At 70.6% G+C, this 113,559-nt stretch carries 102 protein-coding genes and 1 pseudogene (2 of these 103 cut by a window edge); 61 read left to right on the top strand and 42 right to left on the bottom strand.

Going from position 1 to position 113,559, the window contains the following annotated elements; all coding sequences use genetic code 11:
- The 7 genes from ACGFWE_RS06700 to fusA form a co-directional block, all read left to right on the top strand.
- Window positions 1-934, top strand: partial view of a cytochrome P450 gene (locus tag ACGFWE_RS06700; RefSeq protein WP_352381151.1) — the 3' portion only. 305 nt of this gene lie to the left of the window's left edge; 934 of the gene's 1,239 nt are visible here — the last part of the coding sequence; its start codon lies off the left edge, out of view; its stop codon occupies window positions 932-934.
- 223 nt (window positions 935-1,157) lie between these two features.
- Window positions 1,158-2,423 carry an MFS transporter gene (locus ACGFWE_RS06695; RefSeq protein WP_352381149.1) on the top strand — a complete coding sequence of 422 codons (1,266 nt, stop codon included), beginning with the start codon at window positions 1,158-1,160 and terminating at the stop codon, window positions 2,421-2,423.
- A gap of 34 nt (window positions 2,424-2,457) precedes the next feature.
- Window positions 2,458-4,374 (top strand): RiPP maturation radical SAM C-methyltransferase, encoded by a 1,917-nt coding sequence (locus ACGFWE_RS06690; protein WP_393598954.1) that lies wholly within the window; start codon window positions 2,458-2,460, stop codon window positions 4,372-4,374.
- On the top strand, window positions 4,371-4,943 hold the full coding sequence (locus tag ACGFWE_RS06685; RefSeq protein WP_352381147.1) for a DUF5825 family protein: 573 nt from the start codon (window positions 4,371-4,373) through the stop codon (window positions 4,941-4,943). The genes ACGFWE_RS06690 and ACGFWE_RS06685 overlap by 4 nt, the downstream gene beginning before the upstream one ends.
- A complete protein-coding gene (locus ACGFWE_RS06680; protein ID WP_393598366.1) occupies window positions 4,936-6,102 on the top strand; it encodes a cytochrome P450 in 1,167 nt (388 codons plus the stop codon). Before ACGFWE_RS06685 ends, ACGFWE_RS06680 begins: the two co-directional genes overlap by 8 nt.
- An 81-nt stretch (window positions 6,103-6,183) precedes the next feature.
- Window positions 6,184-7,296, top strand: a complete 1,113-nt coding sequence (locus ACGFWE_RS06675; protein ID WP_393598364.1) for a serine hydrolase domain-containing protein — start codon at window positions 6,184-6,186, stop codon at window positions 7,294-7,296.
- Window positions 7,297-7,603: 307 nt separating this feature from the next.
- The gene (fusA, locus tag ACGFWE_RS06670) at window positions 7,604-9,643 is read left to right on the top strand and encodes an elongation factor G (RefSeq protein WP_393598362.1); all 2,040 of its coding nucleotides are present in this window, start codon (window positions 7,604-7,606) and stop codon (window positions 9,641-9,643) included.
- Window positions 9,644-9,697: 54 nt separating this feature from the next.
- Here the strand turns inward: fusA and ACGFWE_RS06665 are convergent, their stop codons facing one another.
- Together ACGFWE_RS06665 and ACGFWE_RS06660 are read right to left on the bottom strand one after the other, a co-directional pair.
- Window positions 9,698-10,090 carry an SCO5389 family protein gene (locus ACGFWE_RS06665; RefSeq protein ID WP_352381139.1) on the bottom strand — a complete coding sequence of 131 codons (393 nt, stop codon included), beginning with the start codon at window positions 10,088-10,090 and terminating at the stop codon, window positions 9,698-9,700.
- A gap of 75 nt (window positions 10,091-10,165) precedes the next feature.
- Window positions 10,166-11,122, bottom strand: a complete 957-nt coding sequence (locus ACGFWE_RS06660) for an ATP-binding protein (RefSeq protein WP_393598359.1) — start codon at window positions 11,120-11,122, stop codon at window positions 10,166-10,168.
- A 150-nt stretch (window positions 11,123-11,272) separates the two neighbouring features.
- Here ACGFWE_RS06660 and ACGFWE_RS06655 point away from each other — a divergent pair, with 150 nt between their 5' ends.
- The 5 genes from ACGFWE_RS06655 (at window position 11,273) to ACGFWE_RS06635 (ending at window position 17,537) form a co-directional block, all read left to right on the top strand.
- Complete coding sequence (locus ACGFWE_RS06655; RefSeq protein WP_352381135.1) at window positions 11,273-11,809, top strand: GNAT family N-acetyltransferase; 537 nt, start codon at window positions 11,273-11,275, stop codon at window positions 11,807-11,809.
- A 7-nt stretch (window positions 11,810-11,816) separates the two neighbouring features.
- The gene (locus ACGFWE_RS06650; protein WP_393598357.1) at window positions 11,817-13,307 is read left to right on the top strand and encodes an ABC transporter substrate-binding protein; all 1,491 of its coding nucleotides are present in this window, start codon (window positions 11,817-11,819) and stop codon (window positions 13,305-13,307) included.
- A gap of 3 nt (window positions 13,308-13,310) precedes the next feature.
- Window positions 13,311-15,104: an ABC transporter permease subunit gene (locus tag ACGFWE_RS06645; protein ID WP_393598355.1), complete on the top strand. Its 1,794-nt coding sequence runs from the start codon at window positions 13,311-13,313 to the stop codon at window positions 15,102-15,104.
- The gene (locus ACGFWE_RS06640) at window positions 15,101-16,318 is read left to right on the top strand and encodes an MDR family MFS transporter (RefSeq protein ID WP_393598353.1); all 1,218 of its coding nucleotides are present in this window, start codon (window positions 15,101-15,103) and stop codon (window positions 16,316-16,318) included. The genes ACGFWE_RS06645 and ACGFWE_RS06640 overlap by 4 nt, the downstream gene beginning before the upstream one ends.
- Before the next feature lie 769 nt (window positions 16,319-17,087).
- Window positions 17,088-17,537, top strand: a complete 450-nt coding sequence (locus tag ACGFWE_RS06635; RefSeq protein ID WP_393598351.1) for a GNAT family N-acetyltransferase — start codon at window positions 17,088-17,090, stop codon at window positions 17,535-17,537.
- Window positions 17,538-17,556: 19 nt separating this feature from the next.
- On the opposite strand, the gene ACGFWE_RS06630 is transcribed toward ACGFWE_RS06635, so the two are convergent.
- On the bottom strand, window positions 17,557-18,354 hold the full coding sequence (locus ACGFWE_RS06630; RefSeq protein WP_352381127.1) for a CDP-alcohol phosphatidyltransferase family protein: 798 nt from the start codon (window positions 18,352-18,354) through the stop codon (window positions 17,557-17,559).
- Window positions 18,355-18,475: 121 nt separating this feature from the next.
- Between ACGFWE_RS06630 and ACGFWE_RS06625 the strand changes: the two genes are divergently transcribed.
- The 5 genes and pseudogenes from ACGFWE_RS06625 to ACGFWE_RS06605 form a co-directional block, all read left to right on the top strand.
- A complete protein-coding gene (locus ACGFWE_RS06625) occupies window positions 18,476-19,456 on the top strand; it encodes a zinc-binding alcohol dehydrogenase (protein ID WP_393598349.1) in 981 nt (326 codons plus the stop codon).
- Between the two features lie 116 nt (window positions 19,457-19,572).
- On the top strand, window positions 19,573-19,971 hold the full coding sequence (locus ACGFWE_RS06620) for a 6-carboxytetrahydropterin synthase (protein ID WP_352381124.1): 399 nt from the start codon (window positions 19,573-19,575) through the stop codon (window positions 19,969-19,971).
- Window positions 19,972-19,976: 5 nt separating this feature from the next.
- Window positions 19,977-21,152, top strand: coding sequence for a glycosyltransferase family 4 protein (locus ACGFWE_RS06615; RefSeq protein ID WP_393598952.1), 1,176 nt, complete (start codon window positions 19,977-19,979; stop codon window positions 21,150-21,152).
- Complete coding sequence (locus tag ACGFWE_RS06610; RefSeq protein WP_393598348.1) at window positions 21,149-22,156, top strand: class I SAM-dependent methyltransferase; 1,008 nt, start codon at window positions 21,149-21,151, stop codon at window positions 22,154-22,156. The genes ACGFWE_RS06615 and ACGFWE_RS06610 overlap by 4 nt, the downstream gene beginning before the upstream one ends.
- A pseudogene (locus tag ACGFWE_RS06605) lies at window positions 22,153-23,277 on the top strand (YbhN family protein); the annotation flags it as partial. The gene ACGFWE_RS06610 and the pseudogene ACGFWE_RS06605, both read left to right, overlap by 4 nt.
- A 113-nt stretch (window positions 23,278-23,390) precedes the next feature.
- Here the strand turns inward: ACGFWE_RS06605 and ACGFWE_RS06600 are convergent.
- A complete protein-coding gene (locus ACGFWE_RS06600; RefSeq protein WP_352381119.1) occupies window positions 23,391-24,152 on the bottom strand; it encodes a creatininase family protein in 762 nt (253 codons plus the stop codon).
- A gap of 38 nt (window positions 24,153-24,190) precedes the next feature.
- On the opposite strand from ACGFWE_RS06600, the gene ribA reads away from it, so the two are divergent.
- From ribA to ACGFWE_RS06580, 4 genes are all read left to right on the top strand, one after another.
- Window positions 24,191-24,850, top strand: coding sequence for a GTP cyclohydrolase II (gene ribA / locus ACGFWE_RS06595; protein WP_352381117.1), 660 nt, complete (start codon window positions 24,191-24,193; stop codon window positions 24,848-24,850).
- A gap of 88 nt (window positions 24,851-24,938) precedes the next feature.
- Window positions 24,939-26,087, top strand: a complete 1,149-nt coding sequence (locus ACGFWE_RS06590; RefSeq protein ID WP_393598950.1) for an NAD(P)/FAD-dependent oxidoreductase — start codon at window positions 24,939-24,941, stop codon at window positions 26,085-26,087.
- The gene (locus tag ACGFWE_RS06585) at window positions 26,084-27,148 is read left to right on the top strand and encodes a saccharopine dehydrogenase (protein WP_393598347.1); all 1,065 of its coding nucleotides are present in this window, start codon (window positions 26,084-26,086) and stop codon (window positions 27,146-27,148) included. Before ACGFWE_RS06590 ends, ACGFWE_RS06585 begins: the two co-directional genes overlap by 4 nt.
- The gene (locus ACGFWE_RS06580; protein ID WP_393598346.1) at window positions 27,141-28,295 is read left to right on the top strand and encodes a saccharopine dehydrogenase family protein; all 1,155 of its coding nucleotides are present in this window, start codon (window positions 27,141-27,143) and stop codon (window positions 28,293-28,295) included. The genes ACGFWE_RS06585 and ACGFWE_RS06580 overlap by 8 nt, the downstream gene beginning before the upstream one ends.
- A gap of 4 nt (window positions 28,296-28,299) precedes the next feature.
- On the opposite strand, the gene ACGFWE_RS06575 is transcribed toward ACGFWE_RS06580, so the two are convergent.
- Entirely contained in the window at window positions 28,300-29,526 is a 1,227-nt protein-coding gene (locus ACGFWE_RS06575) for a serine hydrolase domain-containing protein (protein ID WP_393598344.1), read from the bottom strand.
- Between the two features lie 158 nt (window positions 29,527-29,684).
- Between ACGFWE_RS06575 and ACGFWE_RS06570 the strand changes: the two genes are divergently transcribed.
- Together ACGFWE_RS06570 and ACGFWE_RS06565 are read left to right on the top strand one after the other, a co-directional pair.
- Window positions 29,685-30,134 carry a PPOX class F420-dependent oxidoreductase gene (locus ACGFWE_RS06570; protein ID WP_352381109.1) on the top strand — a complete coding sequence of 150 codons (450 nt, stop codon included), beginning with the start codon at window positions 29,685-29,687 and terminating at the stop codon, window positions 30,132-30,134.
- A 174-nt stretch (window positions 30,135-30,308) separates the two neighbouring features.
- On the top strand, window positions 30,309-30,719 hold the full coding sequence (locus ACGFWE_RS06565; protein WP_352381108.1) for a VOC family protein: 411 nt from the start codon (window positions 30,309-30,311) through the stop codon (window positions 30,717-30,719).
- 6 nt (window positions 30,720-30,725) lie between these two features.
- Here the strand turns inward: ACGFWE_RS06565 and ACGFWE_RS06560 are convergent, their stop codons facing one another.
- Both ACGFWE_RS06560 and ACGFWE_RS06555 read right to left on the bottom strand, forming a co-directional pair.
- Window positions 30,726-32,066 (bottom strand): MFS transporter, encoded by a 1,341-nt coding sequence (locus ACGFWE_RS06560; RefSeq protein WP_393598341.1) that lies wholly within the window; start codon window positions 32,064-32,066, stop codon window positions 30,726-30,728.
- A gap of 127 nt (window positions 32,067-32,193) precedes the next feature.
- Entirely contained in the window at window positions 32,194-32,859 is a 666-nt protein-coding gene (locus tag ACGFWE_RS06555; protein WP_352381104.1) for a TetR/AcrR family transcriptional regulator, read from the bottom strand.
- Between the two features lie 130 nt (window positions 32,860-32,989).
- Here ACGFWE_RS06555 and ACGFWE_RS06550 point away from each other — a divergent pair, with 130 nt between their 5' ends.
- Window positions 32,990-33,865 (top strand): shikimate dehydrogenase, encoded by an 876-nt coding sequence (locus ACGFWE_RS06550; protein ID WP_393598339.1) that lies wholly within the window; start codon window positions 32,990-32,992, stop codon window positions 33,863-33,865.
- Between the two features lie 7 nt (window positions 33,866-33,872).
- On the opposite strand, the gene ACGFWE_RS06545 is transcribed toward ACGFWE_RS06550, so the two are convergent.
- From ACGFWE_RS06545 to tkt, 8 genes are all read right to left on the bottom strand, one after another.
- A complete protein-coding gene (locus ACGFWE_RS06545) occupies window positions 33,873-35,336 on the bottom strand; it encodes a membrane-associated oxidoreductase (RefSeq protein WP_393598337.1) in 1,464 nt (487 codons plus the stop codon).
- 99 nt (window positions 35,337-35,435) lie between these two features.
- Complete coding sequence (locus ACGFWE_RS06540; protein WP_393598335.1) at window positions 35,436-36,023, bottom strand: histidine phosphatase family protein; 588 nt, start codon at window positions 36,021-36,023, stop codon at window positions 35,436-35,438.
- 7 nt (window positions 36,024-36,030) lie between these two features.
- Entirely contained in the window at window positions 36,031-36,909 is an 879-nt protein-coding gene (gene gnd, locus ACGFWE_RS06535) for a phosphogluconate dehydrogenase (NAD(+)-dependent, decarboxylating) (protein WP_352382503.1), read from the bottom strand.
- A gap of 10 nt (window positions 36,910-36,919) precedes the next feature.
- A complete protein-coding gene (gene pgi / locus ACGFWE_RS06530; RefSeq protein WP_393598333.1) occupies window positions 36,920-38,572 on the bottom strand; it encodes a glucose-6-phosphate isomerase in 1,653 nt (550 codons plus the stop codon).
- Window positions 38,565-39,500, bottom strand: coding sequence for a glucose-6-phosphate dehydrogenase assembly protein OpcA (gene opcA, locus ACGFWE_RS06525; RefSeq protein ID WP_352381094.1), 936 nt, complete (start codon window positions 39,498-39,500; stop codon window positions 38,565-38,567). Before opcA ends, pgi begins: the two co-directional genes overlap by 8 nt.
- Window positions 39,497-41,032 carry a glucose-6-phosphate dehydrogenase gene (gene zwf, locus ACGFWE_RS06520; protein ID WP_352381092.1) on the bottom strand — a complete coding sequence of 512 codons (1,536 nt, stop codon included), beginning with the start codon at window positions 41,030-41,032 and terminating at the stop codon, window positions 39,497-39,499. Before zwf ends, opcA begins: the two co-directional genes overlap by 4 nt.
- On the bottom strand, window positions 41,029-42,174 hold the full coding sequence (gene tal / locus ACGFWE_RS06515) for a transaldolase (protein ID WP_352381090.1): 1,146 nt from the start codon (window positions 42,172-42,174) through the stop codon (window positions 41,029-41,031). The genes zwf and tal overlap by 4 nt, the downstream gene beginning before the upstream one ends.
- Window positions 42,175-42,193: 19 nt before the next feature.
- The gene (gene tkt / locus ACGFWE_RS06510) at window positions 42,194-44,269 is read right to left on the bottom strand and encodes a transketolase (protein ID WP_393598330.1); all 2,076 of its coding nucleotides are present in this window, start codon (window positions 44,267-44,269) and stop codon (window positions 42,194-42,196) included.
- Window positions 44,270-44,415: 146 nt separating this feature from the next.
- Here tkt and ACGFWE_RS06505 point away from each other — a divergent pair, with 146 nt between their 5' ends.
- Complete coding sequence (locus ACGFWE_RS06505) at window positions 44,416-45,330, top strand: AraC family transcriptional regulator (RefSeq protein ID WP_393598328.1); 915 nt, start codon at window positions 44,416-44,418, stop codon at window positions 45,328-45,330.
- 10 nt (window positions 45,331-45,340) lie between these two features.
- Window positions 45,341-45,727: a VOC family protein gene (locus tag ACGFWE_RS06500; protein ID WP_393598326.1), complete on the top strand. Its 387-nt coding sequence runs from the start codon at window positions 45,341-45,343 to the stop codon at window positions 45,725-45,727.
- 48 nt (window positions 45,728-45,775) lie between these two features.
- Here ACGFWE_RS06500 and ACGFWE_RS06495 read toward each other — a convergent pair whose 3' ends face one another.
- Window positions 45,776-47,164 (bottom strand): glycoside hydrolase family 16 protein, encoded by a 1,389-nt coding sequence (locus ACGFWE_RS06495; RefSeq protein ID WP_393598324.1) that lies wholly within the window; start codon window positions 47,162-47,164, stop codon window positions 45,776-45,778.
- 226 nt (window positions 47,165-47,390) lie between these two features.
- Entirely contained in the window at window positions 47,391-48,200 is an 810-nt protein-coding gene (locus ACGFWE_RS06490; protein WP_352381082.1) for an SDR family oxidoreductase, read from the bottom strand.
- A 64-nt stretch (window positions 48,201-48,264) separates the two neighbouring features.
- Here ACGFWE_RS06490 and ACGFWE_RS06485 point away from each other — a divergent pair, with 64 nt between their 5' ends.
- Window positions 48,265-49,050 (top strand): helix-turn-helix domain-containing protein, encoded by a 786-nt coding sequence (locus ACGFWE_RS06485; protein WP_393598322.1) that lies wholly within the window; start codon window positions 48,265-48,267, stop codon window positions 49,048-49,050.
- Window positions 49,051-49,053: 3 nt separating this feature from the next.
- On the opposite strand, the gene ACGFWE_RS06480 is transcribed toward ACGFWE_RS06485, so the two are convergent.
- Window positions 49,054-50,292, bottom strand: a complete 1,239-nt coding sequence (locus ACGFWE_RS06480) for an Ig-like domain-containing protein (protein WP_393598320.1) — start codon at window positions 50,290-50,292, stop codon at window positions 49,054-49,056.
- 126 nt (window positions 50,293-50,418) lie between these two features.
- Entirely contained in the window at window positions 50,419-52,521 is a 2,103-nt protein-coding gene (locus ACGFWE_RS06475; RefSeq protein WP_393598318.1) for an MMPL family transporter, read from the bottom strand.
- A 195-nt stretch (window positions 52,522-52,716) separates the two neighbouring features.
- Between ACGFWE_RS06475 and ACGFWE_RS06470 the strand changes: the two genes are divergently transcribed.
- A complete protein-coding gene (locus tag ACGFWE_RS06470) occupies window positions 52,717-53,124 on the top strand; it encodes a VOC family protein (protein ID WP_352381075.1) in 408 nt (135 codons plus the stop codon).
- 7 nt (window positions 53,125-53,131) lie between these two features.
- Here ACGFWE_RS06470 and ACGFWE_RS06465 read toward each other — a convergent pair whose 3' ends face one another.
- From ACGFWE_RS06465 to ACGFWE_RS06450, 4 genes are read right to left on the bottom strand one after another with little or no spacing between them, the layout of a single operon-like run.
- Window positions 53,132-53,800, bottom strand: a complete 669-nt coding sequence (locus ACGFWE_RS06465; protein WP_352381073.1) for a response regulator transcription factor — start codon at window positions 53,798-53,800, stop codon at window positions 53,132-53,134.
- Window positions 53,797-54,996 carry a sensor histidine kinase gene (locus tag ACGFWE_RS06460; RefSeq protein WP_393598316.1) on the bottom strand — a complete coding sequence of 400 codons (1,200 nt, stop codon included), beginning with the start codon at window positions 54,994-54,996 and terminating at the stop codon, window positions 53,797-53,799. The genes ACGFWE_RS06465 and ACGFWE_RS06460 overlap by 4 nt, the downstream gene beginning before the upstream one ends.
- Before the next feature lie 58 nt (window positions 54,997-55,054).
- Window positions 55,055-55,876, bottom strand: coding sequence for an IclR family transcriptional regulator (locus ACGFWE_RS06455; RefSeq protein ID WP_393598314.1), 822 nt, complete (start codon window positions 55,874-55,876; stop codon window positions 55,055-55,057).
- A complete protein-coding gene (locus ACGFWE_RS06450) occupies window positions 55,873-56,370 on the bottom strand; it encodes a MarR family winged helix-turn-helix transcriptional regulator (RefSeq protein ID WP_393598312.1) in 498 nt (165 codons plus the stop codon). Before ACGFWE_RS06450 ends, ACGFWE_RS06455 begins: the two co-directional genes overlap by 4 nt.
- Before the next feature lie 119 nt (window positions 56,371-56,489).
- Here ACGFWE_RS06450 and ACGFWE_RS06445 point away from each other — a divergent pair, with 119 nt between their 5' ends.
- The 4 genes from ACGFWE_RS06445 to ACGFWE_RS06430 are packed head-to-tail and all read left to right on the top strand — an operon-like array spanning window position 56,490 to window position 60,280.
- The gene (locus ACGFWE_RS06445; RefSeq protein ID WP_393598310.1) at window positions 56,490-57,407 is read left to right on the top strand and encodes an SDR family NAD(P)-dependent oxidoreductase; all 918 of its coding nucleotides are present in this window, start codon (window positions 56,490-56,492) and stop codon (window positions 57,405-57,407) included.
- An 11-nt stretch (window positions 57,408-57,418) separates the two neighbouring features.
- On the top strand, window positions 57,419-58,294 hold the full coding sequence (locus ACGFWE_RS06440) for an amidohydrolase family protein (protein ID WP_352382501.1): 876 nt from the start codon (window positions 57,419-57,421) through the stop codon (window positions 58,292-58,294).
- A gap of 10 nt (window positions 58,295-58,304) precedes the next feature.
- Window positions 58,305-59,810, top strand: a complete 1,506-nt coding sequence (gene menE, locus ACGFWE_RS06435) for an o-succinylbenzoate--CoA ligase (protein WP_393598307.1) — start codon at window positions 58,305-58,307, stop codon at window positions 59,808-59,810.
- Window positions 59,811-59,824: 14 nt separating this feature from the next.
- A complete protein-coding gene (locus ACGFWE_RS06430; protein WP_352381062.1) occupies window positions 59,825-60,280 on the top strand; it encodes a MaoC family dehydratase in 456 nt (151 codons plus the stop codon).
- A gap of 37 nt (window positions 60,281-60,317) precedes the next feature.
- Here ACGFWE_RS06430 and ACGFWE_RS06425 read toward each other — a convergent pair whose 3' ends face one another.
- From ACGFWE_RS06425 to ACGFWE_RS06395, 7 genes are all read right to left on the bottom strand, one after another.
- Window positions 60,318-61,991, bottom strand: coding sequence for a PHP domain-containing protein (locus tag ACGFWE_RS06425; RefSeq protein ID WP_393598305.1), 1,674 nt, complete (start codon window positions 61,989-61,991; stop codon window positions 60,318-60,320).
- Between the two features lie 20 nt (window positions 61,992-62,011).
- Window positions 62,012-63,835, bottom strand: a complete 1,824-nt coding sequence (locus ACGFWE_RS06420; protein WP_352381059.1) for a LamG-like jellyroll fold domain-containing protein — start codon at window positions 63,833-63,835, stop codon at window positions 62,012-62,014.
- A gap of 39 nt (window positions 63,836-63,874) precedes the next feature.
- Window positions 63,875-66,799: a glycoside hydrolase family 2 TIM barrel-domain containing protein gene (locus tag ACGFWE_RS06415; protein ID WP_393598303.1), complete on the bottom strand. Its 2,925-nt coding sequence runs from the start codon at window positions 66,797-66,799 to the stop codon at window positions 63,875-63,877.
- On the bottom strand, window positions 66,796-67,635 hold the full coding sequence (locus ACGFWE_RS06410; RefSeq protein WP_393598301.1) for a carbohydrate ABC transporter permease: 840 nt from the start codon (window positions 67,633-67,635) through the stop codon (window positions 66,796-66,798). Before ACGFWE_RS06410 ends, ACGFWE_RS06415 begins: the two co-directional genes overlap by 4 nt.
- A 12-nt stretch (window positions 67,636-67,647) precedes the next feature.
- The gene (locus tag ACGFWE_RS06405) at window positions 67,648-68,598 is read right to left on the bottom strand and encodes a sugar ABC transporter permease (RefSeq protein ID WP_352381054.1); all 951 of its coding nucleotides are present in this window, start codon (window positions 68,596-68,598) and stop codon (window positions 67,648-67,650) included.
- Window positions 68,598-69,884, bottom strand: a complete 1,287-nt coding sequence (locus ACGFWE_RS06400) for an extracellular solute-binding protein (RefSeq protein WP_393598299.1) — start codon at window positions 69,882-69,884, stop codon at window positions 68,598-68,600. The genes ACGFWE_RS06405 and ACGFWE_RS06400 overlap by 1 nt, the downstream gene beginning before the upstream one ends.
- Before the next feature lie 65 nt (window positions 69,885-69,949).
- Window positions 69,950-71,050 carry a carbohydrate kinase family protein gene (locus ACGFWE_RS06395; protein ID WP_393598297.1) on the bottom strand — a complete coding sequence of 367 codons (1,101 nt, stop codon included), beginning with the start codon at window positions 71,048-71,050 and terminating at the stop codon, window positions 69,950-69,952.
- 127 nt (window positions 71,051-71,177) lie between these two features.
- On the opposite strand from ACGFWE_RS06395, the gene ACGFWE_RS06390 reads away from it, so the two are divergent.
- From ACGFWE_RS06390 to ACGFWE_RS06375, 4 genes are all read left to right on the top strand, one after another.
- Window positions 71,178-71,942: a DeoR/GlpR family DNA-binding transcription regulator gene (locus tag ACGFWE_RS06390; protein WP_393598295.1), complete on the top strand. Its 765-nt coding sequence runs from the start codon at window positions 71,178-71,180 to the stop codon at window positions 71,940-71,942.
- A complete protein-coding gene (locus tag ACGFWE_RS06385; RefSeq protein ID WP_393598293.1) occupies window positions 71,939-73,276 on the top strand; it encodes a 6-phospho-beta-glucosidase in 1,338 nt (445 codons plus the stop codon). The genes ACGFWE_RS06390 and ACGFWE_RS06385 overlap by 4 nt, the downstream gene beginning before the upstream one ends.
- Window positions 73,277-73,352: 76 nt before the next feature.
- Window positions 73,353-76,400: an alpha-mannosidase gene (locus tag ACGFWE_RS06380; protein WP_393598291.1), complete on the top strand. Its 3,048-nt coding sequence runs from the start codon at window positions 73,353-73,355 to the stop codon at window positions 76,398-76,400.
- Between the two features lie 9 nt (window positions 76,401-76,409).
- Window positions 76,410-77,654, top strand: a complete 1,245-nt coding sequence (locus ACGFWE_RS06375) for an alpha-L-fucosidase (protein WP_393598948.1) — start codon at window positions 76,410-76,412, stop codon at window positions 77,652-77,654.
- A gap of 64 nt (window positions 77,655-77,718) precedes the next feature.
- Here the strand turns inward: ACGFWE_RS06375 and ACGFWE_RS06370 are convergent, their stop codons facing one another.
- Both ACGFWE_RS06370 and ACGFWE_RS06365 read right to left on the bottom strand, forming a co-directional pair.
- Window positions 77,719-79,398: a carbohydrate binding domain-containing protein gene (locus ACGFWE_RS06370; protein WP_393598289.1), complete on the bottom strand. Its 1,680-nt coding sequence runs from the start codon at window positions 79,396-79,398 to the stop codon at window positions 77,719-77,721.
- A gap of 146 nt (window positions 79,399-79,544) precedes the next feature.
- The gene (locus ACGFWE_RS06365) at window positions 79,545-80,681 is read right to left on the bottom strand and encodes an ATP-grasp domain-containing protein (RefSeq protein WP_352381039.1); all 1,137 of its coding nucleotides are present in this window, start codon (window positions 80,679-80,681) and stop codon (window positions 79,545-79,547) included.
- A 263-nt stretch (window positions 80,682-80,944) separates the two neighbouring features.
- Between ACGFWE_RS06365 and ACGFWE_RS06360 the strand changes: the two genes are divergently transcribed.
- Both ACGFWE_RS06360 and ACGFWE_RS06355 read left to right on the top strand, forming a co-directional pair.
- On the top strand, window positions 80,945-81,805 hold the full coding sequence (locus ACGFWE_RS06360) for a metallophosphoesterase family protein (protein ID WP_393598287.1): 861 nt from the start codon (window positions 80,945-80,947) through the stop codon (window positions 81,803-81,805).
- A complete protein-coding gene (locus ACGFWE_RS06355) occupies window positions 81,802-82,482 on the top strand; it encodes a 4'-phosphopantetheinyl transferase (protein ID WP_393598285.1) in 681 nt (226 codons plus the stop codon). The genes ACGFWE_RS06360 and ACGFWE_RS06355 overlap by 4 nt, the downstream gene beginning before the upstream one ends.
- 22 nt (window positions 82,483-82,504) lie before the next feature.
- On the opposite strand, the gene ACGFWE_RS06350 is transcribed toward ACGFWE_RS06355, so the two are convergent.
- Window positions 82,505-82,744 (bottom strand): hypothetical protein, encoded by a 240-nt coding sequence (locus tag ACGFWE_RS06350; RefSeq protein WP_057610106.1) that lies wholly within the window; start codon window positions 82,742-82,744, stop codon window positions 82,505-82,507.
- 243 nt (window positions 82,745-82,987) lie between these two features.
- Here ACGFWE_RS06350 and ACGFWE_RS06345 point away from each other — a divergent pair, with 243 nt between their 5' ends.
- Window positions 82,988-83,986, top strand: a complete 999-nt coding sequence (locus ACGFWE_RS06345) for an alpha/beta hydrolase (protein WP_352381033.1) — start codon at window positions 82,988-82,990, stop codon at window positions 83,984-83,986.
- Between the two features lie 13 nt (window positions 83,987-83,999).
- Here the strand turns inward: ACGFWE_RS06345 and ACGFWE_RS06340 are convergent, their stop codons facing one another.
- A complete protein-coding gene (locus ACGFWE_RS06340) occupies window positions 84,000-84,530 on the bottom strand; it encodes a toxin-antitoxin system, toxin component (protein ID WP_352382499.1) in 531 nt (176 codons plus the stop codon).
- Window positions 84,531-84,562: 32 nt separating this feature from the next.
- On the bottom strand, window positions 84,563-85,219 hold the full coding sequence (locus ACGFWE_RS06335) for a helix-turn-helix transcriptional regulator (RefSeq protein ID WP_007386039.1): 657 nt from the start codon (window positions 85,217-85,219) through the stop codon (window positions 84,563-84,565).
- 224 nt (window positions 85,220-85,443) lie between these two features.
- On the opposite strand from ACGFWE_RS06335, the gene ACGFWE_RS06330 reads away from it, so the two are divergent.
- The 7 genes from ACGFWE_RS06330 to ACGFWE_RS06300 all read left to right on the top strand — a co-directional run bounded on the left by ACGFWE_RS06330 (window position 85,444) and on the right by ACGFWE_RS06300 (window position 94,378).
- Complete coding sequence (locus ACGFWE_RS06330; protein WP_352381028.1) at window positions 85,444-86,094, top strand: hypothetical protein; 651 nt, start codon at window positions 85,444-85,446, stop codon at window positions 86,092-86,094.
- A gap of 130 nt (window positions 86,095-86,224) precedes the next feature.
- Window positions 86,225-87,220, top strand: a complete 996-nt coding sequence (locus ACGFWE_RS06325; RefSeq protein WP_352381026.1) for a LacI family DNA-binding transcriptional regulator — start codon at window positions 86,225-86,227, stop codon at window positions 87,218-87,220.
- A 182-nt stretch (window positions 87,221-87,402) separates the two neighbouring features.
- Window positions 87,403-88,749, top strand: coding sequence for an ABC transporter substrate-binding protein (locus ACGFWE_RS06320; protein WP_393598281.1), 1,347 nt, complete (start codon window positions 87,403-87,405; stop codon window positions 88,747-88,749).
- 5 nt (window positions 88,750-88,754) lie between these two features.
- Window positions 88,755-89,711 (top strand): carbohydrate ABC transporter permease, encoded by a 957-nt coding sequence (locus ACGFWE_RS06315; protein WP_393598279.1) that lies wholly within the window; start codon window positions 88,755-88,757, stop codon window positions 89,709-89,711.
- Window positions 89,708-90,568 (top strand): carbohydrate ABC transporter permease, encoded by an 861-nt coding sequence (locus tag ACGFWE_RS06310; protein ID WP_393598277.1) that lies wholly within the window; start codon window positions 89,708-89,710, stop codon window positions 90,566-90,568. Before ACGFWE_RS06315 ends, ACGFWE_RS06310 begins: the two co-directional genes overlap by 4 nt.
- 33 nt (window positions 90,569-90,601) lie before the next feature.
- Window positions 90,602-92,185 (top strand): glycoside hydrolase family 13 protein, encoded by a 1,584-nt coding sequence (locus ACGFWE_RS06305; protein WP_393598275.1) that lies wholly within the window; start codon window positions 90,602-90,604, stop codon window positions 92,183-92,185.
- A gap of 54 nt (window positions 92,186-92,239) precedes the next feature.
- A complete protein-coding gene (locus ACGFWE_RS06300; protein ID WP_393598273.1) occupies window positions 92,240-94,378 on the top strand; it encodes a discoidin domain-containing protein in 2,139 nt (712 codons plus the stop codon).
- Here ACGFWE_RS06300 and ACGFWE_RS06295 read toward each other — a convergent pair.
- Genes ACGFWE_RS06295 through ACGFWE_RS06280 form a run of 4 tightly spaced genes read right to left on the bottom strand, consistent with a single transcriptional unit; the run spans window position 94,347 to window position 97,715 of the window.
- A complete protein-coding gene (locus ACGFWE_RS06295; RefSeq protein ID WP_352381015.1) occupies window positions 94,347-95,171 on the bottom strand; it encodes an ABC transporter ATP-binding protein in 825 nt (274 codons plus the stop codon). The two genes, ACGFWE_RS06300 and ACGFWE_RS06295, sit on opposite strands and share 32 nt — an antisense overlap.
- Window positions 95,172-95,197: 26 nt before the next feature.
- Window positions 95,198-95,977, bottom strand: a complete 780-nt coding sequence (locus ACGFWE_RS06290) for an ABC transporter permease (protein WP_393598270.1) — start codon at window positions 95,975-95,977, stop codon at window positions 95,198-95,200.
- A complete protein-coding gene (locus tag ACGFWE_RS06285) occupies window positions 95,974-96,747 on the bottom strand; it encodes an ABC transporter permease (protein ID WP_393598268.1) in 774 nt (257 codons plus the stop codon). The genes ACGFWE_RS06290 and ACGFWE_RS06285 overlap by 4 nt, the downstream gene beginning before the upstream one ends.
- Window positions 96,744-97,715: an ABC transporter substrate-binding protein gene (locus tag ACGFWE_RS06280; protein WP_393598266.1), complete on the bottom strand. Its 972-nt coding sequence runs from the start codon at window positions 97,713-97,715 to the stop codon at window positions 96,744-96,746. Before ACGFWE_RS06280 ends, ACGFWE_RS06285 begins: the two co-directional genes overlap by 4 nt.
- 145 nt (window positions 97,716-97,860) lie before the next feature.
- On the opposite strand from ACGFWE_RS06280, the gene ACGFWE_RS06275 reads away from it, so the two are divergent.
- Window positions 97,861-98,715 carry an IclR family transcriptional regulator C-terminal domain-containing protein gene (locus ACGFWE_RS06275; RefSeq protein ID WP_352381007.1) on the top strand — a complete coding sequence of 285 codons (855 nt, stop codon included), beginning with the start codon at window positions 97,861-97,863 and terminating at the stop codon, window positions 98,713-98,715.
- On the opposite strand, the gene ACGFWE_RS06270 is transcribed toward ACGFWE_RS06275, so the two are convergent.
- From ACGFWE_RS06270 to ACGFWE_RS06260, 3 genes are read right to left on the bottom strand one after another with little or no spacing between them, the layout of a single operon-like run.
- The gene (locus tag ACGFWE_RS06270) at window positions 98,630-99,568 is read right to left on the bottom strand and encodes a PDR/VanB family oxidoreductase (protein ID WP_393598264.1); all 939 of its coding nucleotides are present in this window, start codon (window positions 99,566-99,568) and stop codon (window positions 98,630-98,632) included. The genes ACGFWE_RS06275 and ACGFWE_RS06270 overlap by 86 nt on opposite strands.
- Window positions 99,565-99,765, bottom strand: coding sequence for a hypothetical protein (locus ACGFWE_RS06265; RefSeq protein ID WP_393598263.1), 201 nt, complete (start codon window positions 99,763-99,765; stop codon window positions 99,565-99,567). The genes ACGFWE_RS06270 and ACGFWE_RS06265 overlap by 4 nt, the downstream gene beginning before the upstream one ends.
- The gene (locus ACGFWE_RS06260) at window positions 99,762-100,835 is read right to left on the bottom strand and encodes a Rieske 2Fe-2S domain-containing protein (RefSeq protein ID WP_393598261.1); all 1,074 of its coding nucleotides are present in this window, start codon (window positions 100,833-100,835) and stop codon (window positions 99,762-99,764) included. The genes ACGFWE_RS06265 and ACGFWE_RS06260 overlap by 4 nt, the downstream gene beginning before the upstream one ends.
- Before the next feature lie 286 nt (window positions 100,836-101,121).
- On the opposite strand from ACGFWE_RS06260, the gene ACGFWE_RS06255 reads away from it, so the two are divergent.
- The 14 genes from ACGFWE_RS06255 to hypF all read left to right on the top strand — a co-directional run.
- Entirely contained in the window at window positions 101,122-101,388 is a 267-nt protein-coding gene (locus ACGFWE_RS06255) for a DUF6400 family protein (RefSeq protein ID WP_352381000.1), read from the top strand.
- Complete coding sequence (locus ACGFWE_RS06250; protein ID WP_393598258.1) at window positions 101,375-101,632, top strand: hypothetical protein; 258 nt, start codon at window positions 101,375-101,377, stop codon at window positions 101,630-101,632. Before ACGFWE_RS06255 ends, ACGFWE_RS06250 begins: the two co-directional genes overlap by 14 nt.
- A 163-nt stretch (window positions 101,633-101,795) precedes the next feature.
- Complete coding sequence (locus ACGFWE_RS06245; RefSeq protein WP_393598256.1) at window positions 101,796-103,577, top strand: enoyl-CoA hydratase-related protein; 1,782 nt, start codon at window positions 101,796-101,798, stop codon at window positions 103,575-103,577.
- 61 nt (window positions 103,578-103,638) lie between these two features.
- Complete coding sequence (locus ACGFWE_RS06240) at window positions 103,639-104,727, top strand: hydrogenase expression protein HypE (protein ID WP_352380994.1); 1,089 nt, start codon at window positions 103,639-103,641, stop codon at window positions 104,725-104,727.
- 78 nt (window positions 104,728-104,805) lie between these two features.
- Window positions 104,806-106,590, top strand: a complete 1,785-nt coding sequence (locus tag ACGFWE_RS06235; protein WP_393598254.1) for a nickel-dependent hydrogenase large subunit — start codon at window positions 104,806-104,808, stop codon at window positions 106,588-106,590.
- On the top strand, window positions 106,587-107,105 hold the full coding sequence (locus ACGFWE_RS06230) for a hypothetical protein (protein ID WP_393598252.1): 519 nt from the start codon (window positions 106,587-106,589) through the stop codon (window positions 107,103-107,105). Before ACGFWE_RS06235 ends, ACGFWE_RS06230 begins: the two co-directional genes overlap by 4 nt.
- A complete protein-coding gene (locus ACGFWE_RS06225) occupies window positions 107,102-107,743 on the top strand; it encodes a DUF5947 family protein (protein ID WP_393598250.1) in 642 nt (213 codons plus the stop codon). The genes ACGFWE_RS06230 and ACGFWE_RS06225 overlap by 4 nt, the downstream gene beginning before the upstream one ends.
- On the top strand, window positions 107,740-108,426 hold the full coding sequence (locus tag ACGFWE_RS06220; RefSeq protein ID WP_352380988.1) for a DUF6084 family protein: 687 nt from the start codon (window positions 107,740-107,742) through the stop codon (window positions 108,424-108,426). The genes ACGFWE_RS06225 and ACGFWE_RS06220 overlap by 4 nt, the downstream gene beginning before the upstream one ends.
- Entirely contained in the window at window positions 108,423-109,853 is a 1,431-nt protein-coding gene (locus tag ACGFWE_RS06215; protein ID WP_393598248.1) for a hypothetical protein, read from the top strand. The genes ACGFWE_RS06220 and ACGFWE_RS06215 overlap by 4 nt, the downstream gene beginning before the upstream one ends.
- Entirely contained in the window at window positions 109,850-110,395 is a 546-nt protein-coding gene (locus ACGFWE_RS06210) for a hydrogenase maturation protease (protein WP_352380984.1), read from the top strand. The genes ACGFWE_RS06215 and ACGFWE_RS06210 overlap by 4 nt, the downstream gene beginning before the upstream one ends.
- Before the next feature lie 11 nt (window positions 110,396-110,406).
- Window positions 110,407-110,511, top strand: a complete 105-nt coding sequence (locus ACGFWE_RS06205) for a DUF6893 family small protein (protein WP_371563411.1) — start codon at window positions 110,407-110,409, stop codon at window positions 110,509-110,511.
- A 144-nt stretch (window positions 110,512-110,655) separates the two neighbouring features.
- Window positions 110,656-111,057: a hydrogenase maturation nickel metallochaperone HypA gene (locus ACGFWE_RS06200; protein ID WP_393598246.1), complete on the top strand. Its 402-nt coding sequence runs from the start codon at window positions 110,656-110,658 to the stop codon at window positions 111,055-111,057.
- A gap of 3 nt (window positions 111,058-111,060) precedes the next feature.
- Window positions 111,061-111,816 carry a hydrogenase nickel incorporation protein HypB gene (gene hypB, locus ACGFWE_RS06195; protein WP_352380980.1) on the top strand — a complete coding sequence of 252 codons (756 nt, stop codon included), beginning with the start codon at window positions 111,061-111,063 and terminating at the stop codon, window positions 111,814-111,816.
- A protein-coding gene (hypF, locus tag ACGFWE_RS06190; protein ID WP_393598244.1) for a carbamoyltransferase HypF crosses the window boundary here: on the top strand, window positions 111,813-113,559 show its 5' portion. 641 nt of this gene lie beyond the right edge of the window; the window shows 1,747 of its 2,388 coding nt (coding positions 1-1,747); the start codon lies at window positions 111,813-111,815; its stop codon lies off the right edge, out of view. The genes hypB and hypF overlap by 4 nt, the downstream gene beginning before the upstream one ends.

Genomic DNA, 113,559 nt, shown 5'->3' with positions numbered 1-113,559 from the left:
GGAAGGCCCCGAGCACCTCCGGCTGCGCCGGATGATCGCCCGGCCGTTCACCCCCCGCAAGGTCGAGCAACTGCGGCCCACAGTCCAGCAAGTCGTCGACGACCACATCGATGCTCTGCTGGCAGGCCCGAAGCCGGCGGATTTCGTGGCGGATTTCGCCCTGCCGATTCCGTCCATCACCATCTGCCACGTGCTCGGCGTCCCTTACGAGGACCACGACTTTTTCCAGCACGCCATCAGGACAATGACCGGCAGCGACGTCCCGGACGACGTCGTGAACGAGTCCCAGGGCGAGCTGTATCGCTATCTGGCGAGGCTGATCGGCCGCAAGCTCGCTGCCCCCGAAGACGACCTGCTGTCCCAGCTGGCCACCGAACGGCTGGCCACCGGCCAGCTGAACCGGCATCAGTTGGTGATGCTGGTGCTGTTCCTGCTGATCTCGGGGCACGAGACCACGGCCAGCATGATCGCGCTGGGCACGCTGGCCCTGCTGCAACATCCCGACCAGATCGCTGTCCTGAAGGACTCCGACGGCCCCGAGGTCGCCGCGGCCGTCGACGAGCTGCTGCGGTACCTGACCACCGTCCAGCCCGGCCGTCGCCGCGTGGCCGTGGAGGATATCGAGATCGCCGGGCAGGTGATCCGCGCCGGCGAGGGTCTGATCCTCCCGGAGGAGATCGGCAACCGCGACGAAAGCGTGTTCCCCGATGCCGGGGAGCTGGACCTGCGCCGCGATGCCGGCCAGCAGCTCGCCTTCGGGCACGGTGTGCACAAGTGCACCGGCCAGCCGCTGGCCCGCCTGGAGCTCCAGGTCGTGTTCGCCGCCTTGTTCCGGCGCATTCCGACACTGACCCTGGCCGCCGACCTCGTCGACCTCCCGTTCATGGACGACGGGCTCGGATACGGCGTCAAGAAGATGCCCGTGAGCTGGTAGTGAACGAGGCTGAGCCGGTGACCGGAGCCGCAGTGGACTTGTTGCAGATCGGGCACGGCCGACCGGAGCCGGGTCTGCCGGTGGTGGAGGATTACCAGGACATGCACACTACCGGGGCCGGCGCTTGGCACCTCCACCGAGGATCGCCGCGACGCCGGCAACGGTTCCCGGAGGGTCGGCCCAGCGCCAATGATCACCGGAGTCACCAGGGGGAGCCCGCAGCATGACCACCACGGAGGCCCTTGACGGGCCGGCTTCAGTCGACGAGGCAGCACGAAGCGTCGCGCGCCCGTTCTACGTCTACGCCGTGCTTGCCAACTCGCTGTTCCAGCGGGGTGTATTCGTCCTCTTCCTTTATCAGCGCGGCTTCTCCGCCGGGCAAGTGGCCCTCCTTCAGACTCTGATCTACCTGGTCAGTGGACTTGCGGAGTTGCCGACGGGAGTCATCGCCGACCGGATCGGCAGGCGTGCCAGCATCGTGATCGGCCAGGTGCTGATAGCTGGATGTCTGCTCGGTCAGGTGACGTCTTCCAACTACTGGGTGTTCCTGGCGCTGTTCATGGGTCAGGGCGTGGGCATGGCATGTGTGTCCGGTTCGGACACCGCCCTGCTGTACGACCTGCTCGTGCGTCGTGGTGCAACGGCCGGGTACGTCAAGATCAAGTCCAGGTTCACCATGCTCGGGACGGTCACGTCGGGAGTCGCCATCGTCCTCGGCGGCCAACTGCAGCAGTTCTCCTGGGGAGTCGTCTACCTGGCTTCGGCGGCGTGCCTCGTGGTGGCCGTGGTGGTGCTGATGTCAAGGGTGCCCGAGATCCGCGGCTCGGACGCGGTGGACGAGCAGGACGGAGCCGAGGAGCACCGCGATGCCACAGCATGGCGGGCGATGCTTCGGGTCGCCACGCCGGCGCTCGTGACGCTTGTCGTGGTGTCCGGACTGATGCATGCAACTTTGACCCCGTACATCATTTTCACCCAGAAGACCCTCTCCGATCAGGGAGCGAGCACCGCAGTGGTGAGCGTGGTCATAGCGGCGGGATTTTTCGTCGGCGGACTCGTTCCCTTGCTGTCGGACCGAGCGAACCGGCGCATCGGGTATCGGGTCGTCATCCCGGTGTCACTCGTGACGCTGGCCGTGGCACTCGGCCTGAGCGGCCTCGGCCTTGTCTGGGTCACCATCGCCGCGTTCCTGGTCCTGGTCGGAATTCCCGAGATTACCGCGGTGCTCGTGGACAACGTGTTCAACGAGGCCGTGCCGTCGCGCCACCGGGCGGGCCTGCTGTCGATGATCTCATTCGTGGAGTCGGGGCTCATCGGCATCGGCTATCTCGTCCTCGGCACACTCATGGACGGATGGGGATCCAGCGTGGGTATGGCTGCCTACGCCGCTGTCCCCCTGCTGGCATGCCTCCTGTGGCTCCCGGTGCTTTTCCGAGGGGCGCGGGTGACCACCGAGGTCGAGAAGCCCGCCGACCAAAAGGCATCCTGAAACAGGTCAACGATGAGGAGCCGAAGTGGAATTGATGCAGATCGGGCACAAACGACCGGTCCTGGATCTGAACCCGCCGGTCGTGCACGAGGATGCCCTTTCGGTCGCGTTGGTCTGCATGCCCTGGGCCGTGGTGGACATGCCCTCGCTGGCGCTGAGCACGATCGCTCCGCTGTTCGAGCAGCGCGGCGAGGTCGAGAAGCTCGACGTCGTCTATGCCAACATTCGGTGGCTCGACTTCCTGGTCCGGGAGGTGGGCCTCGAACGTGACCACTACGAACTGATCGTCGATGCTGAGGCGTTCGGGGTCGGTGAATGGATCTTCTCCAGCTGCTTCCGCCCCGGTACCGATCCACGCGACACGAGTTTCCATGACCTCATCAGCGACAGTGAGCACGTTGATGCCTATTGCGCGATGTTCCGCGCGGCGCCCGCCTTCGTCGACGAGTTGGCCCGAGATCTCGTAACGTCGGACGTCGATGTCCTGGGGTTGACGACGACGTTCGATCAGAACATTGCCTCGTTCGCGCTCGCGCACCGCGTCAAGGAATTGTCCCCGAGCATCGTCACGATGCTCGGCGGGGCGAACTGTGACGGCGTTCAAGGTACGGCGGTCCACCGCGCCCGCGCGGAGTTCGACTACGTGATCCGGGGCGAGGCGGAGCGCTCGATCGCGCCGCTCATCGCCCACATCGCAGGGAGTCGTAGCGGTGACGAGGGCGGACATGACGAACCGCTGCGTGCCGTGCCTGGCCTGTGTTGGCGATCCGACAGTGATGGAGCCTCGGTAAGCAACCCCATCGGACCGACACCCGTCTCGATGAACGCGGTGCCGGAACCCGTCTACGATCACTATTTCCGCGATCTGGGGAAGTCTCCCGCCGCTCAACTCATCGATGTCAAGATTCCTTTGGAGGCCAGCCGCGGATGCTGGTGGGGTGCGAAGCACCATTGCACATTCTGCGGCTTGAACGGGTCGGCCATGGCCCATCGCGCAAAGTCTGCCGAGCGCGTGCAAGCGGAGGCCAGCCGGGCTGTCCGTCGGCACAACGTGCTTGACCTCGTGTTCAGTGACAACATTTTGGCGCCCGACCATGTGGTTCGACTGACCACGGATATGGCGCTGCCCGCTGAATGGGACGTCCGGTTGTTCGCCGAGGTGAAGTCGAACCTCAATTTCGGTCAACTCGAGTCCCTTGCGCGCGCCGGTTTCACTCAACTGCAACCGGGTGTCGAGAGCCTCTGCACACCCATCCTGCGCATCATGCGCAAGGGGGTGACCGGTTGGCAGAACGTGCGATTCCTACGAGACTGTGCCACCTGTAGGATCTTTCCGTCATGGAACATCCTTGTGGGCTTCCCCGGGGAGCATGACAGTGACTATGCGGCGTTGACCGACTCGCTCCCCTCCCTGCATCATCTGACGCCGCCCGCCGGGGTGTTCCCGATCAAACTGGAACGCTTCAGTCCCTACTTCGACGATCCAGAACTCGGTCTCCAGGTGCTCGGCCCCTCGCGCAACCTGGTGAGCGCTTACGAGGGGGTGGTGGATGCCCTCGATGACTTCGTCTACGTGTTTGAGTCCGAGCCCGCCGGCATATCACCTGAAGCGTATGAGAAGTTGGGCGAAGCGGTCGTGAACTGGAGGGCCAACGCAGCCACTTCTCGGCTCGTCGTTCTGCCTGCGCCGGACGACTCCCTCATCGTCGTCGACGACCGGTCCACCTGGCCCTCCCGTGAGGTGGTGCTTCAGCCGGGTCTCGAGGCCCAGGCCTACCGTGCACTGGCCAAGGGCAAAACGCTTCCTGCACTCACTTCCACGATGTCCTCGCTCGGGATCCCAGTGCCGGAAGGCCGGCTCGAAGAGCTCCTCAAGGAATGGCTGGAGCTCGGAATAGTTTTTCATGAGGATGCCACCTACTTGGCGCTCGCGACAGGATTGCGCTGGTGACGAAGCAGACAGCAGAGCGGCGCTCGAACCGACGAAGGCTCTTCGCGCCGGTGAGTCTCCACTCGGTGCACAGCAGGGAGGATCTCGTCACCCTGACCCGGTCGGGATACGCCGGGATTCGACTGGTCGGTCATTTCGCCATGTCGGAGATGGGCGATCGCGAACTCGTCTCCCTGATCGCGCTCCTCCGCGACGCGCGCGGCGTCGGATTGCGGGTCTCGTGGAGCGGCGACTGTGGTGCCCTCGAGGTCGGGTCCCTTCGCCACCTCGACCCGCCACGGCAGCCGGACGGCACCTTTGCATGGTCGGTGCAGCAGGGAGAGTCCCTTGTCGTTCGGCGCGGTCCGACGTTCCTGGCTGTTGAGGACACACGCTACGGGGAGCGTCGCCGCGTCGATGTCGACCGCTCACAACCGGCGGCAGCCCTTCTTGACGCAAGTCGTTGGGGGCACACGATCACGCCCGTAGAGGCGGCCAGTCTGCACACTCTTGAACTGCACGACCTCGTCTTCCGTTCCGGCGACCACTGCGTGGGTATTGCCGTAAGGCAAGGAGTCTGGTGTGTCTGACGGCAACATTCTCTTCCGCCAGACACTCGATGAGCGGACCGTTTCGCGAGAGTCGGCGGATCCAGCGGCCACCATCGTTCCGATGCGCATGGGAACGGCAGGAGTGGGACTGCTCGTCAACGATCACCGCGAAGCCACCCGCATCTTGTCCGACGTCGAAACCTACGGCAGTGCGGGCGAACTCATGGCCAGCGTTTTCGACGAGCCGCCCGAGTCGCATCCGGACTCGATGTCCGAGATGGTCTTCGCGGTCAACCAGACCGATGGGGAAGAGCATCGTCGCGTACGGCGCGCACTTCGGAGGGTCATCGACAGTCGCGTGCGCGATGTCTCGGGCCAGCTGATTCAGGATGTCCAGCACTCGATCGAGAGCGCTCTCACCCTGGGGAGGCTCGACGCCGTCGCCTCGATCGGCGAGCCCATCGCCGACAGCGTCATGTCGCGATTGCTCGGACTTGACGCACATCTCGTGTCCGCCCTGAGGACCGCGGTCTACGAGGGATACCCGGTGCGCGAACTTGACGCCACGCTCGTCGACTGGGTGCGCGACAGCCGTGCTCACCCCGCCGATGACCTCGTGTCGGACCTGATGGCGGAACTGCCTTCGCTCGACGATCGACAAGTTGCGGCGAACACCCGACTGCTCGCGCTGTCGGGTGTCGAGGTGTTGGCGGCACTGATTACGAATGGAATCCTCTGCCTGGCGCAGGATCCAAGCACGCAGAGTCTCGTACGCGATGACGAGACGCTGCTGCCTGGCCTCGTCCATGAGGTGCAGCGGTACGCGAGCCCGATTGCGCGGGGGATCTATCGGATGACGAAGGAGTCATCCGTGATAGGCCAGTACACAGTTCCCGCGGGTACTTTGCTCGTCATCGGGGTGGACGTGTGCAACAGGGACACGTCTGCATTTCCCGATGCTCACCGGTTCGACCCCACTCGCGGGCGGGATGTCGAACATCTGACGTTTGGTCGCGGGCGACATTCCTGCCTCGGTATTCCCGTCACGCGTCTCATTGCGGCGGAGGCCCTGCGCGCGTTCCTCTCGGGAACAACGAGTTTCGGCCTGACGGTGGAGCCGTCAGAGCTGCGTTTCCACGATACTGCGGTCATGAACGGTCTCGTGGAACTCCCGATTTGGGTGGAGTGCGCGAACTAGTGTCTCGTTCCTGATCACGGCCGGACCGGCGCCCCTTAATTCGGTTGACCCGGCCCGCCCGACAGGGGCTCAATACCCGGCATGGCCGACATCCAGGGCACGTACGACGATCTGTTCTCCGCCGTCCCCAACAAGCTGGCAGCGCTGCTGGAGGAGGGGGACGTCGGCGGATCCGTGGCCGTCTTCGTGGGCGGTGAACCGGTGGTGGACGTCTGGGCCGGCTGGGCCGACGCCGAGCGGACGGCCCCGTGGGAGCGGGACACGATCACCAACGTCTTCTCCACGACCAAGACGATGACGGCACTGTGCGCACTGATCCTCGCCGACCGCGCGGAACTCGACCTGGATGCCCCGGTCGCCCGGTACTGGCCGGAGTTCGCCGCGGCCGGCAAGGAGAAGGTGCTGGTACGGCATCTGCTCTCGCACACCGCGGGACTGCCCCACTGGGAGGGCCCGGTCGAGGAGCTCTACGACTGGCCGGCCGCCACCGCACGGCTCGCCGCCCAGCCGCTGCTCTGGGAGCCCGGCACCGCGGCCGGATACCACTCGCTGACTCAGGGGTTCCTGGTCGGCGAGGTCCTGCGCCGGATCACCGGCCGTACCGTCGGTGAGTTCCTGGCGCAGGAGGTGACCGGGCCGCTCGGAGCCGACTTCCACATCGGACTCTCCGCCGAGCACGATCACCGTGTCGCCCTCACGGTCCCGCCGCCCGGCCGGGACGAGGACTACACCGCGGGCGCCGCCACGCCCGGTCCCGACGCGACACCCTCCACCGCGACCGCCCTGCGCATCCGGGACGGCAACAGCGTGGCGTGGCGCCGCGCGCAGATCCCCGCCGCCAGTGGCTTCGGAAACGCCCGTTCCATCGCGCTCGTCCAGTCCGCGCTCGCCTGCGCAGGCACGGTCCGGGGCGTGCGGCTGCTGTCGGCGGCGGGTGCCCGGCGGGCCCGGGAGGAGCAGTTCGCCGGCGAGGACCGTGTGATCGGCGTGACACAGCGGTACGGCCTGGGCTACGGCCTCTTCGGCAACACCTTCGGCTGGGGCGGCTGGGGCGGATCCCTCGTCATGATCGACCCCGACGCCCGCATGGCGGTGGCGTACGCGACCGACCAGATGCGTGAACCCGCCGAGGACACGCGGGGGTTGGACCTCGTCATGTCCGCCTACGACGGACTCCAGGGCCTGCAGCGCTGACCGCGGAAAACCCCGTGCGCCGACCGGGCCGGCTCCCTACACTCGCCATGACCAGGCAAGACGAGTGACGAGTGAGGGGAGTACGGCCATGTGCACGCGCACCGCTGTCGCCGTCCCCCGGGCGTCGTACGACGTGATCCTCGTGTCCTCGCCCCTCCGGTGCCCGCTGCGCGGCCGGCACCGGATGCCCGTGACGACTGTCTGAACGGTCGAGTACCGCCCTGGCACGCCCATGTGACGCGCCGTCATGTCGTCGTACGGGCCATTGCGCAGCCCTGTCATCACCGCACCCGAAAGGCCATGGGCCGTGCGCACCAACAACTCCGACCCGCTCGCCGTCGTCCGCAACCTCGGCATCCTCGCCCACGTCGACGCCGGCAAGACCACCGTCACCGAGCGGATCCTGTTCGCCACCGGAACCACGCACAAGCGTGGCGAGGTCCACGACGGCACCACCGTCACCGACTTCGACCCGCAGGAGCGGGACCGCGGGATCACCATCTTCGCGGCCGCCGTGAGCTGCGCGTGGGACGGTCACCGTCTCAACCTGATCGACACCCCGGGGCACGTCGACTTCGCCGACGAGGTGGAGCGCTCGCTCCGGGTGCTGGACGGGGCGGTCGCGGTGTTCGACGCGGTCGCGGGCGTGGAGCCGCAGAGCGAGTCGGTGTGGCGGCAGGCGGACCGGCACGGTGTGCCCAGGATCGCGTTCGTCAACAAGCTGGACCGTGCGGGCGCCGACCTGGACACGGCCGTCGAGTCGATCCGGCGGCGGCTGCATCCGGCCCCGCTGGTCGTGCAGTTGCCCATCGGCAGCGAGGACGGCTTCACCGGAGTCGTCGACCTGATCCGGATGCGGGCGTCGACCTGGGCGGACGGCGCCACTGTCGGCGACGAGGGGCCGGTGCCGGACGACCTGCGTGAGGAGGCCCTACGACGACGCCGGCTCCTGGAGGAAGCGGTCGCCGAACGCCACCCGGCCGCCCTGGAGGAGTTCTGCGACCGGGAGACCCTTTCTGCCGTCACCCTCACCGCCGCCCTGCGGGACCTCACCCGCAGCGGCGACGGCGTGGTCGTCCTGTGCGGCTCGGCGTACCGCAACCGCGGTATCGAGCCGCTGCTGGACGCCGTCGTGGCGTACCTGCCGTCACCGCTCGACGTGCCCGCCGTACGCGGTGCGAACGGCGAGGAGCGGCCCTGCGACCCGGCGGCGCCCTTCGCGGCGCTGGCGTTCAAGGTGAACGCCACCGCCACGGGACGGCTGACGTACGTACGCGTGTATTCGGGAACGATCGAGAGGGGAGCCACCGTGTGGGACGCGGGCGCGCGGCGCACCGAGCGCATCGGACGGATCCTGCGCGTACAGGCGGACCGGCACGCCCCGTTGGAACGGGCGGTCGCCGGTGACATCGTCGCCGTGGTCGGGCTGAAGTCGGCCCGCGCCGGCGCGACCCTGTGCGCGCCGGACGCCCCGCTCGTGCTCGAACCGCCCAGTGCGGCCGAGCCGGTCGTGTCGGTGGCGGTCGAGCCGCAACTGGCTGTCGACACCGATCGGTTGGCCACGGCACTCGCCCGGTTGGGCGAGGAGGACCCGTCGCTCGTCGTCCGCACGGATGCCGAGACCGGCCAGACGCTGCTGTCCGGCATGGGTGAACTGCATCTGGAGGTCGCGGTGGAGAAGGTGCGGCGCGAGCACGGCCTGACGCTCAATGTCGGTCGGCCGAGGGTGAGTTACCGCGAGACGGTCGGACGCGGGGTGTCCGGGCTGGTCTTCCGGCACGTCAAACAGGACGGCGGAGCGGGGCAGTTCGCGCACGTCGTTCTCGACGTGGAGCCGTCGGCGGCAGGGTTCGAGTTCCGCTCGGCCGTTGTCGGCGGGCGCGTTTCGCAGGAGTACATCCGCGCGGTCGAGGCCGGCTGCCGGGACGCCCTGGCCGAGGGTCCTCTCGGCGGGTACCCGGTGACCGGGTTGCGGGTCACGCTCACCGACGGTTCGACCCATGTGAAGGACTCCTCGGACACGGCCTTCCGCACGGCGGGCCGGCTCGGTCTCCGGGAGGCACTGCGTGCCTGCGCGATGGTCCTCCTGGAACCGGTCGTCGAGGTCACGGTCACCGTGCCCGAGGACGCCGTCGGCGCAGTGCTCGGCGACCTCGCCGCACGCCGCGGCCGGGTCTCGGGCTCGGTCACGCGCGGCGGCTCGGCGATCGTCACGGCGACCGTACCCTTGGCCGAACTCTTCGGCTACACCACGAGGTTGCGCAGCCGAACCCAGGGCCGCGGAACCTTCACTGCCCGGCCGACGGGGTATGCGCCGGCTCCGGTCGAGGCGGCGGTCCGGCGGTAGTGAGCGGGTGGCCCTCCCGTACCGGGGAGGGCCACATCTCACAGCGGGCCCGGCTCAGCAGTCCCTGAACTCCGGCGACTGATTCATCACCTGTGACCGTACCGACGTGAAGCGGGCGTACGTCTCACTCGTCACCGACTCGGGGCGGAACGCCGCCACCCGGTGACAGTTCTGGAAGGCCAGGGCCACGCCGAAGTGGCGTTCCAGGCTGCCGCGGATGGCGTCGCTGGCGAGGGCGCGCAGGAGCTGGCCGCGTTCCTTCTCCGACGGGGGAGGGGTCTGGTTGTCGGTGAACTCCACCGTGCCGTCGCGCAGTTCGGTGGCGAGGGAGGCGATCAGGTCGTAGGCGTAGGGGAGGGACGTGCGGACCGTGTCCACGAAGTCCTCCTCGCGGATGTTGCCCTGCTCGGCTTCGGCAAGGAGCTTCGGGGAGACGTCGAGAGACATGTGAGGGGGGTTCCTGTCCTGTTGTTGTGAACTGAAGGGAGTGGGAGTGGGAGGGGGCGGGCGAGGGAGGTCGGGTCAGGCGAGGGAGGACGGGCCCGGCACGAAGTCCGGGTCCACCTGGGCCGTCAGATCGAGGCCGGTCGCCTCGTTCGCCCAGGAGCGGGCGTTGCGCAGATGGAACTCGACCGCGTGGCGGTGGAGCGCCGACCAGTCGCGGGGGTGGGAGTCGACGGCCTCGCGCAGGATCGTCAGGGCGTGCCGGTTGTGGGGCTCCAGCGACTCCAAGCCACCCTCGCAGCGGCCCTGTTCGGCCGCGCGCACCCAGGGCGAGTGGACCAGGTGGGTCAACAGGTCGTCGCCCACGTGCTCCTTGAGGAAGAGCAGGTCGTCCTCGCCGGTCACCTTGTTGCCGATCACGGCGATCCGGATCCCGAAGTCCCGTGCGTGGTCCCGGTACTGCCGGTAGACCGAGACGCCCTTGCGGGTGGGTTCGGCCACCAGGAAGGTCATGTCGAAGCGGGTGAACAGGCCCGAGGCGAACGCGTCCGCGCCGGCCGTCATGTCGACGACCACGTACTCGCCGGGGCCGTCGACCAGGTGGTTGAGGTACAGCTCCACCCCGCCCAGCTTGGAGTGGTAGCAGGCCACGCCGAGGTCGCTCTCGTCGAACGCGCCCGTCACCATCAGAGGGACGTCACCCACGCGCCGGACGTGTCTGGCGTGCAGCTCGTCATCGCCCAGCAGCCGAAGCAGACGTGAGCCGCGGCCCGGCGGGGTCGTCTTGATCATCGCCTCGCGGGAGGCGATGCGCGGGTTGGTGCCGCGCAGGTAGTCCTTGATGTCGGCCACGTGCGCGCCCAGCGGAGGGGCGCCCAGGTCGCCGCCGTCGTGGCCCAGTGCCTCGGCGAGGTGCTGGTTGATGTCACCGTCCACGGCCAGCACCGGTGCGCCGGAACGGGCCAGATGGCGTGAGAAGAGCGCCGACAGGGTGGTCTTGCCGCTGCCGCCCTTGCCGACGAACGCGATGCGCACTACCGCGCCGACTTTTTGAAAATGGATGTCATGTTGGTAGGTTCTAGGGCGCGAACTCGATCACTGTCAAATCGCCTCTCGATCGCCTCTCAATCGCCCCTCGGTCGCCCTCGCGATCAAGCTGGAAGGCTTAATGCATATGATGTGCAAGTGCGTGACTACAGCATCAGGGTGGCCGGCCCCGACGACCTCGAAGGTGCGCGAGCCGTGATGCTCGACACCGTCTACCGCGACTTCGGAACCGGGTACGTGCCCCGCTGGCACGGCGACATCATCGACCCGGCCGCCGCCTACCTCGTCCCGGCCCGCCACACCCTCTTCGTCGCCCTCGACCCGGACGACCGGGCCGTCGTGGCGACCGCCGCCCTCGACTCCCGCGGCCCCGCCCACCCGCCGAACCCGCGCGAGCTGGCCGAGCGCTACCCCTCGGGCGAGACCGCGCAACTGCGCCGGATCTACGTCCGCCCCGAGCACCGCAGGCGCGGCCTCGCCCGCCGCCTGGTCGACGAGTTGCTCGCCTTCGCGGCCGCGGACGGCGGCTACCGCTCCGTCTATCTGCACACCGACCCGGCGGTCCCGGGTGCCGAACCCTTCTGGCGCTCGATCGGCAAAGTCGTGCACGACGAGCGCGAGACCACGGGCGGCGCGAGCAGCGTCGTCCACTTCGAGATACCGATGGGGCGATAGGACAACCATGCGACGCCGTCACCTGCTTGGCTCCCTGCTGCTCACTCCCGTCCTCACCGCCTGCTTCGCCTCGGGAGGCTCCGAAGGCGGCGACCCCGGACGCGACGCCGACGGCTCCCGTCTCCGCGTCGCCCTCGCCTTCCCGCCCGCCGAGAACCTCTCGCCGTACGGCGCCGACGCCACCCTCCTCAGCCGCCTCGGCGTCACCAAGGGCCTGACCGCCCTCGACGCCAACGGCGCCGCCGCGCCCGCGCTCGCCGAGTCCTGGCGCCGCGAGAACGACCGCACCTGGCTGTTCACCCTGCGCGAGGCCACCTTCCAGGACGGTTCCGCGCTCACCCCGGCCACGGTCGCCGCCGCCCTCACCCACGCCACCGAGGCCAAGCCCGCCCCGGCCGCCCTCTCCGGCGTCGCGCTGACGGCCAAGGCGGCGGGGGACGCCGTACGCATCACCACGAAGACCGCCGACCCCGTCCTGCCGCTCAGGCTGTCCAGCCCCGGCCTCGCCGTGTTCGCCGCGAAGGCATACGGCAAGGACGGCCGCGTCGATCCGGTCGGCACCGCCTCCGGCCCCTTCGAACTGACCAAGGTCAACGGCTCCACCTCCGCCACCCTCGACCGCTTCGACGACTACTGGGGCGGCCGCGCCCAGGCCTCCGGCGTCGACGCCCGCTTCATCGCCGACGGCACCGCCCGCGCCAACGCCGTACGCACCAGGCAGGTCGACATCGCCGAGGCGATCCCCGTCGCCCAGGCCGCCTCCCTCGACAGGGCCACCCTCAAGGAGACCGCAACCACCCGCACCACCAGCCTGCAACTCAACACGCAGGCGGGCCCGTTCAAGAATCCGAGGCTGCGCGCCGCCGTCCGCGAGGCCGTCGACAGCTCCGCCGTCGTCAAGGGCGTCTTCGAGGGGTACGCCGACCCCGGCGCCGGCATCTACGGACCGGCCGTGACCTGGGCCGAGGGCAAGCGGGTACCGCCCACCGGACGTGCGAGCGCGGCCGAGCCGAACGGCACCACCGTCACCCTCGCCACCTATGACAACCGGCCCGAGCTCCCCGAGGCGGCGCAGGTCCTCCAACAGCAGCTCCAGAAGGCCGGGTTCAAGGTCACTCTGGTGGTGCGCGAGTACTCGCGGCTCGAAAGCGACGCGCTGGCCGGGAAGTTCGACGCGTTCGTGGGCGCCCGCAACAGCCTCGTCGACACCGGCGACCCGGTCGGCGTCCTCGCGAGCGACTACACCTGCGACGGCGGTTACAACCTCGCCCGGCTGTGCGACAGGAAGGTCGACCGGGCGGTCGCCGAGGCCGACACCGTGGCCGACACCGGTGAGCGGCAGGACGCGGCCATGCGCGCCGAAGCGGCGATCCTCGGCACCGACGCCGTGGTCCCGCTGGCCCACCAGGGCATCATCGTCGGCGTCGCCACCGACGTCCGGGGCGTGCTCCTCGACCCGTACGAGCGGACCCTGGTCGGCCCCGGAACGCGACGCTGATCCATGGGGCACCGCGTGGCCACCCTGCTGTGGCGTGTCCTGCTCGCGGCGGCCCTCGTGTGCGGGATCGGCCTGCTGCCGTGGCTGTCCCGCACCGACCCGGCGCTCACCGTCCTCAAGGCGCGTTCCGCGGACCGCGACCCGACACCACGGGTCCTGGCCGACATCCGGGCCCAACTCGGCCTGGACGAAGGCCCCTTGCATCTGCTCGGCCAATGGCTCGGCGGACTGCCCCGCGGGGACGCCGGCCGGTCCTGGCTGAACGGCACACCGGTCACCCCGACCATCGCCCAGGCACTCGGGGTGACGCTGCTGCTGGTGACGGTGGCGCTCGTGATCGCCGCCGTCACCGCCGCCCTGGTGTGCGCCCGCACGCTCCGGCTCGGCGCGCACCGGCGCCTCGACGGGCGCCGGGCCGGGGGCGGCGCCTCGGCCATGCTCGCCGCGCTGCCCGAGTTCCTCACCGCCTCCGTGCTCGCCACCGTCGTCGGCGTACAGCTCGGCTGGCTGCCCGCCCTCGGCTGGTACGGCCCCCAGTGGACGATCCTGCCCGCCCTCGCCCTCGGCCTGCCCGCCGGGGCCGTGCTCGGCCGCCTCCTCGACGACCTGCTGCCCGGCGCCTTCGCCGAACCCTGGGCGCTGGCCGCCGACGCCCGCGGACTGCCGGGCCGTACCGTCGCCGCCAAGGCGGTCCGCCGCTGCGTCCCCGCCCTGCTGCCCAACCTGGGCCTGTTCGTCGTGGGCCTCACGGCCGGCTCCGTCGCCGTGGAGCAGATCTACGACATCCCGGGCCTCGGCCGCACCACCCTCCAGGCCGCCCTCGCACAGGACCTGCCCGTACTCCAGGCCGGCACCCTCGCCCTGCTGCTCCTCGCGGTCACCGCCACCGGCCTCGCGGCACTCGGCGTCCGCCTCCTGGCCGGCCCGGCCCTGCGCGACGGCGCCCTGGACTCCCTGCACCGCCCGCGACGGCCCACCCGCAGCACCCTCCCTCTCGTGTACGGCGGCTTCCTGACCGCCGTCATCGCGCTCGGTCTGCTCCGCGACCCGCTCGCCCTGGACACCGGGGCCCGGCTCCAACCTCCCTCCTGGGCCCACCCGTTCGGCACCGACGCACTCGGCCGGGACCTGCTCGCCCGGGTCGGACACGGGGCCCTCGACACCCTGCTGACCGCCCTCACCATCAGCGTCACCGCCCTGGTCGTCGGCGTCCTGCTCGGACTGCTGCCCCGGCTGTCCGGGCCGCTCGTCGACACCGTCAACGCCGTACCGCCGGTGCTCGCCGCGCTGCTCGTGACCGCGGTCGCCGGGAGCGGCGCCGCCACGCCCGCGATCGCCGTGGCCACCGTCTCCTGGGCGGCGCTCGCCGCGCACACCTCCGCACTGCTCCGGCAGGAACACGCCAGCCCGCATCTGACGGCCACCCGAGCTCTGGGTGCGAGCCGCTGGTACCTGCTGCGGCACGAACTGCTGCCCGCGATCCTCCCGCCCGTCACCCGGCACGCCCTGCTGCGCCTGCCCGGCGTCGCGCTGGCCCTCGCCTCACTCGGCTTCCTCGGCCTCGGCACCCAGCCGCCGTCCCCGGAGTGGGGCCTGCTCCTGGCCGAGAACCAGCCCTACGCAGAACGCGCCCCCTGGGCCGTCCTCGCCCCCGCCGCCGCACTCGCCCTGCTGGGCGCGCTCGCGGTGAGCGCGGCGGGCGGGGTGCGGTGGCCGCGCCGGCGCACAGGTCGTCGTACGGCCAAGGAGGGGGCTGAACTGGCCTCGCCTGCTCGAGAGTTGGTGAAGGCCGGATGACGACGTCCACGCCGGTCGATCCGCCGAGGACCACCGCCCGCCTCTCACCTCTGCTGCGGCTGCTGATCCTCACCCAACTCGCCTTCAACATCGGCTTCTTCGCCGTGCTGCCCTTCCTGTCCGAACACCTGGGACACACCGTCGGGATGGCGGGCTGGCTGGTCGGATTCGTGCTGGGGCTCCGGACCTTCAGCCAGCAGGGGCTGTTCGTGGTGGGAGGGGCGCTCGCCGACCGGTACGGGATCCGGCCGGTCGTCCTCGCCGGATGTGCGCTGCGGATCGCCGGGTTCGCCTGGCTCGGGTATGCCGAACGGACGGGGGCGGTCATCGGGGCCGTTCTGCTCATCGGGTTCGCCGCCGCGCTGTTCTCGCCGGCGGTGGAGTCCGAGGTCGCCCGGCAGGCCGTCGTCCATGAGGAAGCGGGAGGTCAACGCACCCGCGTGCTGGCGCTGTTCACCGTCGCCGGACAGGCCGGTGCCTTCGTCGGGCCGTTGCTGGGCGCGCTGTTGCTGTCGGTGGACTTCCGCAGGGTGTGTCTGGCGGGTGCAGGGGTCTTCGTACTCGTCCTCGCCGGGCACGCGTGGATGTTGCCGCAGCACATCCCGGGGCGGCGGCGGGTACGGCTGGGGGGCGGGTTGGGGGTGCTGCTCCGCAACCGGCGCTTTCTCGCGCTGTGCTGTGCGTACGGCGCCTACCTGCTCGCTTACAACCAGCTCTACCTCGCCCTGCCCGACGAGGTGGAGCGCGCGACGGGTTCGCAGTCGGCGCTGGCCTGGTTGTTCGCGCTGTCCGCACTGCTGGTGGTGACCGCCCAGCTCCCCGTGACCCGCTGGGCCGGCTCCCGGCTGTCGCTGCGCCGCTCGATGGTGGCCGGACTGCTGCTGATCGGGGCCGGGTTCGCGGTCGTGGCGATGTCCCGCCCCGCCGACTGGACCGGTACGGCGGGTTTGTTGCCCTCGGCCGGATTCGTCGTCCTGCTCACCCTCGGGCAGATGCTCGTCGCCCCCGTGGCCCGGGCCTGGGTCCCCGACCTCGCGGAGGAAGGCCGACTCGGCCTCTACACCGGGGCGCTCTCCTCGGTCTCGGGGCTGATCGTCCTGGCCGGCAGCTCCGTCACCGGCTCCCTCCTGGACGCCGGACTGCCGGCCGCGGTGCCGTGGCTGGTGCTGGCCGCGGTACCGGTGGCGGCGGTCGGGTTGTTGCCGCGGCGGTAGAACGAACGGGTCGGGGGGCGAAGGCAGTCCGGTTCCGGCCGGCCGTGCGGCTCTGCGGGCGCCGGTACGGGCACAGACCGAGGACCGGCGCTGTGGAGGGGCGGGCGGTCGTCCTTCGAGGCTCAGCCGTACGTCTCCACTGCTGACGACGTATGTCCAGGACGCGGCGCATGAGGGCCAGGCGCTGCGGCCCGGGCAGGGACTCTTCGGAGGGCACAGCCGCTGGGCGGGTCAGGATGGCGTGGGTGGGAGGGGCGAAGAGTCGAGCCAGGGCCGCGTGGGTGGGCTGAGGTGCCGGGCCCGGACTGCGTCGAAGGGCTCAGTGCCGGCAACGAACTCGCCAGGTGGTTCAGGCGGCCGGGCCAGAAACCCGCAGGACAGCGCTGTGGTCGGGCTGGGAACCCGCCGGGCCGTTCTGTGGTCAGGCGGGGATTGTGCCGGGCAGTTCTGTGGTCGGGCGGGGATTGTGCCGGGCCGTTCTGTGGCTGGGCCAGGATCGTGCCGGGCCGTTCTGTGGTCAGGCCAGGAATTCGCCGGACAGCTCAGTGGCCGAGTCTGGATCTCACCGGGCGGCCCAGGCCGGCCGGACCACGAACCCGCCGGACGCCACCGGCCTTTGCGTCACGATCCGCCGAACGGCTCAGGCCCTGGCGGATCGGATCTGCCATAGCGCTCAGGCCCCCGGCAGATCGGACCTGCCGTAGCGCTCGGGGACGCGGCGGATCGGATCTGTCGTAGCCCTCAGGGGTGCGGCGATAGGGTCCACCCCATGGAGACTCAGGACATCCGGGTGGAGATCGCCCGGGAGGCGGACCAGGAGCTTGTCGACGCCTTCGCGCGGATGCTGCCGCAACTGTCCTCCGCGGCCGAGGCCCTCGACCTCGCCGCGCTCGGCCGGATTCTGGCCTGTGACGCCAACACCATGCTGATCGCCAGGTCGGCGGCAGGGGCGGTCGTGGGCACGCTCACCCTGGTCATGTTCCCCGCGCCCGCGGGACTGCGGGCCCGTATCGAGGACGTGATCGTCGACCACGCGGCCCGCGGCCAGGGCATCGCGGGACTCCTGATCAGGGAGGCCATCCGGCTCGCCCGGGAGGCCGGGGCCCGTACCGTCGACCTCACCTCCCGCCCGGACCGGGCGGCGGCCAACCGGCTCTACGAGCGGCAGGGCTTCCGGCAGCGGGAGTCGATGGTGTACCGGGTGCCGCTCACAGGCTGACCTTCGAGCCGGCAGGGCCTCAGGAGGCCACCGCCTCCGGCTCCAGCTCCCGCTCCACCGCCACGAACTCCAGCTCCAGCAGTTCGCCCACCGCCGCCTGGTCCGCCCGGTGCGTGCGCCACAGCCACAGGACGTCCCGGCCGAACGACCAGACCAGCGTCCCCAGAGCGATGGCCGTGACCCCGAAGGTCGCCGTATAGGGCAAGTACCCGGACGCCGCCACCAGCAGCAGGATCCCCTGCAGCGCGGCCACCGTCTTGCGGGCCATGCTCGGCGGCAGCGGGGCGTTGAGCCAGTTCCAGACGCGGGCCGCGGCGACGAAGCCGTAGCGCATGGCGCCGATCAGCAGCACCCACGGTCCCTGCGACATCGACACGTACACGCTGAGCACCAGGATCAGGAACGCGTCGACCTCCATGTCGAACCGCGCGCCCAGCGGCGTCGAGGTCCCCGTCGCGCGGGCCACTTTGCCGTCGACGCCGTCGAGGATCAGGGCCACCGCCGTCAGGCCGACGAAGAGGGTGACCGGCGGGGAGTCCTGGAAGGAGTCCGCGACCAGGGCGGTCACTCCGCCGACCAGGGTCGCCCGGCCCAGAGTCACCCGGTTCGCCGGACCGAAGGACCGCGGCCGGGTGCGGTGCAGCGCCCTGGAGAGCACGGCCCAGGTGGCGACGGCGAAGGCGAGGCCGGTCAGCCAGCCCGCCGGCCCCATGCCTATCGCCGTGCCGAGCAGGGCCAGCAACAGGATCTGCAGACCCGCTCCCACAGCGGTCTCCTGCTGGACCAGCCTTGCTTCGTAAGTGTTGTTCAGGGCCACCGCACATTCCTCCGGCCAGATGACAGAGTCGATCAAGGCCGCGTACTGTGCGCGGCCTGTGCACATCTCGGGTACGTGACGAGGTACGTGCACGGGTTGCCGATCGTTCAGGAGGTTCTCGATGAAGGCCGCCGCACGCGCGTTCTGGCTCCGCTCCCCGGGTGAGGGCGAGATACGGGAGACCACCCTCGCGGCCCCCGGTGCGGACGAGGTGCTGGTCCGCTCCCTGTACTCGGGAGTCAGCCGGGGCACGGAGACACTCGTGTTCCGCGGCGGAGTGCCCGAGAGCCAGCACGCGGCCATGCGGGCACCGTTCCAGGAGGGCGACTTTCCCGCCCCCGTGAAGTACGGCTACCTCAGCGTGGGCCTGGTGGAGGAGGGGCCCGCCGCGCTCAAGGGCAGGACCGTCTTCTGTCTGTACCCGCATCAGACGCGGTACGTGGTTCCCGCGAGCGCCGTCACGGTCGTACCGGACGACGTGCCCGCCCGACGGGCCGTCCTCGCCGGCACGGTCGAGACCGCCGTGAACGCCCTCTGGGACGCCGCCCCCCTCGTCGGTGACCGGATCGCCGTGGTCGGCGGCGGCATGGTCGGCAGCTCGGTGGCCGCGCTGCTCGCCCGCTTTCCGGGCGTCCGCGTCCAGTTGGTGGACGCCGACCCCGCCCGCGCCAAGACCGCCGAGGCGCTCGGCGTCGGCTTCGCGTCCCCCGAGGACGCCCTCGGCGACTGCGACCTCGTCGTCCACGCCAGCGCCACCGAACAGGGCCTGGCTCGCTCGCTGGAGCTCCTCAGCGCCGAAGGCACGGTCGTCGAGCTGAGCTGGTACGGCGACCGCCGGGTCAGCCTGCCGCTCGGGGAGGCCTTCCACTCCCGGCGTCTCGTCATCCGCAGCAGTCAGGTGGGCACCGTCTCCCCGGCCCGCGGCAACCGCAGTTACGGCGACCGGCTCGCCCTCGCGCTGAAGCTGCTCGCCGACCGGGCGCTCGACGCCCTCATCACGGGGGAAAGCGCGTTCGAAGAACTGCCGGAGGTGATGCCGAAGCTCGCCCGTGGGGAAATTCCGGCCCTCTGTCATCTCGTGAGCTACGGCAAGAGCGCCTGACCTGAGAAAAGAGTGAGATACGGCTGAACACGGGGAAGCGGGGAGCCGTACTACACGGCATCCCCCGGCAGGGATCAGCCGGAGGACCAGACGCGCCGCACCTGGAGGGTCGTCCGTTGTTCAGCATCACCGTCCGCGATCACATCATGATCGCCCACAGCTTCCGCGGCGAGGTCTTCGGCCCCGCGCAGCGTCTGCACGGAGCGACGTTCCTGGTGGACGCCACATTCCGACGCGAGCAGCTGGACGACGACAACATCGTCGTCGACATCGGACTCGCCACGCAGGAACTGGGCGCCGTAGTCAGCGAGCTGAACTACAGAAACCTCGACAACGAGCCCGACTTCGCCGGAGTCAACACCTCCACGGAGTTCCTGGCGAAGGTCATCGCGGACCGGCTCGCCGAGCGCATCGAGAAGGGCGCTCTCGGCGAGGGCGCCCGGGGCCTGGCGGGCCTGTCCGTCACCCTGCACGAGTCCCATGTCGCCTGGGCGAGTTACGAGCGTGCCCTGTGACCGACATGACCACCGGGCGGGCGGGCACGCTGGACTACGTGCCCGTGCAGCACGCCGCCCTCAAGAAGGCCGAGATCATCCCGATGTCCCTGCGGTCCGTGCACTTCGTGATGCCGGGCGGTGTCGACGACCCGACCGCGCCGAGCGGCGGCAACGCCTACGACCGCCGGGTCTGCCTGGACCTGCCCGGCTTCGGCTGGCAGGTCGAGCGGCACGCGGTGGCCGGCAGCTGGCCCCGGCCGGGAGCGGCGGCCCGTACCGAACTGGCCCGTACCCTGCGGGACCTGCCCGACGGCACCGTCGTCCTCCTCGACGGCCTGGTGGCCTGCGGCGTCCCGGAGATCGTCGTCCCCGAGGCGGAGCGGCTGCAGCTCGCCGTCCTCGTCCACCTGCCGCTCGGCGACGAGACCGGCCTCGAACCCGGGCTCGCCCTCGAACTCGACGCCAAGGAGCGCGAGGTACTGCGGGCCGTGCCCGCCGTCATCGCCACCAGTGACTGGGCCGTACGCCGGCTCGTCTCGCACCACGGCCTCGCCCCCGAGCGGGTCCACGTCGCCACCCCGGGCGCCGACATCGCGCCCCTCGCCTCCGGCACCGACGGCCTCTCCCGGCTGCTGTGCGTGGCCGCGGTGACGCCCCGCAAGGGACAGCACCGGCTGATCGAGGCCCTGGCCGGCGCGCAGGACCTGCCGTGGAGCTGCGTCTGCGTCGGCGGGATCACCCAGGACCCCGAGTACGTCGCACACCTGCGGATGCTCATCAAGAAGTACGGCCTCCAGGACCGCCTGCACCTCGCGGGACCGCAGGCCGGCGCCGAACTCGACGCCAGCTACGCCGCCGCCGACCTGATGGTCCTCACCTCCTACGCCGAGACCTACGGCATGGCGGTCACCGAGGCCCTCGCGCGCGGCATCCCGGTGCTGGCGACCGACGTCGGCGGACTGCCGGAGGCCCTCGGACGCGCTCCCGACGGCGGGGTGCCCGGCATCCTCGTCCCGCCGGAGGACCCCGCCGCCCTCGCCGTCGAACTGCGCGGCTGGTTCGGCGAGGCGGACGTACGACGCAGGCTCAAGGCGGCTGCCCGGGGCCGGCGGGCCGCCCTGGACGGCTGGGCGACCACGGCCCGCAGCCTGGCCGGAGTACTCGGCCGACTCCCGAGCGAGCCCAGGAGGGCGGCATGAGGAAGACGGCGATCCAGCAGAGCGGGACGATCCCGGCCCAGCCGGGACCTCGGGAGGTGGCGTCCGTGCAGCCCGGTGTGTCCTCCGACGCGGACTCGGTCATCCCCGGTGCCGGGCCCAGCACCCGCCCCGGCGAGCGTCCGACCGTGCGCCTCAGGGACGCCGGGCCCGACGACGGTCCCCGCTACGCCCCCGAGTGGCTGGAGCTGCGGGAGGGGCCCGACGCGGCCGCGCGGGCCGGTGACCTGCTCGACCCGTTGCGGATCCGGCTGGCCAACCTGCCCGGCAAGGCGGGGCTGGTCATCCACGACCTGGGCTGCGGCACCGGCTCGATGGGCCGCTGGCTGGCGCCCCGCCTGGACGGCCCCCAGCACTGGATCCTGCACGACCGGGACCCCTACCTCCTGCACTTCGCGGCCGTGGCCTCCCCGCGCTCCGCCGCCGACGGCAGCCGGGTCACCGTCGAGACCCGCCGCGGTGACGTCGGCCTGCTCACCCCGGACGCCCTCGCCGGCGCCTCCCTGGTGACGGCCTCCGCGCTGCTGGACGTCCTCACCCGCGAGGAGATCGGCACCCTCGCCGCCGCCTGCACGGGCGCCGGCATCCCGGCCCTGCTCACGCTCTCCGTGGCCGGACGGGTCGAACTCAGCCCGTCCGACCCGCTGGACGAGGAGATCGCCGACGCGTTCAACGCCCACCAGCGGCGCGGCGGACTGCTCGGCCCGGACGCCGTCACCGTCGCCTGCGAGGCGTTCTCCGACCGGGGCGCGACGGTACGGCTGCACCCCAGCGCCTGGCGTCTGGGCCCCGACGAGTCCGCGCTCACCGCACAGTGGCTGCGCGGCTGGGTCGGCGCGGCCGTCGAGGAGCGCCCCGAACTGAAGGAACGCGCCGAGCGCTACCTCCGGGACCGCCTGGAGGCCTGCAACGCCGGCGAGTTGAAGGTGGTCGTCCACCACAGCGACCTGCTGGCGCTGTCCCGGCCCACGGGCGGAGCGTCATGAGCGTGGAGACGGTGCGGCCCAGCCTGCCGGTGCGGCGGCCCGCGGAACCGGTCGAGTCGTCGTCCCTCTCCGCCCGGGCCCGCACGCTGCGGGCAGAGATCGTCCAGACCCGGGACGAGGTGCTCACGGCGCGGGCCGACGCCCTCGTGGCCCGGGCCCGGATCCTCGAGGCGGCCGGAGAGTCCGTCACGGACCTGACCGCCGCCGCCGTCTCCGCGGACCGCATCGGTGTGATCGTGACCGAGGTGCGGCCCCGGTCCGCCCAGGCCCCACGGTGGCGTACCGCACCGCGCGCGGTCCTCAACTCCCGTGCCCTGCGCACCCACTTCGGCACCGTCGCCGGCGTCACCATCCTCGCCCTCCTGCTGTGGCGCCTCGGCACCGGCGTGTTCCTGGACGGGCTGCGCCGGATCGACGGACCCGCCGTGCTGGCGGCGCTCGCGATCGGCGTGCTGACCACCGTGTTCAGCGCCTGGCGCTGGCAGTTGGTGGCCCGTGGGCTGCGCATCCGGCTGCCGCTCCGCGAGGCCGTGGCCGACTACTACAGGGCCCTGTTCCTGAACGCCGCCCTGCCCGGCGGTGTCCTCGGCGACGTGCACCGCGCGGTGCGGCACGGGCAGAGCGCCGGCGACATGGGCCGCGGGGTGCGGGCGGTCGTCCTCGAACGGGTCGCCGGGCAGATCGCGTTGGCGGTCGTCGGCGGTGCCGTGCTGTTCACCATGGAGTCCCCGGTGCTGGCCGAGGCCCGCCACCTCGCCCCCGTCGTCGGCCTCGCCGCCCTCGGTGCGCTCGCCGTCGTCGTGGCCCTGCGGATGAACCGGGCCCCCTCCACCCGCCGGGGCCGGGCCCTGCGCAAGACCCTCGGCGAGGCACGCGAGGCACTGCTGTCCCGCCGCAACTGGCCCGGTGTCGCGCTCTCCTCGGCCGTCGTCCTCGGCGGCCACCTCGGGATGTTCGTGCTCGCCGCCCGCATCGCGGGCTCCGGTGCCTCCGTCGCCGTACTGCTGCCGCTGGCCGTGCTCGCCCTGCTCGCCATGGGACTGCCCCTGAACATCGGCGGGTTCGGCCCCCGGGAGGGCGTCACCGCCTGGGCGTTCGCCGCCATGGGCCTCGGCGCGGGCGCCGGCCTCGCGACCGCGATCGTGTACGGCGTCCTCAGCTTCGTGGCGAGCCTGCCGGGCGCGGTCGTCCTGGTCGTCCGCTGGTACCAGGGACTGCGACGCCCGGCCAGGCCCTACTCGGCGTCGGCCGCGGTCAGCATCGAGAAATACGTCCCGAAGGAGGCCGCGAGGCTCTCCAGCAAGGCTTTCCCTTTTTCCGCCGAGCCCAGCGAAGGGCGCCCGATGACACCGGAATCGGTGTAACCGGACATGCCGAGGGTGAGGAGATGACGACGGTCGTCCGCGACGAAATCGGAGGTCTCGTAACCGGGGCGGAGACATTCCGGGTGCGCGTGCAGAAGAATGGAGGTCTCGATTTCTCCCGCATGCATGTCGGTGAGCAACGAGGTGACCACACCCGCCTCTTCACGAGCCGCCTCCCAGTCCTCCGCGGCCGGGAACAGCGCCATCCGCTCCCCGCGGGCGGAAGCCTCCTGGACGACATTGCCCAGCACGTAGTTCCCCCCGTGCCCGTTGACCACGACCAGGGCCTCGACGCCCGAGCGGCGCAGCGAGGCCGCGATGTCCCGAACCACCGAGTGAAGGGTGACGGCGGAGATGCTGACGGTCCCCGGCCAGGCCGCGTGCTCGTGCGAGCAGGAGATCGTCACCGGGGGAAGGAGGTGCACCGGGTACGCCGCGGCGATCTCCCGCGCCACGGCACAGGCGACGAGGGTGTCGGTCGCCAGCGGAAGGTACGCACCGTGCTGTTCGAAGCTTCCGACCGGAAGGACGGCGACCTGTGTTGAGACGCCCGCCCCCCGCGTCCGTACGTCTTCCGTAGTGTCCGTCGGCACCAGACCGTGCGCCGCCGACCCTATTCCCGAACCGCTCATCTTTTCACGGCCTTTCGTCTCTGCTTAGGAAACAGATCATGACAGATAAAGTTGGCGTCCTCGGCAAGAAGGCACCACAGCGCACCGGCGTGGAACGCGTGGTGAATGCCCCGCTGCCCACCGTGTACGGGAAATTCCAGGCGGTCGGTTACCTCGATCACGACCGCGGTGACGAACAAGTCGCCCTGGTCCATGGAGACATCGGATCGGAAGACGTCCTCGTGCGGTTGCATTCCGAGTGCCTGACCGGTGACGCGTTCGGCTCCCAGCACTGCGAGTGCGGCGACCAGCTGGATGCCGCGCTGCGCGCCGTGGTCAAGGCGGGCAGCGGCATCGTCGTCTATCTGCGGGGCCACGAGGGCCGGGGTATCGGACTGCTCGCCAAACTGCGCGCGATGGCGCTGCAGGCGGAGGGCCTGGACACCGTCGAGGCGAACCTCGCGCTCGGCCTGCCGGTGGACTCCCGCGACTACGGCGTCGCCGCCGGGATCTTCCACGACCTGGGCGTGAACTCGGTCCGCCTGATGTCCAACAACCCGCGCAAGCGCGAGGCGCTGCAACGGCACGGCATCAAGGTCTCCGAGACGGTGCCGCTGCTCATCACACCGTGCGAGAGCAACATCACCTATCTGCGTACCAAGCGGGAGCGGATGGACCACCACCTGCCCCACCTGGACGCGGTGGCCCACCTGTCCTGACCGTCGGGCGGGGTTCCGGGAGGGCGGATCCGGACAGGAAGAGGGAATGAGTGACGACGTCCTCTTCCTCTCCGGAGAGCAGGTGCCGATGAGCACGCGTACGGCCGAGGTCGTCGTCATCGGTGGCGGTGTCATGGGCACGAGCATCGCCCGCCATCTGGCACGCGCGGGCGTGACGGACGTGGTGCTCGTCGAGCGGGACGAGCTCGCCTCCGGCTCCACCTCGAAGGCGGCGGGCGGGGTGCGGGCGCAGTTCTCCGACGAGCTCAACATCCGGCTGGGGGCGCGCAGCCTGGAGGCGTTCGGGCGGTTCGCCACCGAGACCGGGCAGGACATCGGGCTGCACCGGGTCGGCTATCTCTTCCTGCTGTCGACGCCGAAGGAGGTGGCCTCCTTCGAGGAGAGCGTGCGGCTGCAGAACTCCCTCGGCGTCCCGAGCCGCATGATCGACCCGGCCGAGGCGCGCGGGCTCTCCCCGCTCATCACCACCGACGGACTGCTCGCCGCCGCCTTCTCGCCCGACGACGGCCACTGCACCCCCGAGTCCGTCGTCCAGGGCTACGCGGCCGACGCCCGCCGGCACGGCGTCACCATCCTGCGGCACACCGAGGTCACCGGCATCGACCTGCGCGGCGACGACATCACGGCCGTCACGACCACCAGGGGCCGGATCGCCACCGGCACGGTCGTCTGCGCGGCCGGCGCCTGGTCGCGGGCCATCGGCGCGATGGCCGGCGTGGACCTGCCGGTCGAGCCGCTGCGCCGCCAGATCGCGGTCACCGAACCGGTCCCGGGGCTGCCGCCCGACCTCCCCATGACCATCGACTTCACCACCAGCCTCTACTTCCACGGCGAGGGCCCCGGCCTCCTCCTCGGCATGTCCGACCCCGACGAGAGCCCCGGCTTCGACACCACCACCCACGACCGCTGGATCCCCCGCCTGGCCGAGGGCATGCGGCACCGCGCCCCCGCCCTCCTCGACCTGCGCCGCACCGGCGGCTGGGCCGGCCTGTACGAGGTCACCCCGGACCACAACGCCCTCATCGGCGAGGCCACTTCGGTCTCCCGCTTCCTGTACGCGACCGGCTTCTCCGGCCACGGATTCCTCCAGGGGCCGGCCGTCGGCGAGGTCGTCCGCGACCTGTACCTCGGCCGCGTACCCTTCGTGGACATCAGCCCGCTCAGCGCCGGCCGGTTCGCGGCCGACGCCCCGCGCCCGGAGGCCAACCGCGTATGACCGAGCTCCATCTGTGGCTGCGCCACGAGGTCCGCTCCACCGAGCGACGCACACCCGTAGTGCCGTCCGACGCCCGGCGCCTCGTCGACAGCGGCGTGACGCTGACCGTCGAGGAGTCCCCGCAGCGGATCTTCCCGATCGAGCAGTACGAGGCGGCGGGCTGCGGTGTCGCGCCCGCGGGTTCGTGGGCCACCCGGGCGCCGCGGGACGCCGTGATCCTCGGTCTGAAGGAACTCCCCGACGAGCCGGCCGCCCTGCCGCACCGGCACGTCTTCTTCGGGCACGCCTACAAGGGGCAGCCGGGCGCCCCGGAACTGCTGCGCCGGTTCGCCGCCGGGGGAGGGGCCCTCCTCGACCTGGAGTACCTGGTCGACGACCGCGGCCGCAGGCTCGCCGCCTTCGGGTACTGGGCCGGCTACCTGGGCGCGGCCCTGGCCGTGCTCCAGCACCGGGGCAGGCTGTCCGCGCCCCTCACGCCCACCTCGCGGGAGGAACTGGAGGAGGTGCTGCGGCCCGTCGCCGGGGACGAGGAGTTCACGGCGCTGGTGATCGGGGCGCTGGGCCGCAGTGGGCAGGGCGCCCGCGTCGCGCTCCGCGCCGCCGGGGTCGAGCCGACCTGCTGGGACCTCGAGGAGACCCGCGACCTGGACCGCGCGGCCCTGCTCGCCCACGACGTGCTGGTCAACTGCGTCCTCGCCACCACCCCCGTCCCGCCCTTCGTCCGCGAGGCGGACCTGGACGACCCGGCCCGTCGGCTGCGCACCCTCTCCGACGTCACCTGCGACGTCGGCTCGCCCCTGAACGTCCTGCCGGTCTACGACCGCGTCACCGAGTGGGCCGAGCCGGTCCGCCGACTGCACAAGGAGCCCCCGCTCGACCTGATCGCCATCGACAACCTGCCGTCCCTGCTCCCGGAGGAGTCGAGCGTCGGCTTCTCGGAGTCCCTGCTGCCCCTGCTGCCGGCGTTCGGGGCAGGCGGCCCCTGGGGGCGCTGTCTGGACCGGTTCCACCAGGCGTGCCGTGAACTCGGCATCGAGGAAGGGGAGTTCCGCCGTGGCTGACCTGGTTCCCGCGACCGGCACCGTCCACTGGATCGGCGCCGGACTCTCCACCGGCAGCGGTCTGGCCGCCCTGTGCGACACGGCCGACCGCGTGCTGCTGTGGCACCGCTCCGAGGAGCGGGCGGAAGAGGCCCTCGAAGGACGGGGACTCAACGGACGGGCCGCGCCGCGCGCCTACACGCTGTCCGCGCTCGCGGCCGAACTGGCGCCCGGGGACGTCGTGGTGTCGATGCTGCCCGCCCCCGAGCACGCCGGGATCCTCGCGGCCTGTGTCCGGGAGCACGCTCACTTCGCCTGCTCCAGCTATGTGTCCGACGCCGTCCTCGAACAGGTCCCGCAGGCGCACGAGGCCGGGATCGTCGTCCTCACCGAGGCAGGCCTCGACCCGGGCATCGACCACCTCTTCGCGCACAGCCTCGTCGCCCGGGCCCGCGAGGCCATCGGCGACACGACACCGGCGTCGTACGGTCTCACCTCCTACTGCGGTGGTGTGCCCGCCGTCCCGAACGACTTCAGGTACCGCTTCAGCTGGGCCCCCGCCGGAGTCCTGAACGCCCTGCGCTCGCCCGCCCGTTACCTCGACCACGGCACCCCGGTCACCGCCGAACGGCCCTGGGAGGCGACCCGGCGCCATGTCGTGGACGGCGAGACCTTCGAGGTCTACCCCAACCGCGACAGCGTCCCCTTCGTCGAGCAGTACGGCCTGCCCGCCGCCTGGACCCCGCGGACCTTCGTGCGCGGGACCCTGCGTCTGGACGGCTGGCTGCGGGCCTGGGAGCCGGTCTTCGAGGAGCTGAAGGCCGGGGACGACACCCGGATCGCCGCCCTGGCCCAGGAACTGGCGGCCAGGTACCCGACCACGGACGCCGACCGCGACCGGGTCGTCCTCGCCGTCTCGCTCGACGTGCGCGCGGTGGACGGCCGTACCTGGTCCGGCGGCTATCTGCTCGACCTGGTGGGTGACGACGAGGACAGCGCCATGGCCCGCTGCGTCTCCCGGACCCTCGCCCTGGGCGTCGGCCACATCCTGGACGGCTCCCTCCCGGCAGGCCTGAACCGGGCCGCCGAGACCGCGGCCCGCTCCGAGAAGTGGCTGGGTGAACTCGCCCGCAGCGGCGTGCACTTCACCCTGCGGGTCGATCAGTAGACGCCTAGGACACGACCGCCTCGTGGACCAGCCGCTTGAGATCGGGGAAGAGCTTCAGCGATTTCGGTCGCACCTGGGTGAAGAACTGCACGGTCAGATCGCGGCCCGGGTCGACCCAGAAGGTCGTGGACGCCGCCCCGCTCCACCCGAAGGAACCGAGGCCGCAGGGGGCCACGGTGCGGGTGGGGTCGATCACCACGGAGACGCCGAGGCCGAAGCCGACGCCGTCGTTGCCGGGCTCGTCGTGGGCCGGTTTGGTGCCGAACGTGCGCAGGTCGGCGCCGCCCGGCAGGTGGTTGGAGGTCATCAGGTCCACCGTGTCGGCGGACAGCAGACGGGTGCCGTCCAGTTCGCCGCGGCGCCGCAGCAGTTCCGCGAAACGGTGGACGTCGTACGCCGACGCCACCATGCCGCCGCTGCCGGACAGCAGACGGGGGCGGCCCCGCAGCGGCAGTCCGGGGACCGGCTCGATGGTGCCGTCGTCCTTCTCGCCGTACAACTCCGAGAGCCTGGGGGCCTGTTCTTCCGTCACCCAGAAGCCGGCGTCGGGCATCCCGAGGGGGCCGAAGACCCGCTCGGCGAGGAAGGCGTCCAGGGTCTGGCCGGACGCGATCTCGATGACCCGGCCCAGGACGTTGGAGGCGACCGAGTAGTTCCACTGGGTGCCCGGCTCGAACTGGAGCGGCAGGCTCGCGTACACGGCGACCGTCTCGGCGAGGTCCGAGCCCGGCAGCACGGACGACTCCAGTCCGGCCTCGCGGTACAGGGCGTCGACCGGGTGGGAGTGGTAGAAGGCGAAGGTCAGACCCGCGGTGTGGGTCATCAGGTGCCGGACCAGGATCGGGCCGTCCGCCGGACGGGTCGTGAGGCTGTCGCCGGAGCCGTCGACGTAGACCCGGGGCCGCGCGAACGCCGGCAGGTACTCGGCGACCGGGTCGTCCAGCGACAGCCGGCCCTCCTCCACCAGGATCAAAGCGGCCACCGCGGTGACCGGCTTCGTCATCGAGTAGATCCGCCACAGGGTGTCGGCCTCGACGGGCAGGTCGGCCGCGAGGTCGCGTCGGCCGTGCGTGCCGAGGTGGGCGACGCGTCCGCCGCGGGCGACGGACACCAGGAAGCCGGGGATCCGGCCCTCGTCGACGTAGTGGGCGAAGTGCTGGTCGAGGCGGTCCAGCGCCTTCGCGTCCAGCCCCACCTCACCGGGATCCACCTCTTGCCGAAGCTGTGCCATCGCTCTCCTCCGTCGCGTCCTTCGAGGTGCGGACCGACATACCCCGCCCGGACCACCTCAGACATCATCGTCGCTCAGAAAACCGCGACGAGCGGCGGGTCGGCCGGGATCCGGCGGTCGCGGGAATGCCGGCCACGGGCGGGCCGGTTGATCGTGTCATGACCGATGACGCGACGCAGGACGCACTGCTCAGGCTGCTCTCCGAGAGCCACGGCGGGGTGCTGATCACCCTCAAACGCGACGGAAGGCCCCAGCTGTCGAACGTCACCCACGCCTACTACCCCGACGAGCGGATCATCCGGATCTCCCTCACCGACGACCGCGCCAAGACCCGCAATCTGCGCCGGGATCCCCGTGCCTCGTACCACGTGACGACGCCGGACCGGTGGGCGTACACGGTCGCCGAGGGCACGGCCGACCTCACCCCCGTGGCGGCGGACCCGCACGACGACACGGTCGAGGAGCTCGTCCGCCTGTACCGGGACGTCCAGGGCGAACATCCCGACTGGGACGACTACCGGGCGGCGATGGTCCGGGACCGGCGGCTGGTGCTGCGGTTGCGGGTGGAGCGGGCGTACGGGATTCCCTCAGGAACGCTGGGCGGCTGACCGCCGGCCGGGCACGGCGTGCCGCCCGGAAGGCGTGGGCCGCCGCCACCATCGCGAACACCGGCACGAGCAGCGGCCCGCCGGTCCTACGACCCCGGGCGCAGGCCGGATGGCCGATGCGCCGGGAGCCGGCGGCTGCCTAGGCTGACCGGGACACCGAGGGAAGAGGTCAGCATGCCCGTCGACGGCCGCAGCCACGTCCGTATCGCCCGTCCCTCCCGGGACCTGGCCGCCGCCGAGCGGTTCTGGGTCGAGGGGCTCGGGCTGGGGGTCGTATGGCGTGCCGAGGGCGGCCCCGAACCCGGTGAGCACGACCTCCTGATGCTCGGCCGGCCGGACGCCGGCTGGCATCTGGAGCTGGTCCACGAGCAGGGCCACCCCGTAGAACCCCGCCCCACCGAGGAGGACCTGCTGGTGATCTACGTCGACGGTCCGGTGCCGGAGGACCTCGTCGCCCGCCTGGAGAGCCACGGCGGCAAGCAGGTGCGGTCGCCCAACCCGTACTGGAACGAGTGGGGGGTCACGGTGGAGGACCCGGACGGGTACCGGCTCGTGCTGTGCACCCGGGGCTGGTCGAACAGGTAGGCCCGGTCAGGCCGTCACCGTCTCCGGGCGGGGCGCCTCCCGCGGTGCGCGGGTGCCGAGCGCCTCCGTGGGGACCTTGTGGGTCTCGCGGGCCGTCAGCACGGCGATCACCGGCGGGACGCACAGGGCCGCGGTGAACAGGGCCACCGAGGACCAGTCGGTGCCGTCGGGGCCCGCGATCCGCGCCGCGAAGGTGACCGCGAAACCGGCCACCGCGAAACCGATCTGGGTGCCGATCGCCATGCCCGACAGCCGGACCCGGGTGGAGAACATCTCGCCGTAGAAGGACGGCCAGACACCGTTCGCGGCGCTGTAGACGACACCGAAGGCCACGATGCCGAGCAGCAGCGTCAGCGGGTAGTTGCCCGTGGAGATCGCCCACAGGTAGAGGAACATCGTCACCGCGCTGCCCGCCGCGCCGATCAGGAAGACCGGCCGCCGCCCGATGTGGTCCGACAGCGTGGCCCACAGCGGGATCGCGGCGAGCGCGACGAGGTTGGCCAGCGCGCCCACCCACAGCATCGAGGAACGGCTCATCCCGACCGCGTCGCTCGTCGCGTACGCCAGCGCCCACACCGTGAAGATCGTGGAGACCGAGGCGATCAGCGCGCCCCCGATCACCCGCAGCACGTCCGCCCAGTGCTCCCGCAGCAGCACCATCAGCGGCAGCTTCGGGGTGCCCTCCAAGGCGGCCAGCTGCTCGAACGCCGGGGTCTCGGCCAGTCGGCGGCGGATCACGAAGCCGACCACGGCGACCGCCACGCTCAGCCAGAACGGCACCCGCCAGCCCCAGGACAGCAACTGGTCCTGGGGCAGCGCGGCGACGGGCAGAAAGACCAGGGTGGCGAGCAGCTGCCCGCCCTGGGTGCCGCTGAGCGTGAAGCTCGTGAAGAAGCCCCGCCGCTGCGCCGGCGCGTGTTCCAGGCTCATGGAGTTGGCGCTGGCCTGCTCGCCGGCCGCCGAGATGCCCTGCAGGACCCGGCACAGCACCAGCAGGACCGGGGCGAGGGTGCCGACCTGGTGGCGGGTGGGCAGACAGCCGATGAGGAACGTCGACAGGCCCATCAGGATCAGCGTGAAGACCATGATCTTCTTACGGCCGACCCGGTCGCCGAAGTGGCCGAGGAAGAGCGCGCCGACCGGCCGGGCCGCGTAGGCGACACCGAACGTGGCCAGCGACAGCAGGGTCGCGGTGGCCGGGTCGGACTCGTCGAAGAACACCTTGGGGAAGATCAGGGCTGCGGCGCTGCCGTAGATGAAGAAGTCGTAGTACTCCAGGGCGCTGCCGATCCAGGCGGCGGTGGCGGCCTTTTTCGGTTGCCCGACGGCTTCGGCGGGGACGGACACGGCGGTGCTCCATTCGGGGGAGTCCGGGGAGCTACCCAGTTAATTAACCCACTGGGTAGTTAGTAGCGGTTGCCCACGGATGTTGCGCTCGCCGGTCCCGGGTGTCAAGGGGTCCGGCCGTGCCGCCTCAGCGGCCGGACCGTTCCGCCGTCAGGTAGGCGATCACCATGTCGCCGAGCATGGCCCGGTAGTGCTCGCGCTGCTCCGGCGCGACCAGATCGCGGCCGAACAGGGCGCCGAAGGTGTGCCGGTTGGCGACCCGGAAGAAGCAGAACGAACTGATCATCGCGTGCAGGTCGACCGCGTCCACGTCGGCCGTGAACAGGCCCGACTCCTGCCCCGAGGCCAGGATGCGGCGGATCACGTCGAGCGCGGGCGAGCCGATCTTCCCCAGCTTCTCGGAGGCGGCGATGTGCTCGGCCCCGTGGATGTTCTCGATGCTGACCAGACGGATGAAGTCCGGGTGCTGCTCGTGGTGGTCGAAGGTCACCTCGGCCAGGCGCCGGATCGCCGCGACCGGGTCCAGGTGCTCGACGTCCAGCTCCTGCTCGGCCTCGCGGATCACGCCGTACGCCCGCTCCAGGACGGCCGTGAACAGCTGCTCCTTGCCGCCGAAGTAGTAGTAGATCATCCGCTTGGTGGTGCGGGTGCGGGCGGCGATCTCGTCCACGCGGGCGCCGTCGTAGCCGGCCCGCGCGAACTCCTGGGTCGCCACGTCGAGGATCTCGGCCTGGGTGCGGGCGGCGTCGCGGATCCGCCCGTTCGGTCGTGCCGGTTCGTCGACGCTGGTCATCGGGTTCCTTCGGGAGAGCGGCCGGTGCCGCAGATTCTAGAAGGCGCCGCCCGGCTCTTCCCCGGCGGCGGCCCGGCTGATATAGCTAACGTACTGGTTCGTACATTAGTGCTCGGCTCGGGAGGTCCGTGTGGCCAAGGACTCGTTTCTCGTCGGACTGATCGGCGCCGGTGTCGGTCCCTCGCTGAGCCCGGCGCTGCACGAGCGGGAGGCGGACCGGCAGGGCCTGCGTTATCTGTACCGGCTCATCGACATCGAGGTGCTCGGGGTGCGCCCCGAGGCGGTCGGCGAACTGCTGCGCGCCGCCCGTGACCTGGGCTTCGACGGGCTGAACATCACCCACCCCTGCAAGCAGCTGGCCATCGGGCACCTGGACGCGCTCGCCCCGCAGGCCGAGGCGCTCGGCGCGGTCAACACCGTCGTCTTCGAGAACGGCCGGGCGACCGGCCACAACACCGACGTCACCGGCTTCGCCGCGTCCTTCGCCCGCGGACTGCCCGACGCACCCCTGGAACGGGTCGTCCAGCTGGGCGCGGGCGGTGCGGGGGCGGCCGTCGCGCACGCCATGCTCACCCTGGGCGCCGGGCGGGTCACCGTCGTCGACGCGCTCGCCGACCGGGCCGCCGACCTCGCCGCCTCCCTGAACCGTCACTTCGGCGAGGGCCGGGCGGCCGCGGCCCTCCCCGACCGACTGCCGCAGCTGCTCGCCGACGCCGACGGCCTCGTGCACGCCACCCCCACCGGCATGGCCGCCCACCCCGGTCTGCCCCTCCCGGCCCGCCTGCTCCACCCCGAACTGTGGGTGGCCGAGGTCGTCTACCGCCCGTTGGAGACGGAACTGCTGCGCACCGCTCGCGCACTCGGCTGCGCCACGCTCGACGGAGGTGGGATGGCGGTCTTCCAGGCCGCGGACGCGTTCCGGCTGTTCACCGGGCGCGAACCGGACGCGGCGCGGATGCTCGCGGACATCGCGGAGCTGGCGGGCGTGGTCGGCGCTCCCAAGTAGCCCGGTATCACTGGCGGTTGACGGTCCGGGTCACACCGGCGAAGACCGTCGTCGCCAGGATCCAGCCCGCGATGACCAGTGTGTACGACAGCGATTGGTACCACCCCTGCGGCGCGAAGGCGCCCTCCTGGCCGAAGGAGATCACCGGCAGCAGCAGGTCGAGGGTGTAGAACAGTGCGTTGAAGTGCGGGGCCTCGTCCGCCTTGAGCGGTGGCGGGTGGTGGAGGCTGTAGGCGACCGTGCCGACGGCGAGCAGGGAGAGCAGCCAGACGCAGGCCCGCAGGGGGTGGAAGCCGTAGCCGACGGTGGCGTCCTGGACGTGGCCCCACAGGCGCCCGTACCAGGCGAGGGTGGCGCGGTGGCGGCGCTGCTTGGCGAGCTGGACCAGTCGTGCGGCGCGGTCGTCGCCGATCCGGCGGTAGGCGGCGGTCAACTGCTCGTAAGCGTGCGGGACATAGCCCTCACGGTCCCGCTCCAGCATAGGCAGACGGCGGTCGGCGGGCTCCTGGGGGGTGAGCGAGGTGTAGACGAGCTTGTTGAACTGCACCTCGTCCGGCACCACCTCGGGTTCCAGGAACAGGTCGTCGATCTGGGCGCGGCGCAGGCTCAGGGTGCCCTGCATGGGCGGCCCCTTGCGCAGCCAGAGCTCCCCGATGGTGGAACTGTTCGCCCTGAGCGCCGCGTCGCCCGGGTTCGACAGATGCGCGTACGAGAAGTCGAGCCGGCCCGCGATCCGCGCGCCCCGCAGACCGATCCAGCCGAAGGTGTGCACCCGGCGCAGATGGACGTCGCCCTCCACGACGAGGGTCTGCGCGTCGAGGACGATGTCGCCGGGGTGGCTGAGCCGGGCGTCGATGAGGTTGACGGAACCGGCGACGGTGGCACCGTTGAGGCGGACCTCGCCGTGGGCGCGCAGGCCCGGCGCCCACAGGTCGTCGCCGATGCCCATGTGGTTGAGCTGGAGCGCGGGTTCACCCGCGTCGACCGCGGTGATCTCGGCGCGGTCCATGAACAGCGCTCCGGCGATCTGTGCCCCGCCGAGCCGCACCGGGCCGTTCACCTTGCAGTCCGTCAGCCGCAGTACGGCGTCCACGCGCATGGTGGCGGCGGTCAGTCCGGGCAGCACGGAGTTGCTGAGGTTCAACTGGCGCAGCCGGCAGCCGTACAGCAGCGGGGTGTCCTCGAAGAAGCACCGGCTGAGGCGTACCGCGTGGTCGACCGTCCCGTACTGGAGGCCGAGCACCCCGGTGATGCGGGCGCCCGCGAGCTTCAGGGCGGGTATCTCCCCGTCCTCGACCGGGCCGTTGAGCATCAGCGCCCGCAACACGACGGCCCGGACCGTGCGTTCGGGGCCCCACGCGTCGCCGGCCGCCACGTCCTCGTCCTCGGCCGTACCGAAGTCCACGGCCTCGCCCTTCGGGAAGGCACGCCACACCCGCAGTTCGGCCGGGGTCAGATTGTCGATCTCCATCAGCCGTGACTCTCCAACGCACACGCCACGGTGTCAACACGCCCCGGGGACGACGACGGCCCGGGAGCCTGTGCTCCCGGGCCGTGCGCAACTGCCGTTCTAGACCCTGGTGTTCCACTCCGCGATCACCGGACGGTCGTGTTCCATGGACAGCCGGCTCACCGTGCCGGTCGCCAGCTGGAACAGCCGGCCCTCCGCCGGGGCGAGCCCCAGCCGGCGGGCCGTGAGGACGCGCAGGAAGTGGGCGTGGGCCACGAGGACCACGTCACCGTCGGCAAGGGCGGCCTCGACGCGGGCGAGGACCCGGTCGGCGCGGCGGCCGACCTCCCCGGGTGATTCGCCGGGGTGTCCGTCCGGGCCGGGCGGAACCCCGTCGGTCCACAGGTCCCAGTCGGGCCGGGTGCGGTGGATGTCGACCGTGGTGACGCCCTCGTAGGCGCCGTAGTCCCACTCGTGGAGGTCGGGGTCGGTCCGGGCCCCGGTGAGACCCGCCAGCTCGGCGGTGCGTATCGCACGGCCCAGCTCACTGGTCAGGGCGAGCGAGAAGGACCGGCCCGAGAGGAGCGGAGCGAGTGACTTGGCCTGTTCCTCGCCGTGCCGGGTGAGGGGCAGGTCGGTCCAGCTGGTGTGCTGTCCGGACGCGCTCCACTCCGTCTCGCCGTGGCGGACCAGGAGGAGATCCCCCATGACGCGCCTACTTCTTCGCTTCGACGGCGTGCCCGCCGAACTGGTTGCGCAGTGCCGCGACCATCTTCATCTGCGGGGAGTCGTCCTGACGGGACGCGAACCGCGCGAACAGCGAGGCGGTGATCGTGGGCAGCGGCACCGCGTTGTTGATGGCCGCCTCCACGGTCCAGCGGCCCTCGCCGGAGTCCTCCGCGTAGCCCTTGAGCTTGTCCAGGTGCTCGTCGTCGTCGAGGGCGTTGACCGCGAGGTCGAGCAGCCAGGAGCGGATGACGGTCCCCTCCTGCCAGGAGCGGAACACCTCCCGCACGCTGTCCACCGACTCGACCTTCTCCAGGAGCTCCCAGCCCTCGGCGTAGGCCTGCATCATGGCGTACTCGATGCCGTTGTGGACCATCTTGGAGAAGTGCCCGGCGCCGACCTTGCCCGCGTGGACATAGCCGTACGGCCCCTCGGGCTTGAGCGCGTGGAAGATCGGCTGGAGCCGGTCCACGTGCTCCTTGTCGCCGCCGACCATCAGCGCGTAGCCGTTCTGCAGACCCCACACGCCGCCGGAGACACCGGCGTCGACGAAGCCGATGCCCTTGGCGCCCAGCTCCTCGGCGTGCTTCTCGTCGTCGCTCCAGCGGGAGTTGCCGCCGTCGACCACGGTGTCACCGGGGGAGAGGAGGTCGCCGAGCTCGTCCACGACGGACTGGGTGGCGGCGCCGGCCGGAACCATCACCCACACCGTGCGCGGCGCCTCGAGCTTGTCGACCAGTTCGGACAGGCTCGCCACGTCGGACACTTCGGGGTTGCGGTCGTAGCCGACGACGGTGTGGCCCGCGCGGCGGATGCGCTCGCGCATGTTGCCGCCCATCTTGCCGAGGCCGATCAGGCCGAGCTGCATCGCTGTCATGTCAGAGCACTTCCTTCAGTTCACGGTAGGCGGCCACCAGGGCGGTGGTGGAGGGGTCGAGACCGGGGACGTCGGCACCCTCGGTCAGGGCGGGCTCGACGCGCTTGGCGAGGACCTTGCCGAGCTCGACGCCCCACTGGTCGAAGGAGTCGATGTTCCAGACCGCGCCCTGGACGAACACCTTGTGCTCGTAGAGGGCGATGAGCTGGCCGAGCACGGAGGGGGTGAGCTCCTTGGCCAGAATCGTGGTCGTGGGGTGGTTGCCCTGGAAGGTGCGGTGGGCCACCTGCTCCTCGGCCACGCCCTCCGCGCGCACCTCCTCGGCGGTCTTGCCGAAGGCGAGCGCCTGTCCCTGCGCGAACAGGTTGGCCATCAACAGGTCGTGCTGTGCCTTGAGTTCGTCGCTCAGCTCGTCGATCGGTCGGGCGAAGCCGATGAGGTCGGCCGGGATGACCTTGGTGCCCTGGTGGATCAACTGGTAGTAGGCGTGCTGTCCGTTGGTGCCGGGAGTGCCCCACACCACCGGTCCGGTCTGCCACTGGACTGGGTTGCCGTCCCGGTCCACCGACTTGCCGTTGGACTCCATGTCCAGCTGCTGGAGATAGGCGGTGAACTTCGACAGGTAGTGCGAGTAGGGCAGCACCGCGTGCGACTGGGCGTCGTGGAAGTTGCCGTACCAGATGCCCAACAGGCCCAGGATCAGCGGTGCGTTCGCCTCGGCGGGCGCGTTCTGGAAGTGCTCGTCGACGATCCGGAACCCGTCGAGCATCTCCCGGAAGCGGTCCGGGCCGATGGCGATCATCAGGGAGAGGCCGATCGCCGAGTCGAAGGAGTAGCGGCCGCCGACCCAGTCCCAGAACTCGAACATGTTGTCCGGGTCGATGCCGAAGTCCGTGACCTTCTCGGCGTTCGTCGACAGCGCGACGAAGTGCTTGGCGACGGCCTTGTCGTCGCGCAGACCCGCCGGGCCGTCGAGCAGCCAGGTGCGGGCCGACGTGGCGTTCGTGATCGTCTCGATCGTGGTGAAGGTCTTGGACGCGACGATGAACAGGGTCTCCGCCGGGTCCAGGTCCCGCACGGCCTCGTGCAGGTCGGCGCCGTCCACGTTGGAGACGAAACGGAACGTCAACTCCCGTGCCGTGTAGGCACGCAGGGCCTCGTAGGCCATCGCGGGGCCGAGGTCGGAGCCGCCGATGCCGATGTTGACGACGTTCTTGATCCGCTTGCCGGTGTGACCGGTCCACTCGCCGGAGCGGACCCGGTTCGCGAAGTCGCTCATCGTGTCGAGGACGGCGTGCACACGGGGCACGACGTTCTCGCCGTCGACCTCGACGACCGCGCCCGCGGGGGCGCGCAGCGCGGTGTGCAGTACCGCCCGGTCCTCGGTGAGGTTGATCCGCTCGCCGCGGAACATGGCGTCGCGGAGCCCGAACACGTCGGTGGCGGCGGCCAGTTCCTGGAGCAGGGCCAGGGTCTCGTCGGTGATCAGGTGCTTGGAGTAGTCGATGCGCAGATCGCCCACGCGCACCACGTACCGCTCCGCGCGCCCGGGGTCGTCGGCGAACAGCTCACGCAGATGCGCGTGCTGTTCGGCTCGGTGGTCCTCCAGGGCCGTCCACTCGGGGCGACGCGTCAGAAGAGGGGAGTCAGACATGAGCAGGGGTCTCCTCGGTGGCCTCGCCCTGCAGGGCGACGGCGTACATCTCGTCGGCGTCGAGGCGGCGGAGCTCCTCGGCGATGAGTTCGGAGGTGGTGCGGACCTTCAGCGCGAGGGTCCGGGGGGGCTGGCCCGGCAGGGACAGCGTGGCCAGCGGGCCCTCGGGGCGGTCGATGACGATCTCGCCGTTCGCGGTGCCCAGACGGACGGCCGTGACGACCGGACCGTCGGTGACCACGCGGTCGATCCGCACCTTCAGCCGCGCCTCCAGCCAGCGCGCGAGCAGTTCGGCGGCCGGGTTGTCGGCCTCGGCCTCCACGGCCCCGGAGATGATCTCCGCGCGGGCCTGGTCGAGGGCCGCCGCGAGCATCGAGCGCCACGGGGTCAGCCGGGTCCAGGCGAGGTCGGTGTCGCCCGGCGCGTAGGAGCGGACCCGGGTCTCCAGCACCTGCATCGGGTGCTCCACCGCGTACAGGTCGGTGATCCGGCGCTGGGCCAGCGCGCCCAGCGGGTCCTTGGCGGGGTTCTGCGGCGCCTCCACCGGCCACCACACGACGACCGGGGCGTCCGGCAGCAGCAGCGGCAGCACGACGGAGTCGGCATGGTCGGAGACCTCGCCGTAGGTCCGCAGGACGACCGTCTCGCCGGTTCCGGCGTCGGCGCCCACCCGGACCTCGGCGTCGAGGTGCGAGTTGGTGCGGTCGCGGGGGGTGCGGGCGTGCCGCTTGATGACGACCAGGGTGCGCGAGGGGTGCTCGTGCGAGGCCTCCTCGGCCGCCTTGATCGCGTCGTAGGCGTTCTCCTCGTCCGTGACGATCACCATCGTCAGGACCATGCCCACCGCGGGGGTTCCGATGGCGCGGCGACCCTGCACCAGCGCCTTGTTGATCTTGCTTGCCGTGGTGTCGGTCAGGTCGATCTTCATGGCCTGCGCCAGCTCCGTCCGTCTCGTGCGAGCATCTCGTCGGCTTCCTCGGGTCCCCAGGTACCCGACGCGTACTGCGCCGGACGGCCGTGGTTCGCCCAGTGCTCCTCGATCGGGTCGAGGATCTTCCAGGACTCTTCCACTTCCTGGTGACGCGGGAACAGGTTGGCGTCCCCGAGCAGGACGTCCAGGATGAGCCGCTCGTAGGCCTCCGGGCTGGACTCGGTGAACGACTCGCCGTAGGCGAAGTCCATCGTCACGTCCCGGATCTCCATCGAGGTGCCCGGCACCTTCGACCCGAACCGGACCGTCATGCCCTCGTCCGGCTGCACCCGGATGACGATGGCGTTGGAGCCGAGCTCCTCGGTGGCCGTGGAGTCGAAGGGCGAGTGCGGGGCCGTCTGGAAGACGACCGCGATCTCGGTGACCCGGCGGCCCAGCCGCTTGCCGGTGCGCAGGTAGAAGGGGACGCCCGCCCAGCGGCGGTTGTCGACGTTCAGCCTGATGGCCGCGTACGTGTCCGTCGTGGAGGCCTGGTCGATGCCCTCCTCCTCCAGGTACCCGAGCACCTTCTCGCCGCCCTGCCAGGCACCCGCGTACTGTCCGCGCACGGCGTGCGCGCCGATGTCCTCCGGCAGCTTCACGGCCCTGAGGACCTTCAGCTTCTCGGTGAGCAGCGACTCGGCGTCGAAGGCGGCCGGCTCCTCCATGGCGGTGAGCGCCATCAGCTGGAGCAGGTGGTTCTGGATGACGTCACGGGCGGCGCCGATGCCGTCGTAGTAGCCGGCCCGGCCGCCGATGCCGATGTCCTCGGCCATCGTGATCTGGATGTGGTCGACGAACGACCGGTTCCAGATCGGCTCGTACATCTGGTTGGCGAAGCGCAGCGCCAGGATGTTCTGGACGGTCTCCTTGCCCAGGTAGTGGTCGATGCGGAAGACCTGGTCCGGCTCGAACACGTCGTGCACGAGGGCGTTGAGCTCGCGGGCACTCTTCAGGTCGCGGCCGAACGGCTTCTCGATCACCGCCCGCCGCCAGGACCCCTCGGGCGCGTTCGCCAGGCCGTGCTTCTTGAGCTGCTGGACGACCTTCGGGAAGAACTTCGGCGGTACGGAGAGGTAGAAGGCGTAGTTGCCACTCGTGCCGCGGGCCTTGTCCAGGTCCTCGACGGTCTGGCGCAGCTGCTTGAACGCCGTGTCGTCGTCGAAGTCGCCCGGGATGAACCGCATCCCCTCGGCGAGCTGCTGCCAGACCTCCTCACGGAACTCGGTCCGCGCGTGCTCGCGTACGGAGTCGTGCACGATCTGCGCGAAGTCCTCGTCCTCCCAGTCCCGGCGGGCGAACCCGACGAGCGAGAAGCCCGGCGGGAGCATGCCGCGGTTGGCGAGGTCGTAGACGGCCGGCATCAGCTTCTTGCGGGACAGGTCGCCGGTGACCCCGAAGATGACGAGCCCGGAGGGCCCGGCGATCCGCGGCAGGCGCCGGTCGCGCTCGTCGCGCAGGGGGTTGTCCCAGTCGGCGGTGATGGTCATTCCGCGTCCACTCCCTTGCTGTTCAGCGACTTGGTGACGGCGTCCAGCAGCTCCTGCCAGGCGGCCTCGAACTTGGCGACACCCTCGTCCTCCAGCTGCCGCACGACCTCGTCGTAGGAGATCCCCAGCGCCTCGACGGCGGCCAGGTCGGCGCGGGCCTGCGCGTAACGGCCGCTCACCGTGTCGCCGGTGATCTCGCCGTGGTCGGCGGTGGCGTTCAGCGTGGCCTCCGGCATGGTGTTGACCGTGCCCGGCGCGACCAGGTCGTCGACGTAGAGGGTGTCCTTGTAGGACGGGTCCTTCACGCCGGTCGAGGCCCACAGCGGGCGCTGCTTGTTGGCGCGGGCGCCGCCGAGCGAGGTCCAGCGCGGACCCGCGAAGACCTCTTCGTACGCCTGGTAGGCGAGCCGCGCGTTGGCGAGCGCGGCCTTCCCCTTGAGCGCGAGGGCCGCGTCCGTGCCGAGAACCGTCAGCCGCTTGTCGATCTCGGAGTCGACGCGGGAGACGAAGAAGGAGGCGACGGAGTGGATGGCCGAGAGGTCGAGCCCGTTCTTGGCGGCCTTCTCCAGACCGGCCAGGTAGGCGTCCATCACCTCGAGGTAGCGCTCCAGGGAGAAGATCAGCGTCACGTTGACGCTGATCCCGAGTCCGATGACCTCGGTGATGGCGGGGAGACCCGCCTTCGTCGCGGGGATCTTGATCATGACGTTCGGGCGGTCCACCAGCCAGGCGAGCTGCTTGGCCTCGGCGATCGTCGCCGCCGTGTTGTGGGCGAGGCGCGGGTCGACCTCGATGGAGACCCGGCCGTCCCGGCCGCCGGTCGCGTCGTACACCTCACGCAGCACGTCGGCGGCGGCGCGGACGTCGGCCGTGGTCATCATCCGTACGGCCTCGTCGACCGTCACGCCCCGGGTGGCGAGGTCGCTCAGCTGCTCCTCGTAGCCCGCTCCGGAGCCGATGGCGGCCTGGAAGATGGACGGGTTGGTGGTGACGCCGACGACGTGCTTCGTGGCGACGAGTTCGGCGAGGTTGCCCGACTCGATCCGCTTGCGTGACAGGTCGTCCAGCCAGATGGAGACGCCCTCGTCGGACAGGCGCTTGAGTGCTCCCGCGGTCGCGGTCGCTTCGGTCACAGTGATCATCTTCTTTCTGGCGGTCGGATCAACCACGCGCGGCGGCCAGGGATTCCCGGGCTGCCGCGGCGACGTTCTCGGCGGTGAAGCCGAACTCGGCGAACAGGACCTTCGCGTCGGCGGAGGCGCCGAAGTGTTCGAGGGAGACGATGCGTCCTGCGTCACCTGTGAAGCGGTACCACGTGAGACCGATGCCGGCCTCGATTGCGACGCGGGCTCGCACGGACGGCGGAAGGACGCTCTCCCGGTACTCCCGCGGCTGCTCCTCGAACCACTCCACGGACGGCATCGACACCACCCGGGTGCCCGCCCCCTCCGCCTCCAGCTGCTCCCGCGCGGCGACGGCGAGCTGGACCTCGGAGCCGGTGGCGATGAGGACGACGTCGGGAACCTCCGTGGAGGAGTCCCGGAGCACGTACCCGCCCTTGGCCGCGTCCGGGTTCGGGGCGTACGTCGGCACACCCTGGCGGGTGAGTGCGAGGCCGTGCGGGGCCGGGTTGGTGGCGTGCCGCTTGAGGATCTCGGCCCAGGCGGTCGCGGTCTCGTTGGCGTCGGCCGGGCGGACCACGTTCAGGCCCGGGATGGCGCGCAGCGAGGCGAGGTGCTCGACCGGCTGGTGGGTCGGGCCGTCCTCGCCGAGGCCGATGGAGTCGTGCGTCCAGACGTAGGTGACGGGCAGCTGCATCAGGGCGGACAGGCGCACCGCGTTGCGCATGTAGTCGGAGAACACCAGGAAGGTGCCGCCGTAGATCCGCGTGTTGCCGTGCAGCGCGATGCCGTTCATCTCGGCCGCCATCGAGTGCTCGCGGATGCCGAAGTGGACGGTACGGCCGTACGGGTCGGCCTCCGGGAGCGTGTTGCCCTTCGGCAGGAAGGAGCTGGTCTTGTCGATGGTGGTGTTGTTCGACCCGGCGAGGTCGGCGGAACCGCCCCACAGCTCGGGGAGCACCGGGCCCAGCGCCTGCAGGACCTTGCCGGAGGCGGCACGGGTGGCGACGGAGGAGCCCTCCTCGAAGACCGGGATCGCGGACTCCCAGCCCTCGGGGAGCTGGCCGGCGACGATCCGGTCGAAGAGCTCGGCCCGCTCGGGCTGCTCACCGCGCCACACGGAGATCTGCTTGTCCCAGGCCGCGTGCGCCTCGGCGCCCCGGTCCAGGGCCAGACGGGTGTGGCGGATGACCTCGTCCGGGACCTCGAAGCTCTTCTCCGGGTCGAAACCGAGAACGCGCTTGGTGGCGGCGACCTCGTCGGCGCCGAGCGCGGAGCCGTGGGCGGCCTCGGTGTTCTGGGCGTTCGGGGCGGGCCAGGCGATGATCGTGCGCATCGCGATGATCGAGGGGCGCTCGGTCTCGGCCTGCGCCGTCTTCAGGGCCGCGTACAGGGCGTGGACGTCGATGTCGCCGTCGGCGCCGGGCTCGATCCGCTGGGTGTGCCAGCCGTAGGCCTCGTACCGCTTCAGCACGTCCTCGGAGAACGCGGTGGCGGTGTCGCCCTCGATGGAGATGTGGTTGTCGTCGTAGACGAAGACCAGGTTGCCGAGCTTCTGGTGGCCGGCGAGGGAGGAGGCCTCGGCGGAGATGCCCTCCTCCAGGTCGCCGTCGGAGACGATCCCCCAGATGGTGTGGTCGAAGGGGGACTCGCCCTCGGGGGTCTCGGGGTCGAAGAGGCCGCGCTCGTAGCGGGCGGCCATCGCCATGCCGACGGCGTTGGCGACACCCTGGCCGAGCGGCCCGGTGGTGGTCTCGACGCCGGCGGTGTGCCCGTACTCGGGGTGACCGGGCGTCTTGGAGCCGTGGGTGCGGAACGCCTTGAGGTCGTCCAGCTCCAGCTCGTACCCCGAGAGGTAGAGCTGGGTGTAGAGCGTCAGCGAGGTGTGCCCGGGGGAGAGGACGAAGCGGTCACGGCCGGTCCATTCGGGATCGGCCGGGTCGTGACGCATCACCTTCTGAAAGATCGTGTACGCCGCGGGGGCCAGGGCCATCGCGGTGCCCGGGTGCCCGTTCCCGACCTGCTGCACGGCATCCGCCGCCAAGAGGCGGGCGGTGTCGACGGCACGCCGGTCGAGTTCGGTCCATTCGAAGCTGTCCGGTGTCTGCGTGCTCATCTTCAAGAAGTCCTCGATCGGAGCGGGATGGCTGGTCTGACGTGTTCAAACTTAAAAGTCTGACTTTTACGGGGGAAGGTCGCGGTGTGTCAGCCTGTGGTGAAAGTGGGACACGGAACGCTCCAGGCAGGCGGCACGAGCACGACATGGCGGACAGAACACCCCAAGCCTCCGTCCAAGGCGGAGACGGTGACGGCGGAGTGGACGGGATCAGAACGTTCCCCTTCCCCAGCGAACTGAGTGTGTGCGGAGTCGGCATGCAGGTCGGCCCGATGGGAGCAGGGCGCACCTGGCACGCGGATGCCCCGTTGGAGCGCGTCCACCGCATCGACTTCCATGTCGTGATGCTCTTCGACGGCGGCCCCGTGCGCCACATGATCGACTTCGCCGAGTACGAGGCGACGGCGAGTGATCTGTTGTGGATCCGTCCGGGCCAGGTCCACCGCTTCTCACCCACGAGCGAGTACCGCGGAACCGTCCTGACCATGCAACCGGGCTTTCTGCCGCGGTCGACGGTGGAGGCGACGGGGCTCTACCGCTACGACCTGCCGCCGCTACTGCGGCCCTCCGACGCCCAGTTGGCGGGCCTGAAGGCCTCCGTGACCCAGCTTCAGCGGGAGTACGAGGACTCCTCGACGCTCCCGCTGAGTCTGCACACCTCTGTCCTGCGGCACTCGTTGACGGCGTTCCTGCTGCGTCTGGCCCACCTCGCGGCGAGTTCGGCGGAGGCCGGGCGGCGGGCCGAGTCGACGTTCACCCTGTTCCGGGACGCGGTGGAGAAGGGCTTCGCCAGCAACCACAGTGTCAGCGCGTACGCCGACGCGCTCGGCTACTCCCGCCGGACCCTGGTGCGCGCGGTGCGCGCCGCGACGGGGGAGACCCCCAAGGGGTTCATCGACAAGCGGGTCGTACTGGAGGCGAAGCGGCTGCTGGCCCACACGGACCTGCCGATCGGGCGGGTGGGGGCGGCGGTGGGATTTCCCGACGCCGCGAACTTCTCCAAGTTCTTCCAGCAGCACACCGACATGACACCGGCGGCGTTCCGGACCGAACTCCGGTAGGAGGTGCCCCATGGCCCGACTGCGAGACATCGTCTTCGACTGCGCCCACCCCGCGGCCGTGGCCCGGTTCTGGGCCGCCGCGATGGACGGCTGTGCCGTCGCGCCGTACGACGACGAGGAGTTGGCCCGGCTGCGGACCCTCGGGATCACGGACGTCGAGGACGACCCGACCGTGCTGGTGGAGTCCTCGCGGGGCGGGCCGCGGCTGTTCTTCCAGCTGGTGCCGGAGGGGAAGAACGTCAAGAACCGGGTTCACCTGGATCTGTCCGCCGCCGACCCGGAGACGGAGGCCGAGCGGCTGACCGGTCTCGGTGCGACCGTCGTGGCCCGGTACGCGGACCATCTCGTGCTGACCGATCCCGAGGGCAACGAGTTCTGTCTGTTCGTGGCGAAATGATGCCCCGCGAGGCGGCGACCACCCTCGCGAGGCATCCCGACGGCCCGGTCAGTGGCCGAAGTTGAACCAGTTCACGTTCACGAAGTCCGCCGGCTGGCCGCTGGTGAAGGTCAGATAGACGTCGTGGGTGCCGGTGACGGCGCCGATGTTCGCCGGGACCGTTCTCCAGGACTGCCAGCCACCGGTGTTGGCGAGGGCGAAGCTGCCGACAGGAGTGGCGGTACGGCTGTCCAGGCGCACCTCGACCAGACCGCTGACACCGCCCGCCGCGCCGCTCGCCACCCGCGCGACGAACTGGGTCGCCGCCGTGGAACCGAAGTTGACGTTCTGGTACAGCGCCCAGTCACCGTTGGCGAGCGAGCCGATGTCCTGGCCGCCGCCGGTGTCCGTGGTGGTCTCGGCGCTCACACCGCTCTGGCTGTTGTACGACTCGGCCTGAATGGTGCTGTAGGCGTCACGGCCGCCGCTCGGTGGAGGGGTGGTACCGCCGCCCCCACCGGCCGACAGCACCTGCACGTAGTCCACGACCATGGGCACGCCGGACTGGGTGCCGGAGTCGAGCCCGCCGCCGAACGCGTCCGGGAAGGCCCCGCCCATCGCCACGTTGAGGATGACGAAGAACCCGTGGTTGGTGGCGTTGGTCCAGGTCGTCGCGTCCACCTGGCTGGCGTTGACCGAGTGGTACTGGGTGCCGTCCACGAGGAAGCGGATCGTCTCGGGGCTCACCGAGCGGTCCCACTCCATCGTGTAGGTGTGGAAGCCGGACTGGCAGGTCGAGCCCGGACAGGCGACGTTGTTGCCGATGCCCGTCGTCTCGTTGCACGGGCCGCCCGGGTTGGTGCCGCAGTGCATCGTGGCCCACACGCGGTTCATGCCCTGGACGTTCTCCATGATGTCCAGCTCACCGACGCTCGGCCAGTTCTGGTAGTTGCCGCGGTACGGCGCGCCCAGGGCCCAGAAGGCCGGCCAGTAGCCCTCGGCCGCCGTGCCGGTGACGTTGGGCATCTGGATGCGTGCCTCGACGCGCAGCTTGCCGCCGGCCGGTGGCTGGAAGTCGGTGCGGTTGGTCTCGATGCGGCCCGAGGTCCAGTTGCCGGCCGCGTCGCGGAGCGGGGTGATGCGCAGGTTGCCGTTGCCGTCGAGGGCGACGTTGCTGGTGCTGTTGGTCATCCTCTCGACCTCGCCCGTGCCCCAGTTGGCCGGGCCGCCGGGGTAGGAAGTACCTGTCGCGTACTGCCAGTTGGAGGTGTTGACGCCGGTCCCGGCGGAGCCGTTGAAGTCGTCGAGGAAGACCTGCGACCAGCCCGTGGGAGGTGCGGGGGCGGAGGCGTCGGCGGGGAGGGCCGCTGCTGTCGCGAGGGCGGCGGCCAGACCGAGGGTGCTCAGCACGGCGACGAGGGCCCGTCGCCGTCTGGGTGTGCCGGAGGTGTCACTCATGGGGGTGCTGCCTCTCGAGTACGGAGTGGGGGTGCGGGTGCGGGGGTGCCCTTTGAGCACGCTCTGAGAGCGCTCTCAAAGTGCGCCCAATGTGCTCTCGGCCACTCCGGTCGTCAAGAGGTGAAACAGTGAAAGTCACTGCGGTGCAGGTGAGTTCACCCAGTGAAGGGTGCGGATCGGCGCCGGCACCTCGGTCACCGCCGAGGTGCCGGCCCGCGAGTCCGCGTCAAGACCTGGCGGCGAGCGGCCGCCAGGCGTCCCACGTGTCCAGTCGTCGGCGATAGGCGGCTTCCACGACCGGATAGGGATACGTGCCCAGGAACAGGCGCAGGGGCGGCTCGTCCGTGTCGACCAGTTCGAGGACGACGTCCGCGGTGGCCCGGGGATCCTGCGGGGCGCGGGCGGCGGCTCCTGCCCGGCGGGCCTCGCGGATCGGGTCGTAGGCGGCGAGGGGGTCGGTGTGCACGGCGGAGGAGCCGGACCAGTCGGTGCCGTAGGGGCCGGGTTCGACGATCGTGACGCGGACGCCGAGCGGGCCGACCTCCTGGGCCAGCGCCTCGCTCATCCCCTCCAGCGCCCACTTGGAGGCGTTGTAGAGGCCCAGGGAGGGGAAGGCGGCCAGGCCGCCGATGCTGGACACCTGAAGGATGTGCCCGGCGCCCTGGGCGCGCAGGACCGGCAGAGCCGCCTGGGTCACCCACAGCGGGCCCAGCACATTGGTGTCCAGCTGGGCGCGGGCCTGTTCCTCGGTGGTCTCCTCGACCATGCCGAAAAGGCCGTAGCCCGCGTTGTTGACGACCACGTCGAGGCGGCCGAAGGTGTCGGCGGCCCGCCGCACGGCGGTGAGGGCGGCCGCCCGGTCGGTGACGTCGAGGGCGAGGGGCAGGACGCTGTCCCCGTAGGCATCGACGAGGGGCTTCAGGGTCTCGGGGCGGCGGGCGGTGGCGGCCACGCGGTCGCCTCGGGACAGTGCGGCCTCGGCCCAGATCCGGCCGAAGCCGCGGGACGCGCCGGTGATGAACCAGGTCTTCTTCATGCCCTCGACCCTGCGCCTGCCTCCGGACGGCAGCCAGTACCCCCGCAGGGTTACCCTTCCCGGCATGGCGGCCGACAACACGCTCGGAGAGTTCCTGAAGGCCCGGCGGGGCCGGGTCCCGCCCTCGCATGCGGACCTGCCCGCGCACGGCAGGCGCCGGGTCGCGGGACTGCGCCGCGACGAGCTGGCCCGGCTGGCCGGCATCAGCGAGCCGTATCTGACCCGGCTGGAACAGGGTGTGGACCAGCATCCGTCGCCGCAGGTGCTGCGGGCGCTCGCCCGGGCGCTGGAGCTGGACGCCGATGCCTCCGGGCACCTGTTCGCGCTCGCCGCGCCCGGTCCCGTACCGCCCACGGAGACCGAAGTCGCCCCGGACGTGCACCAGTTGCTCGACGCGTGGGCGGGCACTCCGGCGTATGTGCGCGACCGGAGGTTCGACGTGCTGGCCGCCAACAAGTGGGCCCGTGCGCTCGCCCCGATGTACGAGCCCGGTCACAACCTGGCCCGGGACATGTTCCTCGCCCCGGAAACCCGCCGGCTGTTCCCGGACTGGCCCGGGATCGCCGCGCAGACCGCCGCGGCCCTGCGCGCCGAGGCCGACCCGCGTGATCCCCGGTTCGCGCGGCTCGTCGCCGAGCTGGAGGCGGACGAGGACTTCCGCGAGCTGTGGTCTCGGCACGACGTGCGCCCCTCCCGCGACGAGCTCAAACGCTTCACGCATCCAGTCGTCGGGGAACTGGTCCTGCGGCGGCAGGCGCTCACCGTCGGGGGCGCCGAGCAGCAGGTGATCATCGTCTACCAGGCGGTCCCGGGCAGCCCCTCCGAGGCCGCCCTCGCCAGGCTCCTGTGACGTCTAGAGCGCGCTGCCGGCCTTCCAGTCCGACCACGTCAGGTTCCAGCCGTTGAGTCCGTTGGACGGTTCGACGGTCTTCTCGCCGGAGTTCTTCACGATGACGACGTCCCCGAGCATGGAGCTGTCGTAGAACTTGTAGCCGTCCACCGACGCGTCGTTCGCGCCCTTGGCGTCGTGCAGGCCGACGCAGCCGTGGCTGGTGTTCTGATGGCCGAACACCGCGGTGGAGGCCCAGTAGTTGCCGTGCACGAAGGTCCCGGAGGTGGTCAGGCGCTGGGCGTGCGGGACGTCGGAGATGTCGTACTCGTCGCCGAGCCCGACCGTCGAGGACTCCATGCGGGTCTGCTTGAACCGCTCACTGATCACCATGATCCCGGACCAGGTGGTGTGGTCGGAGTCGCCGCCGGAGACGGGGTACGTGGCGACGGTCCCGCCGTCCCGCTCGACGACCATCTGCCGGGTGCCGAGGTCGACCGTGCTGATCTGCTCGCGGCCGATGTGGAAGGTGACGTCCTTCGACTGCACGCCGTAGACGCCGTCCGTGCCCTGGACGTCCCTGAGCCGCAGACCGAGCGTGATCTTCGTGCCGGCCGCCCAGTAGGTCTCGGGCCGGAAGTCGAGCCGGGTGTCGCTGAACCAGTGGCCCACGATCTCGACCGCGGGTTCCGCGGTCACGGTGATCGCCTTCTGGACGGCCGCCCTGTCGGACACGGCGTGGCTGAAGTTGATCGACACGGGCATGCCGACGCCGGAGGTGGAGTTCGCCTCGGGCGTGAAGTAGCCCACGAACGTCTCGCCGGGGGCTGTGGTGGTGAAGGTCGAGGTCTGTGCGGTGCCGCTCTCCGCAGTCGCCTTGACCGTGTACGTGGTGCCCGAGTACGGGTTCTTCGACGAGGTCCACGTCGTCCGGGCGTCGTTGTAGGAGCCGTCGAGCGTGGAGCCGTCGTTGCCCGTGACCTTGACCGAGGTGAGGGTGCCGTCCGTCACCGTGACCACGACGGGGGTGGTGAAGCCGGCCTTCGTGGTGCCGTCCGCCGGGGTGACCGAGACGACCGCCTTCTTGGTCGCCGCCTGCACGGACGCGGTCGCCCCCGACCCCGGCGAGGCGTCCGCCGAATCTCCGCCGCCGCACCCCGTCAGCAGGGTCGCGGCCGGTACGGCGCCGAGCGCGGCGAGGATCCCGCGCCGGGACCACTTCTCCGACTGCCCGGACCGGTTCGATATGTGCGAGTCGCCCACTGCAGGCCTTCCTGAGACATCCGTCTTTGCGCATGCATCGTGCGCCTCGCACCTTGGGTGATCCTTTGAATCACCGGACCACCGGCTGAGATTCCGATGAGGACCCTCTGCGGGTGCCCGCCGCCGTCAGGCGTTCGTCGACACGGACCGCTCGGACGTGGCCGCCTCCCGCAGCCCGAACCGGTCGTGCACCGTGCGCAGCGGCTTCGGCGCCCACCAGGCCCGCCGGCCCAGCAGCGCCATGGTCGCCGGGACCAACAGCATCCGTACGACCGTCGCGTCGATCAGCACCGCCAGGGTCAGGCCGAGGCCGATCTGGAGGATGGGGGAGAACCCGCCGGTCATGAAGGCGCCGAACACGACCGCGAGGAGCAGCGCGGCACAGGTGACGACCCGCCCGGACCGGCGCAGCCCGGTCACGACGGCCTCCTCGTGGTCCTCGCCGCGCTGCCGGGCCTCCCGCATCCGGGCCAGGATGAACAGCTCGTAGTCCATGGCCAGCCCGAAGGCGATCGACACGATCAGCGGAGGTGCGGTCAGGCTCAGCGCGCCCAGGCCCGCACCGCCGAGCAGCCCGGCCCCGTGGCCGTCCTGGAAGACCCACACCACCACGCCGAGCGCCGCGCCCAGGCTGAGCAGGGTGGTCGCGATCGTGCGCAGCGGGATCAGCACCGAGCCGGTGAAGGCGAACAGCAGGACGAAGATGCCGGCCAGGACGGTCAGCGCCGCCCAGGGTGCCCGTTCGGCGAGCATCGCGCGGAAGTCGACCAGCCGGGCCGCGACCCCGGTCACCTCGACGGGCTCGTCGCCGCGCAGCTCCCGTACCCGCTCGACCAGGCCGGTGGCCGCCCCGCCGTCCACGCCGCCGGGCGGCTGGAGTTCCACGACGGTGTTGCCGCCCGGCAGTCGGCGGGACTCGGCGTTCGGGACCAGGGCGCGGATCCGGTCGGCGGTCGCGGTGCCGGTGCCGGGCTTGAGGACGACGACCACGGGGGAGACCCCGGTGCCCTTCGGGAAGTGCGCGTCGACGGTGTCGAACAGCCGGCGTGCCTCGGTGTTCGAAGGCAGCTGCCGGGCGTCGCCGATGGCGATCCGCATGCCGGTCACGGGCAGGGCGAGGAGCAGCAGGACCGGGACGACGGTGACCAGGACGGCGACCCGGCGGCGCTGGGCGAAGCGGGCCAGGCGGGCGAAGACACGGCCCTCCTCGTCCTCGGTACGCGCCTTCGAGGGCCGGATCCGCCCGCCGAACCTCGTGAGCAGCGCGGGCAGCAGGGTGACCGCGGCCAGCATGTCGACCACCACGACGGCGGCGACGGCCAGGCCCATGCTGCGCAGGAACACGCTCGGGAAGACCAGCAGCCCGGTCAGGCTGACGGCCACGGTGAGCCCGGAGAACAGGACGGTCCGGCCGGCCGCGTCGACCGTGCGGTGCACGGCTTCCACCACGTCGTCGGTGTGCCGGCGTTCCTCGCGGAAGCGGACCAGCATCAACAGGGCGTAGTCGACGGCGAGTCCGAGCCCGAGCATGGTGGTGACCTGGATCGCGTACACCGAGATGTCGGTGACCTGGCTGAAGGCGAACAGTCCGAGGAAGGCGCCCGCGATCCCGCTCACCGCGATCACCAGCGGCAGCGCGGCGGCGCGCAGTCCGCCGAACACGACGAGCAGCAGGGCGAGGACGACCGGAAGGGAGATCAACTCGGCGTTCTTCACGTCCTCCTGGGCGCGCTCGCCGAGCTGTCGCCCGAGCAGTTCGCCGCCGCTGACGTGGACGTCGGGCGCGTCGATGCGCTTGACGGTCTCGACGGCCGTGTCCGTCGCCTGCTCCTCGGCCTCGTCGCTGAGGCCGCCCTCGAAGGTGACGGGGATGATGAGCGCCTGTCCGTCGCGGGCGGTGAGACCGGGGGTGGTGTACGGGTCCGGTACCTCGGCCACCCCGGCGATCCTCCGGACCTCGGCGACGGTCCGCTCGACCTGGGCGCGCAGGGCCGCGTCGGAGACGGCCCGGCCCGCCACGACCGCGGTGACGGACTCGCCGGACGGGTCCACGCCGGAGAGGTGGTCGTCGGCCGTGTCGGACTCGGTGCCGGGCACGTCGGGCACGTCGTCGGAGAGGTCGGCGAAGACACCCGTCCCGAGGCCGAAGCCCAGGAGCAGGAAGGCGGCCCACAGGCCGATGACGGTCAGCGGGCGGCGGGTCGCCGCCCGGGCGAGGGTGGAGAGCACGGTCGCCTCCCGGCGAGTTGAGGAGTGGTACGGCCCTCAGACTCGCGGCGCGGGCGTGATCACCGGATCGCCGGGACGGGCGGTTTCCGGGCCTCCGCCGTACGGGTGAGACGGGGTGCTCCCTCATTCTCCGGAGGGAGGAATCTTCGGTACCGGTCCGGGAGTTGACCATGCAGACACCCTCGAGGAGGCCGTATGTCCGAGGTTCCACCCGCTGTCCGTGAACTCCGGCTCGTCGTCACGGCGGACGACTACGACGAGGCGTTGCGCTTCTACCGGGACGTCCTGGGACTTCCCGAACGGGCCGCGTTCTCCTCGCCCGGCGGGCGGGTCACCATCCTGGAGGCCGGGCGGGCGACACTGGAGCTCACCGATCCGAACCATGCCGCGTTCATCGACGACGTGGAGGTCGGCAGACGGGTCGCCGGGCACATCAGGGTCGCCTTCGAGGTCGACGACTCGGCCGGCACCACCGCCCGGCTGGCCGAGGCGGGTGCGGAGGTGGTCGCCGAGCCGACCCGTACGCCCTGGAACTCCCTCAACTCCCGCCTGGAAGCACCCGGTTCGCTTCAGCTGACCCTGTTCACCGAACTCGGGGACTAGTCGCGGACTAGGCAGTACCCGGTGCCACCAGACCCGTCTCGTACGCGCAGATCACCGCCTGGACCCGGTCCCGCAGCCCCAGCTTGCTGAGCACGTTGCTGACGTGGGTCTTGACCGTGTGCTCGCTCACGAACAGGGTCGTGGCGATCTCCGCGTTGGACAGGCCCCGGGCCAGCATCCGCAGGATCTCCACCTCGCGGGCCGTCAGGACGTCCAGGCGGTCGGGGGTGGCCCCGGTGGCGGCCTCCTCGCGGCGGCGGCGCACGATGTCCGCGACCAGGCGGCGGGTGACGGTCGGCGCGAGCAGCGAGTCGCCGCCCGCCACCACCCGGACCGCGTGCACGAGGTCGTCCCGGCGCACGTCCTTGAGGAGGAAGCCGCTGGCCCCCGCGTACAGGGCGTCGTACACGTACTCGTCGAGGTCGAAGGTGGTGAGCATGACGACTTTGCAGCTGGACTGGGCGCACACCCGCCGGGCGGCCTCCAGGCCGTCCATGACGGGCATGCGGATGTCGAGGAGCAGCACGTCGGGCGTGTGGCGCTGCACCGCGGCCACCGCCTCGGCGCCGTCCCCGGCCTCGGCGACCACCTCGATGTCCTGCTGCGCCTCCAGGATCATGGTGAAGCCGCTGCGGACCAGTTCCTGGTCGTCGGCGACGACCACCCGGATGCTCACCCGAGGGCCGCTTCCCGGTCCGCGGTGACGGGCAGCCGCACGACGACCCGGAAGCCGCCCTCAGGACCCGGCCCGGCCTCCGCGCTGCCCCCGCAGGCGGCCGCCCGCTCCCTGAGGCCGATCAGCCCGTGCCCGCCGCCCGTGCGTGCGGGGCCCCTGCCGTCGTCGGTCACCGTGAGGGTCAACTCGTCCTCCGCCCAGTCGAGTTCCACCTGTGCGCAGGAAGCGTACGCGTGCTTCACCGCGTTGGTCAGGGCTTCCTGCACCGCGCGGTAGGCGGCGACCTCGGTGTCCGGGGGGAGCGGGCGAGGCCGGCCCCGTACGCTCAACTCGACCCGGAGTTCCGTCGATCGGGCGACCTGCTGGACCAGGTCGGGCAGTCCGGTGAGATCCGGCTGGGGCAGCCGGGTGGCGCCGCCCCGGCGTTCCTCCTCCTTCAACACACCCAGGATTCGCCGCAGTTGGGCCATCGCGTCCCGGCCGCTGGCCGCGATCGCGTCGAACGCGGCCTCGGCACGGGCCGGATCGCTGCGCACCACGACCGGTCCGGCCTCCGCCTGGACGACCATCAGGCTCACCGCGTGCGCCAGGATGTCGTGCATGTCCCGGGCGATGCGGCTGCGTTCCTGGGCGATGGCCCGCGCGGTCTCCGCGGCCCGCTCCCGTTCCAGGCGGCGGGCCCGGTCCTCGACGGCGGCCGTGTAGGCGCGCTGGACGCGGGCCAGGACGCCGAGGCCGTAGGCGCAGATCATGCCGGTGATGTGGAAGGCGTACTCGAAGGGCTCGGAGTGCTCCTTGTGCTGCATGGTCAGCACGGCCCCGAGCAGCCAGCACGCCAGCATCGAGCGGCGCTGCCAGGGCAGGCCCTGGACGGCCATGGTGTAGAGGACGACCAGTCCGCCGTAGAGCACATCGGGGGGCGGTGCGTGGTGGTAGGCCATCGCCGTGGTGGCCGCCGAGACCGCCAGAGCGGTCGCGTAGGGGGAGCGGCGGCGCCAGACCAGCGGGACGGCGGTGGCGGCGCCCAGCAGCCAGCCCACCAGGCTCAGCGGATCGTCCCCTTCGTCCGGGAACATCCACTGCAGGGACGCGGCGAACAGCACCAGCACGGCGAGCGCGCTGTCGACGACGTAGGGATTCGTCGTCCTCAGACGGGTCACTACGGGGGCGTACCAGGACCGGGCGGCGACGGACATGAGCGGCTCCTCGGGGCCGGGGCCGTTCCAGTATCACGACGCCGGTGCGGCCGGGACCTCACCGGTGCGAGGGATATCCGGCGCCCGAACGGGGTGCGACCGTCGGCTGCCAGCCCAGCGCCCGGGATATCCCGAGCGACGCGAGCCGTACCGCCGGGATCAGCGCCGGCACCTGGGCGTCGGCGTGGGGCACGACGACCGACACCGCCGCGACCACCGACCCGTCGGGCCCGCACACGGGGGCGGCCACCGACAGGGCGTCGTCGGTGACCTGACGGCTGCTCACCGCGACGCCGGTGCGCCGGACTTCGGCCAGCACCCGGCGCAGCCGCACCGGTTCGGCGAGGGTGTACGGCGTGAACACGGCGAGTGGGCCCGCGCAGTACTCCTCCTGCTCCCGCGGCGCACAGTGGGCCAGCAGCACCAGGCCGACGCCGGTGGCGTGCAGCGGCCAGCGCGCCCCCACCCGGATGTGCACGCCGACCGACGAACGCCCCGCGATCCACTCGATGTAGACGACGTCCGAGCCGTCCCGCACCGCCAACTGCACGTTCTCGTGGGTGGCTTCGTACAGGTCCTCCAGATACGGCAGCGCCAGCTGCCGGAGCGCGACCCCGCGCGGCGCGAGCGCGGCGACCTCCCACAGGCGCAGTCCGACGTGGTAGACACCGTCGTCGTCGCGCTCCAGCGCGCCCCAGTCGGTCAGCGCGCCCACCAGCCGGTGCGTGGTCGTCAGCGTCAGCCCGGCCCGCCGGCTGATGTCCGTCAGGGACAGCGCCGGGTGGTCGTGGTCGAACGCGGCGAGCACGGACAGCAGCCGGTCCGGCGCGGTGGGGGTCCCCCCGCGCGAGCGAAGCCGGGAGTGGGGGTGCCCGGTCATGGCCGGTCGGCGACTCTCAGCAGGAGGGTCTGGAGCGTCTCGCGTTCGGCGGCGTCGAGGGGGGCGAGCAGGTCGTTGGTGACCCGCCGGCCCGCCTCGTCGGTGCCCCGCAGGAAGGCACGGCCGTCCTCGGTGAGCACGACGATCTTGCTGCGGCGGTCGTCGGGGGAGGGGCGGCGCTCGGTCAGGCCCAGCTTCTCCAGGTCGTCGACCAGGCCGACGATCGCGCTGGGGTCGTAGCCGAGCCGGGTGCTCAGCTCCCGCTGGAGGGCGCCCTCGGTTCCGGCGAGATAGCGCAGCACCGCGTAATGCCGCAGCCTGAGGCCCGACTCCTGGAGGAACGTGTTGAACAGCTGGCCCGAGCGCAGGCCGAGGCGGTACAGCAGATAACCGGTGTCCGCGTGCAGCCCGCGCATCCACGGCTCCTCCGAGTCGATGGGTTTCGGGGTGACGTGCTGGCGTGTGATGGCGGGCTCCCTGGGTCGGTGCGGCATGCGCATTCCAGCATGACTTACGGACAGGTCTCCAACAACTATTGACGTCAACAATTATTGCTCTTAGCTTCGATCTCGAAGCCGCACCCCCATGCATCCGTTCGTGAAGGGACCTCCTCGTGCCCAGCATCGATCTCACCGGCAAGGTCGCCGTCGTCACCGGCAGTGGCCGTGGCCTCGGCCTCGCCTACGCACACGCCCTGGCCGCCCACGGCGCCCGCGTGGTCGTCAACGACATCGACGAGGCGGTCGCCGAGCAGGCCGTGAAGTCCATCACCGAGGCGGGCGGCACCGCCGTCGCCGAGGTCGTCCCGGTCGGCACCACCGAGGCGGCGGAGCGGCTGGTGGGCCGGGCCGCGGAGGAGTTCGGACGGCTCGACATCCTGGTCACCAACGCGGGCATCCTGCGCGACAAGGTGCTGTGGAAGATGACCGACGACGACTTCGACGCGGTGATCACCACCCACCTCAAGGGCACCTTCACCTGCGCCCGCGCCGCCGCCGTCCGGATGCGCGAGCAGGGCGAGGGCGGCTCCCTGATCCTGGTCGGCTCCCCGGCCGGGCAGCGCGGCAACTTCGGTCAGACGAACTACGCCGCCGCCAAGGCCGGCATCGCCGCCTTCGCCCGCACCTGGTCCATGGAACTGGGCCGCGCCAACATCACCGTCAACGCGATCGTGCCCGTCGCGGCCACCGCGATGACCGAGACGATCCCGGCCTTCGCCCCGTACATCGAGGCCATGAGGAACGGCGAGCCCCTCCCGGACTTCCTCCGCAAGGGCGAGGGCTTCGGCACCCCCGAGGACTGCGCGGCCCTCGTCCCCTTCCTCGCCTCCGAGGCCGCCCGCGGCATCACCGGCCAGGCCATCGGCATCGGCGGCGACAAGGTGGCACTCTGGTCCCATCCGCAGGAGATCAAGGCGGCGTACGCGGACGGCGGCTGGACCCCCGACACCCTGGCCGACGCCTTCCCGACGTCGGTCGGTGCCGAGCTCCAGACGGTCGGTATCCCGGCCCCGAAGCTTCCGGAGGCGTGATGGACCTCTCCATGAACGTCGAGGACCTGGTCGCCATCGACGTCCACACCCATGCGGAGGTGTCCTCCAAGGGCCACTCCTCCCTGGACGACGACCTGCACGACGCGTCCTCGGCCTACTTCAAGGTCGAGGGCAAGCGGAAGCCGACCCTCGAGGAGACCGCCGCCTACTACCGCGAGCGGAAGATGGCCGCCGTGATCTTCACGGTGGACGCCGAGTCCGCGACCGGCACGGCCCCCGTCCCCAACGAGGAGGTCGCCGAGGCGGCCGCCGCCAACGCGGACGTCCTCATCCCCTTCGCGTCCATCGACCCGTTCCGGGGCAAGGCGGGCGTGAAGCAGGCCCGCCGCCTGGTCGAGGAGTACGGGGTGCGGGGCTTCAAATTCCACCCCAGCATCCAGGGCTTCTTCCCCAACGACCGCTCGGTGGCCTACGACCTCTACGAGGTGATCGAGGAGACCGGCACGATCGCCCTCTTCCACACGGGCCAGACCGGCATCGGCGCCGGAGTCCCGGGCGGCGGCGGCATCCGCCTCAAGTACTCGAACCCGCTGCACGTGGACGACGTGGCCGCCGACTTCCCGCACCTGAAGATCATCCTGGCGCACCCGTCCTTCCCCTGGCAGGACGAGGCCCTCGCCGTCGCCACCCACAAGCCGGGCGTGCACATCGACCTGTCCGGCTGGTCGCCGAAGTACTTCCCGCCGCAGCTCGTGCAGTACGCCAACACGCTGCTCAAGGACAAGGTCCTCTTCGGCTCCGACTTCCCCGTCCTCACCCCCGACCGCTGGCTCGCCGACTTCGAGAAGCTGTCGATCAAGGACGAGGTGAAGCCGAAGATCCTCAAGGAGAACGCCGCCCGGCTGCTCGGGCTCACCAAGCCATAAGGGGCCTCAGATGCGCAACGAGGGACTGGGCTCATGGCCCGCACGCCGGGCCCGCAAGACCCCGCACCGCACCGCCCTGATCCACGGCGACACGACGGTCACCTACGCCGAACTGCACACCCGCGTCACCCGCCTCGCGCACGCCCTGCGCGCCCGGGGCATCCGGCGCGGCGACCGGGTCGCCTACCTCGGCCCCAACCACCCCTCCTACCTGGAGACCCTGTTCGCGGCCGGCTCCCTCGGCGCGGTCTTCGTCCCCCTCAACACCCGCCTCGCCGGACCGGAGATCGGCTACCAGCTCTCCGACTCCGGAGCCAGGGCGCTGGTCTACGGCCCCTCGCACGCGGGGCTCGTCGCCGGGCTGCCGGGCAGCACCGACGTGCGGACGTACGTCGAAGTCGGCGCCGAGTACGAGCAGTTGCTCGCCGAGTCGGCGGCCGAACCGATCGACGAACCGGTCACCGCCGACGACACCTGCATCATCATGTACACCTCGGGCACGACCGGCCGGCCCAAGGGCGCCATGCTCACCCACGGCAACCTGACGTGGAACGCGATCAACGTCCTCGTCGACACCGACCTGATCGCCGACGAACGCGCCCTGGTCTCCGCGCCGTTGTTCCACACGGCGGGCCTGAACATGCTGACCCTGCCGGTGCTGCTCAAGGGCGGCACCTGCGTCCTGGTCGAGGCGTTCGACCCGAGCGCCACCTTCGACCTGATCGAACGGCACCGGATCACCTTCATGTTCGGGGTGCCGACGATGTTCGAGCAGGTGGCGAGGCATCAGCGCTGGGCGGACGCGGACCTGTCCTCCCTGCGCATCCTGACCTGCGGCGGCTCCCCGGTGTCGACGCCCCTGATCGCCGCGTACCAGGAGCGCGGGCTCACCTTCCTCCAGGGCTACGGCATGACCGAGGCCTCACCCGGAACCCTGTTCCTGGACGCCGAGCACGCCATCAGCAAGGCGGGTTCGGCGGGCGTACCGCACTTCTTCAGCGATGTGCGGGTCGTACGGCCGGACCTGGCGCCCGTCGACGTCGACGAGACCGGTGAGGTCGTGCTCCGGGGGCCGCACGTCATGCCCGGCTACTGGGGGCTGCCCGAGGAGACCGCCGCCTCCTTCGCGGACGGCTGGTTCCGCAGCGGGGACGCGGCCCGTGTCGACGAGGACGGATACGTCTTCATCGTCGACCGCATCAAGGACATGATCATCTCCGGTGGCGAGAACATCTACCCCGCCGAGATCGAGGACCTGCTCCTCGGCCATCCGGACATCGCCGAGTGCGCGGTCATCGGCGTCCCGGACGACAAGTGGGGCGAGGTGCCGCGGGCGGTCGTCGTGCCCCGCGAGGGCGCCGCGCCCGATCCCGACGAGGTCCTGGCCTCCCTGGCCGGACGGCTCGCCAAGTACAAGATCCCCAAGTCGGTGGTGATCGCGGACGAACTCCCGCGCACCGCCTCCGGCAAGCTCCTCAAATCCCGGGTGCGCAAGCGCTTCGGCTCCGACTCTTGAGTAAGGACAGCTACATGAGCGTCACCGTGAACGGCATCGACGAACTGAAGAAGCTCGCCGGCAGCGACCTCGGCACCAGCGAGTGGATCGAGGTCACCCAGGAGCGCATCAACACCTTCGCCGACGCCACGGGCGACCACCAGTGGATCCACGTGGACCCCGAGAAGGCGGCGGCAGGCCCCTTCGGCGCCCCCATCGCGCACGGCTACCTCACCCTGTCCCTCTTCATCCCGCTCTTCACCGAGCTGCTGGACGTCCAGGGCGTCACCACCAAGGTCAACTACGGTCTGAACAAGGTCCGTTTCCCCTCCCCGGTGAAGGTGGGCTCGCGCATCCGTCTCGTCGCCAAGCTCACGGACGTCGAGGAGGTCCCCGGCGGTGTGCAGGTCACCGTCGACGGGGCGATAGAGATCGAGGGCGGGGCCAAGCCGGCGGCGGTGCTGCAGAGCCTGTCGCGGTTCTACGCCTGACGACGGCCGCCCCGCCAGTGGGCGGAGCCGAGGTTCGTCAGGAGCCTGCCACGTCCACGAAGACGGGGTTGGAGTAGAACCACGTATCCGCCCACGGGTCACCGTTGCCGGGCTCGTGCGGAATCGGGCCGTGCGGGTCCACCGACGCGCCGAGGTAACCCGTACCGTGCCGGTTGCCGTCGCTGCCCCGCAGCCGGACGTAGAAGGACTCGTCCCCGGCGGTCAGCGGGATACGCAGGGTGTACGTCCCCTTCCGCCCGGAGACGTCCTGCGTCCGGACGACCTTGGTGTCGGGCGCCTTCCAGCCGTCCCGGTCGCTCACCGGACCGCGCACCGCGCCCCGGATCACGTCCACGTGCGCCAACTCGGGCAGGATCCCCTGGGGGTTGGGCCGGGAGGCGCTGGTGACCGTCACGTACAGCGTGATCCGCTCGCCCTTGCGGACCCGCAGCCGTCCGCCCAGCGTGACACCGCGCCCGGAGTCGCAGTCCCGCTTCACGCGCACGTCGAGCCCGTCGAGCAGATGCCCGTGGTCCGCCCAGACACGGCCCGCGCGCAGGCCCGCCATCACCGCGCGGTAGCCGTAGCGGGTCACGCCGACGTGGGTGCGGCTGAACTCGCCCGGCCAGAAGTCGCTGCCGGGCTGCGGGGTGTCGGTGTTCACCGGGTCGGGCAGCCTGCCGGTGTTGTCGAAGTTCTGCCCGGCCGGCCAGTCGCCGTTCTTCCAGGTGTCGAAGACGGTGCGGTGGTTGTCGGAGTTCGTGGTGATCGAGAACAGGCTGCCTTCGGCCAGCATCGAGTCCCACAGCCCGCCGACGGTCGCCGTCGCCCAGTCGAAGCCGCCGTACGTCACATACGCGTCCGCCGGATAGCCCTGCCAGGACTGGGCCGAGGGCTTGTTCTCGTACTCGCCGCGGATCGAGCTCGCCCCGCGCCAGCCGGGGAGCGCCGCGCCCTGGGCGCCCGGTGCGCCCTCCATGCCGATCATGACCTCGGGAGCCGCGTCCCGCCAGCCCCGCAGCTCGTGCGGGGAGTCGATACCGAGGCGCAGCGGGTGGTTGGCGATGACGAGGACGTCGTCGACGTAGCCCGAACGGCGCTGCTCCGCCAGCCACTTGATCGCCTTGACGGCGTGGGCCTCGTTGCGCGCGGTGTCGGCGGCACCCGCGGATCCCTCGGTGTAGCCCAGGAGCTTGCCGTCGTAGGCGAGCTCGAACTGTGTGAGCAGGTCGGTCTCGTGCGGGCCGGGGGCCGCGAACACCGTGCAGTGCTCGGCGGCCGGGATGTACCACTCCAGGCCCTGGAAGATGAGCTGGCGCGGGTTCTCTGCCCTGGCCTTGAGGATCTCCTTGTGCTCCATCGCGGCGCCGTAGTAGGCGTGTCCGAAGTTGGAGTGCTCGTTGAACACCATCCAGTCGAGGCCGTACTTCGCGGCGGCCTGAGCCAGCTGGGAGAACGTGTACTTGGCGTCGTGGCTGTACACGGAGTGCACGTGGTGGTCGCCCACGAGGTAGGCGAGGTGCGGGTCCTCGCCGCCGAAGCCCCGCTGCCCGGAGGCGGCGAAGGCGGGCGTCGTCGCCGACCCGAGGGCGAACGCGGCCCCGAACAGGCCCGCGCGGCGCAGGAGTCCGCGTCTCGACACGCCCTGCGCGTCGAGGTCGGCGGGGTTGACGGAGGGGTCGGCCCAGGAGGGCAGCTGCTGCTCGGTCATGGTGATCCTCGAAGAGAAGGTCAGTGAGTCATGAAGGAGGAGACGGGGAGCGCCCGGGAGACGATCCGGACGTCACCGAGACGGCCGTGGAAGATCTGGTCGATCTTGTCGGCGTACGTGTAGCCGCCCACCAGCCACGGCAGTCCGACCGAGGCGATCCCGACGGCGGACGCCTTCGGATTGCGGACCACGGGGCAGCCCTGGACGTACAGCGTGGTGTGCCTGCTGTCGTTGACGACGGCGAGGTGCCACCAGGTCTCCAGCGGTGTCTCCTGGCCCCAGTTGGTCGCGATGCCCTCCTGGTCGAGCGGGCGCATGGCCCACTGGGGCTCGCGGTCGTTGGAGAGCGAGAGGGTGGCGAGCGGCTCGTCGGGATCGTCACCAGTCTTGCCCGCGGCGCCGCCGGTTCCCCGCCGACTGACCAGTCCCGACCAGGCGTTGTGGTCCGGATCCCAGTCGGCGGGCATGCGGTAGAACACCTCGATGGTGTAACCGTCCTTGAACACCGCCGAGTTGAGTGGCGCCTTGTCGACCGTCTGGAGATAGGCGCCCTTGAGCGGCGACTTGTAGCCCTGGAACTCCAGGCTGCCATGGCCGGGCTGGTCGGGGTGGTGGTCCGCGGACCAGCCCAGCGAACCGCCGCCCACCGATACGACGGTGAGGTCGTTGCCACGGCCGGAGAGGTCGCGGACCGTGCCGGAGACCGCCGACTCGAAGCGCCAGTACGCGGCCGTCCCGGGGATCAGCATCTTCGAGGCCGGGCGGGCCGCACGAGCGGGCACCGGGTCGAAGCCGGCGAAGCGCGAGGCGAAGTCGATGCCGACCGAGAACCGGTCGGCGTCACCGCTGAGTTCGATCTCCTGCCGCTCCAGCTCGTTGAGCCCCTTGGCGGCCCGGCCGAGGATCCACGGGGAGACCGTCTCCACGTCGATCACACCGCGGTCGAGGTCGAAGCGGTACAGGCGGATCATGGCCGCGCCGCCGAAGTACCGGTTCTGGTAGTTCGTCAGGTGCAGATGGACGTCGTTGCCCGCCGTATTCGTGCGGGTCGCCCGTCCGGCGGGCCAGTAGTGGCCGTTGAGGGTGAGGAAGATCTGGTCGTGGTCCTTGACGAGCCGGTCCCACAGCTGCTGACCGTAGTCCGAGAGGGTGTCGTCCTCGACGACCAGCTCGTGCGTGGTCAGGATCACCGGCGTCTTCGGGTGGGCGGCCAGGACGCTCTTCGCCCACGCGTACCCCTGGTCCGACAGCCGCCAGTCCAGGGCGAGGACCATCCACTGGCGGCCCGCGGCCTCGAACAGGTGGTACGTGTTGTAGCCGTCCGGGGAGGCGCCCCCGAACGTCCTGTGGCCCTCGAACCGGTCGGGACCGAACACGTCCAGGTACGGTGTCGCGCCGCGCTGGTCGGTGGTGGACGACTTCACGTCGTGGTTGCCCGCGAGGACGCTGTAGCCGACCCCGCGCCGGTCGAGCAGCTCGAACGCCTCACCGATCGCGGCGCACTCGGGTGCGGCGCCGTTCTGCGTGAGGTCGCCGAGGTGGGACAGGAAGACGATGTTCTCGTCCTTCCCGTGGTCCAGCAGATACCGCAGCGAGGCCTCGACGGGAGCCTTGTCGATGCTCGGCCCGTCGAAGAGGTACTGCGTGTCGGGCATGACGGCGAGCGTGAAGCGCCGGCTCCGGGTGTCGGGACGATACCCGGACACCGCGGCCTCGGCCACGGTCGGCAGGGCGACCCCCGCTGTGGCGGCCGCGCCCAGCAGTGCCGTCGCCCGCAGGAAACTGCGCCGTCCGGCACCGGCCTGGGCGGCCTCGCCCTGGTCGTGCTCATGTGAAGTACACACGTGTGCTCCGTTGCGAGGGAAGTGAAGAAGAAGGGGGATTCAGAGCGCGCGCAGCGTCCAGCTCCAGCGGTGGACGCCCGGCGCGACGAGGTAGGAGGCGAAGGTGTCGGGTCCGCACGAGGCGGTGCCGAGGCCGCGGTGGGCCGCGTCGATGTGTACGGCACAGCTCGCCCTCGGGACGAGTTCGTCGTGGTGCGTGACAGAGGTGAGGTCCGCGGCGCGGTACCGGCTCACGCCGACCTGGCGGGGTTCGTCCAGGACGACCGTCAGGCCGGTGGCGTCCGGCGCGGAGAGCGTGAAGTGCCGTACGCCGTGCCGGCCGCCGCTCTCCTGCGGACGCAGATAGGGGGTGAACAACTCGTCCACGGGCACCGCGTGATGGCCGACCGGCGCTCCGAAGGCGCGGTCCGGATACGACTCCCAGGGGCCCTGTCCGTACCACTCCATCAGGTCGAGCCCGGCGATGGTCTCGAACACGGAGCCGACCCGTGCCACGTCGTCGAGCCGCTCCGGCAGCTCGGCCGACTCCGCTACGTGGATTCCGCCCTCGACGGCGGTGAGGACCTGCACATGCCGGACGACACCGGCCTCGGAGACGTACTCGGCATGCACGGTGACCTGTCCGGGGGTCTGCCGGATGTGCGCGACCTTGCGCACCGGCGCGTCGAGGCCCCAGTCGCGCCAGCGCGCCGCCATGCCGCCGAGCTCGTCGTTGTCGGTGGGCGCCCGCCACAGGGAGAGCGTGGGGGCACGGGTGAGCAGGGGGTGGACCAGGAGACCGTCGTCGTCGACCTCGACGGAACGATTCCGCACGGCCACGGGAACGTGTGGCACGGCCTCCCGCAGCCGCACCTGGGGCGCGCACACCACCGTTCCGCGCGGCGCCCACGGCTCGTCGCCCGCGGTCGTCACCCGCAGCGTCAGCCACGCCTCGCCGCCGTCCTCGGGCAGCTCGAACGGCAGCGGCACCGCCGCCGTCTCACCGGGCCGCAGATCGGGCAGCTCGGCGGGTGAGGTCAGCGTCCGCCCGTCGGCCAGGGACAGCTCCCACTCGGCGGCCAGCCGGTCCAGGCCCCGGAAGTGCTGGTGGTTGCCGAGCACGATGCCCTCGTGCCGGAAGCACTCGATGCGCACCGGCGCCGCGATCTCCCGGTGCTCGTACATCACCGGCTTGGGTGTGCGGTCGGGCAGGACCACACCGTCCGCGATGAAGGCACCGTCGTGGCGGACCTCGCCGAAGTCGCCGCCGTACGCCCAGCGATGCCCGGGCGCGGCGACACCGTTGTCATACAACCCGGCGCCCCCACGCCCGACCGGTCTGCCGTCGTTCACACGCTGGAGAATGCCGTGGTCCCACAACTCCCAGATGAACCCGCCCTGAAGGCCCGGGGTTGACTCGATGGCCGCCCAATGGTCCGCGAGCGTGCCGTTGCTGTTGCCCATGGCGTGGGAGTACTCGCACCAGATCAGCGGTCTGGTCTGCCGTCCGGAGAGCGCGTGCTCCACACACTCCTCCAGCGGGGCGTACATGGGGCAGGCGATGTCGGACGCGTCGTCGGCGGCCGCCCAGTCGAGCTTGGCCGCGCCCTCGTACTGCACCGGCCGCGTCGGATCGTGGCGGCGCACCCACCCGGCGGCCGCGTCGTGGTTCGCGCCGTAGTCGGACTCGTTGCCCAGCGACCAGACGATGACCGACGGGTGGTTCTTGTCCCGCAGCACCATCCGCGAGACCCGGTCCACGAAGGCGTTCAGGTAGCGCGGGTCGTCGGCGATCTCGTGGGCGTGGTCGTGCGACTCGATGTCCGCCTCGTCGACCACGTAGAACCCGAGCTCGTCGGCGAGGTCGTACAGCGCAGGGTCGTTCGGGTAGTGCGAGGTGCGGATCGCGTTGAACCCGAAGCGCTTCAGCGTGATCAGATCCGCACGCATGTCGTCGTACGACACCGTCCGCCCGGTCAGCGGGTGGAAGTCGTGCCGGTTGACGCCCCGGATGAACACGCGCTCGCCGTTGACCAGCAGATCCCGGCCGGCGATCTCGACGTCCCGGAATCCGATCCGGTGCCGTGCGGTGTCGGCGACCGTACCGTCCGCGCGGTGCAGCCGGACGGTGAGGTCGTACAGCTCGGGCTGCTCGGCGTTCCAGGTGCGGACGTCCGGGACGGTGTCGGCCAGACGCGCCTCGCCGAGGAAGTCGGAGACCCGGTCGTCCTCCCGGTTGAACCGGTCGAACTCCGCGTCCTGCGCCAGCAGCAGACCGTCCAGCTCCCCGCTGACGTACCAGCCCTCGGGCAGCGCGCCGCCCGCGTCCCGGACCCGGCAGTCCACCTGCAGCTCGCCGGCGTGGGAGGCCCGCACGGTCACGTCCGCCAGATGCAGTGGGTCCGTCGCGTACAGCAGCACCGAGCGGGTGATCCCGCCGTGCCACCACTGGTCCTGGTCCTCGATGTGCGAGGCGTCCGACCACTTGACGACGGTGAGGCGCAGCGTGCCGGGTGAGCCGGGGGCGACCAGGCCCGTCAGGTCGAACTCGGCGGCCAGATGGGAGTCCTTGGACACGCCGACGGGCCGCCCGTCCACATGCACCAGCAGCACGCTCTCGGCGGCCCCGACCTGGAGCACGATCCGGCGTCCGGCCCACTCGGCGGGGACGTCCAGCTCACGCTCGTACACGCCCGTGGGATTCGCCGCGGGGGAGTGGGGCGGGAACTCGGGGAACGGCATCCGTACGTTGAGGTACTGCGGCAGGTCGTCGGTGCCCTGCATCGTCCAGACACCGGGGACGTACGCCGAGGACCAGGCACCGCCGACCGGCGCGTCCGGAGTGGGCAGCAACTGGAAACACCAGTCGCCGTCCAGGGGGAGTGCTCCGGAGCGCCGGTCGACGGCGTTCATGGGCAGCCGTCCCCAGGAGGTCACCTCGGGTGCCTCCCAGGGGCGTAGGGCGATCAGGGCATCGTCCGTCATCCGCGCACGGCTCCCTTCGCGAGGTCGCCGATGATCTGCTTGGCGCCGATCGCGAAGACGATGAGCAGCGGGACGAGGGCGAGCAGTGCGCCGGTCATCACGATGCCGTAGTCGGTGGTGCCGTGGGTGCCGTTGAGCTGGGACAGCGCGACCTGGAGGGTCACGTTGCCGGGGTCGGTCAGGGCGATCAGGGGCCAGGCGAAGTCGTTCCACTGGCCCATGAAGGTGAAGATGCCGAGGAAGGCGAGGCCGGGGCGGACCACCGGCAGCGCCACGTGCCAGTACTGGCGCAGGAAGTTCGCGCCGTCCAGCTTGGAGGCGTCGAGCAGTTCGTCGTGGATGGCGGTCTTCATGTACTGGCGCATCCAGAAGATGCCGAAGGCGTTGGCCGCGGCCGGCACGATCAGCGCGGTCATCGAGCCGATCCAGCCGATCTTCGCCATGATCACGAACTGCGGGATCACCGAGAGCTGCGCGGGCACCATGAAGATGACCATGAGCAGCCCGAACAGCACGTTCTTGCCGGGGAACTCGAACTTGGCGAAGACGAAGGCGGCGAGGGAGTCGAAGAGCAGGACCAGGAAGGTCACCGACACCGCGACCAGCAGCGAGTTCCACATCGACCCGAAGAAGTCGACGGCGTCGAAGAGATGGCGGACGTTCTCCAGGAAGTGCGTGCCCGGCAGCAGCTTCGGCGGGTAGGAGAAGATCTCCGTCGAGCTGTGCGTCGACATGATCACGGCCCAGTAGAACGGGAACGCCGAGATCAAAGTGCCGATGATCAGCGGGAGGTGCAGCGCGATCCCTCTGCGGCGGGACCCCTTGATGGCAGCCATGGTGGGCCCTTCCTAGTCGCCCCGGCGCTGCACGAGGCGCCAGTTGATGATCGAGAAGAGGACGACGACGAGGAAGATGCCCCAGGCCACCGCGGCGCCGTACCCGAAGTCGTTGTTGTCGAAGGTCTGCTGGAAGAAGTAGAGGACCATCGTCTGGCCCGAGTGGCCCGGACCGCCCGCGAACGTCGAGTCGTTGGAGGAGGTCTGGAGCAGCACCTGTGGCTCGGAGAAGCTCTGCAGACCGGTGACGGTCGAGACGACGAGCACGAACAGCAGGGTGGGCCGCAGCAGCGGCAGTGTGATCCGGAAGAAGGTCTGGACGGGCCCGGCGCCGTCCACACGCGACGCCTCGTACAGCTCGCCCGGGACGGTCTGCAGTCCGGCGAGGAAGATGATGGCGTTGTAGCCGGTCCACTGCCAGGTCATCAGCGCGGCGATGGTGACCTTGATGCCCCACGGGGTGTTCAGCCAGGCCACCTGGTCGATCCCGACCGCGTGCAGGACGGCGTTCACCATGCCGGCGTTGGTGGAGAAGATCGAGCCGAAGACGATCGCGATCGCGACGACCGAGGTGACGTTCGGCAGGAAGTACGCGACGCGGTACAGACCCTTGAAACGGACCGCGGAGTTGAGCATCACGGCCGTGACCATCGCCAGGAGGATCATGGGGAAGGTGGCCAGTGCCCAGATGATGAGCGTGTTGCCGATCGAGTTCCAGAAGTCGCTGTCGCTCAGCAGGTACCGGTACTGCGAGAGTCCGGCCCACTCCATCGGGCCGAGGCCGTCCCAGCGGTGGAAGGACAGGTAGAGCGAGAAGCCGACCGGGAAGAGGCCGAACCCCAGGAAGATCAGGTAGAAGGGGGAGATCGCGGCGTAGAGGTGCCAGTACGCGCGCCACCCCTTCTTGGGCTGCGTGGGCGACGGCTGTGCAACGGCGGGCACGGTCTGCTCCAGGACGGCCATCAGTAGCTCACCCCCAGGTGCTTCGCGATGCGACGGCACTTGCTCATGGCGTCACTCCAGGCCTTCTTGGGGTCCTTGCCGAGGACGCCGACGTTCTTGATCTCGTCCTTGATGGGCTGTCCGAGCGCGATGTCGAACGGGCTGTTGTAGGCGACCACGATCTTCTGCGCGGCCGGCCCGAAGATGTCGGTCGTGACCTGGCCGCCGAAGAAGGGGTCGGGCTCCTGCATCTGCTTGAGGCCGTACGAGGCGGGCGTGGAGGGGAAGAGGCCCGCGTCGACGTAACCCTGCGCCTGGTTCGACGCGTTGAGGATCCAGGTGATGATCTCGAAGGCCTGCTCGGGCTCCCGGCACTCCTTGGTGACCGACAGGAAGGAGCCGCCGTTGTTGGCGGGCCGGACCGGCATCTGCGCCACCCGCCACCTGCCCTTGGTCTTCGGTACGCCGTTCTTGATGTCGAAGGAGGCCCAGGAGGCGTTGAGCTGGCTCGGCAGCTTGCCGTCCTGGATCGCCGACAGCTGGTCCGGGGTACCGCTGACCAGGTCCGAGACGATCTTCCGACGCTTGGCCTCCACGGCCAGCGCCCAGGCCCGGCGCACGTGCGCCTGGTCGCCGATGAAGTGGCGGTCCTTGTCGACGTACCGCTCGGCACCCTGCTGTACGACGTTCTCGAAGACCGAGTTGACGTCGGTGAGCAGCTTCGCGCCCGGCACGCGCTTGCCCAGCCGCACGCCCGCGTCGAAGAACTTCTCCCAGGTGTCGAGCTGCGCGCTCACGTCGTCGGGCTCGTACGGCAGCCCCGCCCTGCGGAAGACGTCGTACTGGTAGAAGTGCGCGACCGGTCCGCAGTCGATCGGGAAGCCGACCATCGTGCCGTCGTCGGCGATGCCCTGGTCCCACTTCCAGGACAGGTACTGGTCCTTGTACTTCTCCGCGCCCAGCGTCCGCAGATCGATGAACTGGTCCGCGTTCGGCAGATAGGCGGCCATGTCCTCGCCCTTGAGCCCCGCGATGTCGGGGATGTGGGCCCGGCCGGTGATGGTGGTGATGAGCTTCGAGCGGTACTGGCCGCCGATCTGGATGGCCTGGAGGTCCACCGAACTGCCGTAACGGGCCTCGGCGTTCTTGACGACGGTGTCGCTGAGGCCGCCGCTCCAGTACCAGAGGACCATGTTCCTGCCGGTGGAACCGGCCGGAACGGCACAGCCGGTGGCCAGGCCGCCGAGTGCCGCGGCGGCTGTACCGCCCAGGCCCGCGCGGAGCAGGCCTCTTCGTGAGAGCCGCACAGCTCCCACCGCCTTTCGGGTCTTTTCGGGACGTGCATGTGAGGGGGCTCGTGGGGGCTTGCGGATCAGTGCTGCCGTGCGGTGTCGGGTGGGAGCACGGGGGAGTGCTCGGGTGAGAGGCGGGCCGGGGGCGCGACCGGCGCGACCGGTGCCGGCCTGGTCGGCGGGGTGACCGGCGCGTGGTGGACCGGCGGGCCCACGTCCGCGGGGATGCGGTCGGCCAGGAAGCCGTACGCGCGCTTCAGAGCGGGGTCCGTCAGCGAGCGCCACCACTGGTCCACTCCGTACCAGCCCGGGGCCGCCAGGGCCCCGCCGTGATGCTGTACGGACAAACCGGCGGCGAGGACGGCGAACCGCAGCCGTTCCTCCAGCGGCCAGCCGCCGAGCGAGGCCGCGACGAAGCTCGCGCCGAACACGTCACCGGCGCCCGTGGCGTCGAGGACGTCGACGGGCACGGCCGGGACGTCCGCGTACTCGCCGGTGGCCTGGTCGACCGCGACCGCGCCGTCCCCGCCCCGGGTGACCACGGCCACCGGGACCAGCTCGGAGAGCGTGCCGAGCGCCGCCACCGCGCTGTCGGTGCGGGTGTAGGCCATCGCCTCGCCCTCGTTGGGCAGGAAGGCATGGCACAGGGCCAGCTGGTCGAGGAGGTCGGTGGACCACACCTGGGTGGGGTCCCAGCCGACGTCCGCGTAGATGTGCGTGCCGTTCGCGGCGGCCTTGGAGAGCCAGGCGCGCGGCTCGGCCTCCAGGTGGACGAGGGCCGTGCGCGCCTCGGGCGGGTCGCCCATGAGCGTGTCCTGGGAGTACGGCGGTTCCTGGCCGTGGGTGACCAGCGCCCGGTCGTGTCCGTGGGCGAGAGCGACGGTGACGGGAGTGTGCCAGTCGTCCGCGATCCGCGAGAGCGAGAGGTCGACACCCTCCTGACCCGCGAGGACCTCCTGGCAGTAGGCGCCGTAGAAGTCGTCGCCGAAGACCGTGGCCAGCGAGGTGCGCAGACCGAAGCGCGACGCTGCGACCGCCAGATTGGCGATGCCGCCGGGGCCGCAGCCCATGCCGGCCGTCCAGATCTCCTCACCCGGAGTCGGCGGCTTTCCCAGACCCGTCAGGACGAGGTCGTAGAAGAGCAGCCCGGTCAGCAGCACCTCGGGCCGGTCGTCGTCCACGTGAGTGCCTCTCGTCAAAACTCGTCAATTTCGATGACGGGAATCGTGCGCCGCTCGACGAGATTGGTCAATACCCAAGCAGAACTGAGCATAGAAATGATTGAAGATGACGAGTAGTGTTCACGGTGTGCTGGCTGAACGACGACACCAACTCATCCTGCGGGCCTTGCGCTCCGGCGGCCCCGCGGCTGTGACCGACCTCTCCGAGCAGCTCGGTGTGAGCCCCGCCACCATCCGGCGTGACCTCGTCAAGCTGGAGGAGGACGGACTGCTCACCCGGGTGCACGGGGGTGCGCGCGCCGAGGAGGGCGATCAGCCCTTCGAAGAGGTCGCCGAGGTCCGGGTGGCCGAGAAGGACGCCATAGCCGCCCGCGCCGCGGCGCTGGTCCAGGACGGCCAGTCCGTGCTGCTCGACATCGGCACCACCGCCTACCGGCTGGCCCGGCAGCTGCACGGCCGCCGGCTGACCGTGATCACCAGCAACCTGGTGGTCTACGAGGAGCTCGCCGACGACGAGGGCATCGAGCTGGTGCTGCTCGGCGGGATGGTCCGCCGCGAGTACCGCTCCCTGGTCGGCTTCCTCACCGAGGACAACCTGCGCCAGCTGCACTCTGACTGGCTCTTCCTCGGCACCAGTGGAGTGCGCCCGGGCGGGCAGGTGATGGACACGACGGTCGTGGAGGTGCCGGTGAAACGGGCGATGATCAAGGCGAGCGAAAAGGTCGTCCTGCTCGCCGACACCGCCAAGTTCCCGGGCACGGGCATGGCGAAGGTCTGCGGTCCCGAGGCCCTGGACGTGGTGGTGACGAACGCGCCGGTCGACGCGGTGACCCGGTCCTCCCTGGAGGAGGCGGGCGTCGAGGTGGTCCTGGCAGGAAAGGCTCAACGGTGAAACTGACGATTCTTGGCGGCGGCGGCTTCCGGGTCCCGCTCGTGTACGGCGCGCTGCTGACGGACCGCGCGGAGGGCCGGGTGACCGAGGTCGTCCTGCACGACCTGGACGACCGAAGGCTCTCCGCGGTGACCCGGGTGCTCGCCGAGCAGGCGGCACGGGTCCCGGATGCCCCCACGGTGACCGCCACCACCGACCTCGACGAGGCCCTGCGCGGCGCCGACTTCGTCTTCTCGGCGATCCGCGTCGGCGGCCTGGAAGGGCGGGCCGACGACGAGCGGGTGGCCCTCGCGGAGGGTGTCCTCGGCCAGGAGACGGTCGGCGCGGGCGGCATCGCCTACGGCCTGCGCACGGTCCCGGTGGCCGTGGACATCGCCCGGCGCGTGGCCCGCCTCGCCCCCGACGCCTGGGTCATCAACTTCACCAACCCGGCGGGTCTGGTCACCGAGGCCATGTCCCGCCACCTCGGCGACCGCGTCATCGGCATCTGCGACTCCCCGGTCGGCCTCGGCCGCCGTATCGCGCGCGTGCTCGGCGCCGATCCCAACGAGGCGTGGATCGACTACGTCGGCCTCAACCACCTCGGCTGGGTCCGGGGCCTGAAGATCGCCGGCCGGGACGAGCTCCCGCGCCTGCTCGCCGACCGCGATCTGCTGGGCTCCTTCGAGGAGGGCAAGCTCTTCGGCGTCGACTGGCTCCAGTCGCTCGGCGCGATCCCCAACGAGTACCTGCACTACTACTACTTCAACCGCGAGGCCGTCCGCTCCTACCAGCAGGCCGAGAAGACCCGCGGCGCCTTCCTCGCCGACCAGCAGGCACGGTTCTACGACGAGGTCGGTGCCCCCGGCGCCAAGGCGCTGGACGTCTGGGACCGCACGCGTGCCGAGCGCGAGGCCACGTACATGTCCGAGAACCGGGAGACGGCCGGCGCCGGCGAACGCGACGCCGACGACCTCTCCGGCGGCTACGAGAAGGTCGCCCTCGCCCTGATGCGGGCCATCGCCCGCGACGAGCGCGCCACCCTGATCCTCAACGTCCGCAACCAGGGCACGCTCTCCGTGCTCGACCACGACGCCGTCATCGAGGTGCCCTGTCTCGTCGACGCCAACGGCGCCCACCCCGTCTCCGTCGCCCCCCTGCCCGACCACGCCACCGGCCTGGTCTGCTCGGTCAAGGCGGTCGAGCGGGAGGTGCTGGCCGCCGCCGAGTCGGCCTCGCGCACGACCGCGGTGAAGGCCTTCGCGCTGCACCCGCTGGTCGACTCCGTCAATGTCGCCCGCAAGCTGGTCGAGGGCTACACCTCGGTGCATCCGGGGCTCGCGTACCTTAAGTAGCGTCTGTTTTTGGAAAGCGCTTTCCCCACGCTTCCCGGTCCCACCGGCTCGCCCTCTCCCTCCCTGGAGACCCTTCATGCACGACGAACGCCGCCGCATCGAGGAGCGCGTCCAGCGCGCCCACGACCAGCGCATCAAGCCCGCGATCTACGCGGCCACCGTCCCGTTCGAGGTCGAGGCCTGGCAGGCGCCGGGCGAGCCGGTCTCCTTCGAGGAGGCCGCGGCCGCCCGCTACACGCCCTTCGCGATGGACACCCCGTGGGGCCCGCCCTGGGGCACCACCTGGTTCCGGATGCGCGGGCAGGTGCCCGCCGAGTGGGCCGGGAAGCGCGTCGAGGCCGTCATCGACCTCGGCTTCGTGGGCGACTGGCCCGGCAACCAGGCCGAGGCCCTGGTCCACCTCGCCGACGGCCGCCCCCTGAAGGCCGTGAACCCCCTCAACCAGTACGTCCCCGTCGCCAACCCGGCGAACGGCGGCGAGGAGATCGACTACCTGGTCGAGGCCGCCTCCAACCCGGACATCCTCAAGGACAACTTCTCCAAGGTCACGCCGATGGGCGACAAGCTCACGGCCGGCTCCGCGCCCCTCTACACCTTCCAGCGCGCCGACCTCGCGGTCCTCGACGAGGAGGTCTTCCACCTCGACCTGGACCTCCAGGTGCTGCGCGAGCTCATGGTCCACCTCGCCGAGCACGAGCCCCGCCGCCACGAGATCCTGCACGCCCTGGACCGGGCCATGGACGCCCTCGACCTGGACGACGTCTCCGGCAGCGCGGCAGCCGTCCGCGAGGTCCTCGCGCCGGTGCTGGCCAAGCCCGCCCACGCCAGCGCCCACACCATCTCCGGAGTCGGCCACGCCCACATCGACTCCGCGTGGCTGTGGCCCATCCGCGAGACCAAGCGCAAGACGTCCCGCACCTTCTCCAACGTCACCGCGCTCGCCGACGAGTACGACGACTTCATCTTCGCCTGCTCCCAGGCCCAGCAGTACGAGTGGGTGCGCGACAACTACCCGCACGTGTGGGCCCGCATCCAGGACTCGGTGAAGAAGGGCCAGTGGGCCCCGGTCGGCGGCATGTGGGTCGAGGCGGACGGCAACCTGCCCGGCGGCGAGGCCATCGCCCGCCAGCTCGTCCACGGCAAGCGGTTCTTCATCGAACACTTCGGCGTCGAGACCAAGGGCGTGTGGCTGCCGGACTCCTTCGGCTACACCGCCGCCTACCCGCAGCTCGCCAAGCTGGCCGGCAACGACTGGTTCCTCACCCAGAAGATCTCCTGGAACCAGACCAACAAGTTCCCCCACCACACCTTCTGGTGGGAGGGCATCGACGGCACCCGGATCTTCACCCACTTCCCGCCCGTCGACACCTACAACGCCCGTTTCAGCGGCGAGGAGATGGACCGCGCGGTCCGCAACTACAACGAGAAGGGCGGCGGTACGCGCTCGCTGGCCCCCTTCGGCTGGGGCGACGGCGGCGGCGGCCCCACCCGCGAGATCATGGAGCGGGCCCGGCGCCTGGCCGACCTGGAGGGCTCGCCCAAGGTCGTCGTCGAGCACCCCGACGACTTCTTCGCCCAGGCCCGCGAGGAGTACCCGGACGCCCCGGTCTGGGTCGGGGAGCTCTACCTGGAGCTGCACCGCGCCACCTACACCTCCCAGGCCCGCACCAAGCAGGGCAACCGCCGCTCCGAGCACAAGCTGCGCGAGGCCGAGCTGTGGGCGACGACGGCCGCGCTGCACGCGCCGGGCTACTCGTACCCGTACGAGAAGCTCGACCGGCTGTGGAAGACGGTCCTGCTGCACCAGTTCCACGACATCCTGCCGGGCTCCTCGATCGCCTGGGTGCACCGCGAGGCGGAGGCCGAATACGCGCGCGTGGCCGAGGAGTTGGAGACGCTGACCGCCGAGGCGGTGGCCGCGCTGGGTGCCGGTGGCACGCGGGTGTTCAACACCAGCCCGTTCGACCGGGCCGAGGTGGTCCGCACGTCCGAGGGCGCTCTGGCGTACGTCGAGGTGCCCGCGAGCGGCAGCGCGCCGCTGACCGAGGCGGAGCCCGCACAGCCCGTGAAGGCCGAGGGCCGGGTCCTCGACAACGGCCTGGTGCGCGTGGAGGTTGCGGAGGACGGCACGCTGTCGTCGGTCCTCGATCTGCGGGCCGGCCGGGAGGTGCTGGGCGACAAGGGCAACCTGCTCCGCCTGCACACCGACCTCCCGAACTACTGGGACGCCTGGGACATCGACAAGCACTACAACAACCGGTACACGGACCTCCTGGAGCCCACCTCGGTCGAGGTCGTCTCCGAGGACCCGCTCCTTGGCGCGATCCGCGTGACCCGGTCCTTCGGCAAGGGCTCGACGATCACCCAGACCATCACCCTGCGCGCCGGCAGCCCCCGGATCGACTTCGAGACCGACATCGACTGGCACGAGGCCGAGAAGATCCTCAAGGCGGCCTTCCCGATCGACGTCCGGGCCGCGCACTCCTCCGCGGAGATCCAGTTCGGCCACGTCCAGCGGCCCACGCACACCAACACCAGCTGGGAGGCGGCCCGTTTCGAGGTCTCCGGGCACCGCTGGGTGCACGTCGGCGAACCGGGCTACGGCGTCGCCGTGCTCAACGACTCCACCTACGGCCACGACGTCTCCCGCACGGTCCGTGAGGACGGCGGTACGACGACCACGGTCCGGCTCAGCCTGGTCCGCGCCCCGCGCATCCCGGACCCGGAGGCCGACCAGGGCAGGCACCGCTTCACCTACGCGCTGCTGCCCGGGGCGAGCATCGAGGACACCGTCGCCGAGGGCTACTCCCTCAACCTGCCGCTCCGGGTGGCGGACGCGGCCGGTGCCCCCGAGCCGGTCGTCTCGGTCGACGGCCAGGGCGTGACCGTCGAGGCGGTCAAGCTCGCCGACGACGGCTCCGGTGACGTCGTGGTCCGTCTCTACGAGTCGGGCGGCGGCCGCGCCCAGGGTGTGCTGCGCACCGGGTTCCCGCTGGCCGGCGCCCAGGTCACCGACCTGCTGGAGCGCCCGCTGGAGGACGAGACGGCCGAGGTCACCGACGGCGGTGTGGCGGTCTCGTTGCGCCCCTTCCAGGTGCTGACGCTCCGGCTGCGCAGGGGCTGACCCGTGCCGATGCAACCGTGGTTCACCGACGCCAAGTTGGGGATCTTCGTCCACTGGGGCATCTACGCCGTGGACGGCGTCCAGGAGTCCTGGTCGTTCTACGACGACATCGTCCCGCACGAGCGGTACATGTCCCAGCTGGAGCGCTTCACGGGGGCGAAGTACGACCCCCGCGCGTGGGCCGACCTGTTCGCCCGCGCGGGCGCGAAGTACGCGGTGCTGACGAGCCGTCACCATGACGGAGTGGCCCTGTGGGACACGGAGTTCGGCGACCTGAACCTCGGCAGGGACTACCTCGGTCCCTGCGCCGAGGCGCTGCGGGACAAGGGCCTGAAGGTCGGCCTGTACTACTCGCACTCCGACTGGAACCACCCCGACTACGCCTCCACGCGCAAGCCGGGCCGCCCGCCGGAGCAGGAGGACAACCGCTACTCCGAGGTCGCCGCCGAGGACGAGGACCTGGCGGCCTGGGAGCGGTTCATCGCCTACCGGGACGGCCAGGTCCGGGAGCTCGCCGCCCGCTACCGGCCCGACCTGATGTGGTTCGACGGCGAGTGGGAGCGCAGCGAGGAGCAGTGGCGCATCCCCGAACTCGCCGCGCTCATCCGGTCGTACGTGCCGGACGTCGTCTTCAACGCGCGCATGCTCAGTGAGGGGGACTACGCCACCCCCGAACAGGGCGCTCCCATCGAACCGCCCGACGGTCCCTGGGAGTTGTGCCTGACGATCAACGACTCGTGGGGTTACCAGCACCAGGATCACCACCACAAGTCACTCGCCCAGCTGATCCGCTACTTCACCGAGACCATCGGCGGGGGCGGCAATCTGCTGCTCGACGTAGGCCCGATGGAGGACGGCACCATTCCGGAGCCTCAGGTGGAGCGCCTGGAGGGTCTGGGGGAGTGGATCCGCAAGCACTCCGAGGCGGTGTACGGAACCGTGCGCGGGCTCCCCGCGGGGCACCACTACGGACCCAGCACGCTCTCCGCGGACGGCCGCACGCTCTACCTCGTGCTCTTCGACGCACCCCGCGCCGAAGTGGGCCTGAAGGGCCTGGTCACCCCGGTCCGCAGGGTCACGGTCCTGGGCACCGGTAAGGAACTGGGCCATGAGGTGGTCGGCGGACTCCACGAGGCCGTGGGCATCGTGTGGATCGACCCGCCCCCCGCGGCCGACCTCGATCCGTGCGCCACGGTGCTCAAGGTGGAACTGGACGGGGAACTGGAGCTGTACCGGGGGGCGGGCCGGCCCTGACGGCGATGCCGGGCCACGGCGGGTTCTCGGCCCGCCGTGGCCCGGCATCGACAAGGGAGCGGGCTCAGCCGGTGAAGCCGGCCGTGATCGAGGTGAACTGCCAGGTGCTCTGGCTGATGCCGGAGCAGTTGCTGACGACTCCGCCGCCCGGGCACGGCCGGTCGCGGTTGACCGACCAGAAGGCGAGCCGGGCGAGGTGATGGGAGTTCGCCCAGTCGCGGATCTGGGTCCAGATCGCCGGGGTCGTGTTCTCCTGCTGGTCGGAGAGGCCGTTCATGCCGGAGATGCCGATGTGGGCGTACGCGGTGGCGTCGTCCCAGCCGAAGGTGGACTTCAGCTTGGCCTTCAGCCCCTCCGTGGCGTTCACGGTGCTGCCGTACATGTCGGAGCCGCCGCCGAAGTCGAACGGCATGATGGTGAAGACGTCGATGTTCGCGCCCAGCGACTGCGCCTGCTCGATGAGCCGGTTGCCGTAGTAGGTCGGGCCGGTGGTCGAGGTGCCGAAGGTGACGATGGTCTTCAGGCCCGGGTTGTTGGCCTTGACCGTCTTCAGCGCGGTCAGGATCCTCGCCTGCACGGCCTCGTTCTCGAACTCGTCGCTGTTCTCGATGTCCATGTCGATCGCCTTGAGCGAGTAGGCGTCGATCACCTTCTGGAGGGCGGCCGCCAGCGCGCTCGCGGAGGAGCAGTTGGCACCGAGCTTGCTGCCCTGCCAGCCGCCGAACGACGGCACGATGTCACCGCCGGCGGCACGGATCTGGTTGATGGCACTCTGGTCGACACCGCCGGTCAGCGGCCGGCTGCCGTCCCAGGCGGGGTTGCAGCCACCGGAGTCCAGCACGAACGCCATCGTGAACCACTTGACGCCGGTCGCGCTCATCACCGTGCTCGGGTTCGGCGGATCGCCCCAGCCCTCGTACAGATACGGCGCCGCCTGCTTGAAGCCGGTGCCGCCCCCGCCGCCCGCGTCGGTCGTGACACTCACCGAGTTGGAGGCCCCGGAGGTGTTCCCGGCCGCGTCGCGCGCCTTGACGGTGAAGGTGTACGCCGTGCTGGGCGAGAGACCGCTGACGGTGGCGGACGTACCGGAGACGGCGAGGACGTTGTTGGAGCCGCTGTAGATGTCGTAGGCCGTGACGCCCACGTTGTCCGTCGAGGCGTTCCACTTCAGGGACACGCTGGACGACGTCTTGCCCGTGGAGGCGAGCCCGGTCGGCGCGCTCGGCGCCTGGGTGTCCGAACCGCCCCCGCCGCCGGGCCCGTCGAGGCTGATGTCGTCGGCGTAGTAGGTGCCCTGGGCGTACCAGCCGTGGACGTAGATCGTGGCGCTGGTCTGCGCGGCGCCGGTGGTGAAGCTCGTGGTCAGCTGGCTGTACGCCGACGGGGAGCTCGTCCAGGTGGAGGCGCCGCCGTTCACGCCGAGGTAGACGTAGGAACCGCGGACCCAGCCGCTGAGCGAGTACGTCGTGTTCGGCTGGACGGCGACGGTCTGGCTGCACTGGGCGTTGTCGCTCGAACTCACCGCGCCCTGAAGGGCCTTGGAGCCCCCGTGGACGGGAGAGGAGACGACCGAACCGAGGTTTCCGGTGCAGGTCCAGGGGGAGAGACTGCCCGATTCGAAGCCGGAGTTGGTCAGGATGTTGGCCGCCTGAGCCGTGCCGGGCAGAGCGAGGGCACCGACGAATGCCAGTGCGGCGGAGCCGAGGAGGGCGACGAGTCTGGAACGTCTGAGTGGGTTGCGCACGCGATCTCCCTGAAGAAATGGGGGTGTTCGGGAGTGCAGAGAGCTGCGGGGGAGTGCAGCGGGGTGCGCAACCAAGTTGGTATGGACCAATCGGCCTGTCAAGATGAGCGGCAGGATTGGTCCATACCGGTGGGGGTGAGGGGCACCTAGAGCGGCAGGGCCTGACCCGCCGTCTGAACGACAACGGGCTCAGCGGTCGCAACAGCAGGCGCGGGCACCGCGGGCAACGGCTCGGAAATCTCCCGCTGGCCCGGAATCGTCACCGGCCGCAGCTGCCGAACCCCCGACACCACCGTGTAGTCCTGTCCCAGGAACGGCGGCTCGATCACTCCGGTGTCCTCCCCGAGCGCCAACTGCACCGCGGCCCACGGCACGTTGACCCCGCACAGGGACAGCTGGTGCAACCCGCCCGCCGGGCGCGTGTTCACATCCATCAGCACCGGCCGGTCGTCCAGCATCCGGAACTGGATGTTGGAGAGATAGTGCAGCCCGAACCCCTCGGCGACCAGCCGCGCAGGCTCCAGCCACTGCTCGTCCTGCGTGAACCCGCGACGCCGCCCGTTCTTCGTGCGGCCGATCGCCAGCCGCACCCGGTTGTCCGGCCCGGTGAGCGTGTCCACGGACACCTCCGGCTGCTCGAGGCGCGGCATGACCAGCCAGTCCACCTGCTCCCCGGACTGCTCCAGCGCCTCGACGACCATGTCGAGGGACACGTACGGGCCCGGGAATCCGTTGAGCTGCGCGAGCGAGAAGGGGGCGCGCGTGATGATCCGGAAGCCCACCCCGCCAGCGCCGGACGCGGGCTTGAAGCAGGCCTTGTGGCCGTCGGCCTCCAGCTTCTCGACGGCTGTGACCAGCTCGTCCGCGGTCCGCACCCGCCACCACGGCGGCACCGGAACACCGACCGCCTGGACCGCCTCGTAGGCGATCACCTTGTCGTGGAAGACGGCGACGGCCTCCGGCGGCGGCGCGAGCAGCGCCGTACCGAGCGCGGCGAAGTCGGCGCGGTGGGCGACGATCGCCGCCTGGTGCAGCCGGGGCACGAACACGTCGATGCCCCGCTTGTGGCACTGGTCGAGCGCGTACTCGACGTAGGCGGCGGGGGACAGCCCCTCCGGCTCCAGCTCGGCGGTGTCGGCCGCCGCCAGCACGGGTGAGTCGGCGTCCGCGTGCGTCGCATGGATCTCGACGGCTCTGTCGCTGGGATTTCTCCGCAGCTGATCCATGAAGAACACGTTCTCCGCGTACGTGCGGTTGAGCCAGACGCGTACGCGAGAGTGCATTCAGGCCGCCTTTCGGGGTTTTCGGGCAGGGCGAAGCGGGCCCGTGCCCGGGCAGGGTGATTGGAGGGACACCAAACCGCCCCTTGCGAAGGGAGGTACGTGCGGTGGTGTTGGGGCGATCATACGGCTTTCAAGGGGCCGAGCGTGCAACGCCCGTGTTACGGAATTCCCGATCATGAAGCGCCACCCCCCCGGCCCGCTCTTGTACCGGGAAAACAAATGTGTTCTCGTGGTCCCATTCGGGTGCTCGGAGGGGGCGAGAGGTGACGTCTACGGCCGGTGACGCGGCACAGCTTCTGGCCGTCAGCGACCTGCACATCGGCTATCCCGAGAACCGCCGGCTCGTCGAGGAGATGCGCCCGGGCACCGACGACGACTGGCTCCTGGTGGCCGGTGACGTCGCCGAGACCGTCGCCGACGTCCGCTGGGCCCTCGAGACCCTCGCCGGCCGCTTCCGCCAGGTCGTCTGGGCCCCCGGCAACCACGAACTGTGGACCCATCCGAAGGACACCGTCACGCTGCGCGGGGTCGCCCGCTACGAGCACCTCGTCGAGATGTGCCGGGAGCTCGGCGTCCTCACCCCCGAGGACCCCTACCCGGTCTGGAACGGCCCCGGCGGCCCCGTCGCCGTCGCCCCGCTGTTCCTGCTGTACGACTACTCCTTCCTGCCCGCCGGCTGCACCACCAAGGAGCAGGGCCTGGAGTACGCGCACGGCACCGGCGTCGTCTGCAACGACGAGTTCCTGCTGCACCCCGACCCCTACCCGTCCCGCGAGGCCTGGTGCCGGGCCCGGGTCGCCGAGACCGAGCGCAGGCTCGCCGCGCTCCCCGACGACCTGCCCACGGTCCTGGTCAACCACTACCCGCTGGACCGGCACCCGACGGACGTCCTGTGGTACCCCGAGTTCGCGATGTGGTGCGGCACCACGCTGACCGCCGACTGGCACCGCAGGTTCCGCGTCGAGACCATGGTCTACGGCCATCTGCACATCCCGCGGACCACCTGGCACGAGGGCGTCCGCTTCGAGGAGGTGTCGGTGGGCTATCCGCGGGAGTGGCGCAAGCGGGCCGAGCCGCCGGGACGGCTGCGCCGGATCGTGCCCGGGGAGGTCGGCGCGCTGTGATCGAGGAACTCCTGCCGGACTCGGTGGTGGCCGTCGAGGTCCACGGCCACGACGAGCCGGAGAACGCCGCGCTGTACCCCGAGGAAGCCGCGCTCGTCGCGCTCGCCGTCCCCAAGCGCCGCCGTGAGTTCGCCGTGGTGCGGGCCTGCGCCCGCAGTGCCATGGAGAAGCTCGGGGTGCCGCCGCAGCCGGTGCTGCCCGGGGAACGCGGCGCCCCGCGGTGGCCGGCCGGACTCACCGGCAGCATGAGCCACTGCGACGGATACTGCGCCGCCGCCCTGGTCCGCGCCGCCGACCTCGCCTCCCTCGGCATCGACGCCGAACCCCACGGGCCGCTCCCGGAGGACGTGCTGGAGAGCGTCTCCCTGCCGGGGGAGCGGGTCCGGCTGCGGGAACTCGCCCGGGCGCACCCCCTGGTCCACTGGGACCGGCTGCTGTTCAGCGCCAAGGAGTCCGTCTACAAGGCGTGGTTCCCGCTCACCGGCAAGTGGCTGGACTTCTCCGAGGCCGACATAGAGATCCTGGTCGACCCCGCACAGCCCGCCGGTGGCGCTCTGCGAGCCGAACTCCTCGTCCCCGGCCCCCTGGTGGGCGGCGAGCGGCGCGGCGTCTTCGAGGGCCGCTGGACGGTCCGGCCCGGCCTGGTGGCGACGTCGGTGACCGTGCCGCACGCCTGAGCGCACGGCGCGGCTCGTACGTCTAGGACTCCGGCGGACACCAGCTCTGCAGCAGCCTGAAGAAGGCCTCCTCGTTGCCCGCGAGGCCCGCGTCCGCCAAGGCCTGTTCGGCCTCGGCGAGGACCGCCGGCGGGACGACCGGCGGCCGGGCGGTGTCGGGTGGGCCGGCCGCGGTGTCGAAGGCGGCTCGGACCGTGTGCAGCAGCCGCAGATACGCCTGGACGGCGGTGCGCTCACGGTCGGTCAGTACGGCGGTGGGCATCGGCGGCTCTCCCCAAGTCGGCGTCGGTCGCACCCCCGGACGGGGCACGTCGGTCGCACCCCGCACGGGCGTGCATCTCCAGCTTGCCGTCCCCCACTGACAATCCGGCTTCCGCGCCCCTTCGTTCGCCCGCTTAGCGGAGGCGAAACCTCACCGAAATCACCGTGCGGAAAGCGGCCCTACGCTGGGAGGAAGGGCTTTCGGCCGTCTTGATCCGCGGCCAGGAGAACGGGAGGCGAGCACATGGTCGACGACCCGCGGCGACGCCCGGCGCGCACCGTCCGGCTGCGCTCGGTCGGCGACGGCGAACTGGAGTTGCGGCACCGCATGGTGCACGGATACCGCCGTGCCTTCCGCATGGCGGGTGAGGGACCGCCGCTCGTCCTCATCCACGGCATCGGCGACTCCTCGGCGACCTGGGCCGAACTCATTCCCGACCTCGCCCGCACCCACACCGTGATCGCCCCCGACCTGCTCGGCCATGGCGACTCCGACAAGCCGCGCGCCGACTACTCGGTGGCCGCGTACGCCAACGGCGTGCGTGATCTGCTCACCACCCTCGGCATCGAGTCGGCCACCCTGGTCGGGCACTCGCTGGGCGGGGGAGTGGCCATGCAGTTCGCCTACCAGTTCCCCGAGCGCACCGAGCGGCTCATCCTGGTCAGTGCGGGCGGTGTGGGCCGTGAGGTCAACCCCGTGCTGCGGCTGGTGTCCCTGCCCGGCGCCCACCTCATGCTGTCCTCGCTGCGGCTGCCCGGCATGCGGCTCCAACTGGGCCTCGCGATCCGGCTGATGAGGCTCCTGGACACCGACCTCGGCCAGGACGCCCCGGACCTGCTGAAGCTCGTCGACGCGCTCCCCGACGAGACCTCCCGCAACGCCTTCATCCGCACCCTGCGCGCGGTCGTCGACTGGCGCGGACAGGTCGTCACCATGCTCGACCGCTGCTATCTCACCGAGGGCATGCCGACCCTGCTGCTGTGGGGCGACCGGGACAGCGTGGTGCCCGTGCGGCACGCCTTCGGGGCGCACGAGGCGATGCCCGGCAGCCGTCTGGAGATCTTCGAGGGCGCGGGACACTTCCCCTTCCACACCGACCCCGCCCGTTTCGTCTCCCTGGTCGAGGAGTTCACCGCCACCACGGCCCCGGCGGACTGGAGCAGGGACCACTGGAGGGAGCTGTTGCGTGAGGGCGGTCCGGGGAGCGTGCTGAGGGAGGCCGGCGAGCGCAGCGCGACGTGACCTTCGCGAACTCTCAGCTCTGCGGCCCCAGATACCCCAGCGACACCTCGATCCGCCCCGCCAGATGGTCCCGCTGCGCCGGCCCGCGCAGCGGCGAACCCGCGAGCCACGTCCGGCACTTGCTGGCCAGCAGCAGCCCGAAGCTCTCCGCCTCCCGCTCGTCGTCGAGGTCGAAGCGGCTGCGGGCGGCGACCTTGCGGACCGTGGCCTGGAGGTCGGCGTCGTCGTGGAGGAGGCGGGCGGCGACCGCGGCACCCTCGACGTGGTGGGAGCAGTGGCCCGCGTTCATGTGCCACAGCTCGTGGCCGAGGATGACCAACTGGTGGTCCGGCGCGGTGCGTTCCTCGATCACGACCAGGTCCTGGTCGGCCATGTCGAGCCACAGCCCGCTGGCCGTGCCGGGCGGGAAGGGCGCCGTACGGAAGTGGACCGGGCGGCCCCGGCGTCTGCTCATCGCGTCGCACAGGGCGCCGTAGAGGTCCTCGGGCCGTGCCGGGGCGTCGAGTTCCAGCTCCGCCACCAACTCGCCGCTCAGGCGGCGCATGTGCTTACCGATGCCCACAGTTGTCTCCCGGATCAGGACTCGGGCCGCTTGACGCTCTCCAGGAGCATGTCCAGCCACTCGGCGACCTTGTCACGGTGCTGGTCGGTGGGCAGCTGCGCGGCCCGCCAGGCGATCCCGCGGACGCCGTGGTCCTGCAGCAGCCGCTCCAGCGGGTCGCGGGCGGCCGCCGCGGCCTCCCGCTCACGGTCGGCGAGTTTGTGCAGGAGCTCCTGTTCGGTGTGCTGGAGGGCACCCGCGAGCGCCTCGGGGTCCTCCGCCGTGAGGAATCCGGCGTGCACGCGGAAGAACCGCTGGATGGCGTCGCAGTGCTCCATGGTGGGGCGCCGGTCGCCGTTGATGAGGGCGCCCGCCTGCTGCCGGGACATGCCCGCGCCGTCGGCGATCTCCTGCTGGGTGTACTTGCGCCCGTTGGGCTTCAGCCGGGTGCGGCGCAACAGGTCGAGCCGCTGCAGGAACCGCGCCTGGACGTCGGGTTCACCCGCCGGGCGCCCGCTCAGCAGGGCCTTGACCACGGGTTCGGGGACGCCGGAGGCGACGGACAGCCGGCCGGTGTCGAAGACCTGCGCGTGCGGCACGCCGAGCCGGTCGGCGAGTGCGGTGACGCGGGCGACGACGGCCGTCAGCACGACCGTTGCCGCGTCGTCCGGGCTCTCGAAGCCATCCGACACCGACAGATCTCCTACGTCTCTCACCCGACTTCTCACAGGCGGTCGCCGTGAACTTCCCGGAGAGTAGCCCGTTGTTCGAACTCACATCCAGGTGTCGCCACAACTGTGGCCAATTTCAGCCGTCAACCGCCACGGAATGCCACGATAGTTGACACGACTTGTTCCGGAGAAGCAGGATCAAGGCGCCGCGTGAAGGCCGCATAGGCAAGAGGGGTGACCTCCCGATGGCATATCAGGCAGGTGGGCAGCGGTCGGAACTGCGGCCCGTCCCCGAGGGGCTCGAAGCCCAGGCATACCTTCAGGACTACGCCACGCTCCTGGAAGCCGTCGCTTTCCCGTCCGTCGTCCTCGACCACCGCTGGGACGTCGTTCTCGCCAACACCGCTTTCGCGTCACTTTTCCGTGCCGTGGGTCCGCATCCGACGGCCATGCCGGGGGACAACTTCCTCCGGTTCGTCCTCTTCCATCCCGACGCCGGCAGCGTCCTCGGCGAGCACGAGTCGCGGTGGTGTCTGCCGATGCTCGCGCATTTCGCGGCCGCGGTGGAGCGGCACGGCCACGACCACGCCATCCAGGCGATCCGCCGGGACATCGCCCAGGACCCGATCATGGACGCCGCCTACCGGCACGGGCTGCCGCACTGGATCCGCGCGGTCGGCGAACAGGCCGTGGAGCACGACGGCTCCGTACGCCCCCTGGTGCACCCCGACCCCCGTTGGGGCGCCACCGACTGCCGGGTCGTCGACGAGACCCCCCGCACCTTGCGCGACCTGGGCTACACGCGTCTGACGCTGGTGCTGCGCCCGACTCCCGCCAGGCGCCGCCCGCGGCGCACGGCGGCCCACCTCACGGTGGTGCCCACCCCCGAGGCCTGACGGGCACCGTCGGCGTTCAGGTCGCCGACGGCGCCTGGTCAGTAGTCACCGACGCTTTGAGTCACTGACGCCGCCTGGGCACTCTCGTATTACGCAAGCCACTTGCATTTCTTGCGCTATTCTTGCGCGCATGACGCGACGACTTGCCGAGGTTGCCAAGAAGGTCGGGGTCAGTGAGGCCACGGTCAGCCGGGTGCTCAACGGCAAACCGGGGGTCTCCGAGGGCACCCGGCAGGCCGTGCTGTCCGCGCTGGACGTGCTCGGGTACGAGCGGCCCACCCAGTTGCGCGGGGAGCGGGCCCGGCTCGTGGGGCTGGTGCTGCCGGAGCTCCAGAACCCGATCTTCCCGGCGTTCGCCGAGGTCATCGGCGGTGCCCTGGCCCAGCTCGGGCTGACACCGGTGCTGTGCACGCAGACCAAGGGCGGGGTGTCCGAGGCCGATTACGTGGATCTTCTGCTGCAGCAGCAGGTCTCCGGTGTCGTCTTCGCCGGCGGGCTCTACGCCCAGGCGGACGCGCCCCACGACCACTACCGGCGGCTCGCCGACCGGAACATCCCGGTGGTGCTGGTCAACGCGTCCATCGACGACCTCGGTTTCCCGGGCGTCTCCTGCGACGACGCGGTCGCCGTCGAACAGGCCTGGCGGCATCTCGCCTCCCTGGGCCACGAGCGGATCGGGCTCGTGCTGGGACCCGCGGACCACATCCCGTCGGCGCGGAAGCTCGCCGCCGCACAGGGGCTCGGTGAGCTGCCCGACGAGCGGGTCGCGCGGGCCATGTTCTCCATCGAGGGCGGGCACGCGGCGGCCGCCCGGCTCATCGACCGCGGGGTCACCGGCTTCATCTGCGCCAGCGACCCCCTCGCGCTCGGCGCCATCCGGGCCGCCCGCCGCAAGGGCCTCGACGTGCCAGGCCAGGTGTCGGTCGTCGGCTACGACGACTCCGCCCTGATGAACTGCACCGAACCCCCGCTGACCACCGTCCGCCAGCCCATCGAGGCCATGGGTCGAGCCGCCGTGGAGCTGCTGAACGCGCAGATCGGGGGCAGTGCCGTACCGCCCGAGGAGCTGCTCTTCGAACCCGAGCTGGTGGTCCGGGGGTCCACCGCGCAAGCGCCTCGCGACTGAACGGCCCTGTCCACCAGGGCTCGCAGCCGTAGCCCATGGCGGCTGTCGGCGCGGCCTGTGATCGACTCTCTCCCTCATCGCTCTGTCGAATAATTTCAAATTCTGCGCGACATCTTGCGGACAGTTGTCGGCGGTGCTTGAGTGTGCGGCGCCCACCGCTCCTGCCCACGAGGGGTCCACCGATGAGAAGCACCGGGTACCGCCGTACCGTCGCCGCGCTCAGTGTCTGTTCGCTTGCCCTGGTCGTCTCCGCCTGCGGATCGGGCGACGACACGGCGAGCGGCAAGACCCGCATCACCGTCAACTGCATGCCGCCCAAGAGCGCCAAGGTCGACCGGCGGTTCTTCGAGCAGGACATCGCGTCCTTCGAGAAGCAGCACCCGGACATCGACGTCGTCGCGCACGACGCCTTCCCCTGCCAGGACCCCAAGACCTTCGACGCCAAGCTCGCCGGCGGGCAGATGGAGGACGTCTTCTACACGTACTTCACCGACGCCAACCACGTCGTGGACATCAACCAGGCCGCCGATCTCACCCCGTACGTCAAGGAGTTGAAGAGCTACGGCACCCTCCAGCAGCAACTCCGCGACATCTACACCGTCGACGGGAAGATCTACGGCATCCCGCGCACCGGCTACTCGATGGGCCTGATCTACAACAAGAAACTCTTCGAGAAGGCCGGCCTCGACCCCGAGCAACCCCCGTCCACCTGGGAGGAGTTGCGCGCGGACGCCAAGAAGATCGCCGCACTCGGTGACGGCACCGTCGGATACGCCGACTACAGCGCCCAGAACCAGGGCGGCTGGCACTTCACGGCCGAGCTGTACTCCCAGGGCGGCGACGTCGTCAGCGCCGACGGCAAGAAGGCCACCGTCGACACCCCCGAGGGCCACGCGGTCCTGCAGAACCTCCACGACATGCGCTGGACCGACGCTTCCATGGGCAGCAAGCAGCTGCTCGTCATCAACGACGTCCAGCAGATGATGGGTTCGGGCAAGCTCGGCATGTACCTCTCCGCCCCGGACAACATCCCGATCCTGGTCAAGGAGAAGGGCGGCAACTACAAGGACCTCGCCCTCGCCCCCATGCCCGGCGGCAAGGGCACGCTCATCGGCGGCGACGGCTACATGGTCAACAAGAAGGCGAGCCCCGACCAGATCAGGGCCGGCCTGCAATGGCTCGACCACATGTTCCTCACCCCCGGCGCCGGCTTCCTCGGCGACTACGCCCGCGCCAAGAAGGCCGACGCCCCGGTCGGCCTGCCGGAGCCGCGCCTGTTCACCGGCGCCGCCGACGCCAAGGACCAGCAGGTCAAGAAGGCCAACGCCAATGTGCCCGTGGAGAACTACCAGGCCTTCCTCGACGGCAACCAGAGCCTGCGGATGAAGATCGAGCCGCCGAACGCCCAGCAGATCTACTCCGTCCTCGACAGCGCCGTCTCCGCCGTCCTCACCAAGAAGGACGCCGACATCGACCAGCTCCTCAAGGACGCCTCGACCAAGATCGACGGCATCCTGGCCCGGAGCTGACCCCCATGAAGACGGTGGACAGCCCGCCCCGCGCGGCCATCGCCGCACCCCCGATCCAGGCGCCGCCTCCCGCAGGGGACCGGAGGCGGCGCCGCCTCGCCGACCAGGTGGGCGCCTACGGCTTCCTCCTCGGCGGACTGCTCTGCTTCGCGCTCTTCTCCTGGTACCCGGCGATCCGCGCCGTCGTGATCGCCTTCCAGAAGTACACGCCGGGCTCCGAGCCGGAATGGGTCGGCACCGCCAACTTCACCCGCGTCTGGCACGACCCGGAGTTCACCGCCGCCTGGCGCAACACCCTCACTTTCACCCTGCTGGCCCTGCTCATCGGCTTCGCGATCCCCTTCGTCATGGCGCTGGTGCTCAATGAGCTCAGACACGCGAAGGCGTTCTTCCGGGTGGTCGTCTACCTGCCCGTCATGATCCCTCCGGTGGTCAGCGCCCTGCTCTGGAAGTGGTTCTACGATCCCGGAGCCGGCCTTGCCAACGAGGTGCTGCGCCTTGTGCACCTGCCCACCTCGAACTGGTCCAACGGCGCCGACACCGCGCTCGTCTCCCTGGTGATCGTGGCGACCTGGGCCAACCTGGGCGGTACCGTCCTGATCTACCTGGCCGCCCTCCAGTCCATCCCCGGCGGGCTGTACGAGGCCGCCGAACTGGACGGCGCCGGCCTCCTCCAGCGCATCCGATACGTGACGGTCCCTCAGACCCGGTTCGTCATCCTCATGCTGATGCTCCTTCAGATCATCGCGACCATGCAGGTGTTCACCGAGCCGTTCGTGATCACCGGTGGCGGTCCGGAGAACGCCACGGTCACCGTCCTCTACCTGATCTACAAGTACGCCTTCCTCTACAACGACTTCGGCGGCGCCTGCGCCCTGAGCGTGATGCTCCTGGTGCTGCTGGGCGCCTTCTCGGCCGTGTACCTGCGGCTGACCCGGTCGGCGCAGGGGGATCCCGCATGAGCACCCGCACCCTGGTCTCCCCGGCGACGCTCGCCCGCCCGCGCGGCAGAGCCCTGTACTGGACCGTCTTCACCACCGTCGTCGTGCTCTTCGCGCTCGCGTTCCTCTTCCCCGTCTACTGGATGGTCACCGGGGCGATGAAGTCGCCGGACGAGGTGACGCGTACGCCGCCCACCCTCGTCCCCGAGCGGTGGCACCTCGACGGCTACACCGACGCCTGGGACCTCATGCAGCTCCCGCAGCACCTGTGGAACACCGTCGTCCAGGCCGCCGGCGCCTGGGCGTTCCAGCTGGTCCTGTGCACGGCCGCCGCCTACGCCCTGTCCCGGCTCAGGCCCCTCTTCGGCAAGGTGGTCCTCGGCGGCATCCTCGCCACACTGATGGTCCCGGCCCAGGCCCTGGTCGTACCGAAATACCTGACCGTGGCGGACCTGGGCCTGCTGAACGACCCCCTGGCCATCTGGCTGCCGGCCGTCGCCAACGCCTTCAACCTGTACCTGCTCAAGCGGTTCTTCGACCAGCTCCCGCGCGATGTGCTGGAGGCCGCCGAGATCGACGGCGCCGGAAGGCTGCGCACCCTGTGGTCGATCGTGCTGCCCATGTCGCGGCCGGTCCTCGGGGTGGTGTCGATCTTCGCCCTGGTCGCCGTCTGGCAGGACTTCCTGTGGCCGCTGATGGTCTTCTCCGACACCGACAAGCAGCCCATCAGCGTGGCCCTCGTCCAGTTGTCGCAGAACATCCAACTGACCGTGCTCATCGCCGCGATGGTGATCGCCAGCATCCCGATGGTCGCCCTGTTCCTCGTCTTCCAGCGGCACATCGTCGCCGGGATCGGCGCGGGCAGCACGAAGGGCTGACACCGTCCGTCCGCCAACAGAAGGGAACCCCCAGTGGGACAGCCCACCGAGTGGTGGCGCTCCGCCGTCATCTACCAGGTCTACGTCCGCAGCTTCGCCGACGGCGACGGGGACGGCACCGGCGATCTCGCCGGAGTCCGCGCCAGGCTGCCGTATCTCGCCGAACTCGGCGTGGACGCCCTGTGGTTCAGCCCCTGGTACCTCTCCCCGATGAAGGACGGCGGCTACGACGTCGCCGACTACCGCGCGATCGACCCGGCCTTCGGCACCCTCGCCGAGGCGGAGAAGCTCATCGCGGAGGCACGGGAGCTGGGCATCCGCACGATCGTCGACATCGTGCCCAACCATGTCTCCGACCAGCACCCCTGGTTCCGGGCCGCGCTGCGGGCAGGCCCCGGCAGCCCCGAACGCGAGCTGTTCCACTTCCGGCCCGGACGCGGTGAGCAGGGTGAACTCCCGCCCAACGACTGGCCGTCGCAGTTCGTCGGCTCGGCCGAGCCCGTGTGGACGCGGCTGCCCGACGGCGACTGGTATCTGCATCTGTTCACCCCGCAGCAGCCCGACCTCAACTGGGCCCACCCGGCCGTCCGCCAGGAGCACGAAGACGTCCTGCGCTTCTGGTTCGAAGGGGGAGTGGCGGGTGTCCGCATCGACTCGGCCGCCCTGCTCGCCAAGGACCCCGAACTGCCCGACCTCGCTCTCCACCCCGACCCGCACCCCTTCGTCGACCGCGACGAACTCCACGACATCTACCGCTCCTGGCGGGCCGTCGCCGACGAGTACGACGCCGTCTTCGTCGGCGAGGTCTGGCTCCCGGACACCGAGCGCTTCGCCCGCTACCTGCGCCCGGACGAGCTGCACACCGCCTTCAATTTCTCCTTCCTGACGTGCCCTTGGGAGGCCGGGCGCCTTCGCACCTCGATCGACACGACCCTCGCCGAGCACGCCCCGGTCGGCGCCCCCGCCACCTGGGTGCTGTGCAACCACGACATCACCCGCACGGTCACCCGCTACGGCCGTACGGACACCGGCTTCGACTTCGCGGCCAAGGCCTTCGGAACCCCGACCGACCTGGCCCTCGGCACCCGGCGCGCCCGGGCGGCGGCCCTGCTCACACTCGCCCTGCCCGGAGCCGTCTACGTCTACCAGGGCGAGGAACTCGGCCTGCCCGAGGCGGACATCCCGCGCGACCGCATCGAGGACCCGATGCACTTCCGCTCCGGCGGCACGGACCCCGGGCGGGACGGGTGCCGGGTGCCGCTGCCGTGGGCGGCCGGGGAGCCGCACGCCGGTTTCGGGGGCGAGCCCTGGCTGCCGCAGCCCGCCGACTGGGCCTCGTACGCGGCCGACCGGCAGGCCCTGGACCCCGGGTCGATGCTCAGCCTGTACCGGGAAGCCGTCCGGATCCGGCCGGTCTTCGGCGACGGCCCGCTCACCTGGCTGCCCGCACCCGAGGGCGTCCTCGTCTTCACCCGTGCGCAGGGCTCCCTGTGCGTGGTGAATCTCGCCGACAGCCCGGCCGACATCCCCTCACACACCCAACTGCTGCTCGCCAGCGGTCCCTTGGACCCGCGGGGCCGACTGCCGAAGGACACGGCGGTCTGGCTGCACGGCTGAGACCGCCACACCCCCACACGAAGGGATCAGCACATGCACAGATCTGTCAGGAGCATGTCAGTAGCCATCACTGTGGCCCTCACCACCGGCCTCCTCACCGCCACCGCGCCCACCGCCCACGCGGCCGCTGGCGCCACCCTGCCCTTCACCTCGGTGGAAGCCGAGTCCGCCACCACGACCGGCACGAGGATCGGCCCCGACTACACGCAGGGCACGCTCGCCTCGGAGGCGTCCGGGCGGCAGGCGGTACGGCTCGGCTCGGGCCAGCGCGTCGAGTTCACCGTGCCGCGCGCCGCCAACGCGGTGAACGTCGCCTACAGCGTCCCCGACGGCCAGTCGGGCACGTTGAACGTCTACGTCAACGGCACCAGGCTCGCGAAGCCGCTCCCTGTGACCTCCAAGTACTCCTACGTCGACACCAGTTGGATACCCGGCGCCAGGACGCACCACTTCTTCGACAACGCCCGCCTCCTGCTCGGCCGGGACGTCCAGGCCGGTGACAAGGTCGCCTTCGAGTCGACCGGTACCCAGGTCACCGTCGACGTGGCCGACTTCGAGCAGGTCGCGGCGGCCGCGGGTCAGCCCGCCGGGTCCGTGTCCGTCACCTCCAAGGGCGCCGACCCCACCGGGAACGGTGACTCCACCCAGGCCTTCCGGGACGCGATCTCCGCCGCCCAAGGTGGAGTGGTCTGGATCCCGCCGGGCGACTACCGGCTGACCTCCGCCCTCGGCGGCGTCCAGAACGTCACTCTCCAGGGCGCCGGAAGCTGGCACTCGGTCGTGCACTCCTCCCGCTTCATCGACCAGTCCAGCTCTTCGGGGAACGTCCACATCAAGGACTTCGCGGTCGTCGGCGAGGTCACCGAGCGCGTTGACTCCAGCCCGGACAACTTCGTCAACGGCTCGCTGGGACGCGGGAGTTCGGTGTCCGGCATGTGGCTCCAGCACCTGAAGGTCGGCCTCTGGCTGACGGGTAGCAACGACAACCTGGTCGTGGAGAACAACCGCTTCCTCGACATGACGGCCGACGGCCTCAACCTCAACGGCAACGCCCGCGGAGTGCGCGTCCGCAACAACTTCCTGCGCAACCAGGGCGACGACGCGCTCGCCATGTGGTCGCTGTACGCGCCGGACACGAACAGCAGCTTCGAGAACAACACCATCACCCAGCCGAACCTCGCCAACGGCATCGCGATCTACGGCGGCACCGACCTCGCGGTGCGGAACAACCTGGTCTCCGACACCAACGCCCTCGGCAGCGGCATCGCGATCTCCAACCAGAAGTTCCTCGACCCCTTCTTCCCGCTGGCCGGCACCATCACGGTCGACGGCAACACCCTCGTCCGCACCGGCGCGATGAACCCCAACTGGAACCACCCGATGGGGGCGCTGCGGGTCGACTCGTACGACAGTGCCATCAATGCCACGGTGAACATCACCAACACGACCATCACCGACAGCCCGTACAGCGCCTTCGAGTTCGTCTCCGGCGGGGGACAGGGCTATCCGGTCCGGAACGTCACCGTGTCCGGCGCGACCGTCCGCAACACCGGCACGGTCGTCGTGCAGGCGGAGGCCCAGGGCGCCGTGACCTTCCGCGATGTCACGGCGACTTCGGTGGGTGCGGCAGGCGTCTACAACTGCCCCTACCCGGCGAGCTCCGGCACCTTCGCCCTCACCGACGGCGGCGGCAACTCCGGCTGGAGCAGCACCTGGTCGGACTGCTCGACCTGGCCGCAGCCGGGACAGGGCAACCCCGACCCGGACCCGAACCGCAACCTCGCCAAGGGCCGCCCGGCCACCGCGAGCGGCTCCCAGGACGTCTACACGCCCGGCAAGGCGGTCGACGGCGACGCGAACAGCTACTGGGAGTCCGCCAACAACGCGTTCCCGCAGTCCTGGACGGTGGACCTGGGATCGGCCGAGCCGGTGCGCAGGCTGGTGCTGAAGCTGCCTCCGCAGAGCGCCTGGCAGGCCCGTACCCAGACCGTCACCGTACTGGGCAGCACCGACGGCAGCACCTACACCACCGTCGCCGGCGCACAGGGCTACCGCTTCGACCCGGCGACCGGCAACACGGCCACCGTCACGCTGCCCGGCACCAGTGTGCGGTACCTGCGCCTGTCGGTGAGCGCCAACACCGGCTGGCCCGCCGGGCAGTTCAGTGAAGTGGAGGCGTATCGGACTCCGTGACCGGAGCCTCCCGCACTGCCCCGCGCTTGGCCGCCTGGATCTGCTCGTACACATGGGTGCGCAGTTCGGCGAAGCGCGGGGCCACCCGCGTGTGGATCTGGTCCCGCTCGTCCGGCAGATCGACCTTCAGCTGCTCCTGTACGACCGTGGGGGAGGCGGACAGCACGATCACGCGTTCGCCCAGGTACACGGCCTCGTCGATGTCGTGGGTGACGAACAGGATCGTGATGCCGCGCTCCCGCCACAGCCGCCGTACGAGATCCTCCAGGTCGGCCCGGGTCTGGGCGTCCACGGCCGCGAACGGCTCGTCCATCAGGAGGACTTCGGGCTCGTAGGCGAGTGCGCGGGCGATCGCGACACGCTGCTGCATCCCGCCGGAGAGCTGCCAGGGGTACGCCGAGGCGGCGTCCGACAGGTCCACCGACTCCAGTGCGTCGGCGACCAGCTCGCGGCGTCGTGACTTGGTCAAGCTCTTCTGTTTCAGGGGCAGTTCGACATTGTCGGCGACGCGCATCCAGGGAAAGAGGCTGCGGCCGTACTCCTGGAAGACGAAGGCCATCCCGGGCGGCGGACCGGTCACCTTCCGTCCTGACAGGTGGACTTCGCCGGCCGTCGGTGTGAGCAGGCCGCCCATGCACTTCAGCAGGGTCGTCTTGCCGCAGCCCGAGGGGCCGACGAGACACACGAGTTCGCCCGTGTCGACGGTGAAGGTGAGGTCGCGGACCGCCTCCACGCGGCGGCCTGACCCCTCGTAGACCTTGTTCAGGCCGGACACGTCGAGAAGCGGGTGCATGGACCGCCCTTTCACGTTCGGGTGATTCACGGGGACCGCCGGGCCGAGGCGCGCAGGCCGTGGTACCAGGCGAGGACCCGCCGCTCGACCAGTTGGAAGACGACGGAGAGGGCGAACCCGAGCAGACCGAGGACGAGGATGCCGGTCCACATGTCGGGCACCGCGAAACTGCGCTGGAACTGGACGATGGTGAAGCCGATGCCGTTGCTGGCCGCGAACATCTCGCTGATGACCATCAGGATGATGCCGATGGACAGCGCCTGGCGCAGGCCCGCGAAGATCTGCGGGCCGGCCGAGGGCAGCACCAGGTTGCGCAGCCGCGAGGGGCCGGTGATGCCGTAGGAGCGGGCCGTCTCCAGCATCACCGGGTCGACCGCGCGCACGCCCTCGACGGTGTTGAGCAGGATCGGCCAGACGCAGCCGCTCGCGATGACGGTGACCTTCATGGTGTCGCCGATGCCCGCGAACAGCATGATGACCGGGATCAGGACCGGCGGGGGGACCGCCCGCAGGAACTCCAGGACTGGTTCGCACACCGCCCGCACCCGCCGGTAGGAGCCGATGACCGTGCCGACGGCGACCCCGACGACGGCCGCCAGCGCGTAACCGGCCATCAGGCGCCAGATACTGGGCAGGACGTCGTCGCGCAGGCGGTCGGCGGTCCACACGTCGGGGAAGGTCTTCAGGATCGTGCGCAGCGGCGGCCAGAAGACGTTGGTGCTGCCGTCCGACGCCAGCCACCAGACCATGACCAGCAGCGCGGGCAGCGCGAGCACGAAGAAGAGCCGCAGAGCGAGCCGCTTCACACCGCCACCTCCCCGCGCACCGACTGGTGCCAGGCCAGCGCCCGTCGCTCCACGGTACGCGCGCCGACGTTGATGAGCAGCCCCAGAAGGCCGGTCACGACGATCAGCGCGTACATCTCCGGGACCGCCTGCGAGTTCTGCGCCACCGCGATCCTGGCGCCCAACCCCGGTGCCCCGATGACCAGTTCACCGGTGATGGCCAGGATCAGTGCGACGGCCGCGGCCAGCCGGACCCCGGTCATCACATACGGCAGCGCGGTCGGCCACAGGACGTGCCGGATCCGCGCCCAGGTGCCGAGACCGTACGAGCGTGCCGTCTCCTCGGCGACGGGGTCGACGTCCTGGACGCCGTAGAGCGTCTGGAGGAGGACCTGCCAGAAGCTCGCGTACACGACGAGCAGCAGCACCGAGCGCAATTCGCTGCCGTACAGCAGCACCGCCAGCGGGATGAGGGCGACCGAGGGGATCGGGCGCAGGAACTCGATCGTCGAGGCCGTCGCCTCGCGCAGATACGGCACGACCGATACGATCACGCCGATGACGATCCCCGCCGAGGCGGCGATGGCCAGGCCCAGAGCCCAGCCGGTGAGGGTGTCGCCGAGCGCCGTCCAGAAGGTGCCGTCGGAGAGCTCGTCGGCGAAGGCGCGCGCGATCCGGCTGGTCGGCGGGAAGTAGGCCTCCTTGACCAGGCCGAGCCGCGGCACCGCCTCGCCCAGGGCGAGGAACGCCGCGAGCCCGGCGGCGCCCAGCGCCGCGTTCTGGAACCTCACGGAAGCAGCGCGTCGACGTCGGGGGTCTTCTTGAAGAACCCGTCACCCTCGCCCAGCTTCGCCAGCGCCTCGATGGACTCCTTGTTCGGCTCGGCCGGCCACTTCGGCAGGGTCACCTGCGCCAGCACCGACGCCGGGATCTTGGTGTAGGTGGTGATGATCCGGCGTGCCTCGTCCGGGTGGGCGTCCGCGTAGGCCAGGGACTCGGCGGTGGCCTCCTGGAACTTCTTCACCACGTCGGCGTTCTGCTGCCGGTACCGCGTCGAGGTGAAGTACATGGCGACCGTGGTGTCCTTGGCCACGTCCACCAGCGGGGAGGCGATCACCTGGCCGCCCTGGCTCTTGATGGTGGCGAGCGCGGGCTCGACCGCGCAGGCCGCGTCGACCTGACCGCCGTCGAGAGCGGCCGACATCTGGTCGAAGGCCAGCTCCACGAACTTCACCTTGTCCGGATCGCCGCCGGCCTTGCGGACCGACTCGCGCACCGCGGACTCGTTGATGTTCTTCAGCGTGTTGATGGCGACCTTCTTGCCCTCCAGGTCCTTCGCGGACGTGATCGAGCTGCCCTTCTTCACCGCGATGGCCGCAAAGTCCTTGCCCTGCACACCCGTTGAGGCGATGCCGTTGGAGACCGCCTTGATCGGCACCCCGGACGACTGGGCGATCAGCAGGGAGGTGACATTGGAGAAGCCGAACTGGAACTGCCCGCTGGCGACCCCGGGCACGATCGCCGCGCCGCCGGACGCGTTCGATATCTCCAGCTTCAGGCCGTGCTTGTCGTAGAAGCCCTTCTTCTGGCCCAGATAGATCGGCGCGACATCGACGATCGGAATGAGGCCGAGCTTGACGGTGGTGGTGCCGCCGGACGACGATCCCGAGTCCGGTCCCCCCGAGTCGCCGGACGAACCACAGGCCGACGCGGTGACCAGTAACGCTCCGGCCGCGAGGGCGACGAGCAGACGACGCATGGCTCCTCCTGTGCAGACTTGTTGTTCCGACAGGCTGTGCACAGACCGCACAGTGGTGCTCAGCGCGAAAGGTATGGGGCTCGCGGGGGTCGGGTCAACACCTTTGGTTGACAATATTGTTGACATTCGCTCATTGGAGGCGACGATGCCCGACGCAGACCGCGCCCCTCACTTCGTCCGCTCCCTGGAGCGCGGCCTCGCCGTGCTCCGCTCCTTCGACGCCGACCACCGGGAACTGACCCTCAGTGAGGTCGCCCGCGCCTGCGGACTGACCCGCGCGGCGGCCCGCCGTTTCCTGCTGACCCTGGCCGATCTCGGATACGTCCGCGCCGACGGCCGCACCTACCGGCTCACCCCGCGCGTCCTGGAACTCGGCTACTCCTACCTGTCGAGCTTCTCGCTGGCCCAGATCGCCGAACCGCATCTGGAGCAACTCGTCGAGAGGGCAAGGGAGTCGTCGTCCCTGTGCGTGCTCGACGGCGACGACATCGTGTACGTGGCCCGGGTGCCCGCGCGCCGGATCATGAGCGCGGCGATCACCGTGGGCACCCGCTTCCCGGCCCATGTCACCTCGGTCGGACGGGTGATGCTCGCGCACCTGCCGGAGGAGGAGGTCGAAGTGCGCCTGGCCCGGGTCGAGTTGACTCCGCTGACCGCTCGCACGATCGACTCCGCCGCGCTGCTGCGGACCGAGCTGGAGCGGGTGCGCAGGCAGGGATACGCGCTCGTCGACCAGGAGCTGGAGGAGGGGCTGCGCTCGATCGCCGCCCCGGTGCGGGACCGGGGCGGCGAGGTGGTGGCGGCGGTCAACATCCCCGTGCAGGCGGGGCGTACGACACTCGCCGCGGTACGGAGGGATCTGCTGCCGCCGCTGCTGGAGACCGTGGCCGGCATCGAGGCCGACCTCCGGATGGCTACAGGTCCAGTACCAGCTTCTTCCCCCGGCACCGGGACACACAGATCATCATCGTCTCCCCGGCCTCCCGCTCCTCGTCCGTGAGCACCGAGTCCCGGTGGTCCGGGATGCCGTCGAGGACGTCGGTCTCACAGGTGCCGCAGGTGCCCTCCGTGCAGGAGAACAGCACCTCGACGCCGGAAGCACGCACGGCGTCCAGCACCGAGACGTCCGGAGCGACGGTGACCGTCGTGCCCGTCTGTGCCAGCTCGACCTCGAACTCCGTGTTCTCGCCCTCCAGTTGCTCCTTCGGCGCGAACCGCTCCACGTGCAGCAGTCCGGCCGGGCAGCGCGCCTCCACCGCGTCGAGCAGCGGACCGGGCCCGCAGCAGTAGACGAGGGTGCCCTCGGGAACTCCGTCCAGCACCGAGGCGAGGTCCAGGAGACCGGTCTCGTCCTGGGGAGCGACGGTGACGCGATCGCCATAGCGGCTCAACTCCTCGGTGAACGCCATGGATTCGCGCGTCCGCCCGCCGTACAGCAGGGTCCACTCGGCGCCCTCGGCCTCCGCCGCCGCGAGCATGGGCAGGATCGGGGTGATGCCGATGCCGCCCGCGATGAACCGGTAACGGGGCGCGGGCCGCAGGCTGAAGTGGTTGCGCGGCCCGCGCACGCGGACCTTGTCGCCCTGCCTCAACTGCCCGTGCACATGGGCGGATCCGCCGCGCCCGGCGGGCTCGCGGAGGACGGCGATCCGCCAGGCGGTACGGTCGGCCGGGTCGCCGCAGAGGGAGTACTGCCGCTCCAGGCCGGGGCCGAGCACCACGTCGATGTGGGCGCCCGGCTCCCACTCCGGAAGCTGCTCGCCCAGCGGGTGGCGCAGTGTGAGGGCGAGCACGCCGTCGGCCGCCGGGTCCCTGCGGTCGACGACGAGTTCGGCTTCGTACGCGTCACTCATGAGCTGTTTCCTTGCGACTCGTGCGGGGGCTCGTGTCCTTGCGGGGCATGCCCGTTCGGGTGGGCGAGCATCCACTCCCACATCTCGATCGGGTCCTGCGAGGTGTGTTCGCGGCCGCAGTGACAGGTGCCGTGCAGGACGTCGGTGCCCGGCAGCCAGTCGATGCGGTAGATCTCCCCGGTGGCTCCGGCACTCACAGGACCTTCTCCACGGGCTTGTCGCCCTCCTCGACGAGACGGGCGAGGATACGGCGGGCGGCGAGACCACCGGTGTCGATGTTGATGCTCAGCTCCTGGTAGCCGGTGCGCTCGGTGCCGAGCGTCTTCTGCAGCAGGTTGAGCGCGTCGACGTCCTGCATGACGACGGTGTGGTTGTTGCCCCGCAGGAACTCGGTGACCTCGGCGTCCTCGGTCGCCCAGTCGCGCGAGACCATCCAGAAGTCGTACACGTGACCGTCGCTCGACGGCGTGATGGCGTACGTGATCTCCGTGTGGAAGCCGTTCGGGTCGCTGCCGTCGGCCTCGGGGAGCACGCCGACCGGGGCGATCCGGCTGTGCAGCAGATAGAGGCAGGGCGCGTGGTACTCGATGTCCTGCCAGCGCGTGATCCGGCCCTCGAGGCCGGTGGACTTCGCGTAGAACGGCGGGCACGCGGCGTCGTCCATGTGCCGGCTCACCCGTACGATGCCGGCGCCCTCGTCGACCTCCGTGGTGATCGGCGTCTCGGCGACCTCGGGGGTGCCGATGTAACCGCCGTGCAGATAGGTCTCGTGGGACAGGTCGAGCAGGTTGTCGACGAGCAGGCCGTAGTCGGCGTCGATCGGCTCCATGCCGCGGACGGTGACCCAGCCGGGGGAGTCGAGGTGCCTGGCGCGCGGGATGGTGTCGGCGTCGGCGAGCGCGGGGTCGCCGATCCACACCCAGATCAGGGAGTCCAGCTCGACGACGGGGTAGGAGGCGACGCGCGCGGTGCGCGGTACGCGCTTCTGGCCCGGCACGTACACACAGGTGCCCGTGGTGTCGTACGTGAACCCGTGGTACCCGCACACGATCCGGTCGCCGTCGAGCCGGCTCGGCTTCTCGTGCAGCGGGAACCGGCGGTGCACACACCGGTCGGCGAGGGCGACGGGCGTGCCGTCCTCCTCGGTCCGGTAGAAGACGAGCGGTTCACCGAGGATCGTCCGGCCGAGCAACTCCTCGCGGCCCACCTCGTGGCTGTAGGCGGCGACGTACCACTGGTTCCTGGCGAAACTCGTCGTGTGTGGCATGACTGCGGCTCCCGTCGTTGGGTGATGACGACATCGTCCGGAAGGGTGTTGCGACACCGCAATACCCCTTCCGCCCCACGGAAGGGGCCAGGGGAAATGCCTGTTCAGGACGGGTGCTCGTCTGGGGGAGTGACATCACTTCCTGATCGTGGGAGGGAGCGGCCCCTGTGGCCGCCCACCTGGCATGTACAGGTCGCCACCGGACGTCCCCCGAGGGCGCGGGCCTGCTGTGACTTCTCCCACCTGCTCTTGCCGGGGCGAGAAACGCTTGCCTACGTTCGGTCCCATGTCCTCTCATGGCCGCGCCGTTCCAGGCGACCCGCTCCCGACGGTCGACCTGGACATCGACCTGAGCTCACATGAACTGCTCCGGCGCGCTCATGTCCTGGACGCTCTCGGCCCCGACTGGGATCCCGTCGCCGCGCTGCGCGGTGAGGAAGCGGCGTACGAGCTGCTGTATTCCGGCCTGAGCGCGGAGCAACAGCGCGTGTACGACGAGCTGGTCTCGGCCGGCGTGCTGCCGCGGAGAGGCGGCGGCGATGCTGCCGCTTGACCCGCAGGCGGACATCGGGCGCCGCGCCTGGGTGGCCTGCCCGAACTGCGACGACCGTCGCGGGTGCGCCACCTGCGAGCAGGGGCGCACCTGTTCCGAGCACTGGCGCTACCTGCTGTCCCACATGGGCAGCCTGCTCCACCTCCAGTGCCGGTCGTGCACCCACATCTGGACACATGAGACCCACTTCGGTGCCACCCGCTCCCGATGGGAGCGCATCACCAGCGGCCTGCGACGCATGTGATCATCAGTGGCGCCGTCGGTCGCGGCCAGTGAGGCCGGACGGCGGATCGGCGCCCGCTTTCGGATGATCCCACCGCCTGTCGTCGCGAACGGCAGGCCGCCTTGCCCGAGGATCGCGTCCGGCGGCCATCCCTGCCTGCCGTTCGTCCGTCCCGGAGGCAGCCGTGCACATCCTGCTACTGGCCAGTGCGTTCAACAGCCTCACCCAGCGTGTCCACGCCGAGCTGCGCGACCGTGGCCACACCGTGGCGGTGGAACTCGCCCTGCCCGGCAGCCCGTTGCCCGAAACCGTGCGGCGGCACGCACCGCAGCTCGTCGTGGCGCCGATGCTGAAGACGGCGATCCCCGAGGAGGTCTGGACAGCGCACACCTGCCTCATCGTCCATCCGGGGCCCGTGGGCGACCGCGGACCCTCCTCCCTGGACTGGGCGATTCACGAGGGCGTCGACCAGTGGGGCGTCACCGTCCTGCAGGCCGACGGGGAGATGGACGCCGGTGACGTGTGGGCCTGTGTACCGTGCCGGGTCCCTCCGGTTCCCAAGAGCGAGCTGTACCGGGGCGAGATCGCCGACGCCGCCCTCGAGGCCGTCCTGCTCGCGGTGGAGCGCTTCGCCCAGGGAACCCACGTACCCCGCAAGCAGGACGTGGCGCCCACGGCCGACGCCCGGCTGCGCCCCCGCCCGTACCTCGACCAGAGCGTCCGGCGAATCGACTGGGCCGAGGACTCCACGCAGGACGTCCTGCGCAAGCTGAGAGCGGCGGACTCGCAGCCCGGTGTGCTGGACGTCCTGCTCGGCCGTGAGTGGTATCTGCACGGCGGTCATACCGAGAGCGTGTTGCGCGGCCGCCCGGGCGAGCTGCTGGCCACCAGGGCCGGGGCGGTGTGCCGGGCCACCAGGGACGGCGCCGTGTGGATCCCCGAGCTGCGGCCCCGGCGCATGCCCGGGCAGCCGCCCACGTACAGACTGCCTGCCGTGATGGCACTGGGCGACCTGCTGCCGCCCCTGCCCGATCATGCCCTGCCCCCGTTGCCCGAGGTGCGGCACCACACCTGGACGGACATCCGCTACCGGGAGGACGGGAACGTCGGGTTCCTCTCATTCTCCTTCCCCGGCGGCGCCATGAGCACGGAGCAGTGCCGACGTCTGCTGGACGCCTACCGGGAAGCGTGCGAGAGGCCCACGTCCGTCCTGGTACTGGGCGGCGAACGGGACTTCTTCTCCAACGGGATCCACCTGGGCGTCATCGAGGCCGCGGACGACCCCGCCGCCGAGTCCTGGGCGAACATCAACGCCATCGACGATCTGGTCGAGGCGGTCCTGACGACGACGGACCGGCTGGTGGTCGCGGCGGTCGCGGGCAACGCCGCGGCGGGCGGGGTGATGCTCGCCCTGGCGGCCGACGAGGTGTGGTGCCGCTCGGGCGCCGTACTGAACCCTCACTACCGCCTGATGGGCCTGTACGGCTCGGAGTACTGGACGCACACCCTGCCCCGCAAGGTGGGTGCCGCGACGGCCGAACGGCTCATGTCCGAGGCTCTGCCGGTGAGTTCGGCGGGCGCGCTGCGCCTCGGGCTCGTCGACCGGGTGGTCGACTGCTCTCCCGACGAGTTCGCGCGGGAGGTCGGGGGCCTGGCGGCCCGGCTGGCGTCACTGCCGGCGACGGCGTCACGGATCACCGCGAAGAAGACGGAGCTGGACCGGCTGGAGAGCGTGACCCCGCTGGCCGGCTTCCGTGAGCGGGAGCTGGCCCGCATGCGCCGGACCTTCGACGACCCGGACGCCCCCTACCACTCGCTGCGTCGTGCCTTCGTCCACAAGGAGCGGCCGGCGTGCACCCCGCCGCACCTCGGTTCCACCCAGGTTGCGCAAACCGGTCCGACCCCCTCCGCGGCGGATGTCACCGGAACGGCCCTCCATGGCGTCACATCACGGCCGAACGGCTGATACGAAGAAAAGCGATGGTCGAAATCTGGGCCTTCATCCCTTACCTCCCCAGGAGGGTCCCATGACTGAGGCGAGGCCGGACACGGTCGGCGCTGCGGACGCGAGCGGCGCGCCCGCCGACGAGACACCCACGATCCACATTCTCTGGATCAACGCGGGCCTGAGCTGCGACGGTGACTCGGTCGCGCTGACGGCGGCCATGCAGCCCAGCATCGAGGAGATCGTGCTCGGTGTGCTGCCCGGTCTTCCGAAGATCGCCGTCCACTGGCCGCTCATCGACTTCGAGTGCGGTCCGGTCGGCGGCTCGGACACGTTCATCGAGTGGTTCTTCAAGGGGGAGCGGGGCGAGATCGACCCGTTCGTCCTGGTCGTCGAGGGCTCCGTCCCCAACGAGGCGATCAAGCCCGAGGGCTATTGGTGCGGCTTCGGCGACAACCCGGAGACCGGCCAGCCGATCACCACCAGCGAGTGGATCGACCGGCTCGCCCCGAAGGCACTGGCGGTCGTCGCCATCGGCACCTGCGCCACCTACGGCGGCATCCACGCCATGGCGGGCAACCCGACCGGCGCGATGGGCGTGCCCGACTACCTCGGCTGGGACTGGAAGTCCCACGCGGGCATCCCCATCGTGTGCGTCCCCGGCTGTCCGATCCAGCCCGACAACTTCTCCGAGACGCTCACCTACCTGCTCTACCAGGCGGCCGGCGCCGCCCCGATGATCCCGCTGGACGACAAGCTCCGCCCGACCTGGCTGTTCGGGGCCACCGTCCACGAGGGCTGCGACCGCGCGGGCTACTACGAGCAGGGCCAGTTCGCCTTGTCGTACGACTCGCCCACGTGCCTGGTCAAGCTCGGCTGCTGGGGCCCGGTCGTCAAGTGCAACGTGCCCAAGCGCGGCTGGATGAACGGGATCGGCGGCTGCCCCAACGTCGGCGGCATCTGCATCGCCTGCACCATGCCCGGCTTCCCCGACAAGTTCATGCCGTTCATGGACGAACCCCCCGGCGCCAAGGTGTCCAGCAACGCCAGCGGAGCGTACGGCGCCGTGGTCCGCAAGCTGCGGTCGATCACCGCAAAGACGGTGGACAAGGAGCCCAAGTGGCGCCGCACCGGAGACAAGATCACCACGGGATACCGACCGCCGTGGTGATCCGCCGCACGTAATCCGCTCCCCGCTTCGTGCACCCCCCACTCGAACCTCCCGCGCAACGAAGGGCACGGCACACAGATGGCACCGACGACGAAGGCGGCCGGCGACGGCAGCGGCCTGGTGGAGATGGCCTGGGACCCGATCACCCGGATCGTGGGCAGCCTGGGCATCCACACGAAGATCGACTTCAAGCAGAAGCGGGTCGCGGAGTGCTACAGCACCTCGTCGGTCTTCCGTGGCTACAGCGTCTTCATGCGCGGCAAGGACCCTCGCGACGCCCACTTCATCACCAGCCGCATCTGCGGCATCTGCGGTGACAACCACGCCACCTGCTCGGTGTACGCGCAGAACATGGCGTACGGCGTGAAGCCCCCGCACCTCGGCGAGTGGATCATCAACCTCGGCGAGTCCGCGGAGTACATGTTCGACCACAACATCTTCCAGGAGAACCTGGTCGGGGTGGACTACTGCGAGAAGATGGTCAAGGAGACCAACCCCGGGGTTCTCGAACTCGCCGAGCGCACCGAGGCCCCGCACGCGGGCGAGCACGGCTACCGCACCATCGCCGACATCATGCGGTCGCTCAACCCCCTGGAGGGCGAGTTCTACCGCGAGGCCCTCCAGGTCAGCCGCTACACGCGCGAGATGTTCTGCCTGATGGAGGGCCGCCATGTGCACCCCTCCACGCTCTACCCGGGCGGCGTCGGAACCATCGCCTCCGTGCAGCTCTTCACCGACTACCTCAGCCGGCTGATGCGCTACGTGGAGTTCATGAAGCGCGTCGTGCCCCTCCACGACGACCTGTTCGACTTCTTCTACGAGGCGCTGCCCGGGTACGAGGAAGTGGGCCGCCGACGTGTCCTGCTCGGCTGCTGGGGCGCGCTCAACGACCCCGAGTACTGCGACTTCACCTACGCCAACATGACCGACTGGGGTCGGCGCATGTTCGTCACCCCCGGCATCATCGTGGACGGCAAGCTCGTCACCAACGACCTCACCGAGATCAACCTCGGCATCCGCATCCTGCTGGGCAGCTCCTACTACGAGGACTGGCAGGGCCAGGAACAGTTCGTCACCCATGACCCGCTCGGCAACCCGGTGGACCCGCGCCACCCGTGGAACCAGCACACCATCCCCACCCCGCAGAAGCGGAACTTCGACGACAAGTACAGCTGGGTCATGTCCCCGCGCTGGTTCGACGGCAAGGACCACCTCGCCCTGGACACCGGCGGCGGCCCCATCGCCCGCCTGTGGTCGACCGCCCTGTCCGGTCTCGTCGACATCGGGTACGTCAAGGCCACCGGCCAGAGCGTGGTCATCAACCTGCCCCGCACCATGACCAAGCCGGAGACCACCTTCGAGTGGAAGATCCCGAAGTGGTCCAACGCGCTGGAGCGCAACCGCGCCCGCACGTACTTCCAGGCGTACGCCGCCGCCGTCGCCCTGCACTTCGCGGAGAAGGGACTGGCGGAGGTCCGCGCCGGACGCACCCAGACCTGGGAGAAGTTCGAGGTTCCCGACGAGAGCATCGGGGTCGGCTTCACCGAGGCGGTCCGCGGTGTCCTCTCCCACCACATGGTGATCCGGGACGGCAAGATCGCCAACTACCACCCGTACCCGCCGACGCCCTGGAACGCCAGCGTCCGGGACACCTACGGCACGCCCGGCCCGTACGAGGACGCCGTGCAGAACACGCCCATCTTCGAGGAGAACACTCCGGAGAACTTCAAGGGCATCGACATCATGCGCGCCGTCCGCAGCTTCGACCCCTGTCTGCCCTGTGGCGTCCACATGTACGTCGGGGGCGGCAAGACGGTGAAGTCCATGCACGTGCCCACCGGCCTGAGCGGACTGGGCGGATGAGCGCGGCCGGCTCCACGGAGCAGACCGGGCGCCGGGTCGAGGAGATCCTCGACAGGCTGGCCGAGAGCGGCGACCCGGCCGCGGCCGCCGCGGCAGAGGAACTCGTCCGGTCCCTCATGGACTTCTACGGTGCCGGCCTCGCCCGCATCCTCAACCTGCTGTCCGGCGCTCCCGGCGAAGCAGCGGCACGCCTCCTGGGCGACGACCTGGTCGCGAGCCTGCTCGTCCTGCACGACCTGCACCCCGAGGACCGCGACACCCGCATCGTCCGCGCCCTCGACGGTGTCCGGGACCACCCCCTGGAGGTGGTGGGCTTCGACGAGGAGAGCGGCACCTTGACCGTGCGGGCCCGGGAAGCCGGTGGCTGCGGTTGCGGCTCCGGCACGGGTGCCCGGGAGGCCGCGGAGGCGGCGCTCGCCTGCTTCGCACCGGAGGTCAGGGCGGTCGACGTACAGACCGCCCCCGCGGAGCCGACGCTCCTCCAGATCGGCACCGCACCGACGGGGGCCCGATGACGGCGTCCCCGGCGACGCGCACGCCCGGCCTGCGGAGGTTCCTCACCGAGAGGCCTCCGCAGCCCGAGCGGTGTGAGCTGTGCGCCGTGGCGGTGGAGGCGGGCCACCGTCATCTCGTCGACATCGAGAATCGCGCCCTCGTCTGCGCCTGCCCTCCATGCGCGCTGCTGATGGAGCAGCCGGGCGCCGCCGCCGGCCGCTTCCGTACGGTCCCGGCCCGCTACCTCACCGACCCCGAACACCGCCTCGACGAGAGCACGTGGGAGGCGCTGCAGATCCCGGTCGGCGTCGCCTTCCTCTTCCGCAACGCGGCGCTCGACCGGCTGGTCGCCCTCTACCCGAGCCCGGCCGGAGCCACCGAGAGCGAACTCGAACCGGCCACGTGGACCGACGTCCTCGGCGGCAGCCGCCTCGCCGAACTGCTCGAACCCGACGTCGAGGCGCTGCTGCTGCGCCGCACCGACGGCCGCTTCGAGTGCCACCTCGTACCGATCGACATCTGCTACGAACTCGTCGGCCGTATGCGCCTGTTGTGGCAGGGCTTCGACGGCGGAGCCGAGGCCCGCGCCGCGCTCGACGCGTTCTTCGCGGACGTCGCGCGACGTGTCCGGCCCGTGGGCGAGGTGGGTCACCCGTGACCGCGTTCTCCTTCGCCTGCACCGGCGTCCGCGCCGACCAGTACGCCGCCGGACCGACCCTCGTCTTCCGGCTGCGCGTCACCGCCGCCGACAACGCGCGCGTGCACGCCCTCGCATTGCGCTGCCAGATCCGCATCGAACCCGCCCGCCGCGGCTACGAGCCCGCCGAGGCCGACGGTCTCGCGGACCTCTTCGGCGAGCGCTCACGCTGGGGCAGCACGCTCCAGCCGGTGCAGTTCGCCCAGGTCTCGGTCATGGTCCCGAGCTTCACCGGAGAGATCGAGACCGACCTCGTCGTGCCCTGCACCTACGACATGGACATCGCCGCCACCCGCTACCTCACCGCCCTCACCGACGGTGAGGTCCCCCTGCTGATGCTCTTCTCCGGTACGGCGTTCACCGGAGACGGCGGCTTCCAGGTGGAGCCCGTCCCGTGGGACCGCGAGGCGGCCTTCCGGATGCCCGTCACCGCCTGGCGGGAGATGGTCGAGCAGCACTTCCCCGGCTGCGGCTGGATCCGGCTGCCCCGCGACACCATGGACGCCCTCCTCGCCTACCGCTCCCGGCACGCCCTGCCCTCCTGGGAGGCGACCGTCGCGGCGCTGCTGGAGGTGGGTGCAGACCCGCCCGCGCACGACCCGCTGCGCGCCCTCACCGCCACCACCGGAAGGACCGATCCGTGACCGTGACCGCGTTCGCCCCCGAGACCGAGGAGCGCCTCGCTCTCGCCCGGCAGGTGGCCGACGCCGTCCTCTTCGAGGGCTATGTGCTCTACCCGTACCGCGCCTCGGCGGCCAAGAACCGGCTGCGCTGGCAGTTCGGTGTGCTCGTGCCGCCCGGCTGGGGCACCGAGTGCGAGGAGCACGACTTCCAGCACACCGAATGCCTGATGGAACCGAAGGCCGGGGCGACCCTCTCGGTCGAGGTGCGCTTCCTGCACGCCCGAAGGCGCACGGTGCAGCGGGCCCGTTCGGACGGCGGTTTCGACGCCGTGCCCGAACTCCGCCTCGACGACCGGGTGTTGGTGCCCTGGGACGAAGGAGGCGAGGAGCGCGTCGAGGTGGTCGCCGCGGTGGACGAGCTCCTCGGTGACGGCGTCACGCATCCCTTCCGGCTCCCCGCCCGCGAGGACACCGAGCCGGTCCTGGACGAGGCCGGTCGCGCCGTCGGCCGACTGGTGCGGCGGTGCGAGGAGATCAGCGGGACCGTACGGCTGTCCGCCCGCGAACTCGACGGCCCCTACCGGGTGTTGCGACTGACCGCCGTCGTCGAGAACACCAGCGACTGGACACCGCCCGAAGGCCGCGGCACGGATCGGGAAGCGGCGCTGCCGCGCTCCCTGGTGGCCACCCACCTCCTCATGGCCCTCAGCGCCGGATCATTCCTCTCTATGACCGATCCCCCCGAGTGGGCGAAGGGCGCGGTCGCCGCCTGCCGCAACCTGCACACCTGGCCCGTACTCGCGGGTGAACCCGGCCGCGCCGACCTCGTGCTGTCCTCGCCGATCATCCTGGAGGACCATCCGGCCATCGCGCCGGAGAGCCCCGGCGCGCTCTACGACGCCCTGGAGATCGACGAGATCCTCGCGCTGCGCACCGCGGCCCTCACCGACGAGGAGAAACGCGAGGCCCGCGGTACGGACGAGCGGGCGGCCGCCGTGATCGAGCTGGCGGACTCGATGCCCCCCGAGGTTCTGGAGCGGCTGCACGGGGCGGTGCGGAGCCTGCGCGAGGTGACCGGTCCCGGCCCCGCTGCCCCGGACGGCGGCTTCCCCGACGAATACGGGGTGATGCGGCCGGACACCCCCTGGTGGGACCCCGCGAGCGACGCGGGCTTCGACCCGGCGCAGGACCGGGTGGTCGTGGACGGCCGGTCGGTGGGCCAGGGCAGCCGCGTCGAGTTGCGTCCTGGGGCGCGCCGCACCGACGCGCAGGACATCTTCCTGCGGGGCCGCACCGCGAAGGTCGAAGCGGTGCTGCACGACGTGGACGGCGGGGTGCACCTGGCGGTCACCGTCGAGGGCGACCCGGGCGCCGACGTCCGCCGTGAGCAGGGACGGTTCCTGTACTTCCAGCCCGACGAGGTCACACCGCTGGAGGACGAGGTATGAACCTTCCCCCACCGCCTGGTCCAAGGACGCTCGTGGCGGGCATCGGCAACGTCTTCCTCGGGGACGACGGCTTCGGCGTGGAGACCGCGCGCCGGCTCGCCGAGCGCGACCTGCCCGGACACGTCGAGGTAGTGGACATCGGGGTGCGCGGGGTGCACCTCGCCTATCAGCTGCTGGACGGCTACGACACCCTCGTCCTCGTGGACGCCACGGCACGCGGCGAAGCCCCCGGCACCCTGTACGTGATCGAGCACGACGTCGGCGGCGGGAGCCCTTCACCCGCCGCCCCCGCGCTGGACGGCCACCGGATGACCCCCGACACCGTCCTGGCACTGCTGGGCACCCTGTGCGCCGGAACCGGTGGCGAGCCACCACGCCGCGTCCTGGTCGTGGGATGCGAACCGGCCTCGGTGGACGAGGGCATCGGTCTCAGCCCGCCGGTGTCCGACGCCGTACCGGAGGCCGTCCGGCTGATCGAAGAGCTGCTGCGGGACGGCCAGCCGTCCGTGGCGCAGGCCTCAACCGCTGAGGCTCCGACATGAGGAGAGACGGGATGAAGAAGATCGTCATCGGCGGAGCGGCCGTAGCCGCCATGGTCGCTGTCGTCGTCGAGGTACTTCCCGACCTGAGGCGCTACCTGCGCATCAGACGGATGTGAATCGAAGCCGCCGCCGGTGTGCCGCGCGGTTGGGTCGAACGGCTTACCCTCCGGCCGGCAACGGCGTGCCGGGCCGTGCGACCGGCCGCGCGCGCCTCTAATGAAGGCCGACCGGAGGCAGCCGCGGACGGGAGGACGGAAACCATGCACGAGATGTCCATCGCGCTGGCCGTCGTCGACCAGGTGGAAGAGGCCGCCACACGGGCAGGTGACGTCACGGCGGTGCGATCGGTACGGCTCCAGGTGGGCGAACTGGCCGGAGTCGTACCCGACGCACTCGCCTTCTCCTTCGAACTGGCCTGCGCCGGAACCCTGCTGGAAGGCGCCGAGCTGATCACCGAGGCGGTGCCCGGGCGGGCCCGCTGCACCCCCTGCGCACACGAATGGGCCGTCGGCATGCCGCCCCGGCTGACCTGCCCCGCGTGCGGCGGTACGCGGACCGACCTGCTCGCGGGCCGGGAACTGCAGATCGTCGACGTGCACTGGGAGGACGGCCTCGGCCCCGCGCACACGCCCACCCGCGAACCGATCTCCGAGGAGCGCTGAACCATGTGTCGTGTCGTCGACCTGCGGCAGGCCGTACTCGCGAAGAACGACGCGAGCGCCCACGAACTGCGCGCGCACCTCGCGGCTCGGGGCATCGCGCTCGTCAACCTGCTGTCCAGTCCGGGCAGCGGCAAGACCGCGCTGCTGGAGCGCGAACTGCTGCTGGCGCGGGAGCGGGCCGTTCCCGTCGCGGCGCTGAGCGCCGATCTGGCCACCGAGAACGACGCGGCCCGGCTGGCGCGTTCGGGCGTTCCCGTCAAGCAGGTGCTCACCGACGGACTGTGCCATCTGGAGGCGGGGATGCTCGCCGGGCACCTGGACGGGTGGCTGCCCGACGACACCCGGCTGCTGTTCGTGGAGAACGTCGGCAACCTGGTCTGCCCGGCCTCCTACGACCTGGGGGAGACCCTGAGGGTCACCCTCGCCTCCGTGACGGAGGGCGAGGACAAGCCGCTCAAGTACCCCACCGCCTTCGGCCTCGCCCACCTCGTGGTGGTCACCAAGACCGACATCGCGGAGGCCGTCGAGTTCGACGAGGCGGCGTTCCGCGCGAATGTCGAGCAGGTCAACCCCGGAGTCGAGGTGATCCTGACGTCGGCACGCCGGGGGCTGGGGGTCGGCGCGCTGCTCGACCGGGCGCTGGCCGCGATGGACGGGACACCGATCCACTCACCGGTCATGACCCGGCAGCCTCACCCGCACACTCACGCGCACCCGCACCCGGAGGCCACCGGCACCATGGCCCACACCCACTCGTGAGCGGTCCGCAGGCTCCCACCACCGTCGCCGAGCACACCCCACGACGACGCCGGGTCACCGTCCGGGGAGTGGTACAAGGCGTGGGCTTCCGGCCCTACCTCTACGGCCTTGCCACCGAACTTGCCCTGGCTGGACACGTGACCAACACTCCCGAGGGCGTCGTCGCGGAGGTCGAGGGCAACGCCTCGGCCGTGGCCCGGTTCTGCGACCTGATCGCCGCCCAGGCGCCGCCGCTGGCCCGCGTGGAGGCCGTCCACCACCGGGAGATGCCGCCCATCGGCGGCACCGGGTTCACCATCCTCACCTCGCGCACCGGCGGACCGGCCCGCACCCTGGTCTCCCCCGACTCGGCCACCTGTGCCGACTGCCTCGCCGAGCTGGCCGCCCCGGCGGACCGCCGCTACCGGCACCCGTTCGTCAACTGCACGCACTGCGGCCCGCGCTTCACGATCGTCACCGGCGTGCCGTACGACCGGGCGAACACCACCATGGCCGGCTTCGCGATGTGCGCCGACTGCGCCCGGGAGTACGAGGATCCGGCCGACCGCCGCTTCCACGCGCAGCCGGTCGCCTGCCCGGCCTGCGGGCCCCGTCTGAAGCTGGTCCTCGACCAGGAGGCAAGGCTCGGCGAGGTCGAGGGGACGGACCCGGTCACCGGGGCCCGCGCGCTGCTGAAGCGGGGAGCGATCCTCGCCGTGAAGGGCCTGGGCGGCTACCACCTGGCCTGCGATGCCTCGAACCAGGAGGCGGTCGCCCTCCTGCGCCGACGGAAGGCGCGCGGGGACAAGCCGTTCGCCGTCATGGCCAGGACCGCGGACGATGTCCGTCACCTCGTCCGGCTGAGCCCTGCGGAGCGGAGCCTGCTCGAAGGCCGGGCCAGACCGGTCGTCCTGCTGAGGCGGCGTCCGCACGCCGGCGGGGATCCCCGTCCCGCCGAGGCCGTGGCACCCCGCAGCCCCGACCTCGGCGTGATGCTGCCCTACACGCCCGTGCACCATCTGCTGCTCGGTCTGCCCGGCGACCCGGACGGCCCCGGACTGCTCGTCATGACCAGCGGCAACCTGTCCGGTGAGCCCATCGTCACCGACGACGACGAGGCGCTGGAGCGACTCGCGCACCTGGCCGACGCCTGGCTCACCCACGACCGGCCGATCCACGTCCCGTGCGACGACTCCGTGGTCCGCGTCTGCGACGGGGAGCCATTGGTGATCCGCCGCTCGCGCGGCTACGCCCCGCTGCCGGTATCCCTCCCGCTGCCCGTGCGGCCGGCCCTCGCCGTCGGCGGAGACCTGAAGAACGCCTTCTGCCTCGGGGCGGGCCGGCAGGCCTGGCTGTCGGCGCACATCGGCGACATGGACGACGTCGGCACACAGCGGGTCTTCGAGCGCGCGGTGGCGCAGCTGGAGTCCATTACCGGGGTGCGCACCGAGACCTTGGTCTCCGACCGGCATCCCGGCTACCGCTCCGCCGGATGGGCCGACCGGAACGCGGCGCACCGGCCCGTCGTACGCGTCCAGCACCATCACGCGCACATCGCCGCCGCCATGGCCGAGCACGGACTGGACGGCACCCGGCCGGTGATCGGCGTCGCCTTCGACGGCACCGGCCACGGCGACGACGGCGCCGTGTGGGGCGGGGAGTTCCTGCTCGCGGACTACGACCGCTTCACCCGGTTCGGACATCTCGCGTATGTTCCCCTGCCCGGTGGTGACGCCGCGGTGCGCCGGCCGTACCGCATGGCGC

Source organism: Streptomyces sp. NPDC048523, assembly GCF_043199815.1.
In the GTDB taxonomy this organism is placed as follows: Bacteria; Actinomycetota; Actinomycetes; order Streptomycetales; family Streptomycetaceae; genus Streptomyces.
This window is presented reverse-complemented; position numbering and strand designations above follow the sequence as displayed.

Bases quoted from the DNA above. Each gene is read 5' to 3' on its own strand.
- ACGFWE_RS06695 (WP_352381149.1), top strand. From the start codon at position 1,158: ATGACCACCACGGAGGCCCTTGACGGGCCGGCTTCAGTCGACGAGGCA.
- ACGFWE_RS06690 (WP_393598954.1), top strand. From the start codon at position 2,458: ATGCAGATCGGGCACAAACGACCGGTCCTGGATCTGAACCCGCCGGTC.
- ACGFWE_RS06675 (WP_393598364.1), top strand. From the start codon at position 6,184: ATGGCCGACATCCAGGGCACGTACGACGATCTGTTCTCCGCCGTCCCC.
- ACGFWE_RS06665 (WP_352381139.1), bottom strand. From the start codon at position 10,090: ATGTCTCTCGACGTCTCCCCGAAGCTCCTTGCCGAAGCCGAGCAGGGC.
- ACGFWE_RS06650 (WP_393598357.1), top strand. From the start codon at position 11,817: ATGCGACGCCGTCACCTGCTTGGCTCCCTGCTGCTCACTCCCGTCCTC.
- ACGFWE_RS06645 (WP_393598355.1), top strand. From the start codon at position 13,311: ATGGGGCACCGCGTGGCCACCCTGCTGTGGCGTGTCCTGCTCGCGGCG.
- ACGFWE_RS06640 (WP_393598353.1), top strand. From the start codon at position 15,101: ATGACGACGTCCACGCCGGTCGATCCGCCGAGGACCACCGCCCGCCTC.
- ACGFWE_RS06635 (WP_393598351.1), top strand. From the start codon at position 17,088: ATGGAGACTCAGGACATCCGGGTGGAGATCGCCCGGGAGGCGGACCAG.
- ACGFWE_RS06625 (WP_393598349.1), top strand. From the start codon at position 18,476: ATGAAGGCCGCCGCACGCGCGTTCTGGCTCCGCTCCCCGGGTGAGGGC.
- ACGFWE_RS06615 (WP_393598952.1), top strand. From the start codon at position 19,977: ATGACCACCGGGCGGGCGGGCACGCTGGACTACGTGCCCGTGCAGCAC.
- ACGFWE_RS06610 (WP_393598348.1), top strand. From the start codon at position 21,149: ATGAGGAAGACGGCGATCCAGCAGAGCGGGACGATCCCGGCCCAGCCG.
- ACGFWE_RS06600 (WP_352381119.1), bottom strand. From the start codon at position 24,152: ATGAGCGGTTCGGGAATAGGGTCGGCGGCGCACGGTCTGGTGCCGACG.
- ribA (WP_352381117.1), top strand. From the start codon at position 24,191: ATGACAGATAAAGTTGGCGTCCTCGGCAAGAAGGCACCACAGCGCACC.
- ACGFWE_RS06590 (WP_393598950.1), top strand. From the start codon at position 24,939: ATGAGCACGCGTACGGCCGAGGTCGTCGTCATCGGTGGCGGTGTCATG.
- ACGFWE_RS06585 (WP_393598347.1), top strand. From the start codon at position 26,084: ATGACCGAGCTCCATCTGTGGCTGCGCCACGAGGTCCGCTCCACCGAG.
- ACGFWE_RS06575 (WP_393598344.1), bottom strand. From the start codon at position 29,526: ATGGCACAGCTTCGGCAAGAGGTGGATCCCGGTGAGGTGGGGCTGGAC.
- ACGFWE_RS06570 (WP_352381109.1), top strand. From the start codon at position 29,685: ATGACCGATGACGCGACGCAGGACGCACTGCTCAGGCTGCTCTCCGAG.
- ACGFWE_RS06565 (WP_352381108.1), top strand. From the start codon at position 30,309: ATGCCCGTCGACGGCCGCAGCCACGTCCGTATCGCCCGTCCCTCCCGG.
- ACGFWE_RS06555 (WP_352381104.1), bottom strand. From the start codon at position 32,859: ATGACCAGCGTCGACGAACCGGCACGACCGAACGGGCGGATCCGCGAC.
- ACGFWE_RS06545 (WP_393598337.1), bottom strand. From the start codon at position 35,336: ATGGAGATCGACAATCTGACCCCGGCCGAACTGCGGGTGTGGCGTGCC.
- ACGFWE_RS06540 (WP_393598335.1), bottom strand. From the start codon at position 36,023: ATGGGGGATCTCCTCCTGGTCCGCCACGGCGAGACGGAGTGGAGCGCG.
- gnd (WP_352382503.1), bottom strand. From the start codon at position 36,909: ATGCAGCTCGGCCTGATCGGCCTCGGCAAGATGGGCGGCAACATGCGC.
- pgi (WP_393598333.1), bottom strand. From the start codon at position 38,572: ATGTCTGACTCCCCTCTTCTGACGCGTCGCCCCGAGTGGACGGCCCTG.
- opcA (WP_352381094.1), bottom strand. From the start codon at position 39,500: ATGAAGATCGACCTGACCGACACCACGGCAAGCAAGATCAACAAGGCG.
- zwf (WP_352381092.1), bottom strand. From the start codon at position 41,032: ATGACCATCACCGCCGACTGGGACAACCCCCTGCGCGACGAGCGCGAC.
- tal (WP_352381090.1), bottom strand. From the start codon at position 42,174: ATGATCACTGTGACCGAAGCGACCGCGACCGCGGGAGCACTCAAGCGC.
- tkt (WP_393598330.1), bottom strand. From the start codon at position 44,269: ATGAGCACGCAGACACCGGACAGCTTCGAATGGACCGAACTCGACCGG.
- ACGFWE_RS06505 (WP_393598328.1), top strand. From the start codon at position 44,416: ATGGCGGACAGAACACCCCAAGCCTCCGTCCAAGGCGGAGACGGTGAC.
- ACGFWE_RS06500 (WP_393598326.1), top strand. From the start codon at position 45,341: ATGGCCCGACTGCGAGACATCGTCTTCGACTGCGCCCACCCCGCGGCC.
- ACGFWE_RS06495 (WP_393598324.1), bottom strand. From the start codon at position 47,164: ATGAGTGACACCTCCGGCACACCCAGACGGCGACGGGCCCTCGTCGCC.
- ACGFWE_RS06490 (WP_352381082.1), bottom strand. From the start codon at position 48,200: ATGAAGAAGACCTGGTTCATCACCGGCGCGTCCCGCGGCTTCGGCCGG.
- ACGFWE_RS06485 (WP_393598322.1), top strand. From the start codon at position 48,265: ATGGCGGCCGACAACACGCTCGGAGAGTTCCTGAAGGCCCGGCGGGGC.
- ACGFWE_RS06470 (WP_352381075.1), top strand. From the start codon at position 52,717: ATGTCCGAGGTTCCACCCGCTGTCCGTGAACTCCGGCTCGTCGTCACG.
- ACGFWE_RS06460 (WP_393598316.1), bottom strand. From the start codon at position 54,996: ATGTCCGTCGCCGCCCGGTCCTGGTACGCCCCCGTAGTGACCCGTCTG.
- ACGFWE_RS06455 (WP_393598314.1), bottom strand. From the start codon at position 55,876: ATGACCGGGCACCCCCACTCCCGGCTTCGCTCGCGCGGGGGGACCCCC.
- ACGFWE_RS06450 (WP_393598312.1), bottom strand. From the start codon at position 56,370: ATGCCGCACCGACCCAGGGAGCCCGCCATCACACGCCAGCACGTCACC.
- ACGFWE_RS06440 (WP_352382501.1), top strand. From the start codon at position 57,419: ATGAACGTCGAGGACCTGGTCGCCATCGACGTCCACACCCATGCGGAG.
- menE (WP_393598307.1), top strand. From the start codon at position 58,305: ATGCGCAACGAGGGACTGGGCTCATGGCCCGCACGCCGGGCCCGCAAG.
- ACGFWE_RS06430 (WP_352381062.1), top strand. From the start codon at position 59,825: ATGAGCGTCACCGTGAACGGCATCGACGAACTGAAGAAGCTCGCCGGC.
- ACGFWE_RS06425 (WP_393598305.1), bottom strand. From the start codon at position 61,991: ATGACCGAGCAGCAGCTGCCCTCCTGGGCCGACCCCTCCGTCAACCCC.
- ACGFWE_RS06415 (WP_393598303.1), bottom strand. From the start codon at position 66,799: ATGACGGACGATGCCCTGATCGCCCTACGCCCCTGGGAGGCACCCGAG.
- ACGFWE_RS06410 (WP_393598301.1), bottom strand. From the start codon at position 67,635: ATGGCTGCCATCAAGGGGTCCCGCCGCAGAGGGATCGCGCTGCACCTC.
- ACGFWE_RS06405 (WP_352381054.1), bottom strand. From the start codon at position 68,598: ATGGCCGTCCTGGAGCAGACCGTGCCCGCCGTTGCACAGCCGTCGCCC.
- ACGFWE_RS06380 (WP_393598291.1), top strand. From the start codon at position 73,353: ATGCACGACGAACGCCGCCGCATCGAGGAGCGCGTCCAGCGCGCCCAC.
- ACGFWE_RS06375 (WP_393598948.1), top strand. From the start codon at position 76,410: ATGCAACCGTGGTTCACCGACGCCAAGTTGGGGATCTTCGTCCACTGG.
- ACGFWE_RS06365 (WP_352381039.1), bottom strand. From the start codon at position 80,681: ATGCACTCTCGCGTACGCGTCTGGCTCAACCGCACGTACGCGGAGAAC.
- ACGFWE_RS06350 (WP_057610106.1), bottom strand. From the start codon at position 82,744: ATGCCCACCGCCGTACTGACCGACCGTGAGCGCACCGCCGTCCAGGCG.
- ACGFWE_RS06345 (WP_352381033.1), top strand. From the start codon at position 82,988: ATGGTCGACGACCCGCGGCGACGCCCGGCGCGCACCGTCCGGCTGCGC.
- ACGFWE_RS06340 (WP_352382499.1), bottom strand. From the start codon at position 84,530: ATGCGCCGCCTGAGCGGCGAGTTGGTGGCGGAGCTGGAACTCGACGCC.
- ACGFWE_RS06330 (WP_352381028.1), top strand. From the start codon at position 85,444: ATGGCATATCAGGCAGGTGGGCAGCGGTCGGAACTGCGGCCCGTCCCC.
- ACGFWE_RS06325 (WP_352381026.1), top strand. From the start codon at position 86,225: ATGACGCGACGACTTGCCGAGGTTGCCAAGAAGGTCGGGGTCAGTGAG.
- ACGFWE_RS06320 (WP_393598281.1), top strand. From the start codon at position 87,403: ATGAGAAGCACCGGGTACCGCCGTACCGTCGCCGCGCTCAGTGTCTGT.
- ACGFWE_RS06315 (WP_393598279.1), top strand. From the start codon at position 88,755: ATGAAGACGGTGGACAGCCCGCCCCGCGCGGCCATCGCCGCACCCCCG.
- ACGFWE_RS06310 (WP_393598277.1), top strand. From the start codon at position 89,708: ATGAGCACCCGCACCCTGGTCTCCCCGGCGACGCTCGCCCGCCCGCGC.
- ACGFWE_RS06300 (WP_393598273.1), top strand. From the start codon at position 92,240: ATGTCAGTAGCCATCACTGTGGCCCTCACCACCGGCCTCCTCACCGCC.
- ACGFWE_RS06295 (WP_352381015.1), bottom strand. From the start codon at position 95,171: ATGCACCCGCTTCTCGACGTGTCCGGCCTGAACAAGGTCTACGAGGGG.
- ACGFWE_RS06280 (WP_393598266.1), bottom strand. From the start codon at position 97,715: ATGCGTCGTCTGCTCGTCGCCCTCGCGGCCGGAGCGTTACTGGTCACC.
- ACGFWE_RS06275 (WP_352381007.1), top strand. From the start codon at position 97,861: ATGCCCGACGCAGACCGCGCCCCTCACTTCGTCCGCTCCCTGGAGCGC.
- ACGFWE_RS06270 (WP_393598264.1), bottom strand. From the start codon at position 99,568: ATGAGTGACGCGTACGAAGCCGAACTCGTCGTCGACCGCAGGGACCCG.
- ACGFWE_RS06260 (WP_393598261.1), bottom strand. From the start codon at position 100,835: ATGCCACACACGACGAGTTTCGCCAGGAACCAGTGGTACGTCGCCGCC.
- ACGFWE_RS06255 (WP_352381000.1), top strand. From the start codon at position 101,122: ATGTCCTCTCATGGCCGCGCCGTTCCAGGCGACCCGCTCCCGACGGTC.
- ACGFWE_RS06250 (WP_393598258.1), top strand. From the start codon at position 101,375: ATGCTGCCGCTTGACCCGCAGGCGGACATCGGGCGCCGCGCCTGGGTG.
- ACGFWE_RS06240 (WP_352380994.1), top strand. From the start codon at position 103,639: ATGACTGAGGCGAGGCCGGACACGGTCGGCGCTGCGGACGCGAGCGGC.
- ACGFWE_RS06235 (WP_393598254.1), top strand. From the start codon at position 104,806: ATGGCACCGACGACGAAGGCGGCCGGCGACGGCAGCGGCCTGGTGGAG.
- ACGFWE_RS06230 (WP_393598252.1), top strand. From the start codon at position 106,587: ATGAGCGCGGCCGGCTCCACGGAGCAGACCGGGCGCCGGGTCGAGGAG.
- ACGFWE_RS06225 (WP_393598250.1), top strand. From the start codon at position 107,102: ATGACGGCGTCCCCGGCGACGCGCACGCCCGGCCTGCGGAGGTTCCTC.
- ACGFWE_RS06210 (WP_352380984.1), top strand. From the start codon at position 109,850: ATGAACCTTCCCCCACCGCCTGGTCCAAGGACGCTCGTGGCGGGCATC.
- ACGFWE_RS06205 (WP_371563411.1), top strand. From the start codon at position 110,407: ATGAAGAAGATCGTCATCGGCGGAGCGGCCGTAGCCGCCATGGTCGCT.
- ACGFWE_RS06200 (WP_393598246.1), top strand. From the start codon at position 110,656: ATGCACGAGATGTCCATCGCGCTGGCCGTCGTCGACCAGGTGGAAGAG.
- hypB (WP_352380980.1), top strand. From the start codon at position 111,061: ATGTGTCGTGTCGTCGACCTGCGGCAGGCCGTACTCGCGAAGAACGAC.